The organism is Mycobacterium sp. D16R24 (assembly GCF_002013385.1).
GTDB lineage: Bacteria > Actinomycetota > Actinomycetes > Mycobacteriales > Mycobacteriaceae > Mycobacterium.
This window is the reverse complement of record NZ_MAEV01000016.1, coordinates 1-115,343: the sequence shown is the minus strand read 5'-3', so window position 1 is coordinate 115,343 and position 115,343 is coordinate 1. Positions and strand designations below refer to the sequence as shown.

The window sequence follows — 115,343 nt, the reverse complement described above, 5'->3', positions numbered from 1 at the left end:
ATCACCTCGACTTCCACCCCAACATGGAGGACTATTTCGCCACCAAGGCCAGGCTCTTCCAGCGTGATTCACCGCAGCGGGCACGGCATTCGGTGATCTGTGTCGACGATGATGCCGGGCGGGCCATGGCCGAGCTGGCGCGTGCGGCGGGTCCCGACGTCATCACGGTGAGCTCGCGTGCCGGTGCCGTCGCGGACTGGACCTGCTCCGGTGTGGCGGTCGGTTACGACGGCGGTCAACGGTTTGTGGCCCAGGGTCCCGGGCGCGGCATTGAACTCGGTATCGCGCTACCGGGCCATTACAATGTGGCCAATTGTCTTGTCGCCGTTGCGATTATAGAACTACTCGGGGTTCCGGCGGCGACCGCCGCACCGGGGATCGCGACCGCCGGGGTGCCGGGACGCATGGAGTCGGTGGTTGCCGGCCAGCCGTTCCTGGCCGTCGTCGACTATGCCCACAAGCCCGGGGCGCTACGCGCGGTCCTGGAGAGCCTGCGCAGCCATCGCGAGGGCCGGCTGGCGGTGGTGTTCGGTGCGGGCGGCAACCGCGACCGTGGCAAGCGCGCCGATATGGGGCAGGTCGCCGCGGAGCTGGCCGATCTGGTGGTAGTTACCGACGACAACCCGCGAGACGAGGATCCGGCGGCGATCCGCGCCGAGATCATCTCCGGGATAGCCGGTTCGGATGTCGAGGTGGTCGAGATGGGCGACCGACGGGCCGCCATTGACTTCGCCACCGGATGGGCACGACCGGGGGACACCGTCCTGATCGCGGGCAAGGGGCACGAGAGCGGTCAGCGCGTCGGTGCGGTTTCCGTCCCGTTCGACGACAGGGTGGAGTTGCGTGCCGCGCTGGAAGGCTTGGAGAGCTCGAAAAGACGCGGGAGCCTGAATGATTGAGATGACTGTCGCCGAGATCGCCGAGGTCGTCGGTGGGCGTCTCGACGGAATCAGTGTCGATGAGGCCCGGAACACGAGGGTTACCGGCACCGTTGAATTCGATTCGCGTCACGTGGGGCCAGGCGGACTGTTCCTGGCCCTGCCGGGTGCCCGGGTCGATGGTCACGATCATGCCGAAGGTGCCGTCGCGGCCGGTGCCGTCGCCGTGCTGGCGGCCAGGCCGGTGGGTGTACCGGCCATCGTGGTGTCGCCTACCGGCGTCGCGCGCACGGAAGTGTCTGCATTGGAACATGATTCGGACGGATCGGGTGCCGCAGTGCTGGCCGCGACCGCCGCGCTGGCGGCCGAGGTGGCCCGCCGGCTCACGCGGCGAGGGCTGCGCATCGTCGGCGTGACCGGCTCGTCGGGAAAGACGTCGACAAAGGACCTCATCGCCGCGGTGCTCAACCCGCTCGGTGAGGTGGTGGCGCCTCCCGGATCCTTCAACAACGAGCTTGGTCACCCCTGGACCGTCCTGCGGGCCAGTGAATCGACCAAGTTCCTGGTGTTGGAGCTGTCGGCCCGCCGTCCCGGAAACATCGCGGACCTCGCGGCTATCGCACCGCCTTCGATCGGTGTCGTGCTCAACGTCGGCACAGCACACCTGGGCGAGTTCGGCTCGCGACAGGCCATTGCCGATACCAAGGGTGAACTGCCGCAGTCGCTTTCGATTGACGGTGTCGCAGTGCTGAATGCCGACGATTCGGCGGTGGCCGCGATGGCCGCCAAGACGCAGGCGCGGGTGGTGCGCACCAGCGTGCACAACACCGCTGATATCTGGGCGACCGATGTGAGCGTCGACGATCTTGCGCGTGCCCGCTTCACCCTGCGCGCCGGTGACGCGGTCGTACCGGTTCAGCTGGCTGTGCACGGTGAGCATCAGGTGAGCAACGCGCTGGCCGCTGCCGCGGTCGCGCTGGAATGCGGTGCCAGCCTTGCGCAGGTTGCCGGTGCACTCGCCGAGGCGGGGCCGGTATCGCGGCGCCGGATGGAGGTCAGTACCCGAGGTGACGGTGTCACCGTCATCAACGACGCGTACAACGCCAACCCGGATTCGATGATGGCCGGGCTGAAAGCCCTGGTCTCCATGGCTCGCCACGGGCGAGAATCCCGCCGCAGCTGGGCGGTGCTGGGGGAGATGGCTGAGCTGGGGCCCGACGCGATATCCGAGCATGACCGCATCGGACGGGCTGCGGTGCGCTTAGATGTCAGTCGATTGGTAGTCGTCGGAACCGGGAGGTCGCAGCGGGCAATGCATGCGGGTGCAGTGATGGAGGGGTCGTGGGGGTCCGAGGCGGTGCTGGTGGACGATCCTGCGGCAGCCGCCACGCTGCTGGCCGACGAGCTGGCCGCGGGCGATGTGGTGCTGGTCAAGGCATCGCGGTCGGCCGGGCTGTGGGTCGTGGCCGATGAGCTGCTGAAGGCGGGTGACGCATGAGGCAGATCATCATCGCTGCCGGGATCGCGATCCTCGTCTCGATCATGCTCACCCCGGTACTCATCCGGGTGTTCTCGCGCCAGGGCTTCGGCCAGGAGATCCGGGACGACGGCCCGCAGCATCATCAGAAGAAGCGCGGTACGCCGTCGATGGGCGGCGTCGCGATCCTGGCCGGTATGTGGGCCGGGTACTTCGGGTCACACCTGGTCGGCATCGCGTTCGGATCCGATGGCCCCTCGGCGTCCGGGCTGCTGGTGCTCGCGCTGGCGACCATGCTTGGCGGCGTCGGATTCATCGACGACTTCATCAAGATTCGCAAGGCACGCAACCTCGGTCTGAACAAGACCTCCAAGACGGTCGGCCAGATCTTGTCGGCGCTCGTCTTCGGTGTGCTGGTGTTGCAGTTCCGCAACACCGACGGGTTGACACCCGGTAGTCCGCAGCTCTCCTACGTGCGCGAGATCGCCACCGTCGCCATGCCCGCCGCAGTCTTCGTGCTCTTCTGCGTGATCCTGGTGATGTCGTGGTCCAACGCCGTCAATTTCACCGACGGCCTGGATGGGCTGGCCGGCGGATGTATGGCCATGGTGACCGGCGCGTACGTCATCGTGACCTTCTGGCAGTACCGCAACGCATGCTCCACACACCCCGGCGTCGCCTGTTACAACGTGCGCGACCCGCTGGACCTGGCGGTGATCGCCGCGGCAACCGCGGGCGCGTGTATCGGGTTCCTGTGGTGGAACGCCGCACCCGCCAAGATCTTCATGGGGGACACCGGATCGCTGGCCCTGGGCGGCATCATCGCGGGCCTGTCGGTGACCACCCGGACCGAGCTGCTCGCGGTGGTGCTGGGCGCGCTGTTCGTGGCCGAGATCGTGTCGGTGGTCCTGCAGATCGCCGCATTCCGCACCACCGGTCGCAGAGTGTTCCGCATGGCGCCGTTCCATCATCATTTCGAGCTGCTGGGCTGGGCGGAAACGACCGTCATCATCCGGTTCTGGCTCTTGACGGCCATTGCCTGCGGGCTGGGATTGGCCCTGTTCTACGGCGAGTGGCTCGCCACGATCGGTGACTAGCCGGCCATGACCGCTTCTCATGTGACGGAACTGGCCAGCGGGACAAGAGTTCTGGTCTGCGGTGCGCGTGTTACCGGCGATGCCGTGGTGGCCGCACTGGCCGGATTGGACCTCCTCATCACCGTCTGTGACGACAACAAGGAAGCGCTGCAAAGTCATCGCGAAGCGGGACGTAGGGCGTTCACCACCGCCGAGGCGCAACGCCGCATGACCGATCAGGACCTGGTGATCGTCAGCCCCGGCTTCGGTCCGTCCTCACCTGTCGTGCTGGCAGCTGTTCAGGCCGGGTTGCCCGTCTGGGGCGACGTCGAATTGGCGTGGCGCCTGGATGCTTCCGGTCGGTATGGACCGCCCAAACAGTGGCTGGTGGTCACGGGAACCAACGGAAAGACTACGACCACGGCAATGGTCCACGACATGCTGACCGCAGCGGGGCGCACCAGTGCGCTGTGCGGGAACATCGGAGATCCGGTCTTGAATGTCTTGGATCGCGATGTGGACTATCTCGCCGTCGAGCTGTCGAGCTTTCAATTGCATTGGGCGCCGTCGGTGCGCCCGGCGGCCGGTGTGGTGCTCAATGTGGCCGAGGATCACCTCGACTGGCACGGAGGAATGGACGCGTACACCCGGGACAAGGCGCGAGCGCTCACTGGTGAGGTCGCGGTCGTCGGCTTGGACGACGCGGTGGCCGCCCGGCTGCTCTCCGGCTCGCCCGCGCCGATCAAGGTGGGATTTCGCACCGGTGAGCCCGCACCCGGAGAGCTCGGCGTGCACGACGGCCGGCTGGTGGACCGGGCATTCGGGGCCGATGTGTCGTTGATCGAGGTGTCGAGGCTCCCGGTGGCGGGTCCGATCGGTGTACTCAACGCGCTGGCGGCCGCCGCGCTGGCCCGCGCGGTGGGTGTGCCCGCCGAGGCCGTTGCCCGCGCGTTGGGAGCCTTTCAGGTGGGGCGGCACCGGGCCGAGCTGGTCGCGCGACGTCACGGTGTTTCGTACGTGGACGACTCGAAGGCCACCAATCCGCACGCGGCCGCGGCGTCCATCGCGGCGTATCGACGCGTCATCTGGATCGCCGGGGGGTTGCTCAAGGGGGCCGCGGTCGATGATCTGGTACGCGATTGTGCCGACCGGCTAGGCGCAGTTGTGCTGATCGGCACGGATCGAGGACTGATTGCTGAGGCTTTGGCGCGACACGCGTCGGATGTACCCGTAGTTGCAGTTGTGACGCGCGAGGATGCTGGGGTGCAAGAGGCAAATGTGGTCTATGTGACTGATGAGGCGGATGGGGGTGGCGCTGACCTGGGTACCCGAGTCATGTCCGCGGCCGTCCGGCACGCCAGCACAGTGGCCCAGCCTGGCGACACCGTGCTGCTGGCTCCGGCCGGCGCATCCTTCGACCAATTCAGCGGGTACTCCGAGCGTGGCGACAGATTCGCCGCGGCGGTGCACGCACTTACCGGTTAGGTGACAGCGACGTGTCGACCCTGACCGCCCCCTTCGCCAGAATTTTCCGCTCCAAGAACGCGACCACGTCGGCCAAGAAGTCCTCTGACGCGAAGTCCGACGGGTTGGTGGCCCGGACTCGGCTGGGTGCCTGGCTGAACCGGCCCATGACCTCGTTTCACCTGATCGTCGCGACGGCCGCGTTGCTCACCACGCTCGGGCTCATCATGGTGCTGTCCGCATCCGGTGTGGAGTCCTACGACCTGGACGGATCGGCGTGGGCCGTCTTCGGCAAGCAGTTGCTCTGGGTGTGCGTGGGCCTGGTCGGTTTCTATATCGCATTGCGCACCCCGATCCGGGTGATGCGCAAATACTCTTTTCCGGCCTTCGTGTTCACCATCGTCTTGATCACTCTGGTGCTGATACCCGGTATCGGCACGTACTCCAACGGTTCTCGCGGCTGGTTCGTCTACGGCGGCATGTCGATGCAGCCCTCTGAGCTCACCAAGATCGCCTTTGCGATCTGGGGCGCGCATCTGTTGGCATCGCGTCGCATGGAGAAGGCATCGCTGCGCGAGATGCTTGTTCCCTTGGTGCCTGCCGCGCTGATCGCGCTCGTGCTCATCGTCATCCAGCCCGACCTGGGGCAGACGGTCTCCATGAGCATCATCTTGTTGGCGTTGCTCTGGTATGCCGGGTTGCCGCTCAAGGTGTTTCTCAGTTCGGTAATAGCCGCCGTGCTGGCGGCCGCCATCCTCGCTGTCTCTGCCGGATATCGCTCCGATCGGGTGAAGGCCTGGCTGGATCCGTCGGCAGACCCGCAGGCGACGGGTTATCAGTCGCGTCAGGCGCGATTCGCGCTGGCCCAGGGCGGTTTCTTCGGCCAGGGTCTGGGGCAGGGGTCGGCCAAGTGGCACTATCTGCCCAACGCCCACAACGACTTCATCTTCGCGATCATCGGCGAGGAGCTCGGCTTCGTCGGGTGCCTCGGGGTTCTCGCTCTGTTCGGGGTCTTCGCGTACACCGCCATGCGCATCGCCAAGCGCAGTGCTGATCCGTTCCTGCGAATGCTGACGGCCACCGCCGGCATGTGGGTCATCGGCCAGTCCTTCATCAACATCGGCTACGTGATCGGCCTGCTGCCGGTGACCGGTATTCAGCTTCCGCTTATTTCCTCGGGTGGAACAGCGACGGCCACAGCCCTTTTCATGATCGGCCTCATTGCCAACGCGGCGCGCCATGAACCCGAGGCCGTCGCTGCCCTGCGCGCGGGTTCGGGTGACCGGATGAACAGGGTGCTGCGGCTTCCGTCGCCGGAGCCGTACGTGGCCCCGCGGATCGATACTGCACGTGATCGGCTCCGTGCCAAGTCGGCCGTGCGCAGCACCGAGACGGCCAAGCCGCGGCCCGATCGCCCACGGCAGGCAGAGCCCAAACAAGGCGCCAAGCGCACGCCACGTGCACGCTCCGAGAGCGAGGCAGGGCATCATAGGCAGGTACAGCAGGTGCGCAGGCCCTCGGGCACGCGTGCGAGCGGCCGGACCCGTGAGCAATCCCGGGCCGGGAGCTCACGCGCCCGAACCCATCGATAGCTGCCGACATGTGATTGCTGCCAGACCGAAAGGATGCTCCCGGAGTGAGTGATGAACTTCGGCCGTTTTCGGTGGTGCTGGCCGGTGGCGGTACCGCGGGTCATGTCGAACCCGCCATGGCGGTCGCCGATGCGCTGCGCGAGATCGACCCGTCGGTGCGGATCACCGCACTGGGCACCGAGCGCGGCCTGGAGACGCGGTTGGTGCCCGACCGTGGTTACGACCTGGAACTGATCGTCCCGGTGCCACTGCCGCGGCGACTCACGGGCGACCTGCTGCGATTGCCGCTCCGGGTGCGCCGTGCGGTGCGGCAGACGCGGGCGGTATTCGACAATGTCGGGGCCGACGTCGTGATCGGCTTCGGTGGTTATGTGGCCCTTCCCGCCTATCTGGCGGCTCGTCGCGGGCCGTTGCGCCGTTCCCGCGTTCCAGTGGTCATCCACGAGGCGAACGCCCGTGCCGGCCTTGCCAATCGGGTTGGGGCGCGCCGCGCACAGCGGGTGTTGTCCGCGGTCCCGGATTCGGGACTGCGCCGCGCGGAAGTGGTCGGCGTGCCCGTTCGTGGGTCGATCACGGCGCTGGATCGTGCCGCATTGCGGCAGGAGGCGCGCGCCTACTACGGGTTTGACGACAACGCACTGGTGCTGTTGGTGTTCGGCGGTTCCCAAGGTGCGGTGTCCCTGAATAATGCCGTCTCGGCGGCCGCCAATGACCTTGCCGCTGCCGGGGTTTCGGTGCTGCACGCGCATGGGCCGAAGAACACGATCGAGCTGCCCGAACCGAGACCGGAAGACGCCCCGGGTATCCGCAGGTATGTGGCCCTGCCGTACCTGGACCGGATGGACCTGGCGTACGCGGCGGCCGATATCGCTGTGTGCCGGTCCGGTGCGATGACTGTCGCGGAAGTTTCGGCGGTCGGGCTGCCCGCGATCTACGTACCCTTGCCCATCGGTAACGGCGAACAGCGTCTCAACGCGTTGCCGGTTGTCGACGCCGGCGGCGGGGTCATCGTCGCGGATCGCGACCTCACTCCGGAGACATTGGCGCACACGGTGATCGAGATACTCTCCGATTCCGAAAAACTTGCCGCGATGACGTCGGCCGCCGCTCTGTCCGGGCATCCGGACGCCGCGCGACAGGTGGCTCAGGTGGCATTGGATGTCGCTCGAGAGCGGCGTTCTCAGAGAGGGGGCGCCTCGCGATGAACGTCGGCCCACTCCCGGAGCACTTGCGCCGCGTGCACATGGTCGGTATCGGCGGCGCCGGAATGTCCGGTATCGCCCGGATTCTGCTGGACAGGGGAGCGCAGGTATCGGGCTCCGACGCCAAGGAGTCCCGCGGCGTGCTCGCACTGCGTGCCCGCGGCGCGCTCGTCAACGTCGGCCACGACGCTGATGCCCTGGACCTGCTGCCGGGCGGACCGACCGTGGTCGTCACCACCCATGCCGCCATTCCTAAGACCAATCCCGAACTGGTGGAAGCGAATCGGCGCGGCATACCGATACTGCTGCGCCCCGTCGTGCTCGCGGACCTGATGGCCGGATACCGCACCCTCATGGTGACTGGAACGCACGGCAAGACCAGCACCACCTCGATGCTCATCGTGGCGCTGCAGCATTGCGAGTACGACCCCTCGTTCGCGGTCGGCGGCGAACTCAACGAAGCTGGTACCAACGCGCACCACGGCAGCGGGGACGTATTCGTGGCAGAGGCGGACGAAAGCGACGGGTCCCTGCTGCAGTATCGGCCCGATCTGATCATCGTCACCAACATCGAGGCCGACCACCTCGATCACTTCGGCAGTGTCGAGGCCTACACCGCGGTGTTCGACGCGTTCACCGAAACCCTTGGCCCCGACGGGGTCCTGGTGGTGTGCCTCGACGATCCGGGTGCGGCGGCACTGGCGCGCCGGGCCCATGAGCGCGGCATGCGGGTGCGTGGCTACGGCAGCATCGATCAGACCGAGGCAGGGGATGTCCCGGTGGCCGGGCGCTTGCTGGACTGGCAGTTCCGTGACACCGGAGCCATCGCCCAGATTCAGTTGACGGGCGAGAACACCCCACGCACCATGCGGTTGTCGGTGCCCGGACGGCATATGGCCCTGAACGCGCTGGCCGCCGTGGTGGCGGCCGCCGAGATCGGGGCCTCCATCGAGGGTGTGCTCGACGGGTTGGCCGGATTTGAAGGTGTGCGCCGTCGATTCGAACTGGTCGGCCAGGTCGAGAGTGTCCGGGTTTTTGATGACTACGCGCACCATCCGACCGAGGTGCGCACGGTGCTGCAGGCGGTTTCCGGGATCGTCGCGCAGCAGGGGCACGGACGTTCCGTTGTTGTCTTTCAGCCGCACTTGTACTCGCGCACAGCCGCTTTCGCCACGGAGTTCGCCGAGGCGCTGAGCATCGCCGATCTGGTGTTCGTGCTTGATGTCTACGGGGCGCGGGAAGCTCCCCTCCCGGGTGTCAGCGGTGCGCTGATCGCCGGGCAGATCACCGGGGTGCCGGTGCATTACCTGCGCGACCTGTCGACGGTGGCTGATCAGGTCGCCGCCGCCACGGCGCCTGGGGATCTGGTGGTCACGATGGGCGCTGGCGATGTCACGTTGCAGGGCAAGGAGATCGTGCGCGCATTGCGCGTGCGGGCCAATGATTGGCCGCCGCCGAGGAATGGTCAATGAGCGAGTCGGACAGGACTTCCGAGGACCCGGCGGAGTCGACCCCGGAACCCGATGAGATCGAGGACTCCGCCGCAGAGGACGTCGACGAGGACGATGTTGCCGAGGGGGCCGGCGAGGACGACGCCGACGAAGGGCCGCGGATGCGGGCCAGGCGCGAGCGGATGGAGCGCCGGGATGCGCAGCGGCGTGCGATCGCCTTGGAGCAGGCGAGGCGCGAGGCGAAGGCTGCGGCCAAGGGTAAGCACGTCGACCAGGGCAAGGCCGCGGGCCGAGGGAAGGTTCAGGGTCTGCACACCCTGCTCCTCGCGGTACTGCTGACGTTGATCGCGGTGGGGCTCGGCGCAATTCTGTACTTCACGCCGCTGATGTCGGTGCGCCAGACGGTGGTTACCGGTACCGGAGTGGTCACCCAACAGGATGTCCTTGGTGCACTGAACATCGCGCAGGGAACCCGGCTGCTGCAGATCGACACCGCCGCGGCCGCGGACCGGGTGGCCAGTATTCGCCGGGTGGCCAGCGCGCGGGTGCAATGCGAATATCCGTCCACGCTGCGTGTCACGATCGTCGAGCGGGTGCCGGTTGCCGCATGGGCGGGCGGCGACGGCACGCACCTCATTGACCGCGATGGGGTGGACTTCGCCAACGAACCGCCGCCGCCGGGCATCCCAGTGCTCGACGTGGTGGCTCCGGGTCCTCAGGACCCGACGACCAAGGCGGCGCTGCAGGTGCTCACCTCGCTGGCGCCCGATCTGGCGCGGCAGGTGGCCAAGGTCGCGGCGCCGTCGGTGTCGTCGATCACATTGACCCTCGACGACGGTCGAACCATCGTGTGGGGGACCACCGACCGCACCGCCGAGAAGGCGGAGAAGCTGGGGGCGCTGCTCACGCAGCCCGGCCGCATGTATGACGTGTCCAGCCCGGATCTGACCACGGTCAAGTAAGCGACCGCTCTGCCCGCGGTTTCTGGAAATAGCCACGGGAAAATCCCGGCATCCTTCGGCGCGCCTCCCGTGCCCGGTATCTCGCGCCCCCTACCGTTCTGTTTCAGCGGGACAACCTGACATAACTCTAAGCCTGAGGTAGAGGTTGAGAGTTTGCAGAGAGGCTCTAGCTACCCAGACCACGGCAGCAACCAGGGAGGAAGGCGACCATGACGCCTCCACACAACTACCTCGCGGTGATCAAGGTCGTCGGCATCGGTGGCGGCGGCGTCAACGCCGTCAACCGGATGATCGAGCACGGCCTCAAGGGGGTCGAGTTCATCGCGATCAACACCGACGCGCAAGCGCTGTTGATGAGCGACGCCGACGTCAAACTTGACGTCGGCCGCGACTCCACGCGCGGCCTGGGCGCGGGTGCGGACCCCGACGTGGGGCGCAAGGCTGCCGAAGACGCCAAGGACGAGATCGAGGAACTCCTCAAGGGTGCCGACATGGTCTTCGTCACGGCCGGTGAGGGTGGTGGCACCGGTACCGGTGGGGCGCCCGTGGTGGCTAGCATCGCGCGCAAGCTCGGTGCGCTGACCATCGGTGTGGTCACCCGGCCGTTTTCGTTCGAGGGTAAGCGCCGCAGTGGCCAGGCCGAGAACGGAATTGGCTCGCTGCGCGAGAGCTGCGACACCCTCATCGTCATCCCTAACGATCGCCTACTGCAGATGGGCGACGCCGCGGTATCGCTCATGGACGCATTCCGCAGTGCCGACGAAGTGTTGCTCAACGGTGTTCAGGGCATCACCGACCTCATCACCACGCCGGGTCTGATCAACGTCGACTTCGCCGACGTCAAGAGCGTCATGTCCGGCGCCGGTAGCGCCCTGATGGGCATCGGCTCGTCGCGTGGCGACGGCAGGGCACTCAAAGCCGCTGAGACCGCGATCAATTCGCCGCTGCTCGAGGCCTCGATGGAAGGCGCGCAGGGCGTGCTGATGTCGATTGCCGGCGGCAGCGACCTGGGTCTGTTCGAGATCAACGAGGCGGCCTCGCTGGTGCAGGAGTCGGCGCACCCCGAAGCCAACATCATCTTCGGTACCGTCATTGACGATTCCCTGGGCGACGAGGTGCGGGTCACCGTCATCGCCGCCGGATTCGACGCGGGCGGCCCCAGCCGCAAGCCGATCAGCGGCACGGCAGCTCCGGGAACTGTCGCCCCCGGTAAGGCCGGTCAGGTCAACGGCTCGAACGGGACCAGTATCTTCGACACCATCGACGCGCAGAGCCTGCCCAGGGACACCAACGGTGCCACGGTGACGCTCGGCGGCGACGAGGACGATGTCGACGTGCCGCCCTTCATGCGGCGATGAGCCGAACTACCCTCTGAGGTATGGGTTTTCGAGTTCGGCGCGTCACCACCACCCGCCGCGGCGGGGTATCACGCGCGCCGTTTGACAGCTTTAACCTCGGTGATCACGTCGGTGATGATCCAGACGCGGTGGCCGCCAACCGATCACGGCTCGCTGGTGCCCTCGGGCTGCCGGACGATCATCTGATCTGGATGCAGCAGGTACACGGCGATTACGTGCACAGGGTCGAAGGTCCCGAAGGGGCGGTGATTCCCGAGACCGACGCCCTGGTGACCAGCCAGCCCGGGATCGCGCTGGCGGTGCTGACCGCCGACTGCGTCCCGGTGCTGTTCGCCGATGCGGCGACAGGAGTTGTCGCGGGTGCCCACGCGGGACGGGTTGGAGCGAAACTCGGCATCGTGCCGCGCACGATCGACGCCATGGTGGCCGCCGGAGCGCAGGTGGAACGCATCTCGGCGTTCCTCGGGCCGGCGGTGAGCGGTCGTCACTACGAGGTCCCCGCTGACATGGCGGCCGATGTGGAGGAGGCCCTGCCCGGTAGTCGCACTACGACTTTGGCCGGAACTCCGGGATTGGACCTGCGTGCCGGAATTGCCCGCCAGCTCTCCGGATTGGGCGTGACGGCTATTGATATCGATCCGCGGTGCACCGTGGAGGATTCCGATCTTTTCAGCTATCGCCGGGAGCCGCGCACCGGCCGACTGGCGTCGGTGATCTGGCTGAGCTGATGTCTCGTGCCGATGAGCTGAGCACCGCACTGGAGGCGGTGCGGGAACGGGTCCGCGCCGCCGCCGGGGCCGTCGATCGCGATCCCGACGACATCCAATTGCTGCCCGTCACCAAGTTCTTCCCGGCGTCCGATGTCGAGGAGCTGTACCGGTTGGGCTGCCGCGCGTTCGGGGAATCGAGAGATCAGGAGGCCGCCGCCAAGGTGGAGCTGGTCGGCCACGCCGATATCCACTGGCACATGGTGGGCAATCTGCAGCGCAACAAGGCGAAGTCGGTTGCTCACTGGGCGTCTTCGGTGCATTCGGTGGACAACTCGCGGCTGGTGTCCGCGTTGGATACCGGTCGCGGGGCGGGGGAGAAGCGCGAGCCGTTGCATGTCTATCTCCAGATCAGCCTGGACGGTGACACCACCCGGGGTGGGGTGGATATCGCGAACCCCGCGGGGATCGACGAGCTATGCGCGCGGGTGGTCGCCAGCGAGCATCTGGAGCTCGCCGGGTTGATGGCTCTACCTCCTCGCGAGGCCGATCCCGACCAGGCCTTTCATCGGCTCCAGCAAGAACACGAACGCGTCCGGCGACGCTATCCACACGCGAATCGCTTATCGGCTGGAATGTCCAACGACCTGGAGACCGCCATTAAATATGGGTCCACTTGTGTGCGTGTCGGAACGGCGCTGATGGGACAACGACCGCTAACGTCACGGTAGATCGTCACTCCAGTCACATTTGCAACACAGCTGTAGAGACCGAGCGAACAACTGAACTCCATATAGCCCACGCACGGAAGGTCACGCGATGAGCACGCTGCACAAGGTCAAGGCCTACTTCGGCATGGCTCCCATGGACGACTACGACGACGAGTATTACGACGATGTCGACGCTCCCGCGCCCCGCCGCGCGTCCGCTGAGGACCGTCGGTACCCGCGTCGTGGCGACCGGTTCGCCGACGATGCCGAGTACGGCTACGACGAGCCCGGCTACCGACCGGCCGGCTACGCCGAGGAAGACCGCTTTGCCACCCGCCATCCGGCACCACGCGAGTTCGATCGTCCGGCCCCGCGTTTGGGCTCGCTGCGAGGTAGCGCCCCCACCCGCGGCGCGCTGGCCATGGATCCGCGCCGCGCCGCCATCTTCGAAGAGGGAAGCCCGTTGTCGAAGATCACCACGCTGCGCCCCAAGGATTACAGCGAGGCCCGCACGATTGGTGAGCGTTTCCGCGACGGCACCCCGGTGATCATGGACCTGGTGTCGATGGACAACGCCGATGCCAAGCGCGTCGTGGACTTCGCGGCCGGGCTCGCGTTCGCGCTGCGCGGCTCATTCGACAAGGTCGCGACGAAGGTCTTCCTGCTGTCTCCGTCCGATATCGACGTGAGCGCCGAGGAGCGCCGCCGGATCGCCGAGAGCGGTTTCTACTCCTACCAGTAAAGAGCTTTAGCCGAGTGCGAGCCTGGCGCGGAATTGGAGACCAATTTCCGCACCAGGCTCGCACTCGTCGTTAGTGGCAGGACTTCGCGGGGCGCGGATCGTGTGGATCGTCGGGATCCGGGTCGCCGAACCAGCGCGAGGGCTGGTGTGAGCCGTACTCGTCGTGCCAGTCTCACCATTCATATGCGGGGGACTGCGGGTAGCCCTCCGGCGAGTCCTCCCATGTCTCCTGGCGGCCCAGCGCCGTCATGTCGAGGAAGGTCCAGGTGTTGTTGAACGCCTCGTCGCCCCGGTTCTTGATGAAATAGGTGCGGTACACCCGATTCCCGTCACGGATGAATGCGTTGGTGCCATGCCAGTCGTCGACATCGAAGTCGCGGTCGAAGGAACTGTCCGCGGCGATGGTGTACCAGGGGTGATGCCAGCCCATCCGTGCCTTGATGCGGTCCAGGTCCGCCTGCGATCCGCGCGAGGCGTAGATGAGTGTGGTGTCGCGCGCATTCAGATGGGCCAGATTGCCGATGTGGTCGGCCATCAGTGAGCAGCCGGTGCACCCATGTTCGGGCCAGTCGCCCGTGCCGGGGTCGATGAACGCGCGGTAGACGATGAGCTGGCGGCGACCCTGAAACAGGTCGAGGAGGGTCACCGGGCCTTCTGGTCCCTCGAACCGGTAGGACGCGTCCACTTCAGTCCACGGCATACGCCGGCGTTTGGCGGCCAGGGCGTCGCGGGCCCGGGTGAACGCCTTTTCCTCGATGAGCATCTGCTGGTGCGCGATTGCCCAATCCTGTGCCGACACGATCGGGGGAGTTCTCATGATGTTGCCCTCTCTATGGTCTCGGCGAGCTGTTTGATCCGCGCCAACCGTCGATCCCACGCCGCTCCCACCGCGGTGAGCTGCTCGGCGACGCGGGCGACTTGTTCGGCGTTGGCGCGATACTGCTTCTCTCGCCCGTTGGTGGTGGCGTGGACCAGGCCGGCCTTGTCGAGGACCGCGAGGTGTTTGGTCACGGCCTGGCGGGTGACCGGAAGGCGATCGCTCAACGTCGTGGCCGTCGCCATGCCGTCGGTGAGGATGAGGTCGAAGACCCGCCGCCGGGTCGGATCGCCGACCGCCGCCCACAGATCGTCGTCGATGACGGCTGTCGTCATGGCTGGCCCGCCAGCTCCGCGCAGGGTGCGAGGCGGGGCAGGTGCCGCGCCCAGCCCTCCTCGTGTGCCTCGTACTGCTCGATGACGTCGGCTTCGGTTCGGCCCTGGTCCCGAAAGCCGACCTCGGTCATGCGCACCCGGGTGCCCATTCCCGCCGGTGTGAGGTCAAATGTCACCAGTAGCGAATTTCCGGCGTTCGCCACGTGCCCCTCGGGATAACACCAACGGAACGAGAACCGCCGCGGCGGATCGACGTCGACGAGCGTGAGGCCGAAGATCTGGACCTCGCCGGGTTCCTCGCCGCTGAAGGTGATCTCGCCTCGCGCCCCCGGGGTCGGGGCGAACTCTGCGTCGTCCGGCCACCACTGCTTCATATGTTCCGGGCGGCTGATGACGGAGAAGACCACCTCCGGCGCCGCGTCGATGTGAAGTGCTCGCTCGATGCGTTCGTATGACATGTCTCTCCCAACTCGCAACAATCGGTTGCGTTTTACGGTAATGCCACAAGGGGTGATATGCAACCATAAGTTGCAGGTTATGGACCCTGCGGCGCGGTCCAGGGGTTTCGTTGTGTGGTGGGCGGCCCGACGGGGCCTGCCGGTAGGCTGAGGAAGCTGTTTTAAGAAGCCCGCGCGTGTTTGTTCACGCTTGCCCGATGAGGGGTCCCTTGGCACTGTTCTTTGAGATCATTGGCTACGCGCTTCTGCTCTTCTGTTTGCTGCTGTTCGCGCGCATAGTGATCGAGACCATTCAGTCCATTAGCCGCGATTGGCACCCGCGAGGCGCCACAGTGGTGATTCTGGAGCTCATCTTTACCGTCACCGACCCTCCTGTGCGGTTATTGCGCCGCCTCATTCCACCGCTCTCGCTTGGCGCGGTGCGATTCGATCTGTCCATTACTTTGCTGCTTTTGGTCGGATTCTTTGGCATGCGGGTGGCGTTCCTGATGGCCGCTGGCTAAGCCTCCAGCGACGCTGAATTTCGGTATTCAACTCACATCGATCTGGATACGAATGCGCGTCATATCCAAAGCCTCAGAGTATTTTTATGCACGTCAGAGGGATGCTTAACGCGCTCTGCTGCGACCGGCGGGTCGGATGTGACAGGATGGACGCCAGTTACAGTGACACGGCACGTTCGTTTTACACTGCAATACGATTCCAGACGTCGAGACTTGATAGGGGCAGGCAATGCCGCTTACACCAGCTGATGTACATAACGTCGCGTTCAGTAAGCCACCCATCGGTAAGCGCGGATACAACGAGGACGAGGTTGACGCCTTCCTCGACCTGGTGGAGAACGAGCTGGCCCGCCTGATCGAGGAGAACTCGGACCTGCGTCAGCGGGTTCAGGAGTTGGACCAGGAGTTGGTCGAGGCCCGCAAGGGTGGCGGCGCGGCTCCCGTCTACGAGGCTCCCAAGCCCGAGAAGAAGCCCGAGCCCGCTAAGCCCGAGCCCGCACCGGCACCCGTCGTGGCAGCCGCCCCGGCCGCGGCGTCGACCGAGGACCATCACGTCCGCGCGGCCAAGATTCTGGGCCTGGCACAGGACACTGCAGACCGCCTGACCGGGAACGCCAAGTCCGAGTCGGAAAAGTTGTTGTCCGATGCTCGCGCAAATGCGGACCAGATCGTCAGCGAGGCTCGCGCCACCGCCGACAAGACGGTCACCGACGCACGGGCCAAAGCCGAGGCGTTACTCTCGGATGCCCAGACCCGTTCCGAGACCCAGCTGCGCCAGGCGCAGGAGAAGGCCGATGCCCTGCAATCCGATGCCGAGCGCAAGCACTCGGAGATCATGGGCACCATCAACCAGCAGCGCACGGTGCTGGAAGGGCGTCTGGAGCAGTTGCGTACATTCGAGCGCGAGTACCGCACCCGGCTCAAGACCTACCTGGAGTCTCAGCTCGAGGAGCTTGGCCAGCGCGGTTCCGCAGCGCCCGTCGATGCGGGTGCTTCGAATGAAAACGCATCCAAGGAAGCCGGTTTCGGCCAGTTCAACCGTGGGAACAACTACTGATTTAGATCGGTCTATGCTCGCGGCACGTATGAGGAGTGATTCGCGATGCTGATCGTCGCATTGGTGTTGGCCGCTGTCGGTCTGGCGGCTCTGGTGACAGCAGTGGTCACCAGCAATGAAGTTCTTGCCTTCGTGTGTATCGCTGCGGCCGCCATCGGCGTGGTGCTCATGATCGTCGATGCGATTCGGGACCGGCATGCCGGCGCGCTGGAATCCGATGAGGAGTCAGACGCGGACACCGAGGGCGATGACGAGTCCGAGGCGCAGGGTCCCGACGAGTCCTTCGCCGCCTCAGCCGATCATGCCGATGGTGGCTCGGTAACCGATGTGGCGGAAGCTGATTCGACCAAGACATCGGTGATCCCGGCGGTACACGAGGGCTCGGCCCCCGCCGCTGTCAGCCTCAAGGAAGCCGCCACCGCGGCCCACATCCATCCGTCTGCCGAAGAGACCTACGAGCAGTTCGATGTTGACGACGAGGACGAGGACGAGCCACACCGCTCGTGACGGGACCCTTGCCAGATGTCGCGTAGCGCAGTCGTGAGCGTGGCTGTCGTTGCGACGCTTAGCCTGTCGGGATGTCACGCCACGGACCCGGCCGGAAGCGGCCACCCCGATGCGGTGGCCGGCATTGTCCTGGTGACGGCCCAGGCGACTGTCCCCCCGCCGCCGACGCCCAGCACGCTCGGCGAGGAGCCTGACGGGGGTGCGTTGTCTGCTCCGGTCAGCCCATTCGACACCACTTCTCTAGCGGTGATCAGGCTGGACCCTCCGCTGCTCCGCGCGGTCCAGGACGCCGCCAATAGCGCGGCGGTCGACGGTGTGGCACTCGTGATCACGTCCGGCTGGCGTTCGAGGGCATTTCAGCAGCAGCTGCTCGATGATGCGGTACAGACATACGGCAGCCTTGCGGTGGCCCGGCAGTGGGTGGCCACTCCGGATGAATCGCATCATGTGTCGGGCAAGGCCGTCGACATAGGTCCTGACTCGGCCTACGGCTGGATGCTGGCGCACAGCACCCAATTCGGTCTGTGTCAGGTCTTCGCCAACGAGAAGTGGCACTACGAGCTCACCGCGGATGCTGAAGGTCAATGTCCACCGTTGCGTATCAACGCGGCAGGCTAACCAGACTTCTACCTCGGACCGGCTGCGGCCTTGACGAGCTGACCCGAGATGGATTCCAGTGCCTGGGTGAGGTTTTGGAAGGGGATTTCGGGGTCGCGTTCGTGGTAGATCGCCGCGATGATGATCGGCAAAGTGACCGTCGCTTCAGGATATTTCGTGACATCAATGCGGGCTGTCGCGTCTTCGACGGGGGTGCCCTGGTCGTAGAGACGGCTCGCTTGCTCGTGTAAGTCCGACCAGAACGCGATGCCGCGATCGATGGCGGCGTTGATCTCGGCGCCGACCAGCACTGGACCATGGCCGGGCACAACGGTTTTGGCGCCAAAGGTGCGGATACGCTGCAACGCGGCGATCAAATTGGGGATCGAACCCGACCAGACGACCTTCACGATCGCGTGGGTCAGCAAGTCAACGGAGAAAAGCACCTTGTGTTCGGGGAGGAAGGCGATCGCGTCTCCGACGGTGTGGGCCGGACCGAGCTCATGCAACTCGACGTCGAGCTTGCCCACTCGCAGCGCCCTCTCGCCCGAGAACGTGGTGTCCGCGGGCCGGACGCGTACTTCATCGAAGTGGAAGGGCTTGGCGAGTGGGGCCAACACGTGCATGGGTGATGACGGGTCGGCGCTGCCGCCCAGGAGCTCGGCGGTCAGATCGGCGTGCTCCTACACCATGAGCGCACTCGCGGCGTCCGTGGCGATGATCTCGACATCGTTGGCGAATACCTGATTACCGAAGAAGTGGTCGCCGTCGGTGTGCGTGTTGAAGACATATCGCACCGGGGCGGTGGCCGTGTGCTGACCGAACGCATCACGCATCTCCTTTGCGTGCCGCACATCGTAAAGGGTGTCCACGACCAGTGATTCGCCATCGCTGACCACCAGACCCGCGTTGGCCAGCCCGAAGCCCTCGTCGCCGGAGAGGGAAACGTGTGCGCCACCGCCGAGTTGGACGAGTCCCTTGTGGAACGCAGAATCCTGTGTCATGTCAGTTCTGCCCCTCTTCTGAACGCAATGTGTTCGTAGCGGTGGTGAGGATGTCCTGCGTCGCGCCCTCGCCATCGGCGGTGATGCCCAGGGTCTTGAGGAAGAGTGCTGTCATCACGTAATACCCAGTGAGCAGTACGATTTCGGCGATTTCGTTGTCTGGGTAGAACTTCTGGACAGCGTCGGTAACCGTGGGCGGGCCCGTGATCCCGGCAAGGAGTTCGTCGACGAAACCGATGAGCGCGGCGAGGCGCTCATCGCCGAAGGAGTCCGCTCCGGACACCACCGCGTCGATCACCTCGGCCGGCACTCCGACGCGCTGTGCCTCCGGAGCATGGTGGTGTATCTCGTACTTCGCGCGCGTGACCGCACCGACCCGCAGGATGACCAATTCTCTGGTCTCGGGGGACAACCCGCCGTCCCTAAAGGAGAGACCCAGCGTGAGATAGGGCTTGGCGCTGTTCCTCGTCATCACCAGGCCCCGGGTCAGATTGGCGGGGAACAGCTCGAATGCTTCCCGTTGCGCGGGGCTCAAATCGGCCGCCGTCGGCAGAACGACCTTTCCTTGGGCGTCCTGGTGGCAAGAGCACTGCCATAAGAAACGGGTCGTATCTTGTACGTATCGATCGTATCACCACGTAAGATACGAAGCGTGTCTACTGGAGGCGTGAAGGAAAGCGCGGAAGCGGCGCAGGCCGACGGCGGCACACGGCGCCGCGACGAAACGCTGATGTCGGCAATCCGCGACGCAACGTACGCGGAGCTGAAGGAGCACGGATACTCCGGGGTCACTTTTGAGGGTGTGGCCCGTCGTGCCAAGACCAGCAAGCCGGTGCTGTACCGCCGTTACCGATCACGCGCGCACATGGTTGCCGACGCGCTGCCGACGCTGCGATACCCGCCTGCCCGGCTCGCGTCGGCCAGCTCCCTGCGTGAAGACGTATTGGCACTGTTGGGGGCCTTGCTCCGGGAGCTGCAGCGCATCGGGATTGGGAACTATCGCTGCCTATTGGCGGAGGCCGACGACGAGTTGGCCGAAGAAATGACCACGGCAATCGCCGGATGGGTCGACCAAACGGTGCTGCAGGCATTGGCGGAGGCTCGCGAGCGCGGTGAGATCGGCGCGGAAGACATCCCATTGCCTGTTGCGACAAGCATTCTCGCGCTCATGCGCCATGAGTTGTTTTTCGCCCGCAAGCAGTTTGACGACGACAAGCTCGCGGAGCTGTTCGATACCGTTTATCTGCCGTTGATCAATCTCACGTCGCGCGGCGGCTAGAAAGCAGCTTCGCTCGTCTCAGTCGTGTATGTCCGAGGGGGGACTTGTGTCCAAACTGCGTCCAAGCGATCGGGGAGTTCTCATATACCTTGGGACCATGTCTGCACTACTGACGCTGGTCGTGCTTCTCATCCTCGGTGGGGCGATGTACGCGATATACAAGGGGCGCAACGCGTGGGGTGCCGCTCTAGGAGGGCTCGCCACGGGTGATCCTGATTCGTTGAATGCCCGGCTACAGGCGGAGCGTGCAGTTCCGCGTCCCCCGTGGCCTATTGATGAGGATGGCAATCCCGTCAATGAGGACAACCGCCAGTAGCTACAGCTTCCGGTCCGTTGATGCGGTTGGGCAGGTTTTCAGCAGTTCGTCTTTGGCCTTCTTGAACTTCTCGGCGATCTGCTGGTACGCGGCGATCGCTTCGCGTTCTTCGGGTCCTGACGTAGCGGGATTGGCGTACATATCGGCCTGCTTGCGGTACGACTCCCGGTCGGCGTCCACGACCGCCTGGGCTTTGTCCTGGATCGACGGATCCTGAATCTGGTATACGTATTGCTGTTCGCGGTCAACCGATGCCTGGTACTTGTTCAGACGTTCCTGGTCGGCGCCGGAGGCCAGCAGGGCATCCAGTTCTTTTACCGACGTGGCTTTGAAATCGACTAACTCATGGGCGATTTGACAATCCGGTTTGGCCGGCGCGGTGTCGCGGGCCTGATTCCACCAGATACCTCCACCGATGACCAGCAGGGCGACGACGACTATCGCTGGTATCCAGATGCGTTTACCGCCCACTTCGCATCTCCGGGATACCGTGCTGTGGGATGGGAACATTGGTGAACTTGCCATGTTCCAGTTTGATATCGACGGGCGCGGCATTGACTAGCTTGATCTGGTTACCGCTGGTGTCGGGCAGAAACAGCGGGCCGTCTGGGTGGGCAGCGGAGTAGCCCATTATCTGGCCGTATGAGACCGGTTCCCAATTCCGGTACACCGGCATGCTTCCCAGCCCTCCCATGTCGTTTCCACCCGTAATCATGGACGTACGTTTCATGTCGTAGGTGTAGTTCTGCCACTCGGCTTGGTACCACTTACCGTCCACCTGAACCATTTTGGTCTGCCCGGTGAACTCGGTGCCGGACACTCGGAATTGGAACTGATCGCGCATCTGTGCGTAGGGCTCTTCCGCGCCTTCGGCCCAGTTCTTGCCAACCACCAGCGGAGCTGATTTCACGCCCTCGGTGTATTTCGACTGGGGTATTTCTTGTGTGTAGTTCCCTGGAGGTGGAGGAGGTGCATCAGGGGAGGCCATCGGCTTCGTCTTGTCTATCTGCCAATAGCCCGTTCCGTCTAGCCTGCCCGCGGGCGGTGGATCAAATACTTTCCGTGTGGCAGTGCCGTTGTCGTGTGCCAGAGAGGCCACGGAGTCTTCCGAGCCACCGGTACCGGCAACGAGCGCGCGTGCGAATTCCAGATCGGTGGCATTACCGGCTGCAACGATTCGCTCGACTTCTTGCTTGATCTCGTTGTACTTCTTGAATGCCCGATCGATGGCGTCCTTGCCCATCTGACTCATGTCGGCGGGCTTGACCTCATTGGTGTGCAGATCGACATGAACAGCCGGGTAAGCGTCGGCCTTCTCCAGCATCGCCCGAATGTCCTGGGCGTTTTTCGTGGCGCTCTGTGAAGCGCTCTCAGCTCGCGCGGCGAATTCCTTGTCGCTCACCGTGGAATGCTCGAAAGTGGACACCGTGCGTCTGTTGGCGTCGTCGGCCGCTTCTCCGCTCGCGCCTTCCCACTCGGACAGTTTGCGTATCGAATCGGCCTCTTCGGCGGCGTTCGCTGTGCCAGTGGCACGGGTGCGGGCGGCATGTGCGACTTCTTGGTACAGCTGCGGAGCGTTGAGCATCTGCTCCAGCGTGATCACTGGTTGCCCACGATCCTGCCGGTGGCCTTGGCGTCGAGATTGTCAGCCTCTACGAACTCGTTGGCTATCCAACGATAGTTATCCGCGTGCACAGTTAGACGCCTATGGTGAGAGGCCGTTTCCTCCTCCCACTGCTCCAATCGCGCTGCGAGGGCTGAACGGGAAGCGCTCTCCCCGAAGCCTGCCAGCAGATCAGAGACAGCGCCATGGGCCTGATCGTGCTGCTCTTTCAAGGTTTGGGCAATCTGGCTCAGCTTGGCTGCTGACTGGTGCATCTGTTCCGGTGGTATCCGCAGAACACCTGACATATCGGCCTCCCGTCCGATTAGTGACGACCGCCACTTGGTTTGCCAGGAAGCCTAGCACCGCAAGCTTTTACATACCGGGCGCGTAGGGGATAGGCATTAAGCGCCTAAACCTGCCGTCTAGCTGCGACGATTCAATTCACTGCTTTGTGTCCGAGGGGGGAGCTGGCCACTTGCGACACGGGTCGAGACTTTCCAACTGAGTTGTCGACGCGACTTTGTGATTGTGGTGCGGTTGTCTCACCGCGCTTTGCGGCGCCCCGTCAAAAATAGATGCGCTGCCTCGCGTCGAGCGTTAGCACGAGCGCCAAGATACGGCGCGACGCCGGCGAGCACCCCTAGCGTCGCTCCTAGTGCCGCGGGTAATCCGCCAGAGAAGGAACCAATTACGAGGCCGCCCAGCCCAAGACCTCCGGGCGCCGCCATCTGCCACCAGCGGTCCGATATCGACGATCTCTCCAAGCGGTGGGAGGTTGCGTCCAGCTGATGAGCCAACGCCGTTAATGCATCAGCTTGTTCGCCAGGGGTGCGCGCTGTCACCAGCGACGCTCCTACAAGTCGCCGAAGGTCGTCAACGGCTTCCTCGTTTTGAATTACTTTGACGAGGTCGGGGGCCGAGAGGCTTGGGAGCTGGGGCACGTCGGCCCACATGGCGGCCTGAGCGGCTATGTTGCCGGCACTGCGCCCTCGTCGGCTGAGGAGCCGTGCCTCGAACATTGACGCAGATACATAGTCGGAGCCGTAGACGTCGGCTGTGACGAGCCGCTTGGCTGTGCGTTGCACGTAGAAGCTGATTGCGGAGTCTGATACCTGTCTGATCCAAGGGTTGTAGTCGTGTCCGGGGTCATAGGGTTGGAGCATGCGGGTTGTGAATCGCCCGTCATCCGCGCTCAGGGAGTCAGGGTCTATGCGGCTGTAGAGCCAAAATTTGTCGGCGCGTTTGGACAGATCGTCTTTGGCTCGCACGAATAGAGCTTCCCTTGCAGTCGGGCCTTCGAGGATCAGTTGTTCCCGAACCCAGGAGACGAGAGCGGCATCTGCTAAATCGTCGTTGGTGATCTTGATAGATGCGGCACCGCTTAGGGCCATCGCTGGTCCGATCGGCACGGGGATTACTAGCCCTGCACTGAGGAGTTTGCTAAGCTGCAGCTCGTTTTCTGCTGCTCTTCGCAGGTATCTGTTTTGTGGACCCCCCAAAAGCGCCTTGAAGACCCGGTCGGGCATAACCACGTGGTCTGCCAGTAGCAGGGTGCGGCCTAAGAACTTTGCAGGATCGAGCTCTTGATTCCAGAGCATCGACGGTTTCGGAGTTGTCTGAGCGAGAGCGCTTACCGTCCGGATCGATTGCGCTGCCAGAAGAAGAATTCCGTGCTTGATCTCGTCGCTTGGTTCCGAATCATCGATACTGAGTGATGCCAGTCGGCTCAGGACTTCGACCCGAAGTCGTCCCAGATCGGATGGGGACAACACTTGCCCAGCAGATGTGGCAACTTCAATGAGGTGCGCGTCCCAGTTGGTGTATTCGACCGCTCTGGCGGCCAGTTCAGTCTCGGCGATCCTGAAGGGTGCCCCACCTTCGGGGATGGTGATCGCATCGGTGGCCATGTTCGCGGTGGGGCTCAAGAAAACGCTGCCCTCTCGGTCCGGTGGCAGCGGTGCGCCTGGCTGCGAGCTGGGGTGGTGATCGCCATGGCAGCGCTTGTATTTCGCGCCGGATCCACACCAGCACACTTCATTGCGACCCAGCGGGGCCAATAGATCCACGATCGTCACCCTCTCTTATTGATCACTTGGCCGACGGCTCGACTCGATTTCTGCCTCATTAGCGAAATTCTGGGGGTTGTTCCATAGCCTGCGCATCGATTCGAGCTCGTCGTCGTCAAGCGGTCTCTCGCCGAAGTGTGCGAATAAGGTTGTGTCCCAGGGGCGAACCTTGTCATATCGCGGAGTCAGCATCACTGTCACCGTCGTCGCGTCGCTTCGTCGGTCGGGGTCTAGGTGCGTGATCCATTCGTGGTGGCGCAGCATGCCCCACTGTTTGAACGCGTACCTATGCCGGTCGGTGAAGTGGTTGCACACTGCGTATGCCAGATGGAGATCGGTCTCGCCGATTAGATAGCGTCGGAAATCCCAACGGGTGGTGCCGATGTCCACTCGGGGTGCTTTGCTCATGTTGGTTAACAGCAGTCGCCCAACAACGGCGCGCTCGGCTACGTAGAGCTTGTCGAGCAGGTGCAGTACGAATAAGCGGTCTGCCTCGTCGCCGTCCCGTCGGCTTTCCGCAATGTCTTCGAGGATCTGGCGATACATTCGCGCCCCGTATTCGTCTGCTGCGCTTGCCGGTTCAAGTGGCAGTGTCGGTCGTGAGGTGCGAAGCTCGGGGTTGTTGAGGGCGGCCGGGATGCCAGATTGTTCAAAGTCCGGTGGTGTCCGTTCGTCGGCGAGTGCTAACCCGTAGTAATGAGTGGCGTGCTTGCCAGGCGCTACGAGATGCCCGGCGATGCGATGCAGGTAGTCCACGACGGCGGTTGTCGAACGCAGCTGATCGAACAGAAAATCCCATTCTCTCCTCAGGATGGCAACGTATGGGATCGACACCTTTTCTGAATAGGCGGACACGCTGTCTGGGGGCGTGTCGTGGTCGATGATCACCACGCCGACCCACTGAAGCGCATTACCGTCGACGGTGATTGACCGTCCGCGCGCGTTTGTGTGAGCAACGGGTCGGCGCTGAACCGTCCTGACGGATCCGCTTGCCTGCCGTGCTCCTTCCTTGGCCTTTTTGGCGACCCATGCACGCTCCCGATCGTCAGTTGTGGTCGCGTTGGTCCTGGCCTTCACTTGAACGGCCAGCCCGCGATCACCGCAGATGACGGTGCCGTCGCCGACTTCTCTTGTGGCACTGCCACGTTGGACCGTTTCAGGGTCAAAGACGAAATCAGGAAGACCCCATTGGGCCGCTGAGTTACGACTCGCATCCTCGGCCGCCGCACCACGATTTGCGGCCGGATCGAGACCGCCGGCCATTGGGACGATTCGTCCATAGACACCGTCGGGTCGCTGAATCAGCATGATGAGGTCATCCCCTGAACGATAGGTTGCGAGACCAATGTCAGATCCAGCAAGGCCTGCCTCGACGTCAGGGTTATCGTTGGTGTCTACTCGCGCCCACAGGGGATCGTCTTCGGCTGGGATAAGCCGAAAGTGACCATCGTTGAGCGGAGCCCGGAGTCCCAATGAACGCTCGAAGGCCACGATGAGCTCCTCAATCGCCCGTAGGAGTTGGCGGCATTGGACGCTCATGTTGTCGTCGGGACTGTCCGGCCAGGGCTCTGTATTGAGGATGGGATCAATGGCGATATTGGGGGTGAACTGCGGCGAGGTACCCGGAGGCACATGGAACGTGGCGACCAGATGCCAACCGACGAGCATCCCATCGGGGTAGGTCTGCAACTGAGTGACTACCGCTGGTGGATCTACTTCCAAGGCAGGGAGCGCGGACTGCACACAGAAGGCCACTAGGGGGCTGGCTTCCCGTTGTATGGGCGTCGCGAGGCCGAACAGGCGCATCACGACTGCGCCGAATTGTTGATGAGTTGGCTTTATGGCATCAGCCCAGTAGTAGGGCTGGAACTGTTCGATCAATTGGATCTGATCAGGTCGCAGCCCTGACAATGCCCCGGACTCGACGAACGCAAGAAATTCAGATTCTGCACCGAAAAGCGGGAGGTGCTCGACCTGGGGTGAGCCCAATGGGCCCGAGACAATCTTCTCAGTGGCACGCAGTGCTTCGCGTGCGCTCGCCATCAGCGCATCGATGAACGCGCGGGCATGCAGCTCCAAGTCATCGAGCTGGTGACCCTCGTATTCATCAATTAGGACGTCGACACGTCCATTTCCATCGTCATCGACGTGAACGTTGGTTCTGAACAGATCTGGAGTGACCAGATCGTTCCACGTGATCGCCATGCGTTCTGCTGCACGTGTCGCGTCGTCGAATGCTGACCATGCTGACTCGAATTGGGTACTGCGGGCCTCTGGCGCCGCGTCTTCGACATCCATATGTGGTCTCCTACCGCATGCCCCCGACAAGCGCGCACTCGTCTGCGTAACCCGTGTGCAGACTCCCCGGTGAAATTGTCGTGTTAGTTGGGGAACAGCTGTGTTGCGGCGGAAGCTAAGCAGTGGGTATTTCGAGAGCCGGGCTAGGAAAACAGTGCCTACAAGTAGAGAACCCGTTTCAACTTTTGGTGGGTGTCAAACATGAGTCCGTAGGAGCGCTCGGCCGCGATCTGCGTGGCCTTGACTTGCATGTATGCGAATAGTTGCGTCTCAATTTCGTTCATGTTCACGCCGATTGGACTGATCGAGAAGAAAAAGGCCGGACGCCCCCACTGGCTGTCAAATGAGAAGGCCCCGTGGTGTTCGTCGCCGTCGTCCCCGGTCCGGCGGCCAAGTTCACCGACGATATCTAGGACCTGTTGTTGCACCTCACCCGACAAGGACAAGAGGTCGGCGCCGCATCGCAGCCAGCCAGGTTGGCGCAATGAGGCAATCTCGTCAACGAGCTCCAGCATCGCTGGGACAGCGTTGAACGACGGCTTCTTGGGTAATTCGGTCCCTTCATGTTCGTGCCGATCCATCCAAGCATTGAGCTCGAGGCAGTGGTCGTCGACCATGTTGACGGCACCTTCGTCATCAACGTCGACCCAGAGATCTCCTTGGAGGAAAAACATGTACAGGTCGAGCTCGTCAAGTGCCCAGAAGTGAGTGGTGACCGGGCTGTCCGTTCGAACTCTGAGGTAGTGCAAGAACTCTGCTGGTCGATCACAAACGGCGGCGATGGTAGTGAGGTCGTGCAGCGAGGTGATCCACGGTGGTTTGTTCTCGCTCACAATTCCGGCCTGCTGAAGTCGACCGATCGCGGTACCCAGTGGGCCGACATCGTCTAGGAGCGCCGCCACGCAACGAACCTCCCGGATTTGCGACAAATCCAGCCAGCTCTTGTCTGCGAGCCAGATGCCCCGGTTGGTTTCGACGAGACGTTCGATCCGTTTTAGCCTGTTCACAGGCGTCGCCGATGGTCGCGGCGAGATCGCGCGAAAGCCGTGTGACGTCTCCTCGTCGCGACTGTTCGGCCATCGACTTGCCTTTCGTCTCCACGACGAACACAACGTCATCGATGATGAAAAGGCCATCGCCTTCGACTTGCTTGCCGACCGCGGCGGGGTCCGCACACCCGGATCCAAGCTGGCCGATTTCTTCTTCGTTTTCGGGTGCAAAGTACTTGAATGCAGCGTGCGACGGCGGGGCGTCAAGGATCGCCGCAAGCCCGTCAAGCGCGATCTGCTCGCTCATTGCAACGCGAATTTTCTGGTCGTACGAGGTGAAGTCCTTGCCGTTCGAAGTGAGCGCCTTCTCGAAGATCCTCCGCAACGAGTCGCTTCCCACCTCATTTGACGTCGATACAAAGTGGCCGGCGCCGTCGGAAACGAGCGGCGTGCTCAGGAACGGATTCGTCCCGACCAGCATGTCGTAGACACGGTCAGTCGCAGATATCGCTGAGTCGAAGAACTGAGAGAACGAGGTCAACACAGCAAGCGCCGTCTCATCGCCGACACCTGCCAAGGGCGCAACATCGTTCGCGGAAATCGTGGCCCGATCTCCTGGCAGGAACATCAGAGCAACCATCTGCGACATCACTTCCTCCGCTTCGGCCGCTGGTATCTGGTCTGGCGGAACGCCCTGGTTGCGCAACATGATCTCCGCGGTTCCATCCCGGAGCTCAGTCATCCGCTGCGATGACACCTCCCTGATGGCTTCACGAACTGCGACGACCTGCGGGTAGGTGTATCCCAAGTGTTTCTGCATGAGGCTCGCCGCTCGCTCGTTGTCGAGGAGCTGAGCTTCGTGCGCATCCCGAACGCTGCTGTACTGCAAGTTGCGGATGCCCATGACCGTGCCTTGATACTCGGCGGCAAGCATGGATAGAGGATCGCCGTTCAAGGCCGCCTCGGTGAGTTGGCGCGCCTGCGCGAGCCGCATCAAGCGCAATGCGCGCTGATGCAACTCGTTAACTGCCACGTGGGGTCTAGTCCCTTCGCGCGGCAGTGCGCTCGGCTTCCGAGATCCCCGAGAAAGCAGCACGGCGGCCACGATCTCGATGGCAAGTGCGCTGCCACCGGGTGCAGGTTGGGGAACCACACCAAGTTCACGCAGCCGCATCAGCTCAATGACGTCGTACGCGTCGGCGTCTTGCACCAGAGCCGCCATCGCATCAACTTCACGCTGGATCTGTTCGCGCAAAATGGTCCGCACAGCGGCAACTGACTCACAACCGGCGAAAAGGCTTATATCGCCGACCATATCGGCGAGATCGCCTTCTAGACCGTCTTCGAAACTGGCTGGACCGCCGTCTTGCCTGAGGCCAAGTGGATCAACCCGCCGTTGACGATGAGCGCCTTTGCGCCGCTTGTTCTTGCATCGCTTCCGCGCTTGACTCCAATCCCTATGCCCCCGACCGACTGGCGGTACCGTGTAGACGACCAGGTGGCTGAACGCCGTGCGTGAGTCAACTTACTACCGGTATCCGAGACCTCGGGGCGAGACGATCACGAGGGCGCACAAACGAGTATGCGGTTGATCTGGATTCCGCAGAGAGCTGTTTCCACGTTCAGAGATTCACCACGCATTGCCCGGTTTCCGCAGTGCTTCGGCAGATTGTTCGACGGTTCGGATTGCGTGTTCCAGTGGGTCGCGACGCACTACACGGCGTTTCGGAGCGCTTGCTGGCGTTCTTCGTCAGTAAGAATTCCGCCCATAGGTGTGACCTCGCGCATTTCGATCGAATGGCGGTCGACGCCGGTCAGAACGCGGCGCAGCGCGGGAACGTCCTTGTGCTGACGAGGCGTTGCCAGTGTCGGGGTTGGCAAGGCGCGGTTGGCACGTACGTCCGCGCATAGGCGGGTGATGTTAGCGAAAATCATTGGCTGCCAAGCAATTAGGTAGGTTGACTCGAGGTGTCGCCATTGCTGCGAGTGTCCCGATACACCGGGGTCAACGTTCATGGACGAGCGAGAATTAAGATCCCTGAATGTTAAGTCTTTGCGCCGCGCGCAGCCGTTGGCAAAGCACAAAAATCAGCTATAAATTGAGTTCAGAGCTGATTTTTGGAGAACGTCTAGTTCACTGCTTTGTGTCCGAGGGGGGACTTGAACCCCCACGCCCGTTAATAGGGCACTAGCACCTCAAGCTAGCGCGTCTGCCATTCCGCCACTCGGACGAGTGCGGGCACTATGGCCCGTGGTTGCCGTCATAGGCTAGCGGAAACCCTGCACAAGGCCCAAACCGGTTGCCCGCGCCCGGTGTGCAGCCTCCGACGATGGTAGGAAAGGTAGTTGTGACTTCTGAGAATCCGGCGCCCGAGGATGAGGTCGTCGAACTGGTCAGCACGCTGATCCGTTTCGACACCTCAAACACCGGAGAGCTGGAGACCACCAAGGGCGAGGCTGAATGCGCCCGCTGGATCCAGCAGCAGCTGGAAGAGGTCGGATACACCTGTGAGTACGTCGAGGCGGGCGCACCCGGCCGCGGAAACCTCTTCGCGCGCCTGGCCGGGGCCGACAGGGGGCGTGGCGCCCTGCTCGTACACGGCCATCTCGACGTCGTTCCCGCCGAGGCCGCCGACTGGAGCGTGCACCCCTTCTCCGGAGCGGTGACCGACGGCTACGTGTGGGGCCGCGGCGCGGTCGACATGAAGGACATGGTCGGGATGATGGTCGCGATCGCCCGGTGGTTCAAACAATCCGGGACGGTCCCCCCGCGCGATCTGGTCTGGGCATTTGTCTCGGACGAGGAGAACGGTGGCAAGTGGGGCTCTCAGTGGCTCGTAGACAACCGTCCCGACCTGTTCGAGGGTGTCATCGAGGCCATCGGCGAGGTAGGCGGTTTCTCGCTCACCGTGCCGCGCAAGGAAGGCGGAGAGCGGCGTCTGTACCTGCTGGAGACGGCGGAGAAGGGCATCGCATGGATGAAGTTGACCGCCAAGGCGCGGGCCGGCCACGGCTCCATGGTGCATGAGGACAACGCCGTCACGGCAGTCGCCGAAGCCGTGGCCAAACTGGGCCGGCATCGGTTCCCCTTGGTGCTGACCGAAGCGGTGACTCAGTTCCTTGCCGCGGTCGCCGAGGAGACCGGCTACGACTTCGACCCGGACTCACCGGATCTGGAGGGCACCGTCGCCAAGTTGGGATCGATCGGCAAGATCGTCGGTGCGACCCTGCGCGATACCGCGAACCCCACGATGCTCAAGGCCGGGTACAAGGCCAATGTCATACCGGCCACCGCCGAGGCCGTGATCGACTGCCGGGTGCTGCCCGGGCGGCTGGAGGCCTTCGAGCGTGAGGTCGACGAGATCATCGGCCCCGATGTCGAACGCGAATGGGTGCAGTTGCTCCCCGCCTACGAGACAACGTTCGACGGGGACCTTGTCGATGCGATGAACGCCGCGGTGCTGGAATTCGATCCCGAGGCCCGCACCGTGCCGTACATGCTTTCCGGCGGTACCGATGCAAAGGCGTTCGCCCGGTTGGGTATTCGGTGCTTCGGTTTCGCGCCCCTGAAGCTGCCGCCCGAGCTCGACTTCGCCGCACTGTTCCATGGCGTGGACGAGCGCGTGCCCGTCGACGCATTGACGTTCGGTACCAAGGTTCTTCAGCACTTCCTGCTCAACCACTGATCACACCCGACTGAAAGGACGCCCACATGGCCTCTCCCTACGACTCCCTGCCGCAGCTGCCGACCTTCACCCTGACATCTGCCAGTGTCACCGACGGACAGCCGCTCGGCATCGAGCAGGTGAGCGGAATCCTGGGTGCTGGGGGACAGGACGTTTCGCCCGAGCTGAGCTGGTCCGGATTCCCCGAGGAAACGCAGAGCTTCGCCGTCACGGTGTACGACCCCGACGCTCCTACCGGGTCGGGCTTCTGGCACTGGGCGGTGGCGAACCTGCCCGCCACCACGACGCAGCTGCCCGCGGGCGTGGGCAACGGAAGCGGATTGCCGGGGGATGCGATCACATTGGCCAATGACGCGAGCCTCAAGCGGTACATCGGGGCGGCTCCGCCGGCCGGTCACGGTCCGCACCGGTATTACATCGCGGTGCACGCCGTGAGCGTGCCGAAGCTGGAGCTGTCGGAGAGTGCCACCCCTGCGTACCTGGGCTTCAACCTGTTCGGGCATGCGATCGCCCGCGCCGTCATCCACGGCACCTACGAACAGCACTAGCCGCCTTGCGGGGCGGGCTAGGAGGCCGAGCCGATTGCCTCCTGCAGGCTGGTGAACCCGCCGTCACGCAGATGTTGGGCGATACCGTCGTGAATCCGCTTGGCGTAGAAGCCGCCCCGGTAGATGAAACCGGTATAGCCCTGCAGTAGTGAGGCCCCGGCGGTGATCCGTGCCCAGGCGTCATCGGCATCCTCGATGCCGCCGACGCTGATGAGTACCAGGCGGTCTCCCACTCGTCGATATAGCCGTCGCAGCACCTCGAGTGATCGGGCGGCCACCGGTGGACCGGAGATGCCCCCGGCGCCCAGGTCTTCGACATCGGGCGTCTTCAAACCGGCGCGGCTGATGGTGGTGTTGGTGGCGACGATCCCGGCGAGGCCCAGTTCGGCTGCCAGATCTGCGATCTCGTCAATATCGGCATCGGAGAGATCCGGGGCGATCTTCACCAGCACCGGTGCGGTGGTCTCTTCGAGAACTGCGGAGAGGATCTTGCGCAACTCGCCGATGGCTTGAAGGTCGCGTAGCCCAGGGGTGTTGGGGGAGCTCACATTCACCACCAGGAAGTCGGCGGCCGGCCCCACCAAGCGTGCGCTCACCCGGTAGTCGGAGGACGCGAACGCGGCCTCGACGATCTTCGACTTGCCGATGTTGGCGCCGATGGGCACCGTGGACTTTCGTGTCGCCAACCGGGGCGCAAGGGCTGCCGCACCGTGGTTGTTGAAGCCCATCCGGTTGAGCAGGCCGCGGTCGGCCGAGAGCCGGAACAGTCGGGGCTTCGGGTTGCCGGGCTGCGCGATGGCGGTCACCGTGCCCACCTCCGCGTAGCCGAACCCCAGCGGGCCCCACACCTTGAGGCCCTCGCCGTCCTTGTCGAATCCGGCGGCCAAACCCAGCGGGGCGGGGAAGCGCACCCCGAACACCTCGCTGGCCAGGAGGGGGTCGGTCGGGGCGCACAGCCGATTCATCAGCCAGCGCGTCGGCGCGAAGGCGGCCGCGGCGCGCAGGGAAGCGAAGACCAGGGTGTGTGCCCGTTCGGGTGGCACCACAAAAAACAGCCGCAACAGGATGGCGTACAGCATCAGATCACCGGGACGGTAAACGGCCCGCCAACCAGGTTTCCGCGGACTTTCTTGCGGCGCAACAGGACTCGACGGCTTCCGTCGGTATAGACCCGGACCCGGGTCAGCTCCCAGCCGCCGAACTCGGCCTGAATCGAGAGCCGGATCGATGCGGTGATCCTAGTGATTTCCGGAGGAAGCCGCAGTGGGTAGTAGTCGTACTCGTCATCGGGTTCGCTTTCCCAGCCCGACGGAAAGCTACTGCGTGCGGCGCGGCTCACCCGATGCTCCTGATGTCGATTGCCTGTATTCCGTCGCCCGCGCCGGATGCCACGAACAGGGTGGATCCGTCGCTGACCAGTGAATTAGGTTGCCGCACAGTCGCGAATCGGGCCCTTTCCTCGGGGATGCCGGTAGACAAATCGTAGCCAATAACCGTGTTGGACGCCGTCTGCGACACCCAGGTGAGCTTGGTCGAGTACGCCAGTCCGTACGGGGCGGCGGGCACCGGGTAGCGCTGGCGCAGGATGAGCGAGTCGGCCAATCCGAACACCAGCAGGGCGCCGCCGCGGGTGTCGGCTACCAGCAGGCGTCCCTTATCGTCGGCGAGCATCGTGGTCGCCCCCTCGCCGGCTCGAAGGGCATGCGCGGTGCCATCGCCGGCCTCGGTCAGGGTGGTCACCGAACTCTGCGCGCGATCCAGAACGGCGACGGTGTTGCCTTGGTACGCAATGGAATCGATATGAGCGAAACCGTTTGCGTGGGCGGTTATCTGGTTCTGGGCGTCGAGGGTGAAGACGGTGCCGTCGGTGTTTCCCAGCACGACACGGCCGTCTGGGCGACGGGCGATGGCCGAAAACTCGGTGTTTTCGTGGCCCGAGATATCGACCTTGTTCGCGCGCCCCGAGGCGATGTCGACCGTGAAGTAGCCGCCCGTAGTGGACAGGTACACCCTGCCGTGGCCGTCGCCGATGGCGGCGGTCGCCGGCGAGGAGAGCGTCACGGTGTGACGTGGCGTGTCGAGATTGTCGCGCGTGAACAACGTCACTGTTCGGCCGTCGTTGGTCAGAACTGACACTGTGTTGCTCGAGGTGTCGAACAACACTGCGCTGGACCGGCCGGCGAACCGGTGCACCGTTCCCGCTGGTGCCGTCGTGACCGGGGGTGACTGTGCTGCGGAAGCCGGCGTGATGACGGCAGGGGCGGCGGGACTGCCGTCATCGCTGCCCGTTGAGCAGCCCGATACGGCGCCCGAGACCACCGCGATGACGGCTGCTAGTGCGGTGATAGTGCCTCTAATACCGCGCACATCGCGGCCCGGTAAAGGATTCATCGCGTCCATCATCGCAATCGACCTGGGATTGCCGAGCAGGAGATGACTTTCTCGGCGCGTTCGGTGCTAGCAGTCGGTAGCTGGGGGCTATCGTGAGAGCCATGACGCTTGCCGACAGTCCGGTCTTCACCGTCGAGGTCCTCGTGACGGGCGTGCACGCGAATGGATTTGGTGAGGTAGGCGATGGTCGTAGCTTCGCTTTCCGCATCGAGGATTCGTTGCTGCGTGTCGAGATCTACCGGGCCTTCCTCACCGAGCTGGTTCCCGATGGCAGCGATGTGGTGGCCGTGGGAACCCGGCCCATCACTGACATCGATGTCACCGATGAACGCAGCATCGTCGCCGCGGTGCGTGATCTGGTCGCCGACGCGCAGCCGGTGAGCATCAGTCGCCTCGCCCGGCTGCTGGCCGGCTAGGGCGATCCGCCGCCGCGTCCAGTACGGTCGCTGTCGTGGATTCGGCAGTAGCGGCAATGTCCTGGTTGCAAGTGATCGTGCTGGCGGTGGTCCAGGGACTTACCGAATTCCTGCCGATTTCCTCCTCGGGCCATCTGGCCATCGTGTCGCGGGTGTTTTTCGATGAGGATGCGGGCGCGTCCTTTACCGCGGTCTCCCAGTTGGGCACCGAGGCGGCGGTTCTGCTCTATTTCGCCAAAGACATCTGGCGCATCCTTCGTGCGTGGTTCGGGGGACTGTTCGTGAAGGCGCACAGAACTTTTGACTACTGGATGGGCTGGTACGTCATTGTCGGCACCATGCCCATCGGGTTGTTGGGCCTGGCATTCAAGGATCAAATCCGTTCGGGTGCAAGAAATTTGTGGCTCATCTCGGCCTCGCTCATCGTCTTCGCGCTGGTCATCGCCGCCGCTGAGTACTACGGACGGCAGGTGCGTCACACCGAACAGCTCACTATGAAGGACGCTGTGATCGTCGGCAGCGCACAGGCTTTGGCCCTGATCCCCGGTGTGTCCCGGTCTGGCGCCACCATCAGCGCCGGGCTGTTCCTCGGACTGGACCGGCCCGCGTCCGCCCGATTCGGATTTCTTCTGGCAATACCGGCGGTGCTGGCCTCCGGGCTGTTCTCCCTGCCCGATGCGTTCCACCCGGTGACTGAGGGTATGAGTGCGACGGGTCCGCAGCTGCTGGTGGCCACCCTGATCGCCTTCGTCATCGGTTACGCGGCAGTCGCCTGGCTGCTTCGCTTCATCAGCAACCACAGCATGTACTGGTTCGTCGGATACCGCGTGGTTCTGGGGCTGACGGTGATGGGTCTGCTGGCTGCCGGGGTGGTGAGCGCGTCATGACGGTCATCCTGTTACGTCACGGGCGGTCCACCTCGAATGTCGCGCACACCCTCGCCGGCCGCAGCCCAGGTGTCGAGCTCGATGAGAAGGGACAAGTCCAGGCGCGCGGGATCGTTGATCGTCTGGGTGCGGTGACGGTTCGGGCGATCGTCACGTCCCCGCTGCTGCGGTGCGAGCAGACCGTGGCGCCGTTGGCGGCGGAGTTGAACCTGACGCCTGTCGTAGAGGACCGGCTCGCCGAGGTCGACTACGGGCAGTGGACCGGCCGCGCGATTGCCGAGTTGCTCACCGAACCCTTGTGGAAGGTCGTTCAGCAGCAGCCCAGTGCCGCACAGTTCCCGGGTGGTGAGGGGCTTGCGCAGGTCCAGGCGCGGGCGGTCGCGGCGATCCGTGAGCACGACCGGCGGCTATCCGAGGAGCATGGCGGTGACTGCGTCTGGGTGGCATGCACTCACGGAGATGTCATCAAGTCGGTACTTGCCGACGCGCTCGGCACGCACCTGGATGCGTTCCAGCGCATCGTCGCCGATCCGGCCTCGATGAGCGTGGTGCGCTACACCGAGCTGCGTCCCTTTGTCATGCACATGAATCACACCGGCCCCGACTTATCCAGCGCGCTGAGCGCCCGGCCGCCCGAGAAGCCCGCCGGGGCGGCTTCCGATGCCCCTGTGGGCGGCACGACCGATTAGAACCCTTCGCGCGAGGGGGTTCATCGACCGGTAGTTTTGGAGACACCATGCCCCGATCGATTCACGTATTCCGCAGCCCGGACCGTTTCGTCGCCGGAACGGTCGGGGAGCCGGGGAACCGTACGTTCTACCTGCAAGCCGTCCACGAGAGCCGGATCGTCAGCGTGATGCTGGAGAAGCAACAGGTGTCTGTGCTGGCCGAGCGCATCGGCACCTTGCTGTCGGAGGTCCACCGCCGGTTCGGAACCGAGATCCCGCCCGAGCCCGATGTGGTCGAGGATCTCAGCCCGCTGGTGATGCCCGTCGACGCCGAGTTCCGGGTCGGAACCATGGGGCTGGGCTGGGACGCCGAGGCCAACTCGGTGGTTGTCGAACTCCTCGCGGTGAGCGAGCAGGAGTTCGACGCCTCGGTGGTGCTCGATGACTCCGAGGACGGCCCGGATGCCGTTCGCGTGTTCCTGTCTCTGGAGGCGGCACGACAGTTCGCAACACGCTCCACCCGGGTCGTTTCCGCGGGCCGTCCTCCGTGCCCGCTGTGCGAGGAGCCGCTCGATCCGGCCGGACACATCTGCGTCCGCACCAACGGCTATCGCCGCGGGACGGTGCCCGGGGCGGCAGATGATGACGCCGAGTCCTGACGGCTCGGGTCCCGGTGGCAGCCCCGAGGATCACGCCGCCATCCGTGACGGTGAGCTCACCGTCATCGGGCGCATCCGATCCGCGAGCAATGCCACGTTTCTCTGCGAGGTCGAAAGTGGCCCGCATTGTGTCTACAAACCAGTGCGAGGCGAGCGGCCGCTCTGGGATTTCCCGGACGGCACCTTGGCCGGGCGTGAGGTGGCAACGTACCTGATTTCGGCGGAGCTGGGCTGGAATGTGGTGCCGTATACGGTATTTCGAGACGGTCCGGCGGGTGTTGGCATGGTGCAGCGATGGATCCACGAGCCGGAGCTCGCCGAGGGCGCCCTCGACCTGGTCGATATCTGTCTGCCGCAGGCCGTGCCGCAGGACTACCTGCCGATCTTGCGCGCCCTCGACGCCGACGGCGCGGAAATCGTGCTGGTTCACGCCGATGACGCCCTGCTGCGCCGGATGGCGGTGTTCGACACCCTGGTGAACAACGCCGACCGCAAGGGCGGCCACATCCTGCGGGGCGCCGACGGCGTTTACGGCGTCGATCACGGGATCTGCCTGCACGCCGAGGACAAGCTGCGAACCGTGCTGTGGGGATGGGCGGGCAAGCCCGTGGAGCCAGAGTTGCTTGCTGATGTGGAGCGCCTCGGGGAGGCATTGCGGGGAGATCTGGGCGCCGCACTGTCGGTCCACATCACGGCGGAGGAAGTGGCGGCTTTACGCCAACGTGCTGCGACGACGCTGGATGAGCCGGTGATGCCGATGCCTGATCGCAACAGACCCATACCGTGGCCCGCCTTTTGATGGGCGATCGTCTAGCCTGGTCGGCACAGCGTTATGTTCCGGGAAGGGACGGGCAAGGGGGGGTGCTGACGTGACGGGACCACATGACCCGTATCAGCAAGGACCAGCGGGGCACTGGGGCGCATCCGAGGGGCCGACTCAGGAGCACTGGCAGGCGCCGCCGCCGACGGCTCCGTACGGTTATGCGCCATCGGACTACCCGGACGATTCAATCGGCCGCCTGTATGACGGAATTCCACAGGGTTACGCGGTCCCCCCGATGTATCCGGGGCTCCCGGGGCAGGATCCCTTCGGGTCGCAGAAGCAGTCCAAGCCGTGGATTCTGATCGCTTCGATCACCGCGGCGGTCGTCGTAGTGCTCGCGGTGGTGTTGGTGGTGATCCTCAACCGGGACACAGATCCGCGCCAATCGGTCAGCTCGCCGACCACCACGGTGTCCTACGCGAACCCCGAATTGCCCACAGTCAGTGGCGCACCGACGTATCTGACGCCTACCGCACAGCCGCCTAGTGCGCCAATGCCACTGCCCCAGATGCCTGTTCCGCCTCCGGTGCCGACGGGTCCGCCCAAGGCCCCGGGGCAGGTGGCCGCAGTCGGCGACTGCATCGCGTTGGCCGCTCCCTCGGACTACAAGGCGGTGGCGTGTACGGACCCCAAGGCGGCGTGGCGCGTGATCGAAGTCGTTCCGGGCGGTAAATGCCGGCAGACGTACACCGGATTCACGGCCGGTGATTTCTCGTATTGCATTGCCCCGCAACTGCGTGTCGGTTCGTGCTATCAGACGGCAGTGGTCATGGGCAGCACCGTGTTCGTGGCCGCGGATTCCTGCCAGGCGCCGAAGGCGTTCGTCGTGTTGTTCGTGATTCCGGGGACGAAGGAGGCCACGCAATGCAAGGGCAAGCCCGGGGTGGTTCATTCCTTCGCGTTCCCCGACCCGCCGATGGCTATCTGCACGAGCGAGTTCGCTCCGTGATTGTGAAAACTGGGATTGGTCAACTTACGGAAAAAAGCTTCCGACCAGTGGCTATCGCGCAATAAGATCGTCTCCTCATCGGAGGGGACATCATGATCACAAACTTCCGCCGGTTTTGGGCTGCCGGAATTCTCGCCGCGTCGGTCGCTGGGGCAGTCGGCCTTGCCGGACCCGCACATGCCGATGGCGAGGGAGAGTTCTTGCAGCTCATCAACGACAACATTCCCGGGGCGAACCCCTATAACGCGGGCAATGCCGCGATGTACGTGCACGCCGGGAACATGGCCTGTGGGGTGCTGCGTAACGGCGGAACGAAGGACGAGGCCATTGCGGCCGCCACATTGCTCCCGTGGTCTCCGAAGTGGGCGTCGAAGGCGGTGGTCGAGTACGCCCCCCAGACCATGTGTCCTGACGTCAAACACTGACGCCTAGCGGGGCGGCCCCTTTTCGACCCGCCTGCGTAGTGCTCCGAGGGGATCGTCGTGCTCGGTGTGCCAATCCGAGTCCAGGTACCAGGTGTAGCCGGCCTCGTGCAGGGTGGCGATCTTCTCACGTGTGGCGGCGAGGTCGCCGAAGTCGGTAGTTGCCTCGTACACCACGTCGTAGCTGCCGGCGTAGCCCAATTCGCTTCGTAGTGAATGAATTTCACGTGCGGCCTCAAGCCATCGCAGTAGCGGTGGATTGACGTCGAACTGTCCGTCGGCTGCGGTGATGTTGGGCAGCAGCCCCTCGCAGCGGGCGGCGCGGGACAGGGACTTACGCGAGCCACTCAGACCAACGCACCAGGTGGTGATGCGCGGCTTCTGTGCCGGTGGGTCGGGCGCCATATGCGTCGTGGGCGTCACTTGTAATGCGTGCCCTCGTAGCTGAAGGGCTGGCCTTCCCATAGCCCGAACAGGACGTCGAGTCCCTCGTCAAGTAGTTCGGCGCGAGCCTTGCGGCCCTGGTCGCGTTCGAAGGCCAGCCAATTGTCATGCAGTGCACCCATTCCCACCGACAAGTTGACCCGGCCGCCGGAGAGTCGATCCAGCGTCGCAGTGGTGGATGCCAGATCCCACGGCTTGCGGCGCGACAGCGGCGTGAGCATGGTTCCGAGCTTGATTCGGGTGGTGCGCATGGCCGCCGCTGTCAACGCCACCCACGCGTCGACGCCCCACACCGGTTCCCAGCCGAAGACGGCATCCCAGCCCGCCTCCTCGGCCAGCGCGGCCAGCTCCGCGACGTCGGCGGCGTCTCCCGTTGTCAGGACGATTCCGTACTGGATGGCGGCGGTCATGGGGGCGAGTATGCCGACGGGGTGTGACAAATCCTGATCGGGTAATACTGACCGGATGACTCTTTCCGATGCCGCTCTTGCCGCAGAACTCGCCGACGAAGCCGGACAGCTGTTGTTGCAGGTGCGTGCCGAGCTCGGGTTCGACGACCCCAAGGCGCTCGGCGCGGCCGGTGACAAGCGTGCGAACACGCTGCTGCTGGCGCGACTGGCTGCCGAACGGCCCGCGGATGCGGTGCTCTCGGAGGAGGCTGTCGACGACAAGGTCCGCCTCGGCGCGCAGCGGGTGTGGATCATCGACCCGCTCGATGGCACCCGCGAGTTCGGGATCCAGGGCCGCGACGACTGGGCGGTGCATGTCGCGCTATGGCAGGCGGACCCGGAGGGACAACACAGCGGGGGGTCGATCACCGATGCCGCCGTCGCGCTGCCCGGATTGGGCACCGTGTTTCGCACCGACGAGACCCGGGTGACTCCTTCGGCGCGCGCTGAATCGGATCCGATCCGGGTTGTCGTGAGTGCCAGCAGGCCTCCGAAGCTGCTGACCGAAATGGCAGGACGGCACAACATCGAACTGATCCCGATGGGTTCGGCCGGGGCCAAGGCCATGGCGGTGGTGCGTGGCGAGGCCGACGCGTATCTGCACGGCGGCGGCCAGTGGGAGTGGGATTCCGCCGCACCTGCGGGAGTGGTGCTCGCGGCCGGGCTGCACGCCTCGCGCCTCGATGGATCCCCGCTGCTGTACAACCAACCGCACCCGTACCTGCCGGACCTGATCATGTGCCGCTCCGATCTGGCGCGGCTGCTCCTGGATGCGGTGGCCGAGCTCGCCTGAGCACCTCATACAGTGGTGCCATGCAGTCGTGGGCGTCGGCGCCGGTTCCTGAACTCGACGGTCGTGGTCCGCAGCTGCGGCTGTACGACACCGCCGATCGTCAGGTGCGGCCGGTCACGCCGTCGTCCGGTCCGGGATCCAGCGCGACGATGTACGTGTGTGGCATCACTCCCTATGACGCCACCCATCTGGGCCACGCCGCAACGTATCTCACGTTCGACCTGATCTATCGGCAGTGGCTCGACGCGGGTCTGGACGTGCATTACGTGCAGAACGTCACCGATATCGACGACCCGCTCTTCGAACGTGCCGACCGGGACGGCATCGATTGGCGTGAGCTGGGGGACCGGGAAACCGATCTGTTTCGGGGCGATATGACGGCGCTGCGGGTGCTACCGCCGCGGGAGTACGTGCGCGCCACCGAGTCGATCGCTTGCATCATCGAACTCGTCGAGAAGATGCTGGCCTCCGGCGCCGCCTATGTGGTGGATGACCCCGAGTATCCGGACGTGTACTTCCGCGTCGACGCCACCGAGCAGTTCGGCTATGAGTCGGGGTACGACATCGAGACCATGTCGCGGCTGTTCGCCGAACGCGGAGGCGATCCGGACCGTCCCGGCAAGGCCAATGAGCTCGACGCCCTGCTGTGGCGTGCCGCACGCCCGGGGGAGCCCAGCTGGGAGGCATCGTTTGGCCCGGGCCGGCCGGGTTGGCATGTGGAGTGTTCGGCGATCGTTCTGCGCGAGCTCGGTGCCGGTATCGACATTCAGGGTGGTGGCAGCGACCTGATCTTCCCGCACCACGAATACAGTGCCGCGCACGCCGAAGCCGTTACAGCGCAACGCCGTTTCGCGCGGCACTATGTGCACGCCGGGATGATCGGGTGGGACGGGCACAAGATGTCCAAGAGCCGCGGGAACCTGGTGAAGGTTTCGGGGTTGACGGCCGAGGGTGTGGATCCCGCGGCGATCAGGCTCGGGCTGTTGGCCGGTCACTACCGTGCCGATCGGTCCTGGAGTGACGCCGTGCTTTCCGATGCGCAGGGCCGTTTGGCCCGCTGGCGCCACGCGGTGGCACTGCCCACCGCGCCGGGTGCCCGCGACGTGGTGTCCCGGGTACGGCGCTATCTCGCCGACGATCTGGATACGCCAAAAGCTCTTGCGGCCCTAGATAACTGGGTGACCGACGCGTTGGCGTACGGCGGGCATGACACCGAGGCCGGAACCCATGTGCGTCATGCGGTGGATGCCCTGCTGGGAGTGCAGCTGTAGCGTCGGTCCATGGGTTCAACGCCGAACAACATCGCTGGTAAGACCGTCCTGATCACCGGCGGTGCCGGTGGAATTGGGGTGGAAGTCTCCCGCAGGCTGCATGCCAAGGGCGCCAACCTCGTGCTCACCGATCTAGACGAGACCAAGCTTGCCGCGGTTGCCGATGAGCTGGGTGGTGATCGGGTGCTGGTCGTGGTCGCCGATGTCTGCGACCTCGCGGCCATGGAGAAGGCCGTCGCACAAGCCGCGGAGCGGTTCGGCGGGATTGACGTGGTGCTTGCGAATGCCGGACTGCTGGCCTTCGGCTCGGTGCTGCAGATCGACCCCGCCACCTTCAAGAAGTTGATCGATGTCAACGTGCTCGGGGTATTTCATACGGTGCGCGCGGCTCTGCCCTCGGTCATCGAACGACAGGGATACGTGCTCATCGTGTCCTCTCTGGCCGCATATGCCGCCGCACCGGGGGTCACGGCGTACAACGCCTCGAAAGCGGCCGTTGAGCACTTCGCCAACGCGCTGCGCCTGGAGGTGGCGCATCGGGGCGTCGATGTCGGTTCGGCGCATATGTCGTGGATCGACACCTCGATGGTGAACGACCAGAAGGCTAACCTGTCGGCGTTCTCGGAGATGTTGAGCCGCCTACCACCGCCGTTGGGCACCGTGACCTCGGTAGAAGCCTGCGGCAAGGCCTTTGTGAAGGGCATCGAGCGCCGCCGTCGACGGATTAACTGCCCCGGCTGGGTGGGGGTGACGCACTGGCTGAAGCCTGTGCTGTCGACGCCGGTTGGCGAGCTCCCGGTGCGGGGCATGATTCCCGAGATCCTGCCGCGTATCGACGCCGAGGTGGCGGCCTTACAGCGCGCTGCCCATGACCGGGCAGAGCAGGTCTAGCGGCTACACCTCATACCCACTACGGGTATGGGGTGTATGTGTATCGTGGGGTGATGGCCCCGGCGGTGAACGCACTGCACGACGCGGAGGTCTCGCCCCGGGGCCGGTCATGCTGCGGGCCCTGCTGAGCATCGCGGTTGTGCTGATGCCGTTGTTGACGTGCCATGCGGCGCCGGATGCGGCTCCCGGAGTTGTTGGCACCTCGGCCGCATCAGTGGGTGTCGCCCAGGTGCCACAGGTGCTCGTCAATCTGGTGAGCGCTGAAGAACCTGATCTCGGTTCCTTGGGCATGGGTCAGCGTGTCTGAGCCGACAGCACCTCGATGACGTGATCCACGGAGGCACCGCCGAGCAGATCCTGCACCGGCAGCTCGAAGTCGAGTTCAGCCTGCACGCGCCGCCGAAATTCCAGTGCCTGCAATGAATCCAGGCCCATCGCCACCATGGGCATGGCGGTGTCGATGGAGTCGGCGTGGTCGGCGCCGATGACCTCGGCGAGTAACTGCACCAGATGCCCGGAGCGGTTCTCGGGCGCCACCGCCGCGGGCCGAATGCTCTCCGTGGGTGTTGCCGGCCTGCTGTTGTCCACAAGCTCGGAGAGCAGCGGTCCGTACCCGAACACACCCAGTACCTCGCGTGCCTGCGCGAGGTCGAACGCTCCGACCAGGGTGTTGCCGGTGTGTCGTCCCATCCCGATGGCAAGAGCATCGGCGGGCCGCATCGGATGGACCCCCGCGGCGGCAAGTTTCGCGATACCCGTGTCATCGAGATCGAGGTGCACGGTCCACTGGCCCCATTGCACGGATACGCAATCCAGTCCGGCGGAGCGCTGACGGGCCGCGAGCACGTCCAGCATCCGGTTACCCGCCGCATACATCAGCTGGCCTTTGCCGCCGATCGTCGCCGCCAGCGATGAGCACAACATGACGCGACAGGAATCGGTGCGGGGCAGGGTGTCGAGGACATTCGTGATGCCCCCGACCTTGGCCCGTAACGCCTGGTGGAACCTCTCGGAGGTGACCTCGGCGAGCGGAATATCCGAATAGTTCACTGCGGCATGAATGATGAGGTCCGCGGGTGATTCGCGCAGCTGATCGGCGAGCCCGGCGACGGCGGACGCATTGGTCACATCGCAGGAAAGCGCACGAACTACGGCACCGGTGGTGCGCCGGATGGCGTCGAGCCGTCCGGCCACTGCGGCGGTCTCGCCGGAACGGCTGATCAGCGTGATGTGCCGGGTGCCCAGCCGGGCGTAGTGCTCGCAGAATTCCTGACCGAGTTTTCCGGTGCCCCCGGTGATCACGACGTGATCGGGTACCGCAGTGGCGGTTTCGCTGCCGCTGTCCTGACTGGCATCCAGGATGCGCTTGGCGTACATGCCGTCTGCCCGGAGTGCCAACTCCGATTCTCCGGCCGATTGCAGCGCGGCCAGGACGATGCTGGCACTGTCCGGCTGGGCGATATCGGACGTGAGGTCCAGATGCCGGAAGGCAATTCCCGGATGCTCGGCACCCATGCAGCGGAATCCGGCGGCGATCGCGGCGTGCGCCGGATCTGATGACGTATCTGCGCTGGCGACCTCTTCGCCGCCGACCGTGACAATCCAGCATCCGGTCACCGAGCTCGACAACTCTGGCCACCATGTGCGGTCGCCGAAGAACTGTGCCACCGCGTCGATGGCCCCCGGATCGTCCAGCTGTCCCGCGGCGGGAAGCACGATCACCACGGTGTCAGTGTCGCTGGTACCGGATACCTCTGCGTCGCCAATGATGTGGGCCGATGAACCGAAGTCCGACGCACCCTCGCGGAGTGCCTCGACGAGCGCCCTGGCCTCGCCGGTGGCGTCGATGAATCCATAGGACCTTGGCGGCATCATCGAGCGCCGGGTCACCTTGGTCCAGGCCTCGCGCAGTAGCCGTGGATGTGCAGGAGAGTCGACATGGTCCGCTGTACGATCGGCTTCCTGCGTGGCGGAGGGCCACGCCGCTGCGGAAACCCCGTTGTTCGGCGAGCGATAGGACAGCCAGAGCGGCACGTTGTTGTTCTGAACATTCGGGAAGTCACGCAGTGGGAGTGAAATCGGCTCGGGCGCTTTGGTGCGGAGCGCGTCCCAGTTGTAATTGAGATCGTGGACGGCGAGGTTCGCGAGGTTGTTGGTGAACTCGGCCAGATCCGTTGCGGTCCGGGTGGAGGTGCCTACCACGCAGGCGGTGCGCTCCGAGCCTAGAGCTGCGAGGTTTTCGCGGATCGCCAGCTGCAAGGTGGGGTGTTCGGCCAACTCCACGAAGGTGTCGATTTGAGCCGACACCGCGGTCGCGATGGCACGATCGAACCGGACGATATTGCGCAGGTTCCAGAACCAGTACTGATCGACCGGTACCTCAGGGGTAATCGGTGCACCGAGGGTCGCTCCGATGCAATCGATTTCGGAGGCCGCGAACTCGGTGGCGCCGAGGCGTTCGATCAGTGCCGTGCGAATTTCGGCGCCGATCGAGGCGATCATGCTGGTATGAGCCGGATATCGCACCGGGATGACGCGTGCGAAGACCCCGTCTTTGGTGAGCCGGTCGACAATCTCGTGAACGGTTGTGTGTCTGCCGGAGATTCCCACCATTGAGGGGGAGTTGATCACCGAGAGTTCAGCCCAACCCGATTGCCGGGCAAGGAGTTCCTCGCAGGTGTCGCGATCGGCAGCGATCACCGCCATCGTGTAGTCGTCTGCCGGAAACTCATCCGCGATCCGGGCCCGGGTGCCCACCACGGTGACCGCGTCGGCAAGAGGCATGACGCCCGCGATATACGCCGCGGCGATCTCGCCCTGGCTATGCCCGATAGTGGCGTTCGGGGTGACGCCCACGGAACGCCACAGCGCGGCCAGGCCCGCCATTTGGGTGAACAGGGCAGGCTGGACAACGCTCGCGCTGTCATCGGCGGGAAGGTGTTCATCGAGAAGATAATTCAGCGGCGAACGGCCGAACTGCGTGCCGAACAGTTCTGCGCAGCGGTCGACCTCGGCGCCAAAATCAGGAAACCGGTCATAGAAGAGTCTTCCCATTCCCGGGCGCTGTCCACCCTGCCCGGGGAACACGAATCCCCAGCGGCGTGAGGTCGCGGGCTCGGCATTGCGGACCACGTGGGCGTGGTCCGCTCCAGTAACGACGGCTCTTAGCGCGGCTACCAGTTGGTCGTGGTCTTCGACGGAGATCAGCGCGCGGTACCGGCGCGCGGCGCGGGTCCGGAATATCATGCCCGCAATCCGAGTCGGGGCGATTCGCGGGTGGTCAAGCACATACGCGAGGAGTGTGACGGCCTCCCGGCACAGTACCTCCGGGGTATCCGCGGAGAGTAGGACAGGGACGGTTCCGTTGGGTAAGCGGTGGCTAGACATTGTCGCCGTCCTCTCCGACTGCATCGCTGGCGGGCATCGCGATGATGGCGTGCGCGTTGGAGCCCCCGGCTCCGAAGGAGGAGACGGCGCCGTACCGGATGCCGTTCTTCGGCTCCCAGGGGTGCAGCTTCGTGGCCAGACGGATCCCGGTCATCGACCAGTCGACTTTGGTCGTGGGGTTGTCCGCGAACAGGGTCGGCGGGATGTGTCCATGCTGACCGGCTAACAGCAGTTTGATCAGACCCACCATTCCCGCTGCCGATTGCGCATGTCCGGCATTGGATTTCGCAGAGCCCAGCAGTGCGTGTGAGCCCCCGGCTCCATAGGTGCTCTGCAGCGCCAGGATCTCCAGGGGATCGCCGGCGCGGGTGCCGGTGCCATGTCCTTCGAGCATGCCGATATCGGCCGGATCGACACCGGAGGCGGCGATGGTCGCGGCGACCAGCTTCGCCTGCGCGCGCCCGCGTGGCACCAGGATGGGCTTACCCCCGCCATTGTGGTTGGTGCGGATGGCCATGATGCGCCCGTACACCCGGTGACCCAGGGCGCGAGCGCGCGATTCACGCTCCAGTACAACCATTCCCACGCCTTCGCCCCAAAGTGTGCCGTTGGCCTCATCGGAGTACGAGCGGCAGTGCCCGTCGGGGTCGAGTGCGTGCATCCGGGAGAATTCGTAGAACCCGCCAGGTGAGCCCATGATGCAGACGCCGCCGGCGACGGCCCACTGGCATTCGTCGGCGCGAACCGCCGTGGCGGCGACATGCAGCGCCGCCAATGACGACGCGCACGCTGAGTCGACGCACATGGACGGCCCGATGAGTCCCAATTGGTGCGAGATGCGACCGGCGGCGCCCAGTTGTCCGCGGCCGACCACACGCATTCCGCTGTGGGCGTTGACTTCGCCGACCGGCGGCCCGTACTCGTTGGGGGAGATACCGATGAAACAACCGGCCTCGGAACCGTCGAGTGCTCCTGGGTTCAGACCAGTGTTCTCTAAGGCCTTCCATGCCACACGCATGGCTACCCGCTGCTGCGGATCCATGGCGACTGCTTCGCGCTGCGTGATGCCATAAAAGGTGGGGTCGAAAGCACTTGCGTCGGTGAGGAATCCACCGGCGTCGGACACGCGTCCCCACCCGTCGAGATTGGACAGCGACAACAGCTCGTCGACGGGCCAATCACGATCACGGGGGAAAGGGCACACGAGTTCGCGACCGTCCGCCAATGCGCTCCAGAATGCTGCCGGGGTATCGATTGCCCCGGGCATTTCGATCGCCATCCCGGAGATGACAACGGGATCGGCGTCGGTGGCGCTCATCGTTGCGGCAGGTCCGCGCGGGCTGCGTTCGCGGCCAGCAGCTCTGCCAGAGCCTCGGTCTGGGAGTTGAGGAAGAAATGTCCGCCATCGAACAACGTCACGTCGAGTTCGTTGGTGTGCTTACCCCAGCCGTACAGATCACGCATGGTGATCATGGGGTCCTGGTCTCCGCCGATTGAGTGGATGCGTGCCGCAACCTTGACGTCCTCGGCGCATTTGTACGCGTTGAAGGCCCGGTAGTCGCCCTTCATGACCGGCAGCGCCATTCGCATGACGTCGAGATTGCCCATGACCGCGGAGTTCGTCCCGTCGAGGGCGCCCATATGTGCCAGCACCGCGTCATCGTCGGTCGGCAGGGCGGGCTTGTCGGCGATATTGGCCGGCGCCACCGCCGAGGAGACGGTCAGTTGACGCACGTCCAGTCCGGCGGCTTCTGCGAGTCGGACGAACTCAAACGAGACCACGGCGCCCATGCTGTGGCCAAATGTATGGATGGGAAGGCCGCGATTGTTCTCCGATGACTGGAACTCGTGGAATGCTCCCGAAGCGATATCGGGAAGCGTCAGCAGGGCTGGCTCACCTGCGCGATCTTGGCGTCCGGGGTACTGAAATATCAGAACATTGAAATTTGCTGAAGCAGCTTTAGAGAGTGTGCGATATGCCGAAGCGCCAGCACCTGCATGAGGAAAGAACAGCAGTAATGGAGCATCGGGTGACTCCGGCTTATGGAACTGCCTGATCCATCCGAGTTTGCGATCCACGTCGAGCTTCCTTCCGACTTGCAGATAGTTAGATTAGCCTAACGTAACCCACCATTGGGCATGTAGCTCTCGCTCGGAGCATGGTGATTCACGGCACCCATGGGGCGTCACCCGCCGCTGCCGACAGACATTAAGGTAAGGCTAGGCATAGTTCCTAGATTGAGGTGGTTCATTTCATGCGCGCGGAGTCGTTCGGATTCCAGGCTTTCGTCCTGAGTGGTGGTGCTCGGTGAGCGGAGATCAGTTGTCCGCATTGGACCGCCGACGGGAGCTGCTGCGCAAACGGCTTGCCGAAAGTGGCGTGGAGGCGAAAGTCGCCGCCGGCGTGGCCCCCCGGGTCCAGGCGGGCGAGCGACGCGAACTCGCGCCAGGCCAGCGACGCATGTGGTTTCTGCAGACCAAAGATGAGGCTGACACCACGCTGAATGTCGGTGTCGCGCATCGGATGCGAGGTTCTCTCGACGAGATTCGGCTGCGTGATGCCTTCGCGGCGATTATCCGGCGGCACGACATTCTGCGCACTACCTATGGCGTCGACGCCGCCGGAGAGCCGTATCAGGTCTTCGCCGAGGACATCGAACTTCCTTGGACCACTGTAGATTTAGCAAATATTGAGGAGGGCGTGCGCGGGCGGGAGATTCAGGCGCTGGCAGGCCGCGAGCTCGGACGCCCGTTCGACCTGACTGCCGACCTGCCGTTGCGGGTCACGCTGCTCCGTTTGGGTGAGCAGGATTTCGTTCTGCTGTTGGCGGTGCACCACATCAGCTTCGACGACAACTCCTGGGACGTGTTCTTCGCCGAGCTGAGCGAGTACTACAACGCCCGCCCGGTTGAGGGTGACGCGCCTCAGTTCATGGTCGTGGGGGCAGCCGCCCCCAGGTCGTCGGACGCCGGCATCGACTATTGGCGCCAGTCCCTGACGCCACTTCCCGAGCCCCTGGACCTTCCCGGCTCGTCATCGTCAAACGTGACTTCACGAGCTGCGCGGCGGCGAGCGATTCCGCTTTCCGCCGAGACTGCAGCGCGGATGGAGGAATTCGCCCGAGCGCACTCGGCAACGCCGTTCATGGTGCTGCTGGCGGCCTTCGGCACGCTTATTCATCGCTACACCGCGGCCACGGATTTCCTCATCGCTATCCCGGTAGTGGAGCGCAAGGCCAATGCGGAAAAGGCAATTGGCTATTTCGGTAACACGGTGCTGTTACGCGCTGGCGTAGACCCGAAGGCAGGTTTCGCCGCATACGTGGCCACAATGCGCGAGGCGTGCCTGGGGGCCTTCGGACACCAGGACGTCGGAATCGACGAGGTGGTGCGCGAGGTCAATCCGAGCCGCGGCAGCGGCCGCGACGGACTAGATGAGCTGGTGCGGCTCGGCTTCAGTATGCGCAAGGACCCCAACGGATATCGGCTGGCAGGCGTGGAAACCACCCGCCTCGATCTCGATGCTGGTGCCGCGCAAGTGCCACTGGCTCTGGCGATTGCGACGGACAATACGGGCACCGTGGTTGAGATCGAATACCAGACCGATGCGCTACCTCAGTGGCTGGTGGATCAGCTCCTCGCGCACTATGGTCGGCTGCTTGATGATGGCCTGGCTCGCCCGGAGGAGCCCCTCTCACGGTTGGATCTCTTGGGCGCCGAGGAGCGCTCGGCGATCCTGGCGCAGTCTCACGGAGCGCTGTCCGATGTTCCGCGTGCGACGCTCGTGGATGTTCTTCAGACGGCGGCTCAGGCAACTCCGGATGCGTTGGCGGTGGTGTCCGATGAGGTGGAACTTACCTATGACGCGCTGCACCGTCGCGCGAACCGCCTCGCGCGGTGGCTCATCGCGCATGGGGTGGGCACCGAGGATGTGATCGCCCTCCAGATGTCGACATCGGTCGAGTTCATCGTGGCGATGTTCGCGGTCCTCAAATCGGGTGCGGCGTATATGCCCATTGACCCTGGCCTGCCCGAGGAGCGCATCGAGTATCTGAGTACCGATGCGAGGCCCCGGATGGTGTTGGGAGCAAGGGAGTTCCAAGCAGCCGAGGAGAACGCCGCCGCCCTTTCCGATGCCGCGATTATCGACGCGGATCGGTTGCGGCCGCTGCTACCCGAGAACGTGGCCTACGTGATTTACACCTCCGGGTCCACCGGACGGCCCAAGGGTGTTGCCGTGGCGCATGTGGCGATCGCTGAGCATGTGGTCGCCTTTACGGCCGACTGGAGCATGACCGCCCAGGATCGGATGCTGCAGTCCACCTCGGTGAGCTTCGATGCCTCGTTGGCCGATATTCTGTGCCCTCTGTCCCTGGGGGCGCAGGTCGTTGTTCCGAAGCCAAATCCTTTCTCCGATATTGGGTATGTGATCGATCTGGTGCGGCGTCGGGGCGTGACGGTGCTGCATATGGTGCCGTCCCTGCTCAATTCGGTGATGTTGATGCCCGAGGCCCGTGAGCTGCGCGGGCTACGGCACATCCCCGTCGGTGGTGAAGCGCTTCCCGGCGAGGTAGCGGACAAGTTTGCCCTCATGTTCGACCTCGAACTAAGGAATCACTACGGACCCACTGAGGCCGTGGTGTGTTCGACGTATATGCCTGTTGAAGGCCCCCAGGGCAATTCGGTCGTGCCGATAGGCCTGCCGAATCGAAACGTGTACGCCTACGTGTTGGACGAGTCGCTCGAGCTGGTGCCTGCCGGCGTCGTCGCTGAGTTGTATCTCGGCGGTACGCAGCTGGCCCGCGGTTATCGTGGTCGGCCCGTGCTCACCGCCGAGAGGTTCGTGGCCGACCCGTTCAGTCCCGGAGGTCGGCTGTACCGCACCGGTGACTTGGTGCGCCGCAATATTTTCGGCCAACTCGAGTTTGTCGACCGCGCCGACGAGCAGGTCAAGGTCCGCGGATTCCGCATCGAGCTCGGTGAGGTAGAGGGGGTTATCGGCGCCGATCCGCGAGTCGGTCGTTGTGTGGTCGCCGTGGTGGAGGATCCGCAGGTGGGTCCCATGCTGGCCGCCTATGTCGTGCCGGCCGCCGATGGACCCAACGCGGAGATCGACTTGGACGAATTGCGCGCTCGCGCTCAGGAACTGCTGCCGGGGTACATGGTGCCCAGCGCATTCGTGGTCATTCCCGAGATTCCGCTGACCACCAGCGGCAAGCTGGACAAGCGAGCGCTGCCCACTCCGGACGCAATGGCGGCGAGGGCATTTCTGGCCCCGACGACGCCTACCGAACGCCGAATGTGCGCGATCTTCGCCAACTTGTTCGGGCGTGACGCGGTCAGTGTCGATGATTCGTTCTTCGAGCTGGGTGGTCACTCGCTACTGGCCGCGCGCCTCGTCGCGCAGATCCGCGCTCAGTTCGGCATCGACTTGACGGTGCGCACGGTCTTCGACAGTCCCACTCCGGCGGGACTTGCCGAGCAGCTTGTCACGTATTTCCACGAGGAGTTCGAGATCGAGCTCGATGAGCTGGACCTCGATGATTCCGATGAGATGGAGGTCGCTCCTCAGGACGGTCGTCCGGATCTCGTCGAAACCGCGCGTCCGGAGCGTCTGCCACTCTCCTCGTCGCAGCTGTCCATGTGGTTCGAGTGCCAGATGGAGGGTGTTACCGATATCGGCAACATGTGGCTGGCGTTGCGCTTCGATGGCCCCTTGCAGATAACCGCGTTGATCGCGGCCCTTAACGACCTGGTTGCCCGTCACGAGACGTTACGTACCAATTTCGCGATCCATGAGGGCGGGCCCTACCAGATCGTGCATCCGTCGCGGGAGCTGTCGGTATCGATCCTCCGGACCGATCCGGAGAACCTTGCGGACACCCTGGCCGAGCTGCGACACCACATATTCGGGCTGGAATCGGAGTCGCTGTTCCGTCCCTCCATTGTCGAACTGGGTGCCGAGGAGCACGTGCTGGCCCTGGCAGTCCACCATCTGGTGGTGGACCACGTCTCGTTCACCGTGATCGTCGATGATCTGGTGGCCGCGTACCGCGCCCGCATCGCGGGGCAGGCGCCACAGTGGGATCCGCAACCGGTGCAATACGCGGACTATGTCTTGTGGCAGCGCAATGCATTCGGCGCCGGCAGCGAGTTCGGACAGGCGGAGGTCGCATACTGGCGTGAGCTGTTGGCCGGCGTGCCCGTCGAGATAGCGGTGGCACACGATCGTGCTCGGCCGCAGATTCTCGGAAAGCGTGGTGAGGTCGAGAGATTCACTGTGCTGCCGGAGCGCAGACAGGCACTGACTCGGATGGCCGAGCAGCATGGTGTCACCGAATTCATGGTCTACCAGGCGGCACTGGCCTCCGTTCTGCATCGGCTCGGCGGTGGCACGGACATCGTCATCGGTAGCCCGGTCGCCGCCCGAGTGCACCCGAATGTCGCGAATCTTGTTGGGTTGTTTGCCAACATGGTGGCGCTACGGAACGACTTGTCCGCGGACCCGACCCTGCGCGAGGTGCTGAAACGTAGCCGTGACGCCACGCTCAACGCACATGCACACCAGGAACTGCCCATCGAGAAACTGGTGGAGGCCATCAATCCGCCGCGTTCGCTCTCCTGGAATCCTCTGTTTCAGACCATGGTCAATTTCCGTGGTGCGGATTGGGGTACGGAGGCACGCGATCTGACAGGCTCCGGCGGGACTTCGTTGGTGCCACTGCCTATGGACGTGGACGTCTCCTATTTAGATCTGAACTTCGCGCTAAACGTCACCCCATCGGGCGGGCTCGATGTGTCGGTGGTGGCCAACGCCGATCTGTATGACCCCGAGACCACCCGGTTGATCGCACGTGCGCTGGATGCGGCGTTCGACGCGTTCGCGATTGATCAGGACCTACGGGTTTCCGAGATCGTGCTGCTACCGGCGGATGCCATGGAGCGGCTGTTGGCTCCGCCGGCCGCCGCACACGAACGTGTCGCGGCGCCAGTGAATGAGGGGTCCGAGGGGACCACGCTCGCACTCATCGCCATCCTGGAGGAACTATTGGAGATCAGCGATATCGATCCCGAGGACAACTTCTTTGCTCTTGGCGGCGACAGCGTCATCTCCATCCAATGGTCGACCCGAGCCGCCGAACGAGGGCTGGCGATGACCCCGCAAATGGTGTTCGAATGCGCGACGATCTCCCAGCTGGCGGGCGCTGTCGATTCCTCTGACTCTGTTGCGGCAGAGTGCAATTCGGATACTGAAAGGTCGGTAGAGCCCAGCGCTCCGATGAGTGCTTCTGGCCTGAGTGCCGAGGCGCTCGCTGAGCTCACCGCAACGTGGCAGGCGCAGTCGTGACGGATACCGAACAGCAACCTCAGATCGAGGACGTGTTGGCGCTGAGTCCCTTGCAGGAGGGCTTCTTTGCGCTATCTCAGCTCGCCGACGAGAGCGTCGATCTGTACAGCATGCAGTTCGTCGCCGATATCGAAGGCGGTCTCGACGTCGATCTGCTGCACCGCAGTGCTCAGGCGCTCCTGACTCGGCACCCCAATCTGCGTGCTGCCTTCTGGGACCGCGGGCTGCCCAAACCCGTACAGATCGTGCCTACTCACGCGGACATTCCGTGGGAAGAACGTGAGGCACAGCCAACGGAATTCGACGAGATCGCGCTGAGCGAGCGGCGTCGGCCGTTCGATCTGGGCAGGGGTCCCGCGATCCGCATCGTGCTGCTCGCCGTCCCCGGCCAATCGCGGCACCGGATGATCGTCACCACCCACCACATCCTCATGGATGGCTGGGCGATCGCCATCTTCTTCAGTGAACTCCTCGCCGCCTATCAGGCAGACGGCGCTGTCGACGGCTTGCCGACGGTGCGGCCCTACCGCGATTACATCGCGTGGCTCAACGCGCAGGACGACGCCGCCGCGACCGGGCGATGGACGCGCTACCTGAGCACCGTCTCCGGGCCGCTCATGCTTGCCGACGGCGTTGTCGCCGCACACGACAGCGTGCCCCAGAAATCGCAATTCCTTTTGACCCCAGAGGAAACCGCGCGGCTTCGCCAGTGGGCGGCCGTGAACGGGCTTACCCTCAATACCGTGACGGCGTTCGCGTGGGCGCTCGTGCTCGGCAGGCTGACCGATCGCACGGATGTGGTGTTCGGCACCATCGTGTCCGGGCGGCCCAAGCAACTACCCGATGTCGAGCGGATGGTCGGGCTCTTTATCAACTCGGTGCCGATGGTGCATCACGTCGACTACTCGGCGTCGGTAGTTGATCAGTGTGCACAATTGCAGCGCGAGGCCGCAGCGATGCGCGATATTGGGTATCTGAGCCTGTCCGCGCTGCAGCGCGCCGAGGGCAGTGCCGCGTTGTTCGACACCCTGTTCGTCTTCGAGAACGCCCCGATAGGCGATGCGGCTCAGGCCGTCGAGATGGCAGACGGCACTCGCTTCCGTCCGGTGGAGATGGAAAGTCTGGCCCACTATCCGCTCACCGTGGTGTCGCACATGCATGGAGATTCGCTGCTCGTGCTCATTGAAGCAATTCCGGAAGCGTTACCGCATGTTTCGGGCGCCAGCATTGGCGAGCGTCTCGTCTCGGTGTTACGTCAGCTGCCGGAGATCGGTGACCAGACACCGGATGCGCTCGATGTGCTGACTGCTCGTGAGCGCGCGGAAATCATCGTGACGCCGTCCGCGGCCGATCCGTCGGTTGCTTCGGTGTGGGAGCTGTTCGCGGCGCAGGCGGCCGAGAACCCCGACGAAATCGCGCTTACTGTGCATTCGGTGGGGGCCGACAAGCGCTACACCTACGCACAGTTGCATGCCGACGCGTGCCGGTTAGCCGCCGAGCTGGCCGACTACGAAATCGGTCCGGAAAATGCTGTGGCACTGGTCCTCCCGCGATCTACCGATGCTATCGTCGCTATTCTTGCGGTGCTTGCCGCGGGCGCGGCATATGTTCCGGTGGACATCGGATTACCGGCGGCGCGCATCGAATCGATTCTGCGTCAGTCTGATCCGAAACTCATCGTCACGGTCGGCGAACATCGGGATATCAGCGACGGGCGATATCCCGTTCTGGTGCTCGACGAGCAGGTGAGCATCGAGCGGATCTCCGCGCGCCCCATCGCTCCGCCTGTGGTCGATCGGCACCGAGAGCAGAGTGCCTACCTCATCTTCACTTCCGGCTCGACCGGTGAGCCCAAGGGGGTCATCGGCACGCACGGGGCGCTGATGAGTTACTTTGCCGACCACCGTGATCGGGTGTATCGACCGGCTACCGCGCGGCTCGGACGCACGCTGCGGATCGCCCACGCCTGGTCGTTGAGCTTCGACGCCTCATGGCAACCGATGATCGGTCTGCTGGACGGGCACACCGTGCACCTGTTCGATGCCGAGGCCATGCGGGACGCGCACCGGCTGGTGCGGGGCATGGCCGCGCACGGTATCGACATGATCGACACCACGCCGTCGATGCTGGCCCAGTTGTCCGCCGCGGGCTTGCTCGACCGGGAGCTTCCCGTGCTGGCCCTTGGTGGCGAGGCAATCGAGACGGCTTTGTGGAACCGGCTGCGTTCGCTGAGTGGTACCGCGGTCTACAACTGCTACGGCCCCACCGAGACGACAGTCGAAGCTGTTGTGGCATCGGTGAAAGACTATTCGGAGCCCACCATCGGCACGCCCAATCAGGGAATGGCCGGGTACGTTCTGGATTCGCGGTTGCGGCCGGTGCCGGATGGTGCCGTGGGTGAGCTGTATCTCGCTGGTGCCCAACTGGCTCGCGGATACGCGGGTAAGCCCGCGGTGACGGCGGGTGCCTTTGTCGCCGATCCGCAGCGACCGGGTCAGCGCATGTACCGGACGGGCGACTTGGTGCGCCGCCTACCGCACCGAGGTTTCGCGTATCTGGGCCGTGCCGACTCTCAGGTGAAGATCCGCGGTTACCGAGTCGAGGTTGGCGAGATTGAATCTGTACTGCGCCTCCAACCGGGTGTCCAGACAGCCGCGGTGACCGTGGTGCGCCGCGCGGGCGGCGCGAGCCTCGTGGGTTTTGTTGTTTCCCACCAGGAAATGGCCGACTTCGACTCTGCCCGGACTCTGATGAGACTTGCCGATCGGCTGCCGTCTTACATGATGCCGTCGCGTCTGGTTGTGCTTGAGCGGCTGCCCGTAACGGTGAACGGCAAGCTGGACGGCGATGTGCTGGAGGGGCTTGCACTGGACGCCCTGTCCGGCGGCGCCGCAGAGGGTGAGGCGACACAACCCGCCACCACCACCGAATGTGCACTGTGCGAATGCTGTGCCGAACTGTTCGACGGAACCGCTCCGGGTATCGACGAAGACTTCTTTTCCCTTGGCGTGGACAGCATTGTCGCGATTTCGCTGGTGAACAAGGCGCGCAAGCGCGACCTGGTGATTACCCCGCGCATGGTGTTGGCCGCGCCGACGATCCGGCAGCTCGCGGCTCTCATAGACGAGCGAGCCGGTCGCATCGAGGGCCTGGATTCAATTGCGGGAGAGGCGGACTACGGCGAGGTTCCGCCACTGCCGGTGGTGTCGTGGATGTACGAAAGCGAAATCTACCGTCGGCTCTCGTTGTCGGTGCTTGTCCGGTTGCCCGAGGGCATCGATGGTCCACGGATTGAGCAGATGCTCCAGCTGCTTCTCGATGGATTCGCCATGTTGCGGTCGACGCTGGTGGATACCCCTGAGGGGCCTCGGGTGGTCACCCGTGAACCTGGGGTGGTGCGCGCCGAAAGTGTGCTCAGCCACGTGGAACTGCCCGCAGGAGAAGCCACCCACGCCGCGATTACCACTGCGGCACGAAGGGCCTTTGACGCCCTGGACCCGTCGTCAGGTGCCATGATGCGGGCAACCTGGCTCACAGACGCCGAGGCGGGCGACGCCCTGCTGCTGACCGTCCATCATCTGGCAATGGACGTGGTGTCCTGGCATATTGTGCTGGGCTACCTCGCGGATGCGTGGCACGCGGTGGAATCCGACGGAGTGCCCAAGGCGCCGATGGAGTTCACCTCGTATCGCCGGTGGAGCCAGCTGATGCAGCAGCGGGCCTCCAGCGAGGACGTGTCACGTCAGCGGGACTATTGGGCCACACAGGTCTCTGGTGCCGATCCGGAGCTGGGCTCGCGGCACGCCGACCCGGTCCGCGACACCTGGGGAACCTTGCAAACGACCGCAGTACCGACACCTGTCGACATGACGGCGCGGCTGCTGGCCTCGCTGAACAAGCCCGAAGGTGTCTACGGGTTCCTGCTGGCGGCGCTGGCGGTCACGGTGGCCAGCTGGCGTACGCAGCGCGGACAGGACCCCGCCGCGGGAACCTTGGTATCGCTGGAGGGGCACGGCAGGGCCGACGCGGAGCTCGACACCGACACCAGCGGCACCGTCGGCTGGTTCACCACGGTCTATCCGGTACGCGTGGCCGCCGGTGAGACGGCGATAAACATTGATCAGATGGAGAACGACAGCCAGGCTGCCGGTCGGCTCTTGGCCACGGTGGCCGAGCATCTCAGTGGAATTCCGCATCAGGGACTGGATTACGGTTTGCTTCGCTATGCGGAGCACAGCGCGGAGCTGGCTTCGGCGCGTGACCCGCAGATCCAGTTCAACTATGTGGGCCGGATGGATATCAGTGGTATCGACGATCAGCCATGGTCGCTGATCACGGATTCGCGAAGTCTCGCCGTGCCTCCGGATTCCGAACCGGATCTGCCGTTGCGATTCGCCATCAACATCGGTTCGGCGGTGATGACGACTGCCGAAGGACCGCAGTTGATCACCAACTGGCAATGGAGCTCAAATCTTTTAACCTCGGCGGATGCAGACCGGCTGGCGCGGCTGTGGCAACGGAGCGTTGCCGCGCTGGCTCGGGCACTCGACGGATAGCGACAGGAAGACAGCACGGATGGAATCAATCAGCAAGGACGAGATCAAGGCGACCGTCGCCGACCTCATCGGGCTTGAAGCCCAGGAGATCTCGGACGCCGACGACCTCATCACGCTTGGGCTGGACTCGATCCGCATGATGACCCTGGCAGGTGGATGGCGCAAGCGGGGGAGCCGCATCACCTTTGCGCAGCTCGCCGCCGAGCCATCGGTCGAGTCCTGGTTCGCGCTACTGGATGCGGAAACGGAACCGGTCTTGCCTGTCGGTGGCGACATCGCGGCCGCCGGCGCCCCGGCGGACACGGACGACGCGGCGGAGGATGCGCCCTACCCGCTGGCCACCATGCAGCACGCCTACTGGATCGGTCGTTCAGAAGATCAGGAGCTCGGTGGTGTCGCCGCGCACCTGTACGTCGAGTTCGACGGTGGAGCAATCGATCCCGAGCGGCTGCGGCTGGCGGTGGAACGGCTCGTGGCGGCACATCCGATGCTGCGCACCAGGTTCCTGCCTGACGGCACCCAGCAGACCTTGTCAGCTCCGGAGCGTGATGTGTTTAGCGTGGTGGACCTGCGGGGACGTGCGGACAACGAAATCGAGGGGGTACTGACTGAGCTCCGTGAACGCAAGACACATCAGCGCCTGGCGATCGAGGACGGCCAGGTGCTCGATGTCACGCTGACCATACGCGACGAGCAGCGCAGCCGCCTGCATCTGGATGTCGACATGCTGGCCGGGGACGCGATGAGCTACCGAGTGCTGGTGTCCGATCTGGCCGCGCTGTATCACGGTGCCGCGCAACCAGAGTTGGGATACACCTACCGGCGGTACCGCACCGAGCAGCGCGGTGATGAGGCGGCGCGCGAGCGTGATCGGGAATGGTGGAGCGAGCGGCTGGACGACCTGCCGGGTGCACCCGCGCTGCCGACCGTACCGGTGAGTGAACGCTCCGAACCACACCGCACCGTCCGATACGACTACTGGCTGGAACCGCAGGCCAAGCAGCAGTTGCTGGCGGCCGCGCATCAGCGTGGCATCACCCCCGCGATGGCGATGGCAGCGGTCTTCGCGGAGACGATCGGAGGGTGGTCCGCGCAAAGCCGGTTTCTGCTGAATGTCCCTCTGTTCCATCGTGAATCGGTGCATCCCGATATCGATCGGGTGATCGGTGACTTCACTTCCTCGATCATGCTCGACGTCGATCTCACCGATCAGATGTCGGTAGCAGACCGGGCCCGGGCCTTGCAACGCAGCATGTACGAGAGCGGGGCGCATTCGGCGTATCCCGGGCTGAATGTGCTCCGCGATCTCGGTAGGCACCGGGGCGAGCCGGTATTGGCGCCGGTTGTCTACACCAGCGCGCTGAATCTGGGGGAGCTGTTCGCCTCGTCGGTTATGGATACTTTTGGAGAACCGGTCTGGATCATTTCCCAAGGACCGCAGGTGCTGCTGGACGCGCAGGTCACTGAGGTGCGCGGCGGCCTGCTGCTCAACTGGGATGTGCGCGAATCGGCATTCCCGGAGGGCATGGTCGACACCATGTTCGCGCGCTACACCGATGCGGTGGCTGCACTGTGTGCCGGAGACGACGGCTGGAATGCCGATGCGGCCGTTCGGCTTCCGGCCTCGCAAGCCGATGTCAGGCGAACCGTCAATGCGACAGACGGCCCGGTGAGCGGCCGATGCCTGCATGAAGGCTTCTTCGATTTCGCGAAGACGCACCCCGGCGCATCCGCGGTGGTGTGGGGCTTCGGTGACGAGGACGGGGTATGGACGTATGGCGACTTGGCCGCGCAGGCCCTGGCGGTAGCCGGTGCGCTGCAGGCCCGGGGCGTTCAGCCCGGCGATGCGGTGGCGGTGCAGCTGCCCAAGGGGCGTGATCAGATTCTCGCCGTGCTCGGTGTGCTCGCGGCTGGGGCGACTTACATCCCCATCGGATTTGACCAGCCCGCCCGTCGCCGGGCCAGCATCCTCGAAACCGGTGGAGTTGCGATGGCGATAACTGTCTCGGGCGCTGACATTCCGGTGCCGTCGATATCCATCGATACCGCTCGGCATCATGGCGAACCGTTGGCTGCGCCAGTCATTCCACCGACCGACGCGATCGCGTATGTCATCTTCACGTCTGGCTCGACCGGCACTCCTAAGGGTGTGGACGTGCTGCACCGCGGGGCGATGAACACCATCGATGCTGTCAATGAATGGTTCGATGTCGGGCCGACCGACAGGGTGCTGGCCCTGTCGGCGTTGGAGTTCGACGCATCCGTGTATGACATCTTCGGAATGTTCTCGGTCGGCGGATCGCTGGTGGCAGTCGATGTCGAGCAGCGCGCCGAGGCCACCACATGGGTGAATCTAATACGGCGCCATAATGTTTCGATCCTCAACTGTGTGCCGAGCATGCTGGACATGATCCTGGAGATCGGCGGTAACGGCCTGGGTGACTCGCTGCGGGCGGTCACCCTGGGCGGTGACTGGGTGGGCGCCGACCTGGCGACCCGCCTGGCCGCGCAGGTCCCGGGCTGCAGGTTCTCCGGCTTGGGCGGAGCCACCGAGACATCCATTCACAACACCATCTGTGAGGTGGTGGGCGCTCCGCCCGCGCACTGGGCGACGGTTCCTTTCGGTGTGCCGCTGCGTAACGTCCGATGCCGGGTGGTGTCACCCGCGGGTCGCGACTGCCCGGACTGGGTACCCGGTGAGTTCTGGGTGGGTGGTGCCAATGTCGCGGCCGGATATCGCTATGACCCCGAACGCACCGCGGAACGGTTCGTCGAGTACGACGGACTGCGCTGGTATCGGACGGGAGACATGGCCAGGTACTGGCCCGACGGAACCATCGAGTTCCTCGGCCGCGCAGACCATCAGGTGCAGATCCGCGGTTATCGCGTGGAGCTGGGCGAGGTGGAAAGCGCGCTGCGGATGGTGCCCGGTGTGCGGCATGCCGTCGCTGCCATTGTCGGCGGTGATGCGCCGATCCTCGTTGCCGCGGTGTCGGGCGTCCCGGATCAGTCGGCAGATTATGCTGCGCTGCTCGGCGATGTGGTGCCCGGTTACATGGTCCCGGCTCGCGTCGAGCTCCTGGATCAGATGCCGTTGACCCCCAACGGGAAAATTGATCGGGGGGCGGTGACCGCTCTGCTCGAAGAGGTGGCCACCGCCGGCACCGACTCGGCTCCCCGGGATGATCTCGACACAGCCCTCGCCGATCTGATGGCAGGTGTGCTGGGCGTGGAATCCATTGGGGTGTACGACGACTTCTTTGCCCAGGGCGGTGACTCGGTGCTCGCCACGACGGTCATCGCGCGAGTGCGCGACTGGCTGTCGGTCGAGCACGCGCTGGTCGGCGACCTCTTTGCCACCCGTACCGTCGCCGGGCTTGCCGACCGGCTCAAGCAGCGCGAGATCGAACTCGGTACGCCGGATCGCCTGGCTGTGGTCGCGGGGCACTACCTGGAGATCGCGGCGATGACCGATGAGGAGATCCTGGCCGGCACCACCTGACCGGTCAGGAGGTCGCGGGCGTACCCAGCACCATGCTGCCCACGCTGCACTCCTGCAGCTCCGGAACGGCCGCGGCTGCGGTGAACGCCGCGGTATCGCCGAATCCCTGGGCGCATGCGCCCAGACCCATGGCGGTGGCAGCCAGGTAGATGGTCTGCATGAGTACACCGACGTGCTTGAGGATGGCCGAGTAGGCGACCTGTTCGTAGGTCCACATCACCCGCCCGGCGCGCGCGGCCATCACCAGCAGCACCTGTGGTTCGGCGCCCCCCTCCAGTGTCGCGGAGGTCGATTTCAGCAGCTGCTTGACCGCGCTGGAGTCGGCGTCGGCGACCGGCCGCAGTACGTGCTCGAAGGAGTCGTAGTGGTACATGCCCGGAGCGAGTCCGGCGACGTTGCGCACCACCGGATACAGCTCCAGCTCGTACACGCTGCCACCCGAGGGGTACGGACGGGACAGGAGTTCTTCGCCTTCGCTTTCCGAGCGGACGCCACGGGTACGAGCCGTGCGATACAGGAGCTCGGAAAGCTGTTCGATGGTGATGGGGTTGGCGTCATCGAAGGCGCGGACCGAGACCCGGTCCTCGATCACCGTGGTGAGGGTCGGATCCCCGGCGCGTAGGGCCGCCAGATCCGGGGCCGGTAGCGCGACCGGGCTTCCCGGATAGTCGGGTTTGCGCGCTGCCGGCTGTGGGAACTTGCCCTTCGCCCATTTCGTGGGACCGAAGTGGTCCCAGGTGATGGTGCGTTCGCCCAGGGTGCTGCGTCGGTGGAACCACAGGTCCGATGCGCTCCAGCTGATTGAGGTGAACTCGTGATTTTCCTCGTCGCCGTTGGAGACGACGAATCCGCCCCAGCGCAGATCGGCCTGGAACCGCGCGATGAGATCCTCGCCCAGGTCGGCGACGGCGCGTTCGGGGCCATCAAGCAGGGGGAGCAGGCGCAGATCGTGGATGCGGATATCGCACCAGCTCAGCGGATTCTCCAGCACGTATCCACGTGAATCGCGATGCAGTACGGAGAATTTGGACAGATGGACGCCCGACGGTGCGGCACCGTCGGGTTGGGGGCCGGGGACGCCGAAGCACTCGACGGCATAGAGGTCGTGCCTGTCGTCACGAACCGTCAGCGACAACCATCCGCCTTCGAGTAACCGCGCGATGAGTGCCTCGATGGCGTCGCTATCGGCATCGGTTATCAGTTCCGCGAGCGTCGAGGGGCCGCTGTTGAGAGTCTTCAGTACGCGCCGCTGGTGCTGTGAGAGCCCGGTGAGTTTCTCGTTGCGCGGTGGGTTCAGGAGTATCCCGCCCGCGGCTGTGACGAGGCACGTTGCGCCGTCGCGAAGGGCGAACCGGGTTCCGGCGGGGTAGGTGAGAGCGGACAACGGAAGCCTTCCGGACGGTATGCCGACGCCGAATGCGTATGCGTTTCACGGACGATCATAAGGAACCCCGGTAAGGTATCCCTAACTTGGGCCCTCTTTGCTGGGTGGTGGATTGCTGCCAGCCGTGTAGATGCACGAGCTACCTGTTCCGCAGGTCAATGTGCGACCTGACTGACGAGCATGCGTGGCCACCCGGCCGATGGTGCTGGATGAGGCCGAAAGTGCTCAGTACGCTGAGCATCCGGCGAATGTCCGGACGATGAGGAGTGCTCGATGAATTTCGGCGATTTCCAGCTCCAGTTCTATGCGGCGGGTGCGCTTGGCAAGGTGTCGACCCTTCCCTTCACCTTTGCCGAACTGGAGAGTCGTGCGGAGCAGACGCTGGGCGAGGGAATCTTCGGCTACGTGCGTGGTGGCGCCGGTGATGAGCACACCCAGGATGCGAATGCCGCCGCACTGCGCCACTACGGGCTCGTGCCCCGGATGTTGCGAGACCGTACGACTCGGGACATGTCGACGTCATTTCTGGGGCGCGAGCTCACCAGTCCGGTGTTCATCTGCCCAGTTGGCGTGCTGGGTGCCGTCCGTGACCGTGGTGATCTGCTGACGGCCGCCGCCGCCCGTGAACTCGATGTGCCCGCCATGTACTCGACGCTCTCTTCGGCCACTCTCGAGGAGGTCGCCGCGGAGCGCGGCGATTCCTACGGGATTTTCCAGCTGTACCCGTCATCAGATGCCGAGCTGACCGACAGCTTTATCCGGCGTGCCGAGGCGGCGGGGTACGACGCGCTCGCGGTGACCCTGGACACCGGCACATTGGGATGGCGCCCGCGTGATCTCACACACGGTTACCTGCCGATGCTGCACGGACATTGCCTGGCGAACTACACCTCAGATCCCCGCTTCCTGGAAATCGCGGGGGTGCGTTCCGCTGGAGAACTAGCCCCGATGCACGCCGGTCTGGTGTGGGCGTCGCTGTTCAGCCATCCGGGTCTCACCTGGGCAGACATCGACCGCTATCGCGAGCTGACCAAACTCCCGATCATTCTCAAGGGCATCTGCGATGTCGACGACGTTCGGCAGGCGGTGGATCGTGGCATCGATGCCATTGCCTATTCCAATCACGGTGGGCGGCAAGCGAATGGCGGAATTCCCGCCATCGATGGTCTAGCCTCGGCAGTCCAGGCGGCCGGCTCGGTTCCGGTGACTTTCGACTCGGGGGTCCGTGACGGTATCGACGTATTGCGCGCCGTCGCCCTGGGCGCCAGCCTGGTGGGGATCGCCCGGCCGTACGTGTACGGGCTGGCACTGGACGGAACCAACGGCGTCAAACACGTCATCCAGTCACTGCTGGCCGAAGCCGACCTGACCATGGCCGTGAACTGCTATCTTTCGCTCGACGAGTTGGCGGTGCAGCGGCTTTCCTGATGCGCGGCAACGGGCTTAGCCCCCGAATCGGGGCCCGCGCCGTCGTAGGTAGCGCTCGAATTCGGCGGCCAAGGCGTCGCCGTCGATCTTGCTGAGAATCTCGGTGGTGTCCACCTCGGCGTCGCCGCGCTCCTCAAGCGACTGCACGTACTCGGCGATCTCCTCGTCCTCGGTGGTCATCTCGGAGACCGCCTGCTCCCACTCCTCGGCCTGCTCCGGCAGATCTCCGAGCGGTACCTCGACGTCGAGCACATCCTCGACGCGCTGCAGCAGGGCGACTGTCGCCTTCGGATTGGGGGGTTGGGATACGTAGTGCGGTACCGCCGCCCAGAATGCGACGGCGGGTATCCCGGCGTTCACGCAGGCGTCCTGGAATACCCCGGCGATACCGGTAGGACCCTCGTATCGGGTCTCCTCCAGGCCGAAGAACTTGGCCGCATCGGGGGAGTAGGCGGTGCCGCTCACGGGCACCGGCCGAGTGTGCGGCGTGTCGGCCAGCAGGGCGCCCAGGATCACCACGGTCGACACGTTGAGGCGGTCCGCGATGGCCAGCAAGCGGTTGCAGAAGGTGCGCCAGCGCATGTTCGGCTCGGCGCCGTGCATCAGCACCACATCGCGCTGCGAGCCGGGCGGTGAGCAATAGGAGATGTGCATACCGGGCCACTCCAGCTCGCGGGTGACGCCCTCGACCAGCCGCACGATGGGACGATTGACCTGGTAGTCGTAGTAGTCCTCATCGTCGATGGTCATCAACGGGGTGGCCTGCCAGGTGGTGTCCAGGTGCTCCAACGCCGCGCTGGCCGCATCGCCGGCGTCATTCCAGCCCTCGAATGCGGCAACGACCACCGGGTCGCGCAGCGCGGGCAGGCCGTTCTGGGCGGTATCCGGCGGGGTCACGGTGCCAGCGTAAGCCCTGCGTGACGGGGACGAGCCGCGGCTGGCGGAGAAGGGATTAGATAGCCGGATCACATTGTTGATACGACGGCCCCCAGAGAAACCCGCACGACATATTGGGCGTTCGCACGACTGTTGAGCGACGACGTAGACTCCATCTGGTCGAGAGGCGTTGCAACGGTTCCGGATCACAGCCCGTGACCGCCACGCTCGGCAGAGTTAAGGACGCCTTCCGCTACGGAAGGAGTGCCCTGTGAACGCCGCGAAGTCGGACGTCTCTGCGCCGGACACCTTTGTGCCGAACGTCCGCCCCGACTGCACCGATGAACTGACCGCAGCGCTGCTCCGGCGGATCATGGTTATCGACGGTGCTATGGGCACCGCCATTCAGCGCGACCGCCCGGACGAAGAGGGTTATCGCGGTGAGCGGTTCATGGAATGGCCGACCGCGCTGCAGGGCAACAACGACCTGCTCAACCTGACGCAGCCGCACATCATCGAGGGAATCCACCGGGAGTACCTGGAGGCGGGCGCCGACATCCTTGAGACGAACACATTCAACGCGAACGCGGTCTCGCTCTCGGACTACGACATGGCCGACCTCAGCTACGAGCTGAACTACGCCGGAGCTGCCCTGGCGCGCGCTGCCTGCGATGAGTTCAGCACCCCGGACAAGCCCCGATACGTCGCCGGAGCCCTCGGACCGACGACGCGGACCGCGTCGATCTCGCCGGACGTCAACGACCCCGGCGCCCGCAACGTCTCCTACGACCAGCTGGTCGCCGCCTACCTCGAAGCCCTCAACGGATTGGTCGACGGTGGCTCGGACCTGATCATCATCGAGACGATCTTCGATTCGCTGAATGCCAAGGCGGCGGTGTTCGCCGTCGAGACGCTGTTCGAGGAACGCGCACGCCGCTGGCCGGTGATCATCTCGGGCACCATCACCGATGCCTCCGGCCGGACGCTGTCCGGTCAAGTCACCGAGGCGTTCTGGAACGCGATCAGGCACGCGAAGCCGATCGCGGTCGGCCTCAACTGCGCGCTGGGTGCGCCGGAGATGAGGCCCTATATCGCCGAGGTGGCGCGCATCGCGGACACCTTCGTGTCCTGCTACCCGAACGCCGGCCTGCCCAATGCCTTCGGCGAGTACGACGAGTCCCCGGAAGCACAGGCCGGCTACATCGCCGAATTCGCCGAGGCCGGCCTCGTTAACTTGGTCGGTGGCTGCTGCGGCACGGCGCCGCCGCACATCGCCGAGATCGCCAAGGTCGTCGAGGGTTTGACACCGAGGGAAGTGCCGCACGTTTCCGTGGCCACCCGGCTCTCGGGCCTGGAACCGCTCAACATCACCGACGACTCGCTGTTCGTGAACATCGGCGAGCGCACCAACATCACCGGCTCCGCTCGGTTCCGCAACCTGATCAAGGCCGAGGACTACGACACCGCGCTGTCGGTCGCGCTGCAGCAGGTCGAGGTCGGTGCGCAGGTCATCGACATCAATATGGACGAAGGCATGATCGACGGCGTCGCCGCGATGGACCGGTTCACCAAGCTGATCGCGGCTGAGCCGGATATCAGCCGCGTCCCGGTGATGATCGACTCCTCGAAATGGGAGGTCATCGAGGCGGGCCTGAAGAACGTGCAGGGCAAGCCGATCGTCAACTCCATCTCCATGAAGGAGGGCGAGGAGAAGTTCATCCGTGAGGCACGGCTGTGCCGCAAGTACGGCGCCGCCGTCGTGGTGATGGCCTTCGACGAGCAGGGGCAGGCCGACAACCTGGAGCGCCGCAAGGAGATCTGCGGGCGCGCCTACCGGATCCTGACCGAAGAGGTCGGCTTTCCGGCCGAGGACATCATCTTCGACCCGAACTGCTTCGCGCTGGCCACCGGCATCGAGGAGCACGCGACGTACGGGATCGACTTCATCGAGGCGTGCGCCTGGATCAAGGAGAACCTGCCCGGGGTGCACATCTCCGGCGGTATCTCGAACGTGTCGTTCTCGTTCCGCGGTAACAACCCCGTCCGCGAAGCGATCCACGCGGTGTTCCTGTTCCACGCCATCAAGGCCGGCCTGGACATGGGCATCGTCAACGCCGGCGCGTTGGTGCCTTACGACTCGATCGACTCCGACCTGCGCGACCGGATCGAGGACGTCGTCCTGAACCGTCGCCCGGACGCGGCCGAACGGCTCCTGGAGATCGCCGAACGGTTCAACAAGTCGGAAGAAGGACCCGGCGACGCGACCGTTGCGGAGTGGCGATCTCTTCCTGTGCGCGAACGGATTACGCACGCCCTGGTCAAGGGTATCGACGCCGATGTCGACGCCGATACCGAGGAACTGCGGGCCGAGATCGCCGCAGCAGGTGGTCGCCCGATCGAGGTGATCGAGGGCCCGCTGATGGACGGTATGAATGTCGTCGGCGACCTCTTCGGCGCGGGCAAGATGTTCCTGCCCCAGGTGGTGAAGTCGGCCCGGGTGATGAAGAAGGCCGTGGCCTATCTGCTGCCCTATATCGAGGCGGAAAAGGAGCAGTCCGGTGCCGCGGCGAGTAAAGACACCAATGGCACCATCATCATGGCGACGGTGAAGGGTGACGTCCACGACATCGGCAAGAACATCGTCGGGGTTGTCCTGCAGTGCAACAACTACGAGGTGATCGACCTCGGTGTGATGGTGCCCGCCCAGAAGATCCTGGACGCGGCCAAGGAGCACAACGCCGACATCATCGGGCTGTCCGGCCTGATCACGCCGTCCCTGGACGAGATGGTCAACTTCGCCGTCGAGATGGAGCGTCAGGAGCTGAAGATCCCGTTGCTGATAGGCGGCGCGACCACGTCGCGGGCGCACACCGCCGTCAAGGTGTCGCCGCGTCGCAGCGGTCCGGTGGTCTGGGTCAAGGACGCCTCCCGCTCGGTGCCGGTCGCCGCGGCGCTGCTCGACGACAAGCAGCGGCGAGCCCTGCTGGAGGCCACCGAGAAGGACTACGCGGCCCTGCGGGAACGGCACGCCCAGAAGAGTGAGCGGCCGATGCTGACGCTGGAGAAGGCCCGCGCGAACCGGACGCCGATCGAGTGGGCCGGCTACACCCCACCGGTGCCCGCTCAGGGCCTCGGCGTGCGCGAGTTCCTCGACTACGACCTCGCCGAGCTGCGCGAGTACATCGACTGGCAGCCGTTCTTCAACGCCTGGGAGATGAAGGGCCGCTTCCCCGACATCCTGAACAACCCGGTCTCGGGCGAGACGGCCCGCAAGCTGTACGACGACGCCCAGGAGATGCTCGACACCCTGATCAAGGAGAAGTGGCTGACCGCCAACGGGGTGATCGGCTTCTTCCCGGCGAATGCGGTGGGTGACGATATCGAGGTCTACACCGATGAGACCCGTACCGAGGTGAGGACGAAGCTGTTCAACCTGCGCCAGCAGGGCGAGCATCGGGACGGTATCCCGAACCGGTCACTGGGCGACTTCATCGCCCCCAAAGAAACTGGGGCCAAAGACTTTATCGGCGCCTTCGCCGTCACCACCGGGCTAGGCAGCGCAGAGAAGATCGTCGCGTTCAAGGCGGCCAACGACGACTACAACGCGATCTTGCTCGAATCGCTCGCAGACCGGCTGGCGGAGGCGTTTGCCGAACGGATGCACCAACGGGTTCGCAAGGAGTTCTGGGGATTCCAGCCCGACGAGCAGCTGGACAACGAAGCGCTCATCGGTGAGAAGTACAGGGGAATCCGTCCTGCCCCCGGCTACCCGGCCTGCCCGGAGCACACCGAGAAGGCGACGCTCTGGGAGTTGATGGACGTCAAGGAGCGGACCGGCATCGAACTGACCGAGTCGATGGCGATGTGGCCCGGCGCTGCCGTCAGTGGCTGGTACTTCTCGCACCCGCAGTCGCAGTACTTCGTGGTCGGGCGCATCGCCCAGGACCAGGTCGCCGATTACGCCAAGCGCAAGGGCTGGACCCTGAAGGAAGCCGAGCGCTGGCTCGGCCCGAACCTCGGCTACAACCCGGAGGACTGAGCACCAGCGTCATGGGCAGCAGGCGACCTCTGGCAGAATTGGTCGCATGCGTGCGGTGCTGTGGGACATGGACGGCACGCTCATCGACTCGGAGAAGCTCTGGGATATCTCGATGGCCGAAACGTGCCGCAGGCTGGGCGGCGAGATGACTCCCGAGCTGCGCGCCGCGCTGCTCGGCGGATCCGCCGAGGCCACCATGCAGATGATGTTCGCAGCGTTCGGGCTGGAGCCGGACCCCGAGCTGATGGCCCGTGAGAACGACTGGCTACACGAGTACACCGGCGAGCTCTTTGAAACCGATCTCACCTGGTGCGACGGCGCCCAGGACATGCTCGCGCAGCTTGCCGCCGAGCGGGTGCCCATGGCGCTGGTGACCAACACCATCCGATCACTCACCAACCAGGCGCTCAAGACCATTGGCACACAATGGTTTTTCGGAACCGTATGCGGTGACGAGGTGGTGCGCACCAAACCGGCCCCGGACCCGTACCTGCGGGCCGCGGCGCTGCTGGGCGTGGACCCGGCCGATTGCCTGGCCATCGAGGACTCGGTGACCGGTGCCGCTGCGGCCGAGGCAGCGGGTTGTGCGGTGCTGGTGGTGCCCAACCACGTCGAGGTGCCCGGCACTGATCGGCGCAGGCTTGCCACCACGTTGTCGGGGATGTCCCCGGAGGACTTGCGACGTGCCCACGCTGACGTCCTGACGGCGACTACCTGCAAACCCATATGACTCGCCGGGGCCGGTCGTGACAGAATCGCCACCCGTGAAGACCTTCGAGGAGCTGTTCGCCGAGCTCAGTGACCGTGCCAGAACCCGGCCCGAGGGAAGTGGGACCGTCGCCGCCCTCGACGCGGGTGTACACACCCTGGGCAAGAAGCTGCTCGAAGAGGCGGGCGAGGTGTGGCTGGCTGCCGAGCACGAGAGCGACGAGTCACTCGCCGAGGAGGTCAGCCAGCTGCTCTACTGGGCGCAAGTACTCCTGATTGCCCGCGGTCTCACCCTCGATGACGTCTACCGGAAGCTCTGACATGACCAGTGTGAACGGAGCCTTGCGCGTCGCTGTCCCCAATAAGGGGGCGCTCAGTGAGGCCGCGTCCGAGATTCTCTCCGAGGCCGGCTACCGGCGGCGCGGAGACGCCAAGGACCTCACGGTGCTCGATCCGCAGAACGACGTCGAGTTCTTCTTCTTGAGGCCCAAGGACATAGCGATCTACGTCGGCTCCGGCGAGCTGGATCTTGGTATCACCGGCCGCGACCTGATGATGGACTCCGATGCGCCGGTGACTGAGCGACTCGCGCTGGGATTCGGTGGATCGACGTTCCGCTACGCCGCGCCCGCCGGGCGAGACTGGACGATTTACGACATCGCGGGGAAGCGGATCGCCACTGCCTACCCCAACCTGGTTCGAAAGGATCTGGCCACCAAGGGAATCGAGGCCGATGTCATTCGGTTGGACGGTGCTGTCGAGATATCCATCCAGCTTGGCGTCGCCGATGTGATCGCCGATATCGTCGGCACCGGCCGCACCCTGCGCCAGCACGGACTGGTGGCCTTCGGTGAGTCGCTGTGCGATTCAGAGGCCGTGCTGATCGAGCGGGAGAACGCCGATCCGGCAACGGAAACGGCTCGCGCACAGCTGACGGCGCGCATCCAGGGTGTGGTGTTCGGTCAGCTGTATTTGATGCTTGACTATGACTGCCCGCGTGCGGTTCTGGACGAGGCACTCAAGGTGACGCCAGGTCTGGAATCTCCGACGCTGGCTCCGCTGGCCGACGAGAAGTGGGTGGCGGTGCGTGCCCTGGCCCCACGCAAGGGCGTCAATACCACCATGGATGCGCTGGCCGCGATCGGCGCGAAGGCCATCTTGGCCTCCGAAGTCAGGTTCTTCCGGGCCTAGTTTCCCGGGGTTTCCCGGATTCCTTCGCGAGTGGCCGCGGCTCGGCCTAGCATGGCCGTATGGCGCTGCACGTCCTCGTCTATAGCGATGACATCACGGTCCGGCGCAAGGTAATTGAGGGAATTGGCGCACGGCCGGATTCCGCATTGCCGCCGCTGGAGTTTGTCGAGGTGGCCACCGGGCCCATGGTCATCGAACGCCTCGCCGCGGGCGGTATCGACCTGGCGATCCTCGACGGTGAAGCGGCGCCCTTCGGCGGGATGGGCGTGGCCAAGCAGGTCAAGGACGAGGTCGACGCGCCGCCTCCGATTGTGGTCCTGACCGGACGTCCGGAGGACAGCTGGCTGGCGAACTGGTCCCGCGCAGAGGGCGTGGTACCGCGGCCGATCGACCCGATGCGACTGATCGCGACGGTGATCGAGCTGCTCGGTTCGGCCGCCGCGACACACCGCTGACATCAGCCGGCCCAGGCCCTTCGGCTCACGTACTTAATTGCGCAAAACACCGTCAAACGGTGGCATGGATCAGGCGCCAACCGATAGTGTGTTTGTTAGGTCACATCTGTACTGGTCGGCAGCCCTCGACCACAGACAGCAATGACGCGGCAGCGTTGCCGATCCAGCACAGGGACCCGATCGATCGATTCGGGAGGCTGTTCTGCCATGGATGCATATGTACCGATCTTGGTACTCGGCGCCATTGCGGTGGCCTTTGCCGTTTTCTCCATTGGGATTTCGTCATTCGTCGGTCCGCGCCGGTACAACCGCGCGAAGCTTGAGGCGTATGAATGCGGTATCGAGCCCGCCCAGCACTCGATGGGCCGTGATCATCACGGTGCCGCCGTCGGCGGACACCGGGTGCCCGTGAAGTACTACCTCACCGCGATGTTGTTCATCATCTTCGATATCGAGATCGTCTTCTTGTATCCGTGGGCCGTCCACTTCGAGGCCCTCGGAGTGTTCGGACTGCTCGCAATGGCCCTGTTCATCGTCAACGTGTCGGTGGCGTACGCCTACGAATGGAGGCGCGGTGGCCTGAGCTGGGATTAGCCCCTGTGCGATCGGCGGGGCGGCGCGGAAGTCCTTGCAACATCACGAATAAGCACACCTGTCGGGAGAGCCATGGGTCTTGAGGAACAACTGCCTAGCGGATTTCTGCTGAGCACCGTCGAGGCGCTGGCGGGGTACGTGCGCAAAGGTTCGTTGTGGCCCGCCACCTTTGGACTGGCCTGCTGCGCTATCGAGATGATGTCGACTGCGGGCCCCCGATTCGACATCGCCCGCTTTGGCATGGAACGGTTCTCGGCGACACCCCGGCAGGCCGACCTCATGATCGTGGCGGGCAGGGTCAGTCAGAAGATGGCCCCGGTGTTGCGGCAGATCTATGACCAGATGGCCGAACCGAAATGGGTGCTCGCCATGGGGGTCTGTGCTTCTTCGGGCGGGATGTTCAATAACTATGCCATCGTCCAGGGTGTCGATCATGTTGTCCCCGTGGATATCTACCTTCCCGGGTGTCCTCCGCGCCCGGAAATGCTGTTGCATGCAATCTTGAAGCTGCACGAGAAGATCGCCCACATGCCGCTCGGGGCCAACCGTGCGGAAGTCATCCGCGAGACCGAAGCGGCGGCCCTTGCCGCCACGCCGACCATCGAGATGAAGGGCCTACTGCGGTGACCGGCGACGAGCAGAACCCAGGCGAGGTCATCGGGGTACGGCATGGGCTCTTCGGGGTCCACGGCAGTGGCGACACGTCCGGCTATGGCGGACTGGTTCTGCCCATCTCCTTGCCGGTCAGCTCGGCCCGTCCCTATGGCGGGTACTTCGATCAGGTTGTCGATCGGCTGGAATCGGTACTCGCGGACCAGGAGCATGTCACCTATGAGGACGCCATCGAGGGTGTCATCGTCTACCGCGATCAGCTCACGATTCACGTCCGGGCCGAGCATCTGGTGCAGGTCGCCCAGTCTCTGCGGGATGACCCGGAACTGCGTTTCGAGCTCTGCCTCGGTGTCAGCGGTGTGCACTACCCGGAGGACGCCGCGCGGGAACTGCATGCCGTCTACCCACTCATGTCGATTACCTGGAACCGTCGCATTCTACTGGAAGTGGCCGTGCCGGAAGGTAATCCGCATGTTCCGTCACTGAATGCCGTCTACCCGACCACCGACTGGCATGAACGGGAAACCTACGACTTCTTCGGCATCGTCTTCGATGATCACCCCGCGTTGACGCGAATCGAAATGCCAGATGACTGGGAGGGGCATCCTCAGCGTAAGGACTATCCGCTCGGTGGCGTGCCGGTCGAGTACCACGGGGCGACCATTGCGCCGCCCGATCAGCGGAGGTCCTACAACTAATGACAGCACAGCCCGAGATTCATCTCATGGCCGGCGGGCAGGACTGGGATGAGATCGTCACTGCCGCCGCCCAAGCCAGCGACGAGCGCATCGTCGTCAACATGGGTCCCCAGCATCCCTCGACCCACGGGGTGCTGCGCCTGATCCTGGAGATCGAGGGGGAGACGGTTACCGACGTGCGCTGCGGAATCGGCTACCTGCACACCGGTATCGAAAAGAATTTGGAGTATCGCACGTGGACGCAGGGCGTCACCTTTGTGACCCGGATGGACTACCTGTCCCCGTTTTTCAACGAGACCGCCTATTGCCTGGGGGTCGAGCGGTTACTTGACATCACCGACGAAATCCCGGAGCGCGCCACCGTGATTCGGGTGTTGATGATGGAACTCAATCGCATCTCCTCCCATCTGGTCGCACTCGCCACCGGTGGCATGGAGCTTGGTGCGATGACTGCGATGTTCCTCGGATTTCGCGAACGCGAAATGATCCTGAAGGTGTTCGAAGCGGTCACCGGCCTGCGTATGAACCACGCCTACGTCAGGCCCGGTGGGCTGGCGCAGGATCTGCCCGATGGCGCCGAGCAAGAGGTGCAGGATCTGCTGAATATCCTGCCCGGCAGGTTGCGCGACATGGAAAACCTGTTGAACGAGAACTACATCTGGAAGGCGCGGACCCAGGGCGTCGGATACCTGGATCTCACCGGGTGTATGGCATTGGGCATCACGGGTCCGGTGCTGCGCGCCACGGGGCTTGCGCATGATCTGCGACGTGCACAACCGTACTGCGGGTATGAGAACTATGACTTTGACGTCATCACCGATGGGGACTGTGACTCCTATGGTCGATATCTGATCCGGGTCAAGGAGATGCGCGAGTCCATCAAGATCGCTCAGCAATGTCTGGATCGGTTGACGCCAGGACCGATCATGGTGGACAACAAGAAGATTGCGTGGCCCGCAGATCTGGCGTCGGGCCCAGATGGATTGGGCAACTCGCCCAAGCACATCGCCAAGATCATGGGCACCTCCATGGAGGGGCTGATCCACCACTTCAAACTGGTGACCGAGGGGATCAGGGTGCCGGCCGGACAGGTGTACGTCGCCGTCGAGTCGCCGCGCGGCGAGCTCGGGGTGCACATGGTCAGCGATGGCGGAACCCGGCCCTACCGCGTGCATTTCCGCGATCCGTCGTTTACGAATCTGCAGTCTGTCTCGGCGATGTGTGAGGGCGGGATGGTGGCCGATCTCATCGCCGCGGTCGCGAGTATCGATCCGGTGATGGGTGGGGTGGACAGGTGAAGGAGACGGAGCGCGAGAGCGTTTTTCTTGAACTCGGGAGTCGCCCGCCGGAGGACGAGGGCAACTTCGCCGGACACAGAACCTATCCGCCGGAAGTGGTGTCACGGCTTGCCATCGACGCCAAGGAGATCCTCGACCGGTATCCGAGCCGTAGGTCGGCGTTGCTGCCGCTGCTGCACTTGGTGCAGTCGGAAGACGGGTATGTGACCAGAGCGGGTATTGAATTCTGTTCGGGACAAGTGGAACTGACATCCGCCGAGGTCACCGCCGTGGCGAGCTTCTACTCGATGTACCGGCGCCAACCGACCGGTGATTACCTCGTCGGGGTATGCACCAACACGCTGTGCGCGGTGCTCGGTGGTGACGCGATCTTGACGCGGTTGGTCGATGAACTCGGCGTACCGCCCGGCGGTACCACGGAGGACGGCAAAGTCACGCTCGAGCATGTCGAGTGCAACGCCGCGTGCGACTACGCGCCGGTGTTGATGGTCAATTGGGAGTTCTTCGACAACCAAACCCCCGATGGAGCAGTCGATCTGGTGGAAGACCTCCGCAGCGACCGTATTCCCGAGCCACGGCGCGGTGCCCCGCCGTGCACGTTCAGACAGACCGCCCGGATCTTGGCGGGGTTCGCCGACGACCGGCCCGACGCAGTCGCCGCGGCACGGCCGGGCGACCCGACACTGGCGGGCCTGCGACTAGCCAAAGATGTACGGGAGGGATGAAGGGAGTGAATAGGTGTCGTCAATGATCCTGGCCCCGGTCCTGTCCGAGCACTGGGACGAAGCCGACTCCTGGACTCTCGGCGGGTATCTGCGCCATGAGGGCTACCAGGGTCTGCGCACCGCACTGGGTATGGATCCGGATGCGGTCATCGCCCTGGTCAAGGACACGGGTCTGCGTGGGCGGGGAGGTGCCGGATTCCCCACGGGCACCAAATGGTCTTTCATTCCGCAGGGTGACGGCAAGCCGCACTACCTGGTGGTGAACGCCGATGAGTCCGAACCCGGTACCTGCAAAGACATTCCGTTGATGCTGGCGACACCACACACCCTCATCGAGGGAATCGTGATCGCGGCCTACGCCATCCGGGCCGCACATGCCTTCATCTACGTGCGCGGTGAGGTGATCTCGGTGATCAGGAGGTTGCAGACCGCGGTGGCACAGGCTTACGAGGCCGGATACCTGGGCCGCAACATTCTTGATAGCGGTTTCGATCTGGAGCTAGTAGTGCACGCCGGCGCGGGCGCCTACATCTGCGGAGAAGAGACTGCGCTCTTGGACTCGCTGGAGGGACGCCGCGGCCAGCCGCGGCTGCGGCCCCCGTTTCCCGCGGTTGCCGGTCTGTATGCCAGCCCGACGGTCGTCAACAATGTCGAGTCCATCGCGAGTGTCCCGGTCATCCTGAGGCGCGGTCCCGAGTGGTTCCGGACAATGGGATCGGAGAAATCGCCGGGATTCACGCTGTACTCGTTGTCCGGGCATGTGCGTACTCCCGGACAGTATGAGGCTCCGCTCGGAGTGACACTGCGTGAGCTGCTGGAGCTGGCCGGGGGGGTGCGCGACGGACACGGGCTCAAGTTCTGGACTCCCGGTGGCTCATCGACACCGCTGTTCACCGCCGAGCATCTGGATGTCCCCCTCGATTACGAGGGAGTGAGTGCCGCCGGATCGATGCTGGGCACCAAGGCATTACAGATATTCGATGACACCACGTGCGTGGTACGCGCGGTGCTGAGGTGGACCGAGTTCTACGCGCACGAGTCCTGCGGTAAATGCACACCCTGCCGGGAGGGTACCTACTGGCTAGTGCGCATCCTCCAGCGACTGGAATCGGGCGAGGGGGCCGCCGAAGACCTGGACAAACTCCTCGACATCTCGGACATCGTGCTGGGCAAGTCATTCTGCGCTCTCGGTGACGGCGCCGCGAGTCCGATCATGTCCTCGCTCAAGTACTTCCGCGGAGAGTACGAGGCACACCTACAGAACGGATGTCCCTTCGATTCGCGGGCCAGCACCGTCTTCGGGGAGGGGAACCGATGACTGCCGTAGAAAGGGGAACCGAGATTGAGCTGGTCACCGTCAACATCGATGGAACCAGTATCTCGGTGCCCAAGGGCACATTGGTCATTCGTGCCGCTGAGCTGATTGGCGTCCAGATTCCCCGGTTCTGCGATCACCCGCTCCTCGATCCGGTGGGTGCGTGCCGCCAGTGTCTGGTCGAAGTGGAGGGGCAGCGTAAACCGTTGGCCGCCTGCACTACCACCGTCACCGACGAGATGGTGGTGCATACGCAGGTCACGTCGGCAGCAGCGCAGAAGGCGCAGAGCGGCGTGATGGAACTGCTGCTGATCAATCACCCACTCGACTGTCCGGTCTGCGATAAGGGCGGAGAGTGCCCACTGCAGAACCAGGCCATGTCGACCGGTCGCGCCGAGTCCCGGTTCGCCGAAGCCAAGCGCACGTTTCCCAAGCCGATTCCGCTGTCCACCGAGGTGCTACTCGACAGGGAGCGCTGTGTCCTGTGCGCGCGTTGCACCCGGTTCTCCCAGCAGGTGGCCGGTGACCCCTTCATCGAGCTCCTCGAACGCGGTGCGCAACAACAGGTTGGCATTGCCAGCGACGAACCCTTCGAGTCCTACTTCTCCGGCAACACCGTGCAGATCTGTCCAGTGGGTGCTCTCACGGGTGCCGCGTACCGATTCCGGGCCCGTCCGTTCGATCTGGTGTCCACCCCTAGTGTGTGTGAGCACTGTGCCAGCGGATGCGCGCAGCGCACCGACCACAGGCGGGGAAAGGTATTGCGGCGCCTGGCCGGTGACGATCCCGAAGTCAACGAGGAATGGAACTGCGACAAGGGGCGCTGGGCATTCACGTACGCCACCGCGGGCGACCGCATCACCAATCCGATGATTCGCGACGAGTCCGGAAATCTGGTAGCGGTGTCCTGGCCACAGGCATTGGAAACCGCCGCAAAGGGTTTGGCGGATGCAGGCACCAATGCCGGGGTCCTCACCGGTGGACGGCTCACCGTCGAAGACGCCTACGCATATGTGAAGTTCGCCCGCATGGTGATGGGCACCAACAACATCGATTTCCGGGCCCGCGCGCATAGCGCCGAGGAGGCCGCATTCCTCGGCTCGGGCGTCGCCGGGCACGGGATGACGCAGACGTATGCGGCTTTGGAGTCCGCGCCGGTGGTTCTGCTGGCGGGCTTCGAGCCGGAAGAGGAATCTCCCATCGTCTTCCTGCGGCTGCGTAAGGCAGTCCGCAAGCGGGGACTCAGGGTGCTTTCCATCGCGCCGTTTGTCAGCCGCGGATCCACCAAGCTTTCGGCCCGTGTGATCGCCACCGTTCCCGGTACTGAACCGGAAACCATCGCGGGCCTGGCTGATTCGGAACTCTTGCACCAGCCCGGAGCCGTGATCATGGCGGGGGAACGGCTGGCGTGGATACCCGGAGCGCTGTCGGCCACGGCCCAGCTCGCCGCGAAGACGGGCGCGACACTGGTGTGGGTTCCCCGCAGGGCAGGGGAGCGTGGAGCCTTGGAAGCGGGCGCGTTGCCCAGGATCCTGCCGGGTGGCCACCCGGTATCGGACAGTGCTGCGCGACGCAATGTCGCCGACAAGTGGGGAGTGATCGCACTGCCCGACATGCCCGGACTCGATGCCGCCGGCATGTTGGATCCCGGGAGCGGACTCGACGCGTTCCTTGTCGGTGGAGTCGAGCTGGCGGATCTTCCGTATCCCGCCGCCGCCGTCGGTGCGCTCAGGACGGGATTCGTGGTGAGCCTGGAGATGCGCCACGGCGCTGTCACCGAGCTCGCCGACGTGGTACTTCCGGTGGCGGCGGTCGCGGAGAAATCCGGCAGCTTCGTGAATTGGGAAGGCAGGCTGAGACCCTTCCAGACCACGCTGGACACCAGTGATGCCCTCGACGATCTCAGAGTGCTTGCCGCGCTCTCGCGGCGGATGGATCGTCCGATCGGCCTGAACCACGCGGCCGAGGCACTCGCCGAGCTCGCGGACATCGGTCCGTGGGAAGGGGCGCGGGAGATCCCGGGGCCGATCAGGGCGACCGCCAGGCCGCGGCCCGAGGCGGGCGAGGCGGTGCTGTCGTCCTGGCGGCTGCTGCTGGACGCCGGTCGGCTGCAGGACGGTGAGCAGTTCCTTGCCGGGACTGCCCATACCGCCGAGGTGCGGCTATCGGAGGCGACCGCCATCGAGATCGGAGCTTCCGAAGGCGAATTGGTGACCGTACGCAGCATGTCGGAGTCGATCCGCGGTGCCATTACCCTGCCGCTGCGGATCACCGAGATGCCGGACAGGGTGGTGTGGGTGCCCCTGCGCTCGGCCGGTTCGGAGGTTCATCAGCAGCTCGGCCCGGCGCTCGGGCAACTGGTCCGAATCGAGGTGGCGCCGTGACAGGCAAGACCGATTTGTCGCAGTTCGGAGTCGATCCGCTATGGCTCGTACTCCTGAAATGTGTTGCGGTGTTCGCCTTTCTGGTGCTGACCGTGCTCGTGGCGATTCTTGTCGAGCGCAAGGTGCTTGCCTGGATGCAGCGTCGCATCGGTCCCAACAGGGTGGGCCCGTTCGGGCTGCTGCAGAGCCTGGCCGACGGTGTGAAACTGGCTCTGAAAGAGGGCCTGACCCCCGCCGGGGTCGATAAGCCCATCTACCTACTGGCGCCCATCATCTCTGTGGTGCCGGCGATCGTCGCGTACGCGGTCATTCCGTTCGGTCCCGTGGTCTCGTTCTTCGGGCATCGCACACCACTTCAGCTCACCGATCTACCGGTGGCGATTCTTTTCGTGCTCGCGGTCACTTCCGTGGGCGTGTACGGGATTGTGTTGGGCGGCTGGGCCTCCGGATCTACCTACCCGCTGCTGGGTGGATTGCGGTCCTCCGCGCAGGTGATTTCCTACGAGATCGCGATGGGCCTGACCTTCGCCGCTGTGTTCCTGCTGGCCGGAACGATGTCGACTTCGGGGATCGTCGCGGCGCAGGCCGGCCGTTGGTATGTTTTCCTGCTGCTGCCGTCCTTCCTGGTGTACGTGACCGCCATGGTCGGTGAGACCAACAGGGCACCGTTCGACCTGCCCGAGGCGGAGGGTGAGCTGGTCGGCGGCTTCCATACCGAATACTCCTCGTTGCGCTTCGCGATGTTCATGCTCGCCGAATACATCAACATGGCAACGGTTTCCGGGTTAGCGGCGACCATGTTCCTTGGTGGCTGGCATGCGCCCTGGCCGTTGAGCCTGATTGACGGTGCGAACACCTCATGGTGGCCGGTGTTGTGGTTCGTGGCCAAGGTCTGGGGCTTCATGTTCCTGTTCATGTGGCTGCGCGCCACATTGCCGCGGCTGCGCTACGACCAGTTCATGCGGTTGGGCTGGGAGGTCTTGATCCCGGTGGCGCTGGTGTGGATTGTCGTCGTCGGCGTGGTGCAGGCCATGGCGCTTTATGGATACGGAAATCCGTCGATCATCCTCGGGGTCATCGGCGTCGTGGTCTCGGTGGGCAGCATCGCCCTGGTGGGTGCTCTGTCGCGGCGCCCCGAATCGCCAAAAATCTTGTTGTCCAGCAGGTTCGATCCGATGGCCGGCGGATTTCCGGTGCCGCCGTTGCCCGGGCAGCACGTCGGCGCGGACCCGGGTCCGACCACCAAGGAGGACGCACATGCCTAATCTTCTGCGACATTCGGTCGACGCCATGGCAGGGTTCTGGGTCACCTTCTCGTCGATGTTCAAAACGCGGGTCACCGAGCAGTACCCCGAGGAGAAGGAGCCCACAGCTCCCCGATATCACGGAAGGCACCAACTCAACCGGTACACCGACGGGCTCGAGAAATGCATCGGCTGCGAGCTGTGTGCCTGGGCATGTCCGGCTGATGCCATATTCGTCGAGGGCGCCGACAACTCCGAGGAAGAGCGCTTCTCGCCAGGTGAGCGATACGGCCGGGTCTATCAGATCAACTATCTGCGCTGCATCGGTTGCGGGCTGTGTATCGAGGCATGCCCGACCCGCGCTCTGACCATGACCAACGACTACGAGATGGCCGATGACAACCGGTCCGACCTCATCTACGGCAAGGACAAATTGCTGGCACCGCTGCAGCCAGGAATGGCGCCGCCGCCGCACGCGATGTACCCGGGCACCACCGACACTGACTACTACCTGGGCAACCTGCCTCAGGCCGGGAAGGAGGTCAGGTGAGCTTCGATGCCGCGGCGGGCCATGTGACGGTGCTTGCGGCCGAGGGGCTCTCGCGCACGCCGACGTGGGAGGGGGTGACGTTCTGGGTGCTTGGCACCGTCGCCGTGCTCGGCGCGCTCGGTGTGATCGCTGCACCCAAGGCGGTGTACTCGGCGATCTTCCTGGCCATGACGATGGTGATCCTCGCGGTGTTCTTCGTGGCCCAGGGTGCGCTGTTTCTCGGTGTCGCCCAGGTGGTGGTGTACACCGGCGCGGTCATGATGCTGTTTCTGTTCGTCCTCATGTTTGTGGGCGTAGATTCCTCCGACTCGCTGGTGGAGACCCTGCCGGGGCAGCGGGTGGGTGCCATCGCCGCCGGGCTGGGGTTCGGGATGCTGGCCGTCGCGGGCATCGGAAATGCCTCCACCACAGCATTCGTGGGTCTGGACCAAGCCAACAGCCGCGGCAACGTGGAAGGTCTGGCCGAGCGCATCTTCATCGACTACCTGTGGGCGTTCGAACTCACCGGCGCACTATTGATCACCGCGACGATCGGCGCGATGGTGCTGGCGCACCGCGAGAAGCTGGGGCAGACCGGCGGACAGCGCGAGATGGCGATTCGCCGCTTCCAGCGTGGCGACCGTGCCACGCCATTGCCCAATCCGGGTGTGTACGCGCGGCATAACGCTGTCGACGTGCCCGCGCTTCTTCCCGACGGGTCATTCTCGGAGTTGTCGGTCAGCGGTGTGCTCACCCCGCGAAATATGGAGGCGCGGTGAATCCCGACAATTACCTCTATCTGGATGCGCTCATCTTCACCATCGGGGCTGCCGGGGTGATGTTGCGCCGCAACGCAATTGTGGTCTTCATGAGTGTCGAGCTGATGCTCAACGCGGCCAACCTGGCGTTCGTCACCTTCGCCCGGATGCATGGGAACCTCGACGGCCAGGTCATCGCATTCTTCACCATGGTGGTCGCGGCCACGGAAGTGGTTGTGGGACTGGGGATCATCATGACCATATTCCGCACCCGCAGGTCGGCTTCGGTCGACGACGCCGATTTGTTGAAGTTCTAGGAGGGGAGTGCCCGTGACATGGCTCATGCCGGTGCTGCCCCTGGCTGGTGCGGTCGTCCTTCTGCTCGTCGGCAGCCGGGGTGATGGCTGGGGGCATCTCTTGGGCTGCGCGACGGCGTTGGCCTCCTTTCTCGTGGCCGTCGTGTCATTTGTCGGCATGCTCGGCCGCACAGCCTCCGAACGTGTGGTGCACGAAACGCTCTTCGCCTGGGTTCCGGTCGGGGCACTGCGCGTCGATTTCGGATTGACACTCGATCAGCTGTCCGTGTGTTTCGCACTGCTGATCACCGGGGTGGGTTCGCTTATCCACATCTACTCGATCGGGTACATGGCGGATGACCCTGATCGGCGACGGTTTTTCGGCTACCTGAATCTCTTTCTGGCGGCGATGCTGGTGCTGGTGCTCGCCGACAACTTCCTGGGGTTGTATGTGGGCTGGGAGGGAGTTGGCCTGGCGTCCTACCTGCTGATCGGTTTCTGGTACCAGAAACCTTCGGCCGCTGTCGCGGCCAAGAAGGCCTTCATCGTCAACCGCGTCGGCGACATGGGGCTGGCCCTGGCCATGATGCTGATGTTCGCGACGTTCGGCTCTGTCGGCTTCGCCCAGGTGCTCGGCTCGGCGGGTGCGGCCGGCGAGAGTCGCAACACCGCAATCGGATTGGCACTATTGCTGGCGGCGTGCGGAAAGTCGGCCCAGGTGCCGCTGCAGTCCTGGCTTGGGGATGCGATGGAGGGCCCCACCCCGGTATCGGCCCTCATCCATGCGGCCACCATGGTGACCGCCGGCGTCTATCTGATCACCCGGTCCGGACCGATCTTCGAACGCGCCCCTTACGCACAGGTCGCGGTGGTGAGCGTCGGTGCCGTCACCCTGCTCTTCGGAGCGATCATCGGCTGCGCCAAGGACGACATCAAGAAGGTCCTTGCCGCCAGCACGATGTCGCAGATCGGCTACATGGTGTTGGCGGCGGGGCTCGGGCCCGCCGGGTATGCGGTGGCGATCATGCATCTGCTCACCCACGGGTTCTTCAAGGCGGGGCTGTTCCTCGGAGCCGGTTCGGTCATGCACGGTATGAACGAAGAAACCGATATGCGCCGTTACGGTGGGCTGCGCTCCGTCATGCCGATCACCTTTATCACCTTCGGGCTGGGATACCTCGCCATCATCGGGGTTCCGCCGTTCGCAGGGTTCTATTCGAAGGACAAGATCATCGAGGTCGCCTTCGGTCACGGCGGTGCCGGCGGATTCCTCCTTGGCACGGCGGCGCTGCTGGGTGCCGGGATCACGGCGTTCTATATGACTCGGGTCATGCTCCTCACCTTCTTCGGCTCCCGTCGATGGAGGCAGAACGCGCATCCGCATGAGTCGCCGTCGGTGATGACCTGGCCGATGATGGTGCTCGCCATCGGTTCGGTGGCCGCGGGATTCCTGCTCAGCTTCGGTGGGGCCCTGCAGAACTGGCTGAAACCGATCGTCGGTGCGCATCACGTCGAGGTACCCGTTCCTGCCTGGGGGATCAGCGCTGTCACCGTCGCGGTGGTGCTCTGCGGCGTCGGTGTCGCTTACCGGATGTACCGCGCCGACGTGCCTGAAACGGCGCCGCAAGGGTCGGCGCTCACCGTCGCCGCACGCCGGGATCTTTATGGCGATGCCGTCAACGAGGCGGTGTTCATGCGTCCCGGACAACGGCTCACCCGGCACCTGGTGCGCGCCGACGACCGTTGGGTCGACGGCCTCGTCAACGGTGTGGCCTCCGCACTGGGCGCCGTCTCGGGCTGGGTGCGGCATATGCAGACCGGCCATGTCCGCTCCTACGCGTTATCCATGTGTGCCGGAGCGGCTCTGGTGATCGCGGCGTTGATGGCAGTGAGGTGGTGAGCGCGATGGGTGCGGTGACAGCTCTGTGGCTTATTCCGTTGGTGGGCGCCGGTGCCGTGCTGATCATGCCGAACCATCGGCGGACCCTGGCCAAATACGTGGCGCTGGGTGCCTCGGTGCTGGTCCTGATCGTCGCGATGGCGCTGGCGGTTGCGTTTGATCCCGCAGGTCCGCAGTACCAGTTCGTCGAATCGGTTTCCTGGATACCGGCATTCGGGATGAGGTACGCGGTGGGTCTCGACGGAATCGCACTCGCACTGGTGCTGCTGACTACGGGGCTTCTGCCGATCCTGTTGCTGGCCTCATGGAATGACGGAGCAGAGGCCCCGGGGTACGAGAATCGTCCTGTGGCGCAACGCTATATCGCGCTCATCCTGGTCGTGGAATCGATGGTGTTGCTGTCCTTCTCCGCGCTGGACGTGTTGCTGTTCTACATCTTCTTCGAGGCGATGCTTATCCCGATGTACTTCCTGATCGGCGGGTTCGGGAGCACCCACTCGGACACCGGGCAGCGGTCACGCGCGGCGGTGAAGTTCCTGATGTACAACCTGTGTGGCGGCCTGGTCATGCTAGCTGCCGTCATCGGGCTCTACGTGGTTACGGCGCAAGGTCAGACCGGGAGCCAAGGCGGCACCTTCGATCTACGCGATATCACCGAAATGGTCGCCACCGGCGCGCTCGGGATCGACCCGGGTGTGGCCAAGGCACTGTTTCTCGGCTTCATGTTCGCGTTCGCGGTGAAGGCCCCGCTCTGGCCGCTGCATACCTGGTTGCCCGATGCCGCGGTGCACGCCACCCCGGCCAGCGCGGTGCTCATGATGGCGATCGTCGACAAGGTGGGAACCTTCGCGATGCTGCGGTACTGCATCCAGCTGTTCCCCGATGCCAGTAGATATTTCACGCCGCTGATCATCACCCTGGCGGTCATCGGCATCGTCTACGGAGCCATCCTCGCGATCGGTCAGACCGACGTGATGCGACTGATCGCCTACACCTCGATATCGCATTTCGGATTCATCATCCTGGGCATCTTCGCGATGACCAGTCAGGGACAATCGGGGTCGACGCTGTACATGGTGAACCACGGCATCTCCACCGCGGCATTGATGTTGGTGGCGGGGTTCCTGGTGTCCCGCAAGGGCTCTCGACTCATCGCGGCCTACGGCGGAGTGCAGAAGGTGGCACCGGTTCTCGCCGGGTCGTTCTTGGTGGCCGGTCTGGCCACACTGTCGCTGCCCGGCCTGGCGCCGTTCATCAGCGAGTTTCTGGTGCTGGTGGGAACATTCACGCGGTACCCGGCGGCCGCGGCGTGTGCGGTCATCGCGTTGGTGCTCGCCGCTATCTACGTGTTGTGGATGTACCAGCGGATGATGACCGGCCCGCTCGCACCCGGGAACGAGACCATCGGCGATCTGAAGCGCCGTGAATTCGCCGTGGTGGTGCCGTTGGTCGCGTTGCTTCTCGTGTTGGGCATCTACCCCAAGCCACTGTTGGACATCGTGAATCCCGCGGTCGAACAGACACTGCGCACCGTCAACGAGAAGGACCCACCGCCGGTTGTGGCCGATGTCGCCCTCCGCCATGGCGAAGGTGAGCGACGATGACCGATATCGGAATCCTTCCCGCCCCGCCGATCGCCTATGGCGCGCTTTCTCCCATGCTGATCATGTTCGGGGTCGCGGTGGTGTCGGTAATGGTGGAGGCATTCGTTGTGCGGCGGTACCGGTTCGCCACTCAACTGGCGCTGGCCACCGCCGGAATCCTCGGCGCCTTTGTGGCAGTGGTGGCGCTGAGTGGTTCGCGCCACGTCGTCATGAACGGCGCGGTGGCGATAGACGGCCCCACGCTCTACCTGCAGGGGCTCATCCTGGTGGCATCCGGTCTGGCGCTGGCGGTGATGGCACAACGCAGAACAGTTGCCGCGCTTCCCAGTACGGTGGGCGCCGGCGGTGGCCTGGATGCCTTCGCCGCGCAGGCGTCCAGCGTTCCGGGCGGTGAACCGGAGCGAGTGCTGAACCGCACCGGTATCACCCAAACGGAGATCTTTCCGCTGACATTATTTGCGATCGCCGGCATGATGCTCTTTCCCGCCTGCAACGATCTGCTGACGATGTTTGTTGCCCTGGAGGTGTTCTCGCTTCCGCTATACGTGATGTGTGCGCTGGCCCGACGTCGGCGTCTGCTGTCCCAGGAGTCGGCGCTCAAGTACTTTCTGCTCGGGGCGTTTTCCTCTGCGTTCTTCCTGTTCGGCTCGGCCTTCGTATACGGATACGCCGGAACCGTTGAACTCGGCGCGGTCGCACGGGTTGTCCAGGCGGATGCGGGGGAGCGGTCCTTCTTGCTGCTCGGAGTCGCCATGCTGTCGGTGGGTCTGCTGTTCAAGGTAGGAGCGGTGCCCTTCCATTTCTGGGTCCCCGATGTGTATCAAGGTGCACCGACCCCGGTCACCGCATTCATGGCGGCCACCACCAAGATCGCGGCGTTCGGGGCGTTGCTACGAGTTCTGTATGTGGCGCTGCCGGGGATCACGGCCGACTGGCGTCCGGTGCTGTGGGCGGTGGCGATCGCCACCATGCTGATCGGATCCATCGGTGCGGTGACACAGACCGACGTCAAGCGCATGTTGGCCTATTCGGCGGTCGCGCATACCGGATTTCTCTTGACCGGGGTCGCGGCCGCCAATGAGCGTGGTGTGTCGTCGACGTTGTTCTATTTGGCGGCATACGGTTTCAGCACCGTGGGGGCTTTCGCCATTGCGGGACTCGTGCGCTCGGGAGACGGAGAGGACGGCCCGAATGAGGACGAAGAGATCACCGATCTGAGTCGATGGGCCGGAATCGGTCGCCGGTCGCCGGTGCTCGGTGTTGTCTTCGCACTGTTTCTGCTGGCCTTCGCGGGTATCCCGCTGACGAGTGGATTCGTCAGCAAGTTCGCGGTCTTCGAGGCCGCCGCGTCCGGCGGGGCCATGCCGCTGGTGGTGGTGGGAGTGATATGCAGCGCGATCGCCGCATACTTCTACGTGCGGGTGATCGTGCTGATGTTCTTCGCCGATCCGGTACCGGACTCGGGGGTGCTACGGATCCCGGGCCCCGCCGTCGCGATATCGATTGGAGTGAGTGCACTCGTCACGGTTCTCCTCGGCGTGGTGCCCCAGCCGCTGCTCGAACTGGTTGGGAATCTCGTCAACTTCGCCACGTGAGTCCAGTCACCGATCACCGGCCGTGACTCGCCGTACGTGGCGACGACACGCCCCGGATCTGTACAGAATGCGGCGTGTCGAGGCATAGCGTGGCCTGGTTGTCACCACCTGTGGCGTGTCCATTTACCGGCGAGTAACCTACGGTACCGTAGGGTGGCGGTATCGCAGCTGCGGAAGGACACCAATGGCGATCACGGACATCTCGGCATTCGCGCATCTCACCAGCGAGGACGTCGAGAACCTGGCCGTCGAGCTCGATGGGCTCCGGCGTGAGATCGAGGAGTCGCGCGGTACGCGTGACGCCCGTTATATCCGGCGCACCATCGGCGCGCAACGCGCGCTCGAATTGACCGGCCGCGCCCTTCTGGCGGCGAGCAAGAAGCGCTCCGCATGGTGGGCCGGCACGGTGACGCTGGCCGTTGCCAAGATCATCGAGAACATGGAGATCGGCCACAACGTCATGCACGGCCAATGGGATTGGATGAACGACCCCGAGATTCACTCCTCGACGTGGGAGTGGGACATGGCCGGCGCCTCCAAGCACTGGCGCTTCACGCACAACGTCGAGCATCACAAGTACACCAACATCCTCGATCTGGACGACGACGTGGGCTACGGGATCCTCCGTGTCACGCGCGACGAGCCGTGGAAGGTGCGCAACCTCTTGAACCTGCCGCTCAATTTCATCCTCGCGGCGGGATTCGAGTGGGGAATTGCTCTGCAGCACCTGGAGTTCCGCAAGATCTGGACAAAGGAAACCCGCGAGGCGACCAAGCAGCGGGTGCGTGAGCTGATCACGTCTGCGGGTTCGCAGGTCTTCAAGGACTACGTCGCATTCCCGTCAATCACCGCGCTGTCGCCGGGGGCGACCTACCGATCCACATTGACCGCCACGGCAACGGCCAACCTGATTCGCAACTTCTGGTCCAACGCCGTCATCTTCTGCGGGCATTTTCCGGACGGCGCCGAGAAGTTCTCCGTGACCGATATGGAGAACGAGACGCGTGGCCAGTGGTACTTGCGCCAGCTGCTGGGCAGCGCGAACTTCGATGCGGGGCCGACGATGCGGCTGATGAGTGGCAACCTGTGTCACCAGATCGAGCATCACCTGTACCCGGACCTGCCGAGCAACCGGCTGCACGAGATCTCGGTGCGCGTGCGGGATATCTGCGAGCGCTATGACCTGCCGTATACGACCGGGTCGATGCTGCTCCAGTACGCGAAAACCTGGCGCACCATCGCCAAACTGTCGCTACCGGACCGGTTCCTGCATGCCACCGCGGACAACGCGCCGGAGACTCGTAGTGAGCGCATGTTCGTGGTCCTAGAACCTCCTGCTGCCGAGTCGAATTCGGTTCCGCGGCGTGGGCTCAAGACTGCCATCGCCATGGTTCGTGAGCACCGCCGCAACAAGGTGTCCGTCTAGCCTTCTGGCCTGGTGACCCGCGCGTCGTACGGTGATCTTGATGATTCCGCCGCGAGCGCGAGCAGAACACGATATGCAGTGATATGTGACGACGTATTTAGAAGCCCCGACGGTGACCGACGCGGACCCGGGGGACGGCTTGATCGGGAGCCCTGTCCAGCAGAAGCCCAGGCGAACTTTTACCGGCTTTCTGGGGATGGCACTGGACACGTTGGGTGCCATGCTGCGTCGCCCACCCGCGGTGGGCGAGTTCTTCCGGCAGGTGTGGTCGATAGCCAGAGTGTCGGTGCTGCCGATGTGCATGGTGGCGATACCGCTGGCCGTGGTGATCGTGCTCGTCCTCGAGGCCCTGGTGTTCGGCCCGACGGGATTCCCGACGCACGTGGTGTTGGTCGCGGCGGCCACGGGTGCCACCGTTGTCTTCGCCGAGGCCGATTCGCCCCGGATTCAGCAGGAGATCGACGCCATGCGGGGCAGGGGTATGGACGTCACGCATGCGTTCATCGTTCCCCGTGTCCTCGCTACCGCGGTTGCCGCGGTGCCGCTGGCGTTGATAGCTGTTGGGGCAGCTGGCGTCTACTTCTTCTCGGCTTTCGGTAAGCACACTCCGCTGAGTCTGTTCATCGGGAACTTGGCGCAGCTGATGAGTCCGACCAATGTGCTGATTGTGGCTATCGAGGCGGCGGCTCTCGGGTTCATTGGCGGCCTCATCGCCTGCTACAAAGGTGTCTCTGCGCCCGCTGACCGGTCGTGACCAAAGCGGCGCGTAGTCCGATCTTCTGAAGGCTGCGGCTCCGCATGAGGGGGCCCAATCCGGCCAGCTGTGCGGCGCCGTAGAGCATGTCCCAGTCGGTATCGATGTGGGTGATCTTGAAGTCTTCGGTCAATGTATAGCGGTCAATGCCAATGAAGTTCAGGCAGCGGCCCGTTCCCTTGAGCTTGGCTCCGGTGTTGGGTTCGATGGTCTCGCCGATCATGCGGCCGATGCCTCGCCACGGAATGGTCACGCGCCACTGACCATCGAAGTAGTCCCAGTAGGGCAACGACCGATTCGTCCCGTCCTGCGGGTAGAAGGCGAAGTCGGGGAAGATGTCGAAGGCGGCCTGGCAGTCCAGACCACGATGTCACCGTCGGGCTGGCCTTCCGGGCGCTGACCCGTGAACCCGCATTGCTTCCCCAACTGCTTGACGTTCCCGCACTGCCGGAGCGCATCAAGGAAACCGTCCGGCGCAGGAGCGGTTCGCCGTAATCTAGCGCCGCTGGACCAACACGGTCTGTGCACTGGAGCCGATGTAACCCCGGCGGTCGAAGATCTCCGCCGTGGTCACGCCGACACCGTCGGGTCCGACCGACATGCGGGCGCGCACTCCGAAATCATCACCGTGGGGAATCCGGTGCACGTGCATCACGGTGTCGGTGTTCATGTAGACGAATCGCAGCGGGTTGAGCACCGCGCCGATTCCGTTCGCGGAATCGATGACCGACGCCAGCCGCTGCCATGGAGTGGTGGGCTCGGTGTCAACGATATGCACGTGTGGCCGCATCCAGGCCACCTGTGGTTCTCCATCGGGTACCGAAAACCACTGAAAATCAACAGATTTCGAGTAGTTGGAGCCCTCGAAACCGAAGGCGGTCGGGGTGGGGCCCTGCGGGTATTCGGGCAGTGGTGGATATCGGTCACTGGCCTTGTCGGCGGTCACCGATGTGGCCAACAGCCACGCGCTGGCCCGCGCGACTGCACGGTATCCGCCATTGGCGTGCGCCTCCATCTCGGCGACCGCAAGTGCGATCCGGCGCCCCGGCCGTTCGATCCACGCCCGCACCCGCACCGGCTCCAGGGGAACCGGGCCGAGGATGTCCAGCGCGACCCGGCCGATCCGCAGGCTCTCACGCGGCTCGGGCAGCTCCTCGATGGCCTTGAGTAGCAACGCCATCGGGGGCGAGCCGTGCTGGAGATTCGGACCCCACCCGCTGGCGGTCAGCGCGGTGGACTCGAATACCTGGAACTCGCCGTCGGCGTCCAAGCGCCGGTAGTAGCAGCCAGTCAGGTCCAGCGTCATGCGGCATCTCCCGGGATCGCGGTCGCGGAGGCTTCGGCATCTTCGATATCCGTATCAGAGACACCGTAACCGGAGGGCCAGCCCGGGTAGGGCGGCGGCGTGCCGCCAAATGCGGGGCACAGCGACTGATGGGCGCACCAGCCGCATAATCGGGACGGGTTGGGCCGGAAGTCGCCCGTGGTGCCGAGGTTTTGAATCGCCCGCCAGATCGCCATCAACGTCTTCTCGAACTTGAGCAGCTCCGCCTCATCCGGTGAGTAGTCGAGCACCTCGCCATCGGACAGATACAGCAGTCGCAGCCGTCGCGGCACCACACCGCGGGTGCGATATAGCGCGACGGCGTAGAACTTCATTTGAAACAGCGCCTTGGCTTCGAACAGGGCGCGAGGTGCACGTCCTGTCTTGTAATCCACCAGGCGCATCGCGCCTCCGGGTGCGATATCGATGCGGTCGATAAATCCGCGCAGCATCGTGCCGTCGGACAGCTCGACCTCGACGCGCTCCTCGCAGCTGTCGGGATCGAATCGGGTGGGATCTTCGAGCCGGTAGTAGCCCGACAGCAGGTCTCTGGCCTCGTCGAGAAACCCTGGAAGGCATTCGGACTCGACCACTGCGGCGAGTTCGGGGTTCGATTCCACGAGGCGTTCCCACGCGGGCTCCACCAATCCGGCGGCGGTGGCGTACTCCCGTTCGGCGGCGGGCCGAGCGTAGAGATCTTCCAGAGCGGCGTGCACGAGACTGCCGCGCACCTGTGCCGTGGACGGCGGCTCGGGGAGCCTGTCGATCGCGCGGAACCGGTACAGCAGTGGGCACTGCTTGAAGTCGCTGGCACGAGAAGGAGAGAGCGCGGGTCGGCGCGTTGGCCGGTTCTGCGTGGTCTCCTCCATGGTTGGCAGCCTAGGCATCACGTCCGACAGGTGCTGACGCCACGCCGTGCACAAAATAGGCGGGCGCCATTCAACACATGTCACAAGTCGTCCCCGAAATATCCGTACTCGAAGTAACGTGAACCTCTCATTGGCCATGGGCAGCGCGGCCCCGCCCGAGAGGAACACGTAGTGACGACGGCAAAGCATCGAAGCCCTCTGGAGAGCCTGCAGGTAAACGACACGGCGCTCGCCGGGGCCGCCCAGGCCGAGCGATGGACCGCGGTGACCGATGGACCCAGCCGGTACTCCCGGGTGTCCTTCACTCCCAATGTCTCGATACCGCTGTCCGATGGGACCGTGCTCAAAGCCCAGGTGTTCCGGCCGGCCAACGCCGACGGGACTCCGGTGAGTGACCCGGTCCCGGTGCTTTTCAACCTCACCCCCTACAACAAATCCGTTACTCATCTGGCCGCGTGGCTGCTTCGCGGGCTGAGCCGGTTCGGCGTGACCGTGCCGGCCGCACCGCCGAAGAACCCGCGTCTGGTCGAGCTCGCCGAACTGGCGCGCGCGATTCCGGGCGGTGGCCTGACGACGTTTGGGGTGAATGACTCGCTGATCCGCAGTGGGTATGCCCAGGTGGTTGTGGACGTTAGGGGAACCGGCGCCTCCACCGGTGACTGGGGGATGCTCAACGATGTCGAGCAGCGCGACACCGCCGAGGTGGTGGCGTGGGCGCAGGCGCAGCCATGGTGCGACGGTGGGGTGGGGATGTATGGAATCTCCTACTGCTCGATCAACTCGCTCCAGGCTGCCGGGAATCAGGTGCCTGGTCTCGGCGCGGTGTTCGCGGTGGAGCCGGTCAGTGACATATCCCGAGACCTCATGAAAACCGGTGGAGCACAGACATTTTTCCTGCCTGTCTGGATGCTTGCCGTCGCACTGGGAAAGTGGCTGCCGTCGCCGTCGGATGTGACACGTGGTGGCATCGGGCTGGGCTGGCTCGCGGGGCGGTTGCGAGCGCCGCTGAATCGCGTGGTGCGGTACATCTTCGAGGGGCTGCGCGGCAAAGGTGCACTGATTGACAACGACGAATACTTCCAGCAGATCAGCCCCCGGTTCGAGGACATCGAGATCCCGACGTTTGTCTATGGGGCGTGGGACGACATCTTTGGCCCGGCCGCCTTGCGTATCCATCGCCGAGCCGCGTTGCCGGGTGGCAGATTTCAGGTCGTCATCAACGAGGGGTATCACGGCTCGCCGGGTTCACAGCTTGGCCGCCAGGGTGGACCGCCTCGGCTGGATGTCTTGCAGCGTGCATGGTTTGACAGGTGGCTCAAAGGTATTGACAACGGAATAGAGAGCTACGGCCCGCTCACCTTGCAGCAGCAAAGTGGCGGTTGGCACACCCTGGACGCCTATCCGCGGCCCGAGGCAAGGCCGCAACGCTTCTACCTGGACGCCGAACCCTCGGGCGTGGGCGCTGGTTCGACATTCGACGGGTCGTTGGGTGGTGCCGCACCGCTCAATAGGACCGAGCACCTCCTTCGACGCCGGATGGGACTGCTGAAATCGCCGACCACCTCCCGGTTGACGGCCGGTATCACCGCCGCCTTGGGAACGTCCGGGCTCAAGGACTCGCGCTACTTCGAGCGTGGTGCGCTCACGTTCACCAGCGCCGCGGCCGCGGAGTCATGGGTGATCTCCGGGGCGCTCAACCTTCATCTGCGCACCAAAGCGTTGGGGACGGAGGCATTCTGGGTCGTTTCGGTGACGGATGTGGCACCCGACGGCTTTTCCCGGATGCTGGCCGAGGGTGCGCTGCTGGCATCGCGGCGGGGCGTGGACGAGGGCAGGAGTTTGCGGACCGCGGACGGCGACTACCTATCGCCTTGGCATCCCACTGGTACGGGGTGCAAGCTCCCGGTGGAGCCCGGTGTGCCGATAACACTCGATATCGATCTCACGGAGGTGGACGCGGTGATCGCGGCCGGGCACCGGCTGCGGGTCGTTGTCTCGGCAGCCAGCCTGCCGAGGTACATACCGTCCGTTCCTGAACTGTGGGCGAGTCGTCACGGTCAGGCTCTTGTTCTGGACCCTGACCAGCCGAGTTACCTGGTGGCACCCGTGGTCGCGGGCGCCGGCGCCGGGTCTGCCTAGTCCTCGTCAGTTCACCAATTCGTCAGCCACTTTTTCTGTAACTTACGGTACCGTAGGTTACAGACGGGGGTAGGCCGAAAGGAGAGGTGGACGAGATGGTGACCGGACTACAAACGCGATTGCTCACCGAGTTGGAGCCCGTGGTCGAGGCGAATCTCGAACGGCACCTGGGTGTCGCGCGGCCATGGGCCCCACATGATTACGTGCCATGGAGCCGGGGCAGGGACTTTGCCTTCCTCGGTGGCGAGGATTGGCGGCCGGAGGACAGCCCTCTCGACCCGGTGGCCCAGGCGGCGTTGATCGTCAATCTGCTGACCGAGGACAACCTGCCGTCCTATCACCGTGAGATCGCCACGAGATTTGGGCGAGACGGCGCGTGGGGAACCTGGGTGGGCCAGTGGACGGCGGAGGAGGGGCGGCACAGCATCGCACTTCGCGACTATCTGGTGGTCACCCGTGGTGTGGACCCGACCAATCTTGAAGCAATGCGCATGGCGCACACCGTCGCCGGTTATGACTCAGGGGATAAGACACCCCTGGAGGCGTTGGCTTACGTGTCGTTCCAGGAGCTGGCCACACGGATATCACACCGCAACACGGGGAAGGCCTCGGGCTGCCCGATCGCCGATCAGCTGTTGGCGCGGGTGGCGCTGGATGAAAACCTGCACATGGTCTTCTACCGCAATCTCATGTCGGCGGCACTCGATATCGAGCCCGATGCTGCGATACAGGCGATCTGCAAGGAGATCGTCGGCTTCTCGATGCCGGGTATGGGGATGGCGGGTTTCGCGCAGAACGCGATAGCCATCGCGAAGGCGGGCATCTACGACTTGCGCATCCATCACGACGAGGTGCTGCAGCCTATCCTGCGGTTCTGGCGGGTGTTCGAACGTTCCGATGTCGGGCCCGAGGGTGAGCAGGCTCGCGAGACTCTCGTGAAATTCCTTGCCGCAGTGGATGAACGTGCGAAGTACTACGAGGAGAAGGCGGCCACGCGCGCGGCAAGAGGTGCCTGAACGCAACTACCGGAGGTCACCCGCGGTTGGCGGATGACCCTCCGGTAGTCGGCATATCGATCGTGGATTCAGACCTACCTCGACGTGCTACCGCTGCCTGCGCGCTGCGCGGACCGCTGCCCGTTTCCACCGCGCCGAGGCGCCCGCGCGGGGCGTCCCTCGGTGCCGCCACGGGGCCGCTGCGACCGCTGGCCGCGCTGTGCGTTCGGTGCGGGGGAGCCGCTGGCTTTCTGGGCGGGAGCAGGTTTCACATACGGTGCTACCTCGCCCACCAATTTCTTGACCTCGTCGGAATGAGCCGTCACCTGCTGCGGGGTGGCCGTGATGGCGGCCTTGCGCAGCAGCTGCGTGACGTCGCGTCGCTGTTCGGGAAGCACCACCGTCACCACGTCACCGGCACCGCCGGCGCGGGCCGTGCGGCCCGACCGGTGCAGGTAGGCCTTGTGCTCGGCGGGCGGGTCGACGTGCACGACCAAGGTCACGTCATCGACATGGACTCCGCGTGCGGCGACATCGGTAGCCACCAGCACCCGTGCCTGGCCACCGGAGAACGCGGCGAGGTTACGATCGCGTGCACCCTGAGAAAGGTTGCCGTGCAAGTCAACCGAGGGAATACCCGACTGGTTGAGCTGATGCGCGAGCCGCTTCGCCTGATGCTTGGTGCGCATGAAGAGGATGCGCCGCCCGGTGCCGGAGGCCAGCGTGTTGACGAGATCGCGCTTGGCATCCGGGCCGCTGACGGTGAACACGTGATGCGTCATCGCGGCGACGGGGGAGTCGACGGAATCGACCGAGTGCTCGGCGGGGTTGTGCAGGAACCGCTTGACAAGCTTGTCGACGTCGTTATCCAGGGTGGCCGAGAACAGCAGGCGCTGACCGGAACTCGGTGTCGCGGCCAGCAGCCGGGTCACCGCGGGCAGGAATCCGAGGTCGGCCATGTGGTCGGCCTCGTCCAGCACGCAGATCTCCACGGCGTCCAGACTCAGATGGCGTTGCTTCAGAAGGTCTTCCAGGCGTCCCGGGCAGGCGACCACGATGTCGACGCCGGCCGAGAGGGCTTGCACCTGCCGGTGCTGGGAGACTCCACCGAAAATGGTGGTGACCTTGAGGCGGCAGATCGCGGCCAAAGGTTCGATGACTGCGCTGATTTGGGTCGCCAGCTCCCGGGTGGGTGCCAGCACGAGTGCACGCGGCTTACGCGGTACCCGGTTGCCACTGGCAATACGGGAGACGACAGGAAGGGAGAACGCGAGAGTCTTTCCGCTGCCGGTCTTGCCACGGGCCAGTACGTCACGGCCACTGAGAGTGTCGGGAAGAGTCGCGGCCTGGATGGGGAACGGCGCGCTGATTCCAGCGGCCTGCAACACGTCGATAAGTGGTGCGGGCACGCCAAGGGAATCAAATGTGGGTTGAGACATGGGTAGTTGAACGCCTTTCGAGGCATTGTGGTGGCGAGATTGCCAGTGGGCAATGTCGATCGCCGAGAGAAGAGCCTGAAAGTCTGCCTAAATTCACACTGGCTGACGAAAGAAACGTTCTTCGACGCGAGCGCAAATTCAGCGCTCAGTGATAGACACTACTGCCTGTTGGCATCAATAGCTAAACCTGTGCGGCGAAACACACTGGTGGCGGACACTCCTGCCTGCCCTGATGTCTGCCCGATTCGGAGTCGGCAACGCATACCTGGCAAGGTGAGCCGCATGTCTCGAACCGGACCGTTCGTCGTCGGCGATCGCGTGCAATTGACCGACCCCAAGGGGCGGCACTACACGATGGTGCTCGAGCCCGGTAAGGAGTTCCACACCCATCGTGGTGCCATCGTGCACGACGGGGTGATCGGAATCCCCGAGGGCAGCGTCGTGAAATCGACCAACGGTGACCAGTTCCTGGTGCTGCGCCCTTTGCTCATCGACTACGTGCTGTCGATGCCGCGGGGTGCGCAGGTGATCTACCCGAAGGACGCCGCACAAATCGTGCACGACGGCGATATCTTCCCCGGCGCGCGGGTGCTGGAAGCCGGCGCAGGGTCGGGCGCGCTCACGTGCTCGCTGCTGCGAGCGGTGGGGCCCGAGGGAACGGTGATCTCTTACGAGATTCGTGAGGATCACGCCGAACACGCTGTGCGTAACGTCACAACATTCTTCGGAGAGCGACCGAACAACTGGGAGCTGGTGCTGGGCGACCTGTGCGAGCGGCCGGCGGATGCGGGTGCCGTCGACCGGGTGGTTCTCGACATGCTGGCGCCCTGGGAGACTTTGCCCGCGGTCGCAGAATCGCTGGTGCCCGGCGGCGTGCTCGTCGTCTACGTCGCTACTGTCACCCAGCTGTCGCGTGTCGTCGAGGCGTTGCGAGAACAGCAATGCTGGACCGAGCCACGGTCCTGGGAGACGATGCAGCGCGGCTGGAACGTCGTCGGTCTGGCGGTGCGTCCGGAGCACAGCATGCGCGGGCATACCGCGTTCTTGGTCAGTGCACGTCGCCTGGCGCCGGACACAATCACCCCGACGCCACTGCGGCGTAAGCGGTTACCGACTACCGCGGTGTAGCTACGGGGCAGGTGCCTCGGGAGCCGGGGCAGCTGCGGGAGGCGCCTCATGTGGTGCGGCGGTACCCGCGAGCGATGTCCCGGTCTTGAGCAGTAGGTCGGAGGTCCGCTTCGACAACTTCCACCCCTGGCCCTCGGGTGAGAACGACATCGGCACCGCGAACCCGCCCATCTTGGGACTCGGGCTATTGATGGTGACGACGGCCTCGACATCGCCCGCGGTCTCCGTCGACCACTTGGGGTCCTTCACGGTGAACGACAACGGCGAGAACCCGGCGTCGCCGATCGCCTTGGTGAACTTGTCCAGCTGTTCGGGGGTGGCGCCCTGAACAGCGGTGACCTTCTCGGCGCCCGGCAGGGTCGGATCGGCGAGACGGTTGAGAACATCGGTCAGCACCGCCGGATCCGGCAGCGGATGGTCTGGGACGGCGGCGGCCGGGGACGTGGGCTGCGACACCGAGGAGCTGACCGGGGCGGCCTTATCGCTTGAGCTGCTGCAGGCGGTCAGGGCGAGAACGGCTGCACCCGCCGCGACGACTGCGAGTTGAAGGTGACGGGCCATGATCCAGGTGACTCCATTCGGCATATCGGCTACGTCTACCTTCCAGACTTACCGGATGCCGCCTGGATTAGCGAAATGGCTGACGCCTTGCTGATCTTCCAGCCGTCCTGATTCACGAAGTTGATCTTCGTCGTGTAGGCCTGGGTCTTGGGACCGGTAATGGTGACCGCAGCCGAGGTCAGGCCCGGTCCGGTGGATTTGATGTCGGAGACCGTGAAAGCGAGCGGTAGGAAACCATCGCGGTTGGCGTTCTTGAACGCGCGATCAGCGTAGATCCCCTCGCCGGTACCGATGCCGCCCTCGACCAGACCGCCCTTGGCGAGGGCCGACACGCCCGGATCGGCGAGTGAATACAGCAAACCGCTCAACTCATCGGATGTGGGTGTGGCATCGGCCGGGTCGGAAGGAACGTCCATCGGGATATCCCACGACACGGGGGCGACGTCGAGGGGTATCGCGATCGTTGCTGTCGAGCTAGGAGAGCTGGCTGTCGGCTCGCTCATTGGCACTGCCAAGCCAACCGCCGCCGCGAGTAAACCCAGCATGGCGACCCCCGACATACCGGTTTGTGAGCTCACGGTTGTCCTTTCGATCGACCTGAATGTGACGAACGCTAACAGCGTAGACGTCACAGACAACGGGTAGACCCCGCATGACCGGCCAATCGCCGGTAGCGTTGAAGTATCCACCGCACCAATTCTCGGTGTGGGAAAGGAGGACATCATGAGTGAGTCGGAGCGTTCAGAGGCGTTCGGCACACCGGATGCCGCCGAGCTGGAGCGGCTACGCCGAGAGATTGCGGCGCTTCGCCAAGAGTTGGAAGACAGTGCGACTTCGCGAGGAGCGAGCGCCGGCGATGCCGGTCGTCTGCGTGACCTGAACCAGCTTGAGGCCCGCATTGACTCCCTGAACGCGCGGAACGCCAAGCTGATGGACACCCTCAAGGAGGCCCGTCAGCAGCTCTTGGCGCTGCGCGAGGAAGTTGACCGGCTGGGCCAGCCGCCGAGCGGTTACGGCGTGTTGCTGGCGGTACAGGCCGACGACACGGTGGACGTCTTCACCTCGGGCCGCAAGATGCGGGTGACCTGCTCGCCCAACATCGAGACCGCTGAGCTGCGCCGGGGCCAGACCGTGCGCCTCAATGAGGCGCTCACGGTGGTCGAGGCCGGCAACTTCGAATCTGTCGGTGAGATCAGCACGCTGCGCGAGCTGCTGGACGACGGTCACCGCGCGCTCGTGGTGGGACATGCCGACGAGGAACGCATCGTCTGGCTGGCCGATCCGCTGATCGCACCGGACCTCTCGGATGTCTCCGAGGACGCCGACGGAGCGGATCTTAAGCCGCGGAAGCTACGGCCCGGCGATTCGTTGCTGGTTGACACCAAGGCCGGGTATGCCTTCGAGCGGATCCCCAAGGCCGAGGTCGAGGATCTGGTGCTGGAGGAGGTGCCGGACGTCAGCTACAGCGACATCGGAGGCCTGACCCGGCAGATCGAGCAGATCCGCGACGCGGTGGAGCTGCCGTTCCTGCACAAGGATCTCTACCGGGAATACGCCCTGCGTCCGCCCAAGGGTGTGCTGCTGTACGGGCCGCCCGGATGCGGAAAGACCCTCATCGCCAAGGCCGTTGCCAACTCGCTGGCCAAGAAGATGGCAGAGCTGCGTGGCGACGACTCCCGCGAGGCCAAGTCCTACTTCCTGAACATCAAGGGCCCGGAGCTGCTCAACAAGTTCGTCGGTGAGACGGAGCGGCATATCCGCTTGATCTTCCAGCGAGCCCGCGAAAAGGCTTCGGACGGTACGCCGGTCATCGTTTTCTTCGATGAGATGGACTCCATTTTCCGCACCCGCGGTACCGGTGTCAGCTCCGACGTCGAGACGACCGTGGTGCCGCAGCTGCTCTCCGAGATCGACGGTGTCGAAGGCCTGGAGAACGTCATCGTCATCGGCGCCTCCAACCGTGAAGACATGATCGATCCGGCGATCCTGAGGCCCGGCCGCCTGGATGTGAAGATCAAGATCGAACGGCCCGATGCCGAGTCGGCGCAGGACATCTTCTCCAAGTACCTCACCGAGAAGCTGCCGGTCAACGAGGACGATCTCGCCGAGTTCGGTGGCGATCGCGGACTGACCATCAAGGCGATGATCGAGAAGGTCGTGGACCGGATGTACGCCGAGATCGACGACAACCGGTTCCTGGAGGTCACCTATGCCAACGGTGACAAGGAAGTCATGTACTTCAAGGACTTCAACTCCGGCGCCATGATCCAGAACGTCGTGGATCGTGCGAAGAAGAACGCCATCAAGGCGGTGCTGGAGACCGGTCAGAAGGGTCTGCGGATTCAGCATTTGCTCGACTCGATCGTTGACGAGTTCGCCGAGAACGAGGATCTGCCCAACACCACCAATCCGGATGACTGGGCGCGGATCTCGGGCAAGAAGGGCGAACGGATCGTCTACATCCGCACGCTGGTCACCGGCAAGAGCTCGAGTGCCAGCCGCGCGATCGACACCGAATCGAGCCTGGGCCAGTACCTGTAGGCCTATGTGACTGTTCACACGCGCTGAGCTGTCAGCACCGCGTTCCCATCGCCGCGCGCGAGCCGGCGCTCGTCCGTCGGGTCGTAGCGGTCCAGGAGCCCGGGTACCCGTTGGTGGGTGATCGTCTGAAAGCCGTGGCGCGCAAGGAGTTCGTTGGCGTGGGCAGCGGTCATGCCGGTGCGATAAGGTTCGCCCCGCCGGGTGTCGGACTTCGATACTCGACGCACCATCGGCCGGGGGCTGTCATGGCCGACGATGTCCGGATCGCCGTAATCCATCACGAGCCGGCTTCCCGGCGCACAGAGGTCTTTGAGCTGCGCCAGTGTCGATTCCAGTGCGGGCACCGTCAGGTAGTAGGTGACGCCGAGCCAGACCACCAGCGCCGGCACCGCCGGATCGAATCCCGCGGTGTACAGGCTGGTGGTCAGATCGTCCCGCTCGAAATCGCACGGCGCCCATCGCGGCGGCACACCGCGGCGCTCCACCAGAAGCCTCTTGTCTCGCTGCGTCGAGGACGCGTCGACCTCGAACACGGTGACGGGCAGCGACCCAGGTGTTGACTGCTGGTATCAAATCCCGCACCAAGAACAACGACTTGGGCGGTGCCGGACGCCGCCGGCGCCCGCAGCTCGTCATCGGACACCCGGCTGCGCACCACCGATCCAGCAGTCGCAGGCCCCACCGCGCCGCCGTCGGCGAGGCGAGGCCGAGCCGGAACAGCGGATGCGTCACGAACCAGCCGGACTGCGGATCATCGAGCAGAGCACCGGATTGCATGGACTCGGCGGCGCGCTGCCAGGCATTGAATTGCGGGGTCAGGCTTGCGGTGTGGTCCAGTCGACGTGGGGGCACAGCGCGAGGATAGAAAGCCCGGTGGGCTCATGATGATGCTTTGGCACTGTCTGGCAGTGCCTGGCAGGCCGCGGCGGTGCTGGTCAGCGTGGTTTTCCTAGCATGGCGAGTACAGCCCGACGTCAGCCCCAAAGGACGACACATGAAACCCCGAGAAATGCTTTCCGCCGAGCGCGCCAGCCTCGCCGAATTCCTGCACACGCTCACCGAGGATGACTGGATGGCGCCGTCACTGTGTGCGGGGTGGCGGGTCCGCGATGTCGTGGCACATGCCAGTGTCGACGCGGTATCGCTCGGTGCGTATCTGGGAACCGCACTGCGCAACCCATCGATCGACAAACTCAACGACGCACTGCTGGAACGCACCGGCCATCTATCGAATCAAGAACTGTTGCGCCATTTCGAGTCGGCCGTGCGACCCGGAGCCTTCGGCAAGATGGCGCCCGCGGCTCTTCATACCGACGCCATGGTGCACCAGCAGGACATCAGGAGACCGTTGGGTAAACCGCGTGCCATCCCCGTGGACCGGCTGATCTTCGCCTTGGATCATCCGGACTTCGGTGCTCACCCGAAGCGATACACCAAGGGACTGCGGTTCGTGGCCACCGATGTGGACTGGGCCAAGGGCTCCGGGCCGGAGGTGCGCGGCCCCGGAGAGGCGCTGGTACTGGCGACGGCAGGCCGCTCAGTGGTGATCGGCGAGCTCGACGGCGACGGCGTGCCCACCCTGGCCCGGCGAATGCGCTAGGCGCGGGTGGCCGCGAGGTATGCGTCGCGGCCGGCCAGGCTGATCGCCACATCGGCGATGAGCGGTTCGAAGAAGCGGCTGCGGTACTGGGGATCGACACTGCTGTTGACCGTGAAGTACAACCCCGAGAGCACTGCCACCAACAACGCCATATGGATCAACGTCTGCGGCACTCCGATCCGGATCCCGAACCAGGTGCCCGCGCATGGCGGCGCCGCCCCGGATGCGCAGGCGGCCTCGTTGGACCACAGGGCCATCACGTCGTGTGGCACCGCCACGATGCCCAGCAGCATGAAGAAGGCGAACACTCCGGCGGTGAAGAACGCGACCTGAATGGCCTGTGAAACCACCATCACCAGCAGCACATTGACGCGTTCCGGCCATCTCAAGGCCAGACGCGGTGACTCATCGTCGGAGAGGTCGGCCAGTGGTGTGCCCACCAGCAGCGCCGCGGTCGCCGGGTCTCCGGCACGGTTCTCGCGCAGGCTCGCCAGCTCGTCACGCACCGTCACCGCCATGAAGGCCAACGCCGTCAGTGCCAGGAAACCAATGGTCTGCCATAGCCTTTCCCGGGTAATACGTGCCGACAGTTGCCAGAGCTCGCCGGTGAAGAACACCACCACGGTCAACATGAGCAGCGGCAGCGCGCGGGACATGAGTGTGGCGAGTGCGCCGAACTGCGTCGAGGCGTAACGCAGCGCCCACAGACCGATGGATCCTGCACCCAGATAGGTCAGCCAGATCAGTACCAGCGCGGCGAGTAGGAACGCGGGCATCATCGCGGCGGCCGCTGTCCACGAGCCGGTGTCGGCGAGGGGCAGCACGATCACGAAGATCGTGATGACGAGCCAGGACAAGGCGCGGCGCACCGAATCGGCACGGACGGTGCCAAGGCGCTGCAGCGCCGTCAGCACAAGCGGCTGCGCCGCCATGAGCAGGGCGAGCACGATCAGCAGGGCCATCAGCATGATCGAGCGGGTGTCGTTGTCGGTGGAGAGCAATTCGTAGAGTGAGACGCCCGCGCCGGCCACTCCGATCATGGGTGCGGCGCGGTCGAGGAGCTCGCGGGAGCGCACCCGCCGGTCCAGCACAACGGGTAAGCCCCGGGACAGGAACCATTCGTGAACATCCTCGAGATTGCGCACCCGATCATGATGACAAGGCTGCTCGATGAGGCAAAACGGGCGTACTTTGAACCAATCGGGCGGTCGGTTCGTGTAACCGTCGGAGGTGTTCCATGGCGGATGGGCAGGCTGGGCCGAAAGGCATCGGCGTCGGTGGCTCATCGAGTCTTATGCGGGCCTTTTATGACGAGTACGCAGGCCCGCTGCATCGTTATGTTATGTATCTGACCCACGACTCGGCGCTGTCGGAGGACATCGTGCAAGAGGTGCTGTTACGCGCCTGGCGGCATCCAACACTGGTCAACCAGACCGAAGGATCGGCGCGCGCCTGGCTTTTCACGGTTGCTCACAATCTGGTCCGCGATAACGCGCGTAGCTCCCGTTTTCGTAGCGAGATAGCCACTGCCGAGACACCCGAGTTCGCGTCCCCCGATCAGGTGGATGCGACGCTGGACGCGTGGCTGGTCGCCGAGGCGCTCCGCACACTGTCCACGGATCACCGAGCCGTCATCCTGCGTGCGTACTACCGCGGGAGTTCAGTCGCCGACATATCCGCTGAGCTGGGGGTGCCCGAAGGTACCGTCAAATCACGCCTGCACTACGGCGTGCGTGCGCTTAGGTTGTCGCTGCAGGAAATGGGGGTCACGCGATGACTATCGAACATGTCTATGCCGATTGGGATGCCGCCTATGTGCTGGGCGCGCTCTCGTCGACCGAACGGCGTGAGTACGAGCAGCACCTGGTTGACTGTGTCAGCTGTCAGCGCGCTCTGTCGGAGGTCACCGCTATGCCCGGCCTGCTGTCCAAGGTCGATCGCGGCTACGCCGAGAGGATGGAACTCGAAGACCCCCCGGTGCTCGCGAAGCCGGCTACCAGCTGCCCGGTCCAGGCTCTGTGGCCCAAGCTGCAGGCTCGGTGGCGACGGCAGAGTGCCGTGCGCCGACTGGCGTATGTGGGCGCCGTCGCGGTGGCCGCCGGCGTGGCACTGACGGTTTCCTTGGTGCCGCCACCGTGGTATCACCGGCCCGCGCCGATGAATGTCGCGGCGGGTTCGCTGCCCTCGGGTGAGCATTGGCAGCCGATGCGTCAGGTGACGCCATCGCCGCTGAGTGCGCAAGTGGCCATTGCCCGCGACGGTGTCGGGACCCGTATCGAAATGTGGTGTAGTTATCCGGCGTACGGAGATGATGCCGACGGCTCCGCGGCGCCGTACGCGCTGCGGATCGGTACCCGCGAGGGTGGGAACATGATCGCCAGTTCGTGGACGGCCAAACCGGGCTCCGCGATGATGACGTCGACGACTGTTCCGATGGCTCAGGATCAGATCGAGAGTGTCCAGGTGATCGACAATCACGGCGACTCGGCACCCCTGGTGTTCCTCGAACTGCGTCGCTGAAGTTCCTACATGTCAGGCTCGTGATGCTTTGACGTGCCCATATCGGCACTACCTGAAACTCGATTCATATTGTGCCATCACATGATTGAGATAACTCGATCACCTTTTCTCGTGGATTGTTGAACCGGTCACGTGTGACAGTCGTGTACTAGTCATGACCACGCCGATATGTGCCGGGAACGGGAACATACGAGTGGTTGACTGGCTCGCGCTGGAGCTGCGTCACCACGATGTCGATTACTTCTTCGGAGTCGACGGCGCCAACATCGAGGATCTCTACGATGCCGTGCACTACACACCCGGTATCGAGGCCGTCGTCGCCAAACACGAGTTCTCGGCGGGCACGATGGCCGACGGCTACGCGCGCGCCACGTCGAGGATGAGCGTGGTGGCCGCCACGTCGGGCGGTGGTGCCGTCAATCTTGTTCCCGCGCTTGCCGAATCATATGCGAGCGGAGTTCCCGTCCTGGCGATCGTGGGCCAGCCGCCCCGCCCGTTGGAAGGTAACGGCGCGTTTCAGGACGGGAGTGGGCGTGCCGGAAGCATGGACTTGGAGGCGGTTTTCCGTCCCATCTCCGGTTACTGCGCCCGCGTGCAGCACCCGGAAGAAATCGCCGGGGCGCTTGCCCATGCCCTGGCTGCGGTCCGGGACGGTCTGCCCGCGGTGCTCTTGATACCTAAAGATGTTCAGCAGGCCCGCCTGAGGTCGCTGCCGCAGATGCGGGAGCCGCATGCTCGGCCCGGGGCGGTGCCGACCCAGCTTGCCGATTTCGCCGAGTATCTGGCCGATACGCCCGGCCGGATACTGGTGGTGGCCGGCCCGGAGGTGGCGCGGCACAATGCTCGTGACGAGCTGGCTGATCTCATCGATCGTCTTGACGCCTTTGTCGCGGTGTCTCCCGACGCCAAAGATGCTGTGGACGGCGAGGATCCGCGACTGCTGGGTGTCATCGGGGTAATGGGACACCCGGCGGTGGAAAGGGTAATGCACCACGGTGTGACGTGTGTGTGCGTCGGGACCACCATGCCCGTGATGACTCGTGGGGGCGTCGACTTCTCCACAACACCGGTACTCTCGATCGGTTCGGCGACACCGCACATCGCATCGCGGCACCTGCAGACCGAGGATCTGGTGTCCACACTGGCCCAGCTCGCCGCGGCCCTACCGGTGCGCGCCGACTGCCCCGACAACGAAACGATCTACGCACCAGCTCATCTCGAACCGCCCGCACATGACGGCGAAGGTGTCAGGTACCACGATGGCATGCACGTTCTGGACCGGGTGATTCCTGCGGAGGCGGATATCTTCGTCGATGCCGGCAACACCGGAGCCGCTGCGGTGCACTACCTGGGCGCTCGGCGCCAGGGGCGTTACGTCGTTGCCCTCGGGATGGGTGGCATGGGGTATGCCTTCGGCGCAGGCATCGGCTGTGCGTTCGCGCGGGGCGGCCGCACCGTGGTGGTCGCGGGCGACGGCGCATTCTTCATGCACGGCATGGAGATTCACACGGCAATCGAACATCGACTGCCGGTCACCTTCGTCATCGTCAATAACAACGCGCACGCCATGTGTGTCACCCGCGAGCAGCTGTATTACGGAGGGCAGTACAGCTTCAACCGGTTCTCGCCCTCGCGCATCGGGGCCGGGCTGGCGGCAATGTTCCCCGGCCTGATGTGCCGTTCGGCCGATACGGTGGCCGATCTCGAGGCTGCCATGAATGCGGCGATGGCTCACAGCGGTCCTTCCGTGGTGGAGGTCATTTGCTCTACCGACGAGATACCCCCGTTTGCTCCGTTCCTGTCATCTGAAATCGCTAAGGAGAAAACACATGACCGACACGATTACCGAAACATCCACGCCTGGCCTGAAAGCCTTGCCCGCGCTTAGCGATATCGCCGCCGATGCGGGCACCGGGGACGCGCTGCCCGGGGTGCACCGCATCGAGACCTCGCCGCGCGAGAAGGCGACTCCGATCATCATGGACATGATGCGATCGGTGTATCCGCATGATCAGGTGTTCGGCCCGTTTTGCACCGTCCAGGAGTACGTGGACTGCCCACCCGACGAATTGCATCGATACCTCTCCGATACCCGTTGCCTGGAGGAGTGGACCTACAGCCTGCGCGGTTTCGAGGAAACCGATGAGGCCGGGCTGTGGGTCGCACATGACCGCTTGGGCTCCGACACGCTGATCTATACCCGCACCGAGTCGAACGCCGAATCCGGAACCGTCGATTATCACTGTGCCTGGGATCAGGGCGATCACCTGTGGATGATCTACCTCATGCGGGTGGTCGACGCGCAGGTGGTGCTCAACAAGCCGGGCTCCGTCGTGCTGTGGACCAACTGCCACCACCCGTTCTACGACGAGAATCCCTATCCGGAAACCGCTCCTCCACAACGTAAGCCGTGGGTAGGGGACTTCTGGGACATGTTCGGCGCGGGCCACCTGTTGGAGCTGCTGAATCTCAAGGCCATCGCCGAATACCGCCACAGCCATGGGCTTCCGATCGTTCCGGAGTGGATGAAATGACCGTCAGCATTTTCGATATCTCCAGCTATCTTCCCGAGAACCGGGTCAGCGCTGACTATTTCGCGCAGTATGCCAAGGACGATGACCTGGCCGAGAACGTCATGTTCCGGAGCCCGGCTCATCGGCATCACGTCGCCGCCGACGAATCCGCGGTGGATATGGCCGAGCGTGCGGTCGCCGGTCTCAAGGCCCGGCACGGGGACAGTGTGTTGGACGAGGTAGACATTCTTCTGACGCACACCCAGTTGCCCGACTTGCCCTTTGTGGGCTGCGGTGGCGAGGTGGCGAACCGGCTGCAAATCCGCCCGGAGTGGATTCTGGACGTGCACAACGGCGGCTGCGTGTCGTTCGTTCTGATGCTCAAGCTTGTGCAACAGATGATGGCCTCGTCGAGCGCCCGCTCGGCGCTCATCGTGAATATGCAGAACGCGGCGGGCCAGATCTTTGTGCAAGAGCAAGTGCGCTCCACCGCACAGGCCTCGATACCGGGGGACGGCGCCACCGCGGCGCTGATCACCCGTGAAGGGGGCTCGCCGGTTTTGGGTATCGAGACACGGAATTTCGGTGAGTTCGCGGGAGACATGACCTACGCGGTCACGCCTCATCGCAAGTATTGGGAGGCCGGACCTGGGCAGGGGCGGGTGGCGTTCACCGAGCACAAGATCAGCAAGGTGCTGGCCCGCGGCAACAGGATGGTGCCCGAGGTGGCACTGGCGGTCTGTGATCGAATCGGGGTTCCGTCAACGGATCTCGACGCCCTGGTGACCAACCAGCCAAACCGGATCTTCCTGCGGAACTGGCGCGATGCCCTGCAGCTGCCCCGGGAGAAGCACCCCGATACCTTTGACGAGTGCGGCAACCTGTTCGGGGTGGGTATTCCGCACACGCTCGATCAGGCGATCTCCGATGGGCAGGTCAAGGTCGGCGACACCGTGATGCTGGCGGGGTTCGCCCATGCCGGTGATTACGCGGCTGCGGCGGCCGTGCGGTGGGGCGGGAGGGGTCTGTGACGATCAGTCCGCTCCGATTGGCGCTGAACGAAAATCCCTATCGCCCACTGCCATCGGTGCGCGATGCGCTCAGGCATGACATTGCGGAGGTGAATCGGTACCCCGAGTTTCTACCCGTGGTGCTCCCGAGATTGATCGCCGAACGTGTCGGTATGACACCGGAGGAAGTGGTGGTGGGTGTCGGGGCCACCGGGGTGGCGCTGCAGGTATTGCAGGCGTTGTGCCAGCCGGGCGATTCTTTGGTCTTTGCGCATCCGACATTCGACGGTTACCCGATACTTGCCGATATTGCCGGACTGATCCAGGTGCCGATCCCGCTGGCGAACAATGGGATGACTGATCTGGATGAGCTACTGGGAGCGGCCTGTGACGCCGATGCCGCCGCCGTGGTGCTGTGCCGGCCACATAACCCGACCGGAACGCTGATACCTGCCGATCAGGTCTATGAGTTTGTCCGTGAGGCTCCGCCGTCCAGTGTCGTCATTCTCGATGAGGCCTATATCGAATTCGTGGATCCCGATGCACATCTGGACATTCCGAGGTTGATCGCAGCGCACCCGAACCTGGTTGTGCTGCGCACATTCTCCAAGGCATACGGGTTGGCGGGGCTGCGCATCGGCTACGGGCTGGCCGCTCCCGCGGTCTGTGGTGTCATTCGTAGATACCAGCTTCCGTTCGGCATGAACCGCGCGGCCGCGGTGGCGGTCGCGGCGTCCTACGCGGCCGAAGATGAATTGCGGCTACGGGTCGATTCCATTGTCTACGAACGTGATCAGCTCCGGGAACGGCTCGCACAGATGGGCGCACACATCCCGGACTCCCATGCCAACTTCGTGTATCTGCCCGCGCGTGGCGACAGTGAGCCCTGGATGTCCATTCTGGGAACGGATGACGTTGTCGCGAAGGAATACCCCGATGGCGGTGTCCGGCTCACAGTCGGTGATCCGCGCGAGATGGCCATCGTCGCGCGGCGGCTGCTGGAGATCGACGAGATTGGCGACGGCGCAGCGCCCCAGATGAGTAGACCTGCGTCATAGACTGGTTGGCCGCGGCGATCCGTCCCCCCGATTGCCGGCCCCGAAACGGCAAGGACCGCTGCGGCCAACCCCAACTTCTCAGAACGCGTAGCGGTGGTATTGCGCCATATATCGCAGCGTCGGGGACAGCGACATCGCCTTCGCCAGAAGCCGATACGCGGTCTTGGTCTGCCGGAAGGCCTCCGAATCGAACGGCGACTCCCATTGGAGTAGTTGCAGCGTGGGTATCGCGCGAATGAGGTCCTCGGGGCGGTCGATGCCCCAATACAGCGTCGCTCCGGAGCGACGCACCACCGCATTCGACCACTGTGTCTTGATGCCGAACCTGTTGAACGCATCGAATTGCAGTTCCCCATAGGGAAAGTGGTCAACGATGCGGCGAAACAGTGCGATGCCGTCCGCCTCCGTCAGATACATCGTCAGTCCTTCGCCGATCGCCAGCACCGGGCGGTCACCCCGGATGTGCGCGAGCCACGCCGGATCGGTCACCGATGCGGAGACGACATGGTAGTTGTCGTGTGTGGGATAGAGCTGGCTGCGCAGTGACGCCACATCGGGATAGTCGACGTCGTACCACTCGATCCCCGGGCCGGGGTCGAGACGGAAGAAGCGACCATCGAGACCACACCCCAGATGCAGCACGACGGCCTCGGCGTGTCTGGACAGAAATGCCCGGGCCCAGCTGTCGAAGTGCGCGGAGCGAGTCGTCACGGCGGGGGACCTGCGCGCGGTGATGGTCGTCTTGGACCAGTCGTAGTCGATGCGGTCGGCGATATCGCGGGCCAGCCGGTCGCCGAGGATCGGCTCGGGTAGATCGGCATCCAGAGCCTTGGCATAGAAGGTCGCCAGCATCGTCTGCGGTGCTCCACTGAGATCGACATGAATCTTCTCGGGGTGGCTCATGAGGCCGACGCTAATGCCGATTCGGTGGCACGCAGAGGAGTCTGAACAGTCCCCGGCGTGGTGTTCAGCCCCACCTCTCTAGGCTGAACGTCATGCAACGGATCATCGGTACTGAGGTTGAATACGGCATTTCGTCACCCACGGACCCCGCCGCCAACCCGATCCTTACCTCCACGCAGGCGGTGCTGGCCTACGCCGCGGCGTCGGGGATCCAGCGGGCCAAGCGCACGCGCTGGGACTATGAGGTGGAGTCGCCGCTACGTGACGCCCGTGGCTTCGATCTGGGGCGCACCACCGGCCCGGCTCCCATCGTCGACGCCGACGAGGTTGGGGCGGCCAACATGATCCTCACCAACGGCGCTCGCCTGTACGTCGATCACGCGCACCCGGAGTACTCGGCGCCCGAATGCACCAATCCGTTGGACGCCGTCATCTGGGACAAGGCCGGTGAGCGCGTGATGGAGGCCGCCGCGCGACACGTCGCCAGCGTGCCCGGCGCGGCCCGGCTGCAGCTCTACAAGAACAACATTGACGGCAAGGGTGCCTCTTACGGCACCCACGAGAACTACCTGATGGACCGGCAGACGCCGTTCTCGGCGATCATCACGGGCCTCACCCCGTTCTTCGTATCCCGCCAGGTTGTGACGGGTTCTGGTCGCGTGGGCATCGGGCCCTCCGGTGACGACTCCGGCTTCCAGTTGTCGCAGCGTGCCGACTACATCGAGGTCGAGGTCGGCCTGGAAACCACCCTCAAGCGGGGCATCATCAACACGCGCGACGAGCCGCATGCCGACGCCGACAAATATCGACGGCTGCACGTCATCATCGGAGACGCCAACCTCGCCGAGACCTCGACATTCCTCAAGGTGGGTACCACCTCCCTGGTGCTGGACCTGATCGAATCCGGGGCTGACCTGTCGGATCTGGCCCTGGCACGGCCGGTGTACGCGGTGCATGTGATCAGTCGCGATCCGTCGCTGCGGGCCACCGTGGCGCTGGCGGACGGCCGAGAACTGACAGCGCTTGCGCTGCAGCGTATCTACCTGGAGCGGGTGGCCGAGCTCGTCGCGTCCCGCGACCCAGATCCGCAGGCCGACCATGTGCTGCAGGTGTGGGCCAAGGTGCTCGATCTGTTGGAACGCGATCCCATGGAATGCGCCGACTTGCTGGATTGGCCCGCCAAACTGCGACTGTTGGAGGGTTTCCGGCAGCGCGAGAACCTGAGCTGGTCGGCACCGCGCCTGCACCTGGTCGACCTGCAGTACTCCGATGTGCGCCTCGACAAGGGGCTCTACAACCGGTTGGTCGCCCGCGGATCCATGCAGCGGATGGTCACCGAGCAGCAGGTGCTCGACGCGGTGACTCGGCCTCCGTCAGACACCCGCGCCTATTTCCGTGGCGAGTGCCTGCGCCGCTTCGGTGCCGATATTGCCGCCGCCAGCTGGGACTCGGTGATCTTTGACCTGGGCGGGGATTCGCTTGTCAGGATTCCAACGCTGGAGCCGCTGCGCGGCAGCAAGAGCCACGTGGGCTCGCTGCTGGACTCGGTCGATTCGGCGGCTGAACTGGTTGATCAGCTCACCACGTAACGCGATCGGCGACCCGCGCCAGCGAAACGTCACGCCGTCGGCACTGCCCGGTAGGCTGAACAGAACCGACCTAGCAGTCAGGAGGCAGCGATGGCGCAGGAGCAGACTAAGCGCGGTGGTGGCGGTGACGAGGACGATGTCACCGACCTGGGAGGACCGGCCGGGCAGGAGCGCCGCGAAAAGCTGGCGGAGGACACCGACGATCTGCTCGATGAGATCGATGACGTGCTGGAAGAGAACGCCGAGGACTTCGTGCGGGCGTACGTCCAAAAGGGTGGCCAGTGATCTGGCGCGATGACTCGATCGCGCCCCAGCAGTTCACCCGACACTCGCACCTTTCGTCGTTCTCCGAGTACCTGAGGATTCAGGCCCCAGAGTTGCTTCCGGCGGTCGGAAAGGCGTCAAGCGACGTGATCGCGAATCTGCCGCACGGCACCACCATCGTGGCGCTCACGTACCGCGGCGGAGTGCTGATCGCCGGTGACCGGCGCGCCACTCAGGGCAACTACATCGCCAACCGCGATATCGACAAGGTGCAGATCACCGACAACTACTCCGCGACCGGTATCGCTGGAACCGCCGCCATCGCCGTCGAATTCGCGCGGTTGTACGCCGTCGAGCTGGAGCATTACGAAAAGCTCGAAGGTGTGCCGCTGACCTTCAACGGTAAGGCCAATAGGCTCTCGGCTCTGGTGCGCGGCAATCTCGCGGCGGCCATGCAGGGTCTGGTGGCGGTGCCCCTGTTGGTGGGCTACGACATCGACGACCCCGACGGTGAAACCGCTGGGCGCATCGTGTCTTTCGATGTGGCCGGTGGCTGGCACGTGGAGAGCGACGGCTACCAGGCGGTGGGGTCGGGCTCGATGTTCGCCAAGTCCTCGATCAAGAAGCTATACAATCGCGGCGGCGACGCGCTTGGTGCCCTGGCGGTGGCTGTGGAGTCGCTCTACGATGCGGCCGAAGACGATTCGGCAACGGGCGGACCGGATCTGGTGCGCCGGGTGTTCCCGACGGCCGTTCGGATCGATTCCGGGGGGGCGGTCCGGGTACCGGAGGCGGACATCGAGCGCATCGCGCGCGAGGTCATCGAGAAGCGGACAGAAGCTGCACGTGCCGAATCAGAATTGCGTGAATCGGGAGGTAAGTCATGACCTTTCCGTACTATGCTTCGGTCGAGCAGCTCATGCGCGACCGTTCAGAGCTGGCGCGCAAGGGAATCAGCCGCGGTCGATCGGTAGTGGCGCTCACCTACGCCGACGGAGTGCTATTCGTCGCCGAGAACCCGTCCAACTCGTTGCAGAAGGTCAGCGAGGTGTACGACCGGGTGGGTTTCGCCGCTGTCGGCAAGTTCAATGAGTTCGACCGATTGCGTCGCGGTGGTATTCAGTGGGCCGATATGCGCGGCTACGCCTACGACCGCCGGGACGTGAGTGGACGTCAGCTGGCCAACATCTACGCCGAGGCGCTCGGCACCATCTTCAACGAGCAAGCCAAGCCGTACGAGGTGGAGCTGTGTGTCGGCGAGGTGGCCCACCATGGCCGGGACACCGGGCCGGTGCTGTACCGGATCACCTACGACGGGTCGATCGCCGATGAGCCGCACTGGGTTGTCATGGGCGGAAACACCGAGCCGGTGATCAACTCGCTCAAGGAGAGCTACGCCGAGCGGGCCACGCTCAAGGACGCAGTGGGCTTCGCGGTGAAGGCACTGCAGGCCGGGGCCGGCGCGGCTAATGGCTCCGCGGAGGGCCGGGTGCTCGGTGGCCTGGAGGTCGCGGTGCTGGAGCAGAGCCGTCCACGGCGGGCGTTCCGGCGGATCAAGGGCGCGGCCTTGGAAGCGCTTCTGCCCGAGGACTTCTCGCCAGGACAGACCGAGGGTGGGGGAGATCCCGCACCCGAGTCCGGTGACTCCAAGGACACTAAGGACTCCAAGGGTTCCAAGGGCAGTTAGCTCGGGCACTGTCGGCGCCGAGAATGGCTGATCGCGCGTCCCGAAAGTTATCCACAGCCTGAAATCGATGGAACCGCACGTGTATGTCGGCGGTCCTACCTGGTATCGAACCCGTATTGCACCAGGTAGGAGTAGCAATGTCCGTCAACGATCAGGACACATACATCGATCTCACGACGCTGCGGCTCGCCGACGGCACCTGTGAGGCGCTGGCCGCCCGCTGTGAGCTGCTGCGGAGCTCATTTGCGGGGGTGATCGCGCGCCTGGACACGTTCGCGCCGGTCAGCCATGCCATCTTCGGCGACTGCGAAGAAGGCCGAGGGTGGGGCCGGGTCGTCCATGACACGGTCCGGGCGCCGACGGGATCTCTGGCCGCTGTCCTCGAACAGCACCGAACGGCGCTCACTGAGTTCGCCGAGACCTTCCGGCGCATCGGTGATGCCTACCTCGAAACCGACAGGTGCTCCGCCCAGCGCTCCCGGACGTCGGCGCGATGAGCGGCACCGTGCGGCCCGATGAATGGCATGGCGACAAGTGGAGCCACGAATCAATCATGGACATGCAGGCGCGGATGGCGCCCGCGGGTATCAAGCGCATCGCCGACGAATGGAAAAGCACTCTGGGGGAGCTTGATTCGCTGTTCGCAACCTTTCTGGAGGATGTGGCCACGATGATCGACGAGAGTTGGAGCGGCCCCGGGGCGCAGGCAGCACTGGGCACCATGCGGGCGTACGTCGAAAACTCGGGTGCTGCGCTCCGGAGTGCGTTCACGCTGTCCGCTGGCCTGGAGGTGTTGGCAGGGGCAACGGGTGAACTGCAACAGAAGATCGCGTCCCCGCCCGCCGGCGCGCCGGCCGGACGGATGGGTGTGGACCTTGGGTGGGCGACGCCGGTCGCCGAGAACCTCGACCTGTGGGAGCAGGCGTTGGCTCAGGTGCGCACCATGTATAGCGGCCCGGCGGTGCAGGCCGGCAATGCGGTTGCCGAGCTGATCGGCCCTCGGGAACGACTCCGGTTCGGATCCGGCTCCGACGCGGATGCGGTGTCCGACCGGCTGGCGGATGAGCAGGCCGAGCGGGTCGGGGAATTCCTGGCGCGGTGGGGCCCGGAGTTGAACCCGCAGTCGGCGGTGCCCCCGGCCAACAGCGGTACGCCGCTGCAGCTGCCTCTCACGGTGGCGGGAACACCGGGTAACCCGTTCCGGGGCAGAGATTTCGGGGTAGGAACGTCCTCCGGATCGGAGGCGGACGAGTTTGGTGAGGACGACGTCTATGCGGGCCAGAACTGGATGCGCGATCCACTCTGGCGTGAAAACCCAACCCGCAGTGCCGGGTTCGAATCGGCGACACCGACGAGCCGACAGCCACTTTCTCCCGACCGAATGCCGGCATTCGGTGCGGGACCGACTGTGGCCAATGGCGGCGGTATCGGCGCGGGGGCGACGACACGGGGGTGGGGCGCGATGATGCCGATGATGGGCGCCTATCCGGCGCACGCAAACCAGCGGCGCGGTGACGAAAATGAGCACTACAGCCCAAGGTATCTCGTCAACAGCGACAACACTCGAGAGCTGCTGGGGGAGTTGCCCAAGGGTTCCGCCCCGGTCATCGGGTTATGGGAGGGCGATATCGCCGACGACGAATTCGGGCCGCCGCGGCGGCATGGTTTTCGTTCGCGCTGAGTCGGACCCTTGAAGGCCGGGGTTTGCGCCGGTATCGATACCGGGTGCCTTCGACACCCTCTGCTGTTGCCTGACGCCGTCCCGTAGCGAGAAAGTCGTCTGCATAGTGTCTGTATTCGTTGACATCGTTCCTCCCGAAGAATCGCCCGTTGCGTCGAAGGAAGCCTC

96 protein-coding genes, 1 tRNA gene and 8 pseudogenes (1 of these 105 running past the window's edge) are annotated in these 115,343 nt (G+C 64.3%); 74 read left to right on the top strand and 31 right to left on the bottom strand.

What is annotated here, in order from left to right; genetic code table 11:
* The 12 genes and pseudogenes from B4383_RS15070 to B4383_RS15015 all read left to right on the top strand — a co-directional run.
* Nucleotides 1-899 carry the 3' portion of a UDP-N-acetylmuramoyl-L-alanyl-D-glutamate--2,6-diaminopimelate ligase gene (locus B4383_RS15070; RefSeq protein WP_078291554.1) on the top strand. Its footprint begins 679 nt before the window's first position, so only the last 899 of its 1,578 coding nucleotides appear in the window; its start codon lies off the left edge, out of view; its stop codon occupies nucleotides 897-899.
* Nucleotides 892-2,376, top strand: coding sequence for a UDP-N-acetylmuramoyl-tripeptide--D-alanyl-D-alanine ligase (gene murF, locus B4383_RS15065; protein ID WP_078291556.1), 1,485 nt, complete (start codon nucleotides 892-894; stop codon nucleotides 2,374-2,376). The genes B4383_RS15070 and murF overlap by 8 nt, the downstream gene beginning before the upstream one ends.
* On the top strand, nucleotides 2,373-3,452 hold the full coding sequence (gene mraY / locus B4383_RS15060; protein ID WP_078291558.1) for a phospho-N-acetylmuramoyl-pentapeptide-transferase: 1,080 nt from the start codon (nucleotides 2,373-2,375) through the stop codon (nucleotides 3,450-3,452). Before murF ends, mraY begins: the two co-directional genes overlap by 4 nt.
* A gap of 6 nt (nucleotides 3,453-3,458) precedes the next feature.
* The gene (gene murD / locus B4383_RS15055; protein ID WP_078291560.1) at nucleotides 3,459-4,916 is read left to right on the top strand and encodes a UDP-N-acetylmuramoyl-L-alanine--D-glutamate ligase; all 1,458 of its coding nucleotides are present in this window, start codon (nucleotides 3,459-3,461) and stop codon (nucleotides 4,914-4,916) included.
* A gap of 41 nt (nucleotides 4,917-4,957) precedes the next feature.
* Nucleotides 4,958-6,310 (top strand): annotated as a pseudogene (gene ftsW / locus B4383_RS15050) (putative lipid II flippase FtsW); the annotation flags it as partial.
* A 248-nt stretch (nucleotides 6,311-6,558) separates the two neighbouring features.
* Nucleotides 6,559-7,692, top strand: coding sequence for an undecaprenyldiphospho-muramoylpentapeptide beta-N-acetylglucosaminyltransferase (gene murG, locus B4383_RS15045; RefSeq protein WP_078291650.1), 1,134 nt, complete (start codon nucleotides 6,559-6,561; stop codon nucleotides 7,690-7,692).
* Complete coding sequence (gene murC / locus B4383_RS15040) at nucleotides 7,689-9,161, top strand: UDP-N-acetylmuramate--L-alanine ligase (protein ID WP_078291565.1); 1,473 nt, start codon at nucleotides 7,689-7,691, stop codon at nucleotides 9,159-9,161. Before murG ends, murC begins: the two co-directional genes overlap by 4 nt.
* Complete coding sequence (locus B4383_RS15035; RefSeq protein WP_078291567.1) at nucleotides 9,158-10,102, top strand: FtsQ-type POTRA domain-containing protein; 945 nt, start codon at nucleotides 9,158-9,160, stop codon at nucleotides 10,100-10,102. Before murC ends, B4383_RS15035 begins: the two co-directional genes overlap by 4 nt.
* 209 nt (nucleotides 10,103-10,311) lie before the next feature.
* The gene (ftsZ, locus tag B4383_RS15030) at nucleotides 10,312-11,460 is read left to right on the top strand and encodes a cell division protein FtsZ (RefSeq protein ID WP_078291569.1); all 1,149 of its coding nucleotides are present in this window, start codon (nucleotides 10,312-10,314) and stop codon (nucleotides 11,458-11,460) included.
* Nucleotides 11,461-11,480: 20 nt separating this feature from the next.
* Nucleotides 11,481-12,188 carry a peptidoglycan editing factor PgeF gene (gene pgeF / locus B4383_RS15025; protein ID WP_078291572.1) on the top strand — a complete coding sequence of 236 codons (708 nt, stop codon included), beginning with the start codon at nucleotides 11,481-11,483 and terminating at the stop codon, nucleotides 12,186-12,188.
* Entirely contained in the window at nucleotides 12,188-12,898 is a 711-nt protein-coding gene (locus B4383_RS15020) for a YggS family pyridoxal phosphate-dependent enzyme (RefSeq protein WP_078291574.1), read from the top strand. Before pgeF ends, B4383_RS15020 begins: the two co-directional genes overlap by 1 nt.
* Nucleotides 12,899-12,986: 88 nt before the next feature.
* Nucleotides 12,987-13,619, top strand: a complete 633-nt coding sequence (locus B4383_RS15015) for a cell division protein SepF (RefSeq protein WP_078291576.1) — start codon at nucleotides 12,987-12,989, stop codon at nucleotides 13,617-13,619.
* 70 nt (nucleotides 13,620-13,689) lie between these two features.
* Here B4383_RS15015 and B4383_RS15010 read toward each other — a convergent pair.
* The 3 genes and pseudogenes from B4383_RS15010 to B4383_RS15000 all read right to left on the bottom strand — a co-directional run bounded on the left by B4383_RS15010 (nucleotide 13,690) and on the right by B4383_RS15000 (nucleotide 15,229).
* Nucleotides 13,690-14,436, bottom strand: a pseudogene (locus B4383_RS15010) (DUF899 domain-containing protein).
* Entirely contained in the window at nucleotides 14,433-14,771 is a 339-nt protein-coding gene (locus B4383_RS15005) for a metalloregulator ArsR/SmtB family transcription factor (protein WP_078291580.1), read from the bottom strand. Before B4383_RS15005 ends, B4383_RS15010 begins: the two are co-directional and overlap by 4 nt.
* A complete protein-coding gene (locus B4383_RS15000; RefSeq protein WP_078291582.1) occupies nucleotides 14,768-15,229 on the bottom strand; it encodes an SRPBCC family protein in 462 nt (153 codons plus the stop codon). Before B4383_RS15000 ends, B4383_RS15005 begins: the two co-directional genes overlap by 4 nt.
* Nucleotides 15,230-15,438: 209 nt before the next feature.
* On the opposite strand from B4383_RS15000, the gene B4383_RS14995 reads away from it, so the two are divergent.
* From B4383_RS14995 to B4383_RS14980, 4 genes are all read left to right on the top strand, one after another.
* Nucleotides 15,439-15,732 (top strand): YggT family protein, encoded by a 294-nt coding sequence (locus B4383_RS14995; RefSeq protein ID WP_030095510.1) that lies wholly within the window; start codon nucleotides 15,439-15,441, stop codon nucleotides 15,730-15,732.
* A 229-nt stretch (nucleotides 15,733-15,961) separates the two neighbouring features.
* Nucleotides 15,962-16,789 carry a DivIVA domain-containing protein gene (locus tag B4383_RS14990; RefSeq protein ID WP_078291584.1) on the top strand — a complete coding sequence of 276 codons (828 nt, stop codon included), beginning with the start codon at nucleotides 15,962-15,964 and terminating at the stop codon, nucleotides 16,787-16,789.
* A gap of 45 nt (nucleotides 16,790-16,834) precedes the next feature.
* Nucleotides 16,835-17,296 carry a hypothetical protein gene (locus tag B4383_RS14985; RefSeq protein WP_078291586.1) on the top strand — a complete coding sequence of 154 codons (462 nt, stop codon included), beginning with the start codon at nucleotides 16,835-16,837 and terminating at the stop codon, nucleotides 17,294-17,296.
* Nucleotides 17,297-17,311: 15 nt separating this feature from the next.
* Nucleotides 17,312-17,914, top strand: a complete 603-nt coding sequence (locus tag B4383_RS14980; protein WP_078291588.1) for a M15 family metallopeptidase — start codon at nucleotides 17,312-17,314, stop codon at nucleotides 17,912-17,914.
* A gap of 8 nt (nucleotides 17,915-17,922) precedes the next feature.
* On the opposite strand, the pseudogene B4383_RS14975 reads toward B4383_RS14980, so the two are convergent.
* Both B4383_RS14975 and B4383_RS14970 read right to left on the bottom strand, forming a co-directional pair.
* A pseudogene (locus tag B4383_RS14975) lies at nucleotides 17,923-18,897 on the bottom strand (MBL fold metallo-hydrolase).
* A gap of 1 nt (nucleotide 18,898) precedes the next feature.
* Nucleotides 18,899-19,432, bottom strand: a complete 534-nt coding sequence (locus tag B4383_RS14970; protein ID WP_286150633.1) for a carboxymuconolactone decarboxylase family protein — start codon at nucleotides 19,430-19,432, stop codon at nucleotides 18,899-18,901.
* A gap of 195 nt (nucleotides 19,433-19,627) precedes the next feature.
* Between B4383_RS14970 and B4383_RS14965 the strand changes: the two genes are divergently transcribed.
* Nucleotides 19,628-20,176 (top strand): TetR/AcrR family transcriptional regulator, encoded by a 549-nt coding sequence (locus B4383_RS14965; protein ID WP_078291652.1) that lies wholly within the window; start codon nucleotides 19,628-19,630, stop codon nucleotides 20,174-20,176.
* Between the two features lie 97 nt (nucleotides 20,177-20,273).
* Nucleotides 20,274-20,492, top strand: coding sequence for a hypothetical protein (locus B4383_RS14960; protein ID WP_078291592.1), 219 nt, complete (start codon nucleotides 20,274-20,276; stop codon nucleotides 20,490-20,492).
* On the opposite strand, the gene B4383_RS14955 is transcribed toward B4383_RS14960, so the two are convergent.
* The 8 genes from B4383_RS14955 to B4383_RS14915 all read right to left on the bottom strand — a co-directional run bounded on the left by B4383_RS14955 (nucleotide 20,493) and on the right by B4383_RS14915 (nucleotide 29,682).
* On the bottom strand, nucleotides 20,493-20,963 hold the full coding sequence (locus tag B4383_RS14955) for a hypothetical protein (protein WP_078291594.1): 471 nt from the start codon (nucleotides 20,961-20,963) through the stop codon (nucleotides 20,493-20,495).
* On the bottom strand, nucleotides 20,953-22,095 hold the full coding sequence (locus B4383_RS14950) for a hypothetical protein (protein ID WP_078291596.1): 1,143 nt from the start codon (nucleotides 22,093-22,095) through the stop codon (nucleotides 20,953-20,955). The genes B4383_RS14955 and B4383_RS14950 overlap by 11 nt, the downstream gene beginning before the upstream one ends.
* Nucleotides 22,092-22,403, bottom strand: coding sequence for a WXG100 family type VII secretion target (locus tag B4383_RS14945; RefSeq protein WP_078291599.1), 312 nt, complete (start codon nucleotides 22,401-22,403; stop codon nucleotides 22,092-22,094). Before B4383_RS14945 ends, B4383_RS14950 begins: the two co-directional genes overlap by 4 nt.
* 237 nt (nucleotides 22,404-22,640) lie before the next feature.
* Nucleotides 22,641-24,173 carry an SEC-C domain-containing protein gene (locus B4383_RS14940; RefSeq protein ID WP_078291601.1) on the bottom strand — a complete coding sequence of 511 codons (1,533 nt, stop codon included), beginning with the start codon at nucleotides 24,171-24,173 and terminating at the stop codon, nucleotides 22,641-22,643.
* Between the two features lie 6 nt (nucleotides 24,174-24,179).
* Entirely contained in the window at nucleotides 24,180-26,462 is a 2,283-nt protein-coding gene (locus B4383_RS14935; protein WP_078291603.1) for a hypothetical protein, read from the bottom strand.
* Nucleotides 26,463-26,620: 158 nt separating this feature from the next.
* Complete coding sequence (locus tag B4383_RS14930; RefSeq protein ID WP_139360795.1) at nucleotides 26,621-27,295, bottom strand: hypothetical protein; 675 nt, start codon at nucleotides 27,293-27,295, stop codon at nucleotides 26,621-26,623.
* Nucleotides 27,228-28,766, bottom strand: a complete 1,539-nt coding sequence (locus B4383_RS14925) for a hypothetical protein (protein WP_078321078.1) — start codon at nucleotides 28,764-28,766, stop codon at nucleotides 27,228-27,230. Before B4383_RS14925 ends, B4383_RS14930 begins: the two co-directional genes overlap by 68 nt.
* An 830-nt stretch (nucleotides 28,767-29,596) precedes the next feature.
* Nucleotides 29,597-29,682: transfer RNA gene (locus B4383_RS14915), tRNA-Leu, on the bottom strand.
* Nucleotides 29,683-29,781: 99 nt separating this feature from the next.
* On the opposite strand from B4383_RS14915, the gene B4383_RS14910 reads away from it, so the two are divergent.
* Both B4383_RS14910 and B4383_RS14905 read left to right on the top strand, forming a co-directional pair.
* Nucleotides 29,782-31,137: a M20/M25/M40 family metallo-hydrolase gene (locus tag B4383_RS14910; RefSeq protein ID WP_078291940.1), complete on the top strand. Its 1,356-nt coding sequence runs from the start codon at nucleotides 29,782-29,784 to the stop codon at nucleotides 31,135-31,137.
* Nucleotides 31,138-31,163: 26 nt separating this feature from the next.
* Nucleotides 31,164-31,685, top strand: a complete 522-nt coding sequence (locus B4383_RS14905) for a YbhB/YbcL family Raf kinase inhibitor-like protein (RefSeq protein ID WP_078291943.1) — start codon at nucleotides 31,164-31,166, stop codon at nucleotides 31,683-31,685.
* 17 nt (nucleotides 31,686-31,702) lie between these two features.
* Here the strand turns inward: B4383_RS14905 and B4383_RS14900 are convergent, their stop codons facing one another.
* Genes B4383_RS14900 through B4383_RS14890 form a run of 3 tightly spaced genes read right to left on the bottom strand, consistent with a single transcriptional unit; the run spans nucleotide 31,703 to nucleotide 34,088 of the window.
* Nucleotides 31,703-32,764, bottom strand: a complete 1,062-nt coding sequence (locus tag B4383_RS14900) for a quinone-dependent dihydroorotate dehydrogenase (RefSeq protein WP_078291945.1) — start codon at nucleotides 32,762-32,764, stop codon at nucleotides 31,703-31,705.
* The gene (locus tag B4383_RS14895) at nucleotides 32,764-33,024 is read right to left on the bottom strand and encodes a DUF5703 family protein (protein ID WP_078291947.1); all 261 of its coding nucleotides are present in this window, start codon (nucleotides 33,022-33,024) and stop codon (nucleotides 32,764-32,766) included. The genes B4383_RS14900 and B4383_RS14895 overlap by 1 nt, the downstream gene beginning before the upstream one ends.
* Nucleotides 33,021-34,088, bottom strand: a complete 1,068-nt coding sequence (locus B4383_RS14890) for a hypothetical protein (RefSeq protein ID WP_078291949.1) — start codon at nucleotides 34,086-34,088, stop codon at nucleotides 33,021-33,023. The genes B4383_RS14895 and B4383_RS14890 overlap by 4 nt, the downstream gene beginning before the upstream one ends.
* An 89-nt stretch (nucleotides 34,089-34,177) precedes the next feature.
* Between B4383_RS14890 and B4383_RS14885 the strand changes: the two genes are divergently transcribed.
* The 7 genes from B4383_RS14885 to B4383_RS14855 all read left to right on the top strand — a co-directional run bounded on the left by B4383_RS14885 (nucleotide 34,178) and on the right by B4383_RS14855 (nucleotide 38,903).
* Nucleotides 34,178-34,492, top strand: a complete 315-nt coding sequence (locus tag B4383_RS14885; protein ID WP_078291951.1) for a hypothetical protein — start codon at nucleotides 34,178-34,180, stop codon at nucleotides 34,490-34,492.
* 56 nt (nucleotides 34,493-34,548) lie between these two features.
* Entirely contained in the window at nucleotides 34,549-35,379 is an 831-nt protein-coding gene (locus B4383_RS14880) for an undecaprenyl-diphosphate phosphatase (RefSeq protein WP_078291953.1), read from the top strand.
* On the top strand, nucleotides 35,376-36,068 hold the full coding sequence (locus B4383_RS14875) for a histidine phosphatase family protein (protein WP_078291956.1): 693 nt from the start codon (nucleotides 35,376-35,378) through the stop codon (nucleotides 36,066-36,068). Before B4383_RS14880 ends, B4383_RS14875 begins: the two co-directional genes overlap by 4 nt.
* Nucleotides 36,069-36,115: 47 nt before the next feature.
* Nucleotides 36,116-36,706: a DUF3090 domain-containing protein gene (locus tag B4383_RS14870; protein WP_078291958.1), complete on the top strand. Its 591-nt coding sequence runs from the start codon at nucleotides 36,116-36,118 to the stop codon at nucleotides 36,704-36,706.
* A complete protein-coding gene (locus B4383_RS14865) occupies nucleotides 36,690-37,505 on the top strand; it encodes an SCO1664 family protein (RefSeq protein WP_078291960.1) in 816 nt (271 codons plus the stop codon). The genes B4383_RS14870 and B4383_RS14865 overlap by 17 nt, the downstream gene beginning before the upstream one ends.
* A gap of 70 nt (nucleotides 37,506-37,575) precedes the next feature.
* Nucleotides 37,576-38,478, top strand: coding sequence for a hypothetical protein (locus B4383_RS14860; protein ID WP_078291962.1), 903 nt, complete (start codon nucleotides 37,576-37,578; stop codon nucleotides 38,476-38,478).
* A 92-nt stretch (nucleotides 38,479-38,570) separates the two neighbouring features.
* The gene (locus B4383_RS14855; protein ID WP_078291964.1) at nucleotides 38,571-38,903 is read left to right on the top strand and encodes a DUF732 domain-containing protein; all 333 of its coding nucleotides are present in this window, start codon (nucleotides 38,571-38,573) and stop codon (nucleotides 38,901-38,903) included.
* 3 nt (nucleotides 38,904-38,906) lie between these two features.
* Here B4383_RS14855 and B4383_RS14850 read toward each other — a convergent pair.
* Nucleotides 38,907-39,754: pseudogene (locus B4383_RS14850) on the bottom strand (LLM class flavin-dependent oxidoreductase).
* Between the two features lie 55 nt (nucleotides 39,755-39,809).
* Here B4383_RS14850 and B4383_RS14845 point away from each other — a divergent pair.
* From B4383_RS14845 to B4383_RS14830, 4 genes are all read left to right on the top strand, one after another.
* Nucleotides 39,810-40,586 carry a 3'(2'),5'-bisphosphate nucleotidase CysQ gene (locus B4383_RS14845; RefSeq protein ID WP_078291966.1) on the top strand — a complete coding sequence of 259 codons (777 nt, stop codon included), beginning with the start codon at nucleotides 39,810-39,812 and terminating at the stop codon, nucleotides 40,584-40,586.
* Nucleotides 40,587-40,606: 20 nt separating this feature from the next.
* Nucleotides 40,607-41,857 (top strand): cysteine--1-D-myo-inosityl 2-amino-2-deoxy-alpha-D-glucopyranoside ligase, encoded by a 1,251-nt coding sequence (gene mshC / locus B4383_RS14840; protein ID WP_078291968.1) that lies wholly within the window; start codon nucleotides 40,607-40,609, stop codon nucleotides 41,855-41,857.
* 9 nt (nucleotides 41,858-41,866) lie between these two features.
* Entirely contained in the window at nucleotides 41,867-42,748 is an 882-nt protein-coding gene (locus B4383_RS14835) for an SDR family oxidoreductase (RefSeq protein WP_078291970.1), read from the top strand.
* A 109-nt stretch (nucleotides 42,749-42,857) separates the two neighbouring features.
* Nucleotides 42,858-43,055, top strand: coding sequence for a hypothetical protein (locus B4383_RS14830; RefSeq protein ID WP_078291971.1), 198 nt, complete (start codon nucleotides 42,858-42,860; stop codon nucleotides 43,053-43,055).
* Here the strand turns inward: B4383_RS14830 and nbtC are convergent.
* Genes nbtC through B4383_RS14815 form a run of 3 tightly spaced genes read right to left on the bottom strand, consistent with a single transcriptional unit; the run spans nucleotide 43,043 to nucleotide 48,214 of the window.
* Nucleotides 43,043-46,159, bottom strand: a complete 3,117-nt coding sequence (nbtC, locus tag B4383_RS14825) for a nocobactin polyketide synthase NbtC (protein WP_286150649.1) — start codon at nucleotides 46,157-46,159, stop codon at nucleotides 43,043-43,045. The genes B4383_RS14830 and nbtC overlap by 13 nt on opposite strands.
* On the bottom strand, nucleotides 46,128-47,453 hold the full coding sequence (locus B4383_RS14820; RefSeq protein ID WP_078291976.1) for a polyketide synthase: 1,326 nt from the start codon (nucleotides 47,451-47,453) through the stop codon (nucleotides 46,128-46,130). Before B4383_RS14820 ends, nbtC begins: the two co-directional genes overlap by 32 nt.
* Nucleotides 47,450-48,214, bottom strand: a complete 765-nt coding sequence (locus B4383_RS14815; protein WP_078291978.1) for an alpha/beta fold hydrolase — start codon at nucleotides 48,212-48,214, stop codon at nucleotides 47,450-47,452. Before B4383_RS14815 ends, B4383_RS14820 begins: the two co-directional genes overlap by 4 nt.
* 229 nt (nucleotides 48,215-48,443) lie before the next feature.
* On the opposite strand from B4383_RS14815, the gene B4383_RS14810 reads away from it, so the two are divergent.
* The 3 genes from B4383_RS14810 to B4383_RS14800 are packed head-to-tail and all read left to right on the top strand — an operon-like array spanning nucleotide 48,444 to nucleotide 61,541.
* Nucleotides 48,444-53,483: a non-ribosomal peptide synthetase gene (locus tag B4383_RS14810; RefSeq protein ID WP_078291980.1), complete on the top strand. Its 5,040-nt coding sequence runs from the start codon at nucleotides 48,444-48,446 to the stop codon at nucleotides 53,481-53,483.
* Entirely contained in the window at nucleotides 53,480-58,039 is a 4,560-nt protein-coding gene (locus tag B4383_RS14805; RefSeq protein WP_078292132.1) for a non-ribosomal peptide synthetase, read from the top strand. The genes B4383_RS14810 and B4383_RS14805 overlap by 4 nt, the downstream gene beginning before the upstream one ends.
* A 19-nt stretch (nucleotides 58,040-58,058) precedes the next feature.
* Nucleotides 58,059-61,541, top strand: a complete 3,483-nt coding sequence (locus B4383_RS14800; RefSeq protein WP_078292134.1) for a non-ribosomal peptide synthetase — start codon at nucleotides 58,059-58,061, stop codon at nucleotides 61,539-61,541.
* 4 nt (nucleotides 61,542-61,545) lie between these two features.
* On the opposite strand, the gene B4383_RS14795 is transcribed toward B4383_RS14800, so the two are convergent.
* Nucleotides 61,546-62,925: a SagB family peptide dehydrogenase gene (locus B4383_RS14795; protein ID WP_078291982.1), complete on the bottom strand. Its 1,380-nt coding sequence runs from the start codon at nucleotides 62,923-62,925 to the stop codon at nucleotides 61,546-61,548.
* Between the two features lie 273 nt (nucleotides 62,926-63,198).
* Between B4383_RS14795 and B4383_RS14790 the strand changes: the two genes are divergently transcribed.
* Nucleotides 63,199-64,353: an alpha-hydroxy-acid oxidizing protein gene (locus tag B4383_RS14790; RefSeq protein WP_078291985.1), complete on the top strand. Its 1,155-nt coding sequence runs from the start codon at nucleotides 63,199-63,201 to the stop codon at nucleotides 64,351-64,353.
* Between the two features lie 15 nt (nucleotides 64,354-64,368).
* On the opposite strand, the gene B4383_RS14785 is transcribed toward B4383_RS14790, so the two are convergent.
* Nucleotides 64,369-65,250: a PAC2 family protein gene (locus B4383_RS14785; RefSeq protein WP_078291987.1), complete on the bottom strand. Its 882-nt coding sequence runs from the start codon at nucleotides 65,248-65,250 to the stop codon at nucleotides 64,369-64,371.
* A 352-nt stretch (nucleotides 65,251-65,602) separates the two neighbouring features.
* Here B4383_RS14785 and metH point away from each other — a divergent pair, with 352 nt between their 5' ends.
* The 21 genes from metH to B4383_RS14680 all read left to right on the top strand — a co-directional run bounded on the left by metH (nucleotide 65,603) and on the right by B4383_RS14680 (nucleotide 89,354).
* Complete coding sequence (gene metH, locus B4383_RS14780; protein ID WP_286143843.1) at nucleotides 65,603-69,268, top strand: methionine synthase; 3,666 nt, start codon at nucleotides 65,603-65,605, stop codon at nucleotides 69,266-69,268.
* Nucleotides 69,269-69,314: 46 nt separating this feature from the next.
* The gene (locus B4383_RS14775; RefSeq protein WP_078291991.1) at nucleotides 69,315-69,998 is read left to right on the top strand and encodes an HAD family phosphatase; all 684 of its coding nucleotides are present in this window, start codon (nucleotides 69,315-69,317) and stop codon (nucleotides 69,996-69,998) included.
* Between the two features lie 16 nt (nucleotides 69,999-70,014).
* Complete coding sequence (locus B4383_RS14770; RefSeq protein ID WP_176126497.1) at nucleotides 70,015-70,296, top strand: phosphoribosyl-ATP diphosphatase; 282 nt, start codon at nucleotides 70,015-70,017, stop codon at nucleotides 70,294-70,296.
* A 1-nt stretch (nucleotide 70,297) separates the two neighbouring features.
* The gene (gene hisG / locus B4383_RS14765; protein WP_078291993.1) at nucleotides 70,298-71,167 is read left to right on the top strand and encodes an ATP phosphoribosyltransferase; all 870 of its coding nucleotides are present in this window, start codon (nucleotides 70,298-70,300) and stop codon (nucleotides 71,165-71,167) included.
* A 59-nt stretch (nucleotides 71,168-71,226) separates the two neighbouring features.
* On the top strand, nucleotides 71,227-71,622 hold the full coding sequence (locus B4383_RS14760) for a response regulator transcription factor (RefSeq protein ID WP_078291995.1): 396 nt from the start codon (nucleotides 71,227-71,229) through the stop codon (nucleotides 71,620-71,622).
* 207 nt (nucleotides 71,623-71,829) lie between these two features.
* Entirely contained in the window at nucleotides 71,830-72,216 is a 387-nt protein-coding gene (locus B4383_RS14755; protein ID WP_078291997.1) for an NADH-quinone oxidoreductase subunit A, read from the top strand.
* Between the two features lie 72 nt (nucleotides 72,217-72,288).
* Nucleotides 72,289-72,843 carry an NADH-quinone oxidoreductase subunit B gene (locus tag B4383_RS14750; RefSeq protein ID WP_078291998.1) on the top strand — a complete coding sequence of 185 codons (555 nt, stop codon included), beginning with the start codon at nucleotides 72,289-72,291 and terminating at the stop codon, nucleotides 72,841-72,843.
* A complete protein-coding gene (locus B4383_RS14745; protein WP_078292000.1) occupies nucleotides 72,840-73,526 on the top strand; it encodes an NADH-quinone oxidoreductase subunit C in 687 nt (228 codons plus the stop codon). The genes B4383_RS14750 and B4383_RS14745 overlap by 4 nt, the downstream gene beginning before the upstream one ends.
* Nucleotides 73,526-74,824 carry an NADH dehydrogenase (quinone) subunit D gene (gene nuoD / locus B4383_RS14740; protein ID WP_078292002.1) on the top strand — a complete coding sequence of 433 codons (1,299 nt, stop codon included), beginning with the start codon at nucleotides 73,526-73,528 and terminating at the stop codon, nucleotides 74,822-74,824. Before B4383_RS14745 ends, nuoD begins: the two co-directional genes overlap by 1 nt.
* Nucleotides 74,821-75,549, top strand: a complete 729-nt coding sequence (nuoE, locus tag B4383_RS14735; RefSeq protein WP_078292004.1) for an NADH-quinone oxidoreductase subunit NuoE — start codon at nucleotides 74,821-74,823, stop codon at nucleotides 75,547-75,549. Before nuoD ends, nuoE begins: the two co-directional genes overlap by 4 nt.
* 22 nt (nucleotides 75,550-75,571) lie before the next feature.
* The gene (nuoF, locus tag B4383_RS14730; protein ID WP_078292006.1) at nucleotides 75,572-76,867 is read left to right on the top strand and encodes an NADH-quinone oxidoreductase subunit NuoF; all 1,296 of its coding nucleotides are present in this window, start codon (nucleotides 75,572-75,574) and stop codon (nucleotides 76,865-76,867) included.
* Nucleotides 76,864-79,248: an NADH-quinone oxidoreductase subunit G gene (locus B4383_RS14725; RefSeq protein WP_078292009.1), complete on the top strand. Its 2,385-nt coding sequence runs from the start codon at nucleotides 76,864-76,866 to the stop codon at nucleotides 79,246-79,248. The genes nuoF and B4383_RS14725 overlap by 4 nt, the downstream gene beginning before the upstream one ends.
* Nucleotides 79,245-80,513, top strand: coding sequence for an NADH-quinone oxidoreductase subunit NuoH (nuoH, locus tag B4383_RS14720; RefSeq protein ID WP_078292015.1), 1,269 nt, complete (start codon nucleotides 79,245-79,247; stop codon nucleotides 80,511-80,513). The genes B4383_RS14725 and nuoH overlap by 4 nt, the downstream gene beginning before the upstream one ends.
* The gene (gene nuoI / locus B4383_RS14715) at nucleotides 80,506-81,042 is read left to right on the top strand and encodes an NADH-quinone oxidoreductase subunit NuoI (protein ID WP_078292017.1); all 537 of its coding nucleotides are present in this window, start codon (nucleotides 80,506-80,508) and stop codon (nucleotides 81,040-81,042) included. Before nuoH ends, nuoI begins: the two co-directional genes overlap by 8 nt.
* A gap of 29 nt (nucleotides 81,043-81,071) precedes the next feature.
* The gene (locus B4383_RS14710; RefSeq protein ID WP_078292136.1) at nucleotides 81,072-81,800 is read left to right on the top strand and encodes an NADH-quinone oxidoreductase subunit J; all 729 of its coding nucleotides are present in this window, start codon (nucleotides 81,072-81,074) and stop codon (nucleotides 81,798-81,800) included.
* Complete coding sequence (gene nuoK / locus B4383_RS14705; protein ID WP_078292019.1) at nucleotides 81,797-82,096, top strand: NADH-quinone oxidoreductase subunit NuoK; 300 nt, start codon at nucleotides 81,797-81,799, stop codon at nucleotides 82,094-82,096. The genes B4383_RS14710 and nuoK overlap by 4 nt, the downstream gene beginning before the upstream one ends.
* A gap of 13 nt (nucleotides 82,097-82,109) precedes the next feature.
* Entirely contained in the window at nucleotides 82,110-83,975 is a 1,866-nt protein-coding gene (gene nuoL, locus B4383_RS14700) for an NADH-quinone oxidoreductase subunit L (RefSeq protein WP_139360790.1), read from the top strand.
* A gap of 5 nt (nucleotides 83,976-83,980) precedes the next feature.
* Nucleotides 83,981-85,579 (top strand): NADH-quinone oxidoreductase subunit M, encoded by a 1,599-nt coding sequence (locus B4383_RS14695; protein WP_078292139.1) that lies wholly within the window; start codon nucleotides 83,981-83,983, stop codon nucleotides 85,577-85,579.
* Nucleotides 85,576-87,174 (top strand): NADH-quinone oxidoreductase subunit NuoN, encoded by a 1,599-nt coding sequence (nuoN, locus tag B4383_RS14690; protein ID WP_078292023.1) that lies wholly within the window; start codon nucleotides 85,576-85,578, stop codon nucleotides 87,172-87,174. The genes B4383_RS14695 and nuoN overlap by 4 nt, the downstream gene beginning before the upstream one ends.
* Before the next feature lie 184 nt (nucleotides 87,175-87,358).
* Entirely contained in the window at nucleotides 87,359-88,600 is a 1,242-nt protein-coding gene (locus tag B4383_RS14685; RefSeq protein WP_078292025.1) for a fatty acid desaturase, read from the top strand.
* Nucleotides 88,601-88,685: 85 nt separating this feature from the next.
* Nucleotides 88,686-89,354 carry an ABC transporter permease gene (locus tag B4383_RS14680; protein WP_078292027.1) on the top strand — a complete coding sequence of 223 codons (669 nt, stop codon included), beginning with the start codon at nucleotides 88,686-88,688 and terminating at the stop codon, nucleotides 89,352-89,354.
* Here B4383_RS14680 and B4383_RS14675 read toward each other — a convergent pair.
* Nucleotides 89,308-89,712: pseudogene (locus tag B4383_RS14675) on the bottom strand (hypothetical protein); the annotation flags it as partial. The gene B4383_RS14680 and the pseudogene B4383_RS14675 overlap by 47 nt on opposite strands.
* Between B4383_RS14675 and B4383_RS14670 the strand changes: the two are divergent.
* Nucleotides 89,712-89,849, top strand: a pseudogene (locus B4383_RS14670) (MOSC domain-containing protein); the annotation flags it as partial. The pseudogenes B4383_RS14675 and B4383_RS14670 overlap by 1 nt on opposite strands.
* 1 nt (nucleotide 89,850) lies before the next feature.
* On the opposite strand, the gene B4383_RS14665 reads toward B4383_RS14670, so the two are convergent.
* Together B4383_RS14665 and B4383_RS14660 are read right to left on the bottom strand one after the other, a co-directional pair.
* Nucleotides 89,851-90,660 carry a thioesterase family protein gene (locus tag B4383_RS14665; protein WP_078292029.1) on the bottom strand — a complete coding sequence of 270 codons (810 nt, stop codon included), beginning with the start codon at nucleotides 90,658-90,660 and terminating at the stop codon, nucleotides 89,851-89,853.
* A complete protein-coding gene (locus B4383_RS14660) occupies nucleotides 90,657-91,547 on the bottom strand; it encodes a RecB family exonuclease (RefSeq protein WP_078292031.1) in 891 nt (296 codons plus the stop codon). The genes B4383_RS14665 and B4383_RS14660 overlap by 4 nt, the downstream gene beginning before the upstream one ends.
* Nucleotides 91,548-91,718: 171 nt before the next feature.
* On the opposite strand from B4383_RS14660, the gene B4383_RS14655 reads away from it, so the two are divergent.
* Together B4383_RS14655 and B4383_RS14650 are read left to right on the top strand one after the other, a co-directional pair.
* Nucleotides 91,719-93,686: a CocE/NonD family hydrolase gene (locus B4383_RS14655; RefSeq protein ID WP_078292033.1), complete on the top strand. Its 1,968-nt coding sequence runs from the start codon at nucleotides 91,719-91,721 to the stop codon at nucleotides 93,684-93,686.
* Nucleotides 93,687-93,781: 95 nt separating this feature from the next.
* A complete protein-coding gene (locus tag B4383_RS14650; protein WP_078292141.1) occupies nucleotides 93,782-94,702 on the top strand; it encodes an acyl-ACP desaturase in 921 nt (306 codons plus the stop codon).
* Between the two features lie 74 nt (nucleotides 94,703-94,776).
* On the opposite strand, the gene B4383_RS14645 is transcribed toward B4383_RS14650, so the two are convergent.
* Complete coding sequence (locus tag B4383_RS14645; RefSeq protein WP_078292035.1) at nucleotides 94,777-96,090, bottom strand: DEAD/DEAH box helicase; 1,314 nt, start codon at nucleotides 96,088-96,090, stop codon at nucleotides 94,777-94,779.
* A gap of 312 nt (nucleotides 96,091-96,402) precedes the next feature.
* On the opposite strand from B4383_RS14645, the gene B4383_RS14640 reads away from it, so the two are divergent.
* The gene (locus B4383_RS14640) at nucleotides 96,403-97,248 is read left to right on the top strand and encodes a tRNA (adenine-N1)-methyltransferase (protein ID WP_078292038.1); all 846 of its coding nucleotides are present in this window, start codon (nucleotides 96,403-96,405) and stop codon (nucleotides 97,246-97,248) included.
* Here B4383_RS14640 and B4383_RS14635 read toward each other — a convergent pair whose 3' ends face one another.
* Both B4383_RS14635 and B4383_RS14630 read right to left on the bottom strand, forming a co-directional pair.
* The gene (locus B4383_RS14635) at nucleotides 97,249-97,833 is read right to left on the bottom strand and encodes a hypothetical protein (RefSeq protein ID WP_078292040.1); all 585 of its coding nucleotides are present in this window, start codon (nucleotides 97,831-97,833) and stop codon (nucleotides 97,249-97,251) included.
* Nucleotides 97,834-97,844: 11 nt separating this feature from the next.
* Entirely contained in the window at nucleotides 97,845-98,369 is a 525-nt protein-coding gene (locus tag B4383_RS14630; protein ID WP_139360802.1) for a hypothetical protein, read from the bottom strand.
* 163 nt (nucleotides 98,370-98,532) lie between these two features.
* On the opposite strand from B4383_RS14630, the gene arc reads away from it, so the two are divergent.
* A complete protein-coding gene (gene arc, locus B4383_RS14620; protein WP_078292143.1) occupies nucleotides 98,533-100,350 on the top strand; it encodes a proteasome ATPase in 1,818 nt (605 codons plus the stop codon).
* Nucleotides 100,351-100,364: 14 nt separating this feature from the next.
* Here the strand turns inward: arc and B4383_RS14615 are convergent.
* A pseudogene (locus B4383_RS14615) lies at nucleotides 100,365-100,993 on the bottom strand (SAM-dependent methyltransferase).
* A 351-nt stretch (nucleotides 100,994-101,344) separates the two neighbouring features.
* On the opposite strand from B4383_RS14615, the gene B4383_RS14605 reads away from it, so the two are divergent.
* Nucleotides 101,345-101,950 (top strand): maleylpyruvate isomerase family mycothiol-dependent enzyme, encoded by a 606-nt coding sequence (locus B4383_RS14605; RefSeq protein WP_286143834.1) that lies wholly within the window; start codon nucleotides 101,345-101,347, stop codon nucleotides 101,948-101,950.
* Here B4383_RS14605 and B4383_RS14600 read toward each other — a convergent pair.
* Nucleotides 101,947-103,095 carry a hypothetical protein gene (locus tag B4383_RS14600; protein ID WP_078292051.1) on the bottom strand — a complete coding sequence of 383 codons (1,149 nt, stop codon included), beginning with the start codon at nucleotides 103,093-103,095 and terminating at the stop codon, nucleotides 101,947-101,949. The genes B4383_RS14605 and B4383_RS14600 overlap by 4 nt on opposite strands.
* A 149-nt stretch (nucleotides 103,096-103,244) precedes the next feature.
* Between B4383_RS14600 and B4383_RS14595 the strand changes: the two genes are divergently transcribed.
* The 6 genes from B4383_RS14595 (at nucleotide 103,245) to B4383_RS14570 (ending at nucleotide 109,051) form a co-directional block, all read left to right on the top strand.
* Complete coding sequence (locus B4383_RS14595) at nucleotides 103,245-103,727, top strand: sigma-70 family RNA polymerase sigma factor (protein ID WP_078292053.1); 483 nt, start codon at nucleotides 103,245-103,247, stop codon at nucleotides 103,725-103,727.
* Nucleotides 103,724-104,470 (top strand): zf-HC2 domain-containing protein, encoded by a 747-nt coding sequence (locus tag B4383_RS14590; protein ID WP_078292055.1) that lies wholly within the window; start codon nucleotides 103,724-103,726, stop codon nucleotides 104,468-104,470. Before B4383_RS14595 ends, B4383_RS14590 begins: the two co-directional genes overlap by 4 nt.
* A 187-nt stretch (nucleotides 104,471-104,657) precedes the next feature.
* On the top strand, nucleotides 104,658-106,358 hold the full coding sequence (locus B4383_RS14585) for a thiamine pyrophosphate-binding protein (protein WP_176126501.1): 1,701 nt from the start codon (nucleotides 104,658-104,660) through the stop codon (nucleotides 106,356-106,358).
* A complete protein-coding gene (locus tag B4383_RS14580) occupies nucleotides 106,345-107,004 on the top strand; it encodes an SRPBCC family protein (protein WP_176126503.1) in 660 nt (219 codons plus the stop codon). The genes B4383_RS14585 and B4383_RS14580 overlap by 14 nt, the downstream gene beginning before the upstream one ends.
* Complete coding sequence (locus B4383_RS14575; RefSeq protein WP_078292062.1) at nucleotides 107,001-108,014, top strand: 3-oxoacyl-[acyl-carrier-protein] synthase III C-terminal domain-containing protein; 1,014 nt, start codon at nucleotides 107,001-107,003, stop codon at nucleotides 108,012-108,014. Before B4383_RS14580 ends, B4383_RS14575 begins: the two co-directional genes overlap by 4 nt.
* Nucleotides 107,993-109,051, top strand: a complete 1,059-nt coding sequence (locus tag B4383_RS14570) for an aminotransferase class I/II-fold pyridoxal phosphate-dependent enzyme (RefSeq protein ID WP_078292064.1) — start codon at nucleotides 107,993-107,995, stop codon at nucleotides 109,049-109,051. The genes B4383_RS14575 and B4383_RS14570 overlap by 22 nt, the downstream gene beginning before the upstream one ends.
* 78 nt (nucleotides 109,052-109,129) lie before the next feature.
* Here the strand turns inward: B4383_RS14570 and B4383_RS14565 are convergent, their stop codons facing one another.
* Nucleotides 109,130-109,954 carry a class I SAM-dependent methyltransferase gene (locus B4383_RS14565; RefSeq protein ID WP_078292066.1) on the bottom strand — a complete coding sequence of 275 codons (825 nt, stop codon included), beginning with the start codon at nucleotides 109,952-109,954 and terminating at the stop codon, nucleotides 109,130-109,132.
* Between the two features lie 92 nt (nucleotides 109,955-110,046).
* Between B4383_RS14565 and dop the strand changes: the two genes are divergently transcribed.
* From dop to B4383_RS14535, 6 genes and pseudogenes are all read left to right on the top strand, one after another.
* On the top strand, nucleotides 110,047-111,543 hold the full coding sequence (gene dop, locus B4383_RS14560; RefSeq protein ID WP_078292068.1) for a depupylase/deamidase Dop: 1,497 nt from the start codon (nucleotides 110,047-110,049) through the stop codon (nucleotides 111,541-111,543).
* Between the two features lie 90 nt (nucleotides 111,544-111,633).
* Nucleotides 111,634-111,828, top strand: a complete 195-nt coding sequence (locus B4383_RS14555; RefSeq protein WP_030095612.1) for a ubiquitin-like protein Pup — start codon at nucleotides 111,634-111,636, stop codon at nucleotides 111,826-111,828.
* 50 nt (nucleotides 111,829-111,878) lie between these two features.
* Nucleotides 111,879-112,694: pseudogene (gene prcB / locus B4383_RS14550) on the top strand (proteasome subunit beta); the annotation flags it as partial.
* On the top strand, nucleotides 112,691-113,494 hold the full coding sequence (gene prcA, locus B4383_RS14545) for a proteasome subunit alpha (protein ID WP_078292072.1): 804 nt from the start codon (nucleotides 112,691-112,693) through the stop codon (nucleotides 113,492-113,494). The pseudogene prcB and the gene prcA, both read left to right, overlap by 4 nt.
* Nucleotides 113,495-113,631: 137 nt before the next feature.
* The gene (locus B4383_RS14540) at nucleotides 113,632-113,991 is read left to right on the top strand and encodes a hypothetical protein (RefSeq protein WP_078292074.1); all 360 of its coding nucleotides are present in this window, start codon (nucleotides 113,632-113,634) and stop codon (nucleotides 113,989-113,991) included.
* A complete protein-coding gene (locus B4383_RS14535) occupies nucleotides 113,988-115,175 on the top strand; it encodes a hypothetical protein (protein WP_078292147.1) in 1,188 nt (395 codons plus the stop codon). Before B4383_RS14540 ends, B4383_RS14535 begins: the two co-directional genes overlap by 4 nt.
* The last annotated feature ends 168 nt before the right edge of the window (nucleotides 115,176-115,343 follow it).

Excerpts from the sequence above, each read along its gene's own strand:
- murF (WP_078291556.1), top strand. The coding sequence starts at position 892 with ATGATTGAGATGACTGTCGCCGAGATCGCCGAGGTCGTCGGTGGGCGT.
- mraY (WP_078291558.1), top strand. The coding sequence starts at position 2,373 with ATGAGGCAGATCATCATCGCTGCCGGGATCGCGATCCTCGTCTCGATC.
- murD (WP_078291560.1), top strand. The coding sequence starts at position 3,459 with ATGACCGCTTCTCATGTGACGGAACTGGCCAGCGGGACAAGAGTTCTG.
- murC (WP_078291565.1), top strand. The coding sequence starts at position 7,689 with ATGAACGTCGGCCCACTCCCGGAGCACTTGCGCCGCGTGCACATGGTC.
- B4383_RS15035 (WP_078291567.1), top strand. The coding sequence starts at position 9,158 with ATGAGCGAGTCGGACAGGACTTCCGAGGACCCGGCGGAGTCGACCCCG.
- ftsZ (WP_078291569.1), top strand. The coding sequence starts at position 10,312 with ATGACGCCTCCACACAACTACCTCGCGGTGATCAAGGTCGTCGGCATC.
- pgeF (WP_078291572.1), top strand. The coding sequence starts at position 11,481 with ATGGGTTTTCGAGTTCGGCGCGTCACCACCACCCGCCGCGGCGGGGTA.
- B4383_RS15020 (WP_078291574.1), top strand. The coding sequence starts at position 12,188 with ATGTCTCGTGCCGATGAGCTGAGCACCGCACTGGAGGCGGTGCGGGAA.
- B4383_RS15015 (WP_078291576.1), top strand. The coding sequence starts at position 12,987 with ATGAGCACGCTGCACAAGGTCAAGGCCTACTTCGGCATGGCTCCCATG.
- B4383_RS15005 (WP_078291580.1), bottom strand. The coding sequence starts at position 14,771 with ATGACGACAGCCGTCATCGACGACGATCTGTGGGCGGCGGTCGGCGAT.
- B4383_RS15000 (WP_078291582.1), bottom strand. The coding sequence starts at position 15,229 with ATGTCATACGAACGCATCGAGCGAGCACTTCACATCGACGCGGCGCCG.
- B4383_RS14990 (WP_078291584.1), top strand. The coding sequence starts at position 15,962 with ATGCCGCTTACACCAGCTGATGTACATAACGTCGCGTTCAGTAAGCCA.
- B4383_RS14985 (WP_078291586.1), top strand. The coding sequence starts at position 16,835 with ATGCTGATCGTCGCATTGGTGTTGGCCGCTGTCGGTCTGGCGGCTCTG.
- B4383_RS14980 (WP_078291588.1), top strand. The coding sequence starts at position 17,312 with ATGTCGCGTAGCGCAGTCGTGAGCGTGGCTGTCGTTGCGACGCTTAGC.
- B4383_RS14965 (WP_078291652.1), top strand. The coding sequence starts at position 19,628 with ATGTCGGCAATCCGCGACGCAACGTACGCGGAGCTGAAGGAGCACGGA.
- B4383_RS14960 (WP_078291592.1), top strand. The coding sequence starts at position 20,274 with ATGTCTGCACTACTGACGCTGGTCGTGCTTCTCATCCTCGGTGGGGCG.
- B4383_RS14945 (WP_078291599.1), bottom strand. The coding sequence starts at position 22,403 with ATGTCAGGTGTTCTGCGGATACCACCGGAACAGATGCACCAGTCAGCA.
- B4383_RS14935 (WP_078291603.1), bottom strand. The coding sequence starts at position 26,462 with ATGGATGTCGAAGACGCGGCGCCAGAGGCCCGCAGTACCCAATTCGAG.
- B4383_RS14925 (WP_078321078.1), bottom strand. The coding sequence starts at position 28,766 with ATGGTCGGCGATATAAGCCTTTTCGCCGGTTGTGAGTCAGTTGCCGCT.
- B4383_RS14910 (WP_078291940.1), top strand. The coding sequence starts at position 29,782 with ATGGTAGGAAAGGTAGTTGTGACTTCTGAGAATCCGGCGCCCGAGGAT.
- B4383_RS14905 (WP_078291943.1), top strand. The coding sequence starts at position 31,164 with ATGGCCTCTCCCTACGACTCCCTGCCGCAGCTGCCGACCTTCACCCTG.
- B4383_RS14900 (WP_078291945.1), bottom strand. The coding sequence starts at position 32,764 with ATGCTGTACGCCATCCTGTTGCGGCTGTTTTTTGTGGTGCCACCCGAA.
- B4383_RS14890 (WP_078291949.1), bottom strand. The coding sequence starts at position 34,088 with ATGATGGACGCGATGAATCCTTTACCGGGCCGCGATGTGCGCGGTATT.
- B4383_RS14885 (WP_078291951.1), top strand. The coding sequence starts at position 34,178 with ATGACGCTTGCCGACAGTCCGGTCTTCACCGTCGAGGTCCTCGTGACG.
- B4383_RS14880 (WP_078291953.1), top strand. The coding sequence starts at position 34,549 with ATGTCCTGGTTGCAAGTGATCGTGCTGGCGGTGGTCCAGGGACTTACC.
- B4383_RS14875 (WP_078291956.1), top strand. The coding sequence starts at position 35,376 with ATGACGGTCATCCTGTTACGTCACGGGCGGTCCACCTCGAATGTCGCG.
- B4383_RS14870 (WP_078291958.1), top strand. The coding sequence starts at position 36,116 with ATGCCCCGATCGATTCACGTATTCCGCAGCCCGGACCGTTTCGTCGCC.
- B4383_RS14865 (WP_078291960.1), top strand. The coding sequence starts at position 36,690 with ATGACGCCGAGTCCTGACGGCTCGGGTCCCGGTGGCAGCCCCGAGGAT.
- B4383_RS14855 (WP_078291964.1), top strand. The coding sequence starts at position 38,571 with ATGATCACAAACTTCCGCCGGTTTTGGGCTGCCGGAATTCTCGCCGCG.
- B4383_RS14845 (WP_078291966.1), top strand. The coding sequence starts at position 39,810 with ATGACTCTTTCCGATGCCGCTCTTGCCGCAGAACTCGCCGACGAAGCC.
- mshC (WP_078291968.1), top strand. The coding sequence starts at position 40,607 with ATGCAGTCGTGGGCGTCGGCGCCGGTTCCTGAACTCGACGGTCGTGGT.
- B4383_RS14835 (WP_078291970.1), top strand. The coding sequence starts at position 41,867 with ATGGGTTCAACGCCGAACAACATCGCTGGTAAGACCGTCCTGATCACC.
- B4383_RS14830 (WP_078291971.1), top strand. The coding sequence starts at position 42,858 with ATGCTGCGGGCCCTGCTGAGCATCGCGGTTGTGCTGATGCCGTTGTTG.
- nbtC (WP_286150649.1), bottom strand. The coding sequence starts at position 46,159 with ATGCAGTCGGAGAGGACGGCGACAATGTCTAGCCACCGCTTACCCAAC.
- B4383_RS14820 (WP_078291976.1), bottom strand. The coding sequence starts at position 47,453 with ATGAGCGCCACCGACGCCGATCCCGTTGTCATCTCCGGGATGGCGATC.
- B4383_RS14800 (WP_078292134.1), top strand. The coding sequence starts at position 58,059 with ATGGAATCAATCAGCAAGGACGAGATCAAGGCGACCGTCGCCGACCTC.
- B4383_RS14790 (WP_078291985.1), top strand. The coding sequence starts at position 63,199 with ATGAATTTCGGCGATTTCCAGCTCCAGTTCTATGCGGCGGGTGCGCTT.
- metH (WP_286143843.1), top strand. The coding sequence starts at position 65,603 with ATGGTTATCGACGGTGCTATGGGCACCGCCATTCAGCGCGACCGCCCG.
- B4383_RS14775 (WP_078291991.1), top strand. The coding sequence starts at position 69,315 with ATGCGTGCGGTGCTGTGGGACATGGACGGCACGCTCATCGACTCGGAG.
- hisG (WP_078291993.1), top strand. The coding sequence starts at position 70,298 with ATGACCAGTGTGAACGGAGCCTTGCGCGTCGCTGTCCCCAATAAGGGG.
- B4383_RS14760 (WP_078291995.1), top strand. The coding sequence starts at position 71,227 with ATGGCGCTGCACGTCCTCGTCTATAGCGATGACATCACGGTCCGGCGC.
- B4383_RS14755 (WP_078291997.1), top strand. The coding sequence starts at position 71,830 with ATGGATGCATATGTACCGATCTTGGTACTCGGCGCCATTGCGGTGGCC.
- B4383_RS14750 (WP_078291998.1), top strand. The coding sequence starts at position 72,289 with ATGGGTCTTGAGGAACAACTGCCTAGCGGATTTCTGCTGAGCACCGTC.
- nuoD (WP_078292002.1), top strand. The coding sequence starts at position 73,526 with ATGACAGCACAGCCCGAGATTCATCTCATGGCCGGCGGGCAGGACTGG.
- nuoF (WP_078292006.1), top strand. The coding sequence starts at position 75,572 with ATGATCCTGGCCCCGGTCCTGTCCGAGCACTGGGACGAAGCCGACTCC.
- B4383_RS14725 (WP_078292009.1), top strand. The coding sequence starts at position 76,864 with ATGACTGCCGTAGAAAGGGGAACCGAGATTGAGCTGGTCACCGTCAAC.
- nuoI (WP_078292017.1), top strand. The coding sequence starts at position 80,506 with ATGCCTAATCTTCTGCGACATTCGGTCGACGCCATGGCAGGGTTCTGG.
- B4383_RS14695 (WP_078292139.1), top strand. The coding sequence starts at position 83,981 with ATGGGTGCGGTGACAGCTCTGTGGCTTATTCCGTTGGTGGGCGCCGGT.
- nuoN (WP_078292023.1), top strand. The coding sequence starts at position 85,576 with ATGACCGATATCGGAATCCTTCCCGCCCCGCCGATCGCCTATGGCGCG.
- B4383_RS14685 (WP_078292025.1), top strand. The coding sequence starts at position 87,359 with ATGGCGATCACGGACATCTCGGCATTCGCGCATCTCACCAGCGAGGAC.
- B4383_RS14665 (WP_078292029.1), bottom strand. The coding sequence starts at position 90,660 with ATGACGCTGGACCTGACTGGCTGCTACTACCGGCGCTTGGACGCCGAC.
- B4383_RS14660 (WP_078292031.1), bottom strand. The coding sequence starts at position 91,547 with ATGGAGGAGACCACGCAGAACCGGCCAACGCGCCGACCCGCGCTCTCT.
- B4383_RS14650 (WP_078292141.1), top strand. The coding sequence starts at position 93,782 with ATGGTGACCGGACTACAAACGCGATTGCTCACCGAGTTGGAGCCCGTG.
- B4383_RS14640 (WP_078292038.1), top strand. The coding sequence starts at position 96,403 with ATGTCTCGAACCGGACCGTTCGTCGTCGGCGATCGCGTGCAATTGACC.
- B4383_RS14635 (WP_078292040.1), bottom strand. The coding sequence starts at position 97,833 with ATGCCGAATGGAGTCACCTGGATCATGGCCCGTCACCTTCAACTCGCA.
- B4383_RS14630 (WP_139360802.1), bottom strand. The coding sequence starts at position 98,369 with ATGTCGGGGGTCGCCATGCTGGGTTTACTCGCGGCGGCGGTTGGCTTG.
- arc (WP_078292143.1), top strand. The coding sequence starts at position 98,533 with ATGAGTGAGTCGGAGCGTTCAGAGGCGTTCGGCACACCGGATGCCGCC.
- B4383_RS14605 (WP_286143834.1), top strand. The coding sequence starts at position 101,345 with ATGAAACCCCGAGAAATGCTTTCCGCCGAGCGCGCCAGCCTCGCCGAA.
- B4383_RS14595 (WP_078292053.1), top strand. The coding sequence starts at position 103,245 with ATGCGGGCCTTTTATGACGAGTACGCAGGCCCGCTGCATCGTTATGTT.
- B4383_RS14590 (WP_078292055.1), top strand. The coding sequence starts at position 103,724 with ATGACTATCGAACATGTCTATGCCGATTGGGATGCCGCCTATGTGCTG.
- B4383_RS14575 (WP_078292062.1), top strand. The coding sequence starts at position 107,001 with ATGACCGTCAGCATTTTCGATATCTCCAGCTATCTTCCCGAGAACCGG.
- B4383_RS14565 (WP_078292066.1), bottom strand. The coding sequence starts at position 109,954 with ATGAGCCACCCCGAGAAGATTCATGTCGATCTCAGTGGAGCACCGCAG.
- dop (WP_078292068.1), top strand. The coding sequence starts at position 110,047 with ATGCAACGGATCATCGGTACTGAGGTTGAATACGGCATTTCGTCACCC.
- B4383_RS14555 (WP_030095612.1), top strand. The coding sequence starts at position 111,634 with ATGGCGCAGGAGCAGACTAAGCGCGGTGGTGGCGGTGACGAGGACGAT.
- prcA (WP_078292072.1), top strand. The coding sequence starts at position 112,691 with ATGACCTTTCCGTACTATGCTTCGGTCGAGCAGCTCATGCGCGACCGT.
- B4383_RS14540 (WP_078292074.1), top strand. The coding sequence starts at position 113,632 with ATGTCCGTCAACGATCAGGACACATACATCGATCTCACGACGCTGCGG.
- B4383_RS14535 (WP_078292147.1), top strand. The coding sequence starts at position 113,988 with ATGAGCGGCACCGTGCGGCCCGATGAATGGCATGGCGACAAGTGGAGC.